Source organism: Comamonas brasiliensis (assembly GCF_018292285.1).
GTDB classification, from domain to species: domain Bacteria; phylum Pseudomonadota; class Gammaproteobacteria; order Burkholderiales; family Burkholderiaceae_C; genus Comamonas; species Comamonas brasiliensis.
Window position 1 is genome coordinate 1 of sequence record NZ_JAANES010000001.1, and the last position, 114,523, is coordinate 114,523.

The following is a 114,523-nucleotide window of genomic DNA, read 5'->3' on the forward strand; positions in this document are numbered from 1 at the left end:
TGGCATCGCAGGGTAGCTAAGTGTGGAAGAGATAACCGCTGAAAGCATCTAAGCGGGAAACTCGTTTCAAGATGAGATCTGCCGGGGCCTTGAGCCCCCTGAAGGGTCGTTGTAGACCACGACGTTGATAGGCTGGGTGTGGAAGCGCAGTAATGCGTTAAGCTAACCAGTACTAATTGCCCGTGCGGCTTGACCCTATAACTTTGGGTAAGCCTGGAAAAATGAAAGACAGAACGCAAGTTCTAGTTATGCCGAAAAGGCGCAATCGAAAAGCTGATTGAAGACTCTATGANTTCGTTAGATTGAAGGTGGGCAAGATTAAGAAGTTAATCAAGGCGCTATCAATCTGACAAAAAGTTTATGCCTGATGACCATAGCAAGTTGGTACCACTCCTTCCCATCCCGAACAGGACAGTGAAACGACTTTGCGCCGATGATAGTGCGGGTTCCCGTGTGAAAGTAGGTCATCGTCAGGCTCTTACAGTGAAAACCCCGTAGTCGAAAGATTACGGGGTTTTTTATTTGATCAATCGGTATTCTTGATATTGCTTGCGCAGTAGCGGACAGGGAAAGGATGAGCATGCAGCTGCAGGACATGTTGTATTCACAGGGCTTTGGCATTCGCCGCGTGTGCTCCGGCTTGGTGCAGCAAGGCTGGGTGGAGCTATGGAACCCGCAGACTTCTGACTGGGAGAAGGTCCTGGATTCCACCCAGCAGGTGGATCCCGAAGGTCTGCGCTTCAGGGTGCAAGGCGTGGAGTGGGAGTATCACGAGCTGGGTTATGTGCTGCTGAACAAGCCTGCCGGCACCGAGTGCTCGCAAAAGCCATCAGCCTATCCCAGCATCTATACCTTGCTGCCGGCTCCGCTGCGTCAACGACCCAACAAAGGGGCGGTGCAAGGTGTTCAAGCGGTGGGGCGCCTGGATCAGGATACGACCGGTATGTTGCTGCTCAGCGACGATGGCCAGTTCATCCACCGCATGTCGTCGCCCAAAAAGCATGTCTCCAAGGTTTACCGGGTGACTTGCAAGCATCCGGTGGATGCCAAGCAGATACAGCGGCTGCTGGATGGTGTCGTGCTTGATGATGATCCCAAGCCCGTCAAGGCAGCGGCCTGCGAGCAGGTGGACAGCCATGTGCTGGATCTGACCCTGACCGAGGGCAAGTATCACCAGGTCAAGCGCATGATTGCGGCCGTGAGCAATCGGGTCGAAGGTCTGCATCGCAGAAGAATCGGTGGCCTGGAGTTGCCCGCAGAGCTGGAGCCAGGCCAATGGCGCTGGCTGACGGCGGATGAGCTGGAATTGTTCAAGCCGAGCAAGTAAGGCAGAGAATCATAAAAAGCCTGCTGGCTTGCGCCAGCAGGCTTTTTGATTGGGGGCTCGGGAAATCAGTGTCGCTGCGCAGGGAGCATGGACGTCTGCTGGAGCTTGCCCGAGGCTTGCAGCGCAGCGCCGGGCAGGAATTCGATGCCGGTGCGGCGCACCAGCTCCGCGTAGCTGATGGGCTCGGTGACGCGGGCCGCATCATCATTGGCCTGCCAGTGCGCCCAGGCACGCTGGCTCTGAGCGTCGTAGACCAGCTTGTAGAGAAAGCTGGGCACACGCACCTGGTTGTGGCCGACGGAGGCGGCGCCGGCATCAAAGACCGGGCCGGTGATGATGTAGACATCGCCCTGAGCGCGTTGTGCATAGCTGCGCGTGTCTTTTTCGATGCGGGCCCAGGGGCCGCCGTTTTGCTTGATGGACTGGGGCACCATATTGGCCAGCGAGAAGCTCTGGGCCATGGCCTGTGCGGTCGGCATGTCGCCAGCGGGAGCCATGTGGCCGCGTGAGTAGCCGGAGCGCTTGTAGTCGTCCAGTTCGGCGCGTTCATCGCGGGGCAGGCGGGCGTCGCTGTAGAACTTGTTGGTGCGCTTTTCGTCGGCATCGGCGACCAGGGCCTTGTTCAGACGTTGAGCAACGAAGACGGGGGTCTTGCTCTGGCCGCTATGCAGCACGGCAAACGCGTCATAGCACAGCGCACGCAGCTTGGGTTGATCGCTGAGCACGGGAGCTTTGCCATTGGCAAAGAACTGCGGGCATTGCTCAAAGCCCTGGGTGCTGCGCGTGGGATTCTTGACCTGGATGAGCGGCGCGGGGCCGATTGCTGCCGAGGGCGCGGGCATCCGGGCGGAGCATGCCGCGCTGCTGATGGCCAGCATTGCGATGCCGACATGGCGCAGCCATCGGGGGGGTCGTGAGGAGAAAGAGGAGAGCGGTGCTGAGAAAGCGGAAGACATGCGCGAAGAAGGCCGAGGGAGATGAAAAGAGTGCCAGCAGCCCAGGCGCAAGAGCGAGTCTGGCCGTCATCGAGGAGGATTGATTGCTACTTGAATAAGAGCTGCTTGCGCAGGCTTTGAAAGCTTTTCAAGGTAAAAGTTTCCTGAAAAGCTTTGTAATAAAGCGCTAAGTGCTCATATTTTATGAGGGCTGGACCTTGCCACAGTCCTGACCCTGCTTACGTCGCCAAGCTTCGGATCCCCGAGGGCGGCGTTCCATGCATGAGCAGGATCTGCAGCGCGGCTTGGGTTTGCAGATGCAGCTGCTTGAGCGCCTCATCTTTCTGGGGCGGCAAAATGTACTGGCCCTGTGCGTTCCTGGCATAGGGCTTGCCCAGAATGTCGGCCATATCGATCTGGTAGTAGCTGCGGTCGCCATATGGCCGCTTGCCGTCGATATAGGGCAAGGGCCAGATCGCCTGGCCGTCTTCCTCCTCGGCCAAAACATAAGGCAGGTCATCGGTACCGACTTCTCGCCACAGGGCGGCATGCAGCAGCGTCAGGTGTTCGGGACGAAAGTCGAAGCTGCTGTCTGGCGCCTGACCTGAGAAGTCGGGCGGCAAGGCATAGCGACCGGGCGCCAAGGTGGCGTTTGCCACAAACTCCGGCAGCCAAAGGCAGACCTCGGCCAGGAGCCGGGTGGCCATAGCAGGATCGTGACTGCGCAGCACCTGCTGGGCTGTGTCGAGGGTGGACAGATCGCCGCCAAAGGGCTGCACGGGATCGAAGCCGGGTGCTCCCGACTCTACGGGGATCCACTGCACCTGCAGCAGGCGTATCAGCTGCAGATGCTGGGCGCTCAGTGGCGGCAGCGCCTGGCTGAAGACGGTCTGGATCACGGATCGACGTTCGGTACTGCCCGGACGCTTGCGCAGCCACGACCAGCTCAAAGCACCGGTTGCCGCAACTGCCAGGGTGGAGAGTGTGGAGATCAGCAGCCTGCGCTTCATGGGCGAAGGCTTTCAGTCATCGATGGAAGCGCTCCAGCGGTCGCCCCAGCCGCTGCTGCGTTGCACGCGGTCGATATCCCGGCGGTCACGCTTGGTGGGGCGGCCGGTGTGCTGGGCCGCCAGTGTCGCCGCAGGCTCGGGGGCCAGACGGCGCTGCTCGGCCAGCTGTTCTCGCTGGGCAATGCTTTGCGCTGTTTCCTCGTACAGCTGTTGGGCCACGGGGGCCGGGCCGCGCATGCCGCTCAGCCCGCGTACGATGACTTCCCTGGGAATATTGCCCTGGCGCAGGTGGATGTGGTCGCCCGGGCGGATTTCACGCGAGGCCTTGGCATTGGCGTTGTTGACCGTGACCCGGCCTTTGCCGATTTCCTCCACAGCCAGGCTGCGGGTCTTGTAGAACCGCGCGCACCACAGCCATTTGTCCAGACGCATGGATTCAGTTTCGCTCATGTCGGTATTTTGCGGCGTGAAGGGATGGCGATTCAAGTCAGAGCAGTATCCATGTCCTGGGCATCGCCATTGTGCAGGGGCAGCTGAATCAGCGCCTGCAGGCCACGCACGCGGCCGAGTCCATCGTGCAGATTGCGCAGCTCGATCTGGCCGCCCAGGGTTTGCACGATCTCCTGGCAGATGGCCAGGCCCAGACCAGAGCCGCTGCGCGCGTTGCCCGCCGAAAAAGGCTGGAACAGCCGCTGGGCCAGTTCATCGTCGATGCCGCTGCCGCTGTCTTCGATACTCAGCTGCGCCATGCCGCCGTGCGCGCGCACATCGACCTGCAGACTCCCGTGCCTGGGTGTGTGGCGTATGGCGTTGTGCAGCAGGTTGCGGGTCAGCTCGCGCAGCATCCATTCATGGGCGGCCACGCAGCAGGCCTGGGTTTCGATGCCGAAGTCCATGTCGTGATCGGCAATCAGCGGCGATAGCTCCAGTGCCACGTCGCGCACGATATCGTCGAGCTGGGCGAGCATGGCGCTGCTCTGGCTGCTGTCTTCCTGGCGCAGCTGCTCGACCTTGGCCAGGGCCAGCATCTGGTTGGCAACGCGGGTGGCGCGGTCCACCGTGTCGTCGATCTCGGCAAAGGCCTGGGCCGGTGGAATATCGCCGCGCTTGGCCGACTGCACCTGAACCTTGAGCACGGCCAGCGGCGTGCGCAACTGGTGCGAGGCGTCGCGCACAAAGCGCTTCTGGTTGCTCAGCAGTCCTTGCAGGCGCTGCATGGTCTGGTTGGTGGCCTCCAGCAGGGGCTGGACTTCGCGCGGCATCTCGGGTGCAGCCAGCGGACTCAGATCTCCCTGGGCACGGCCCTGGAGGTCTTGGCTGAGCTGGCGTATGGGCTGGGTGGCGCGCTGTACCACGATGATGACGATCAGGGCGACGACCAGCACCAGCAGGGCCTGACGAATCAGGGTGTCACGCAGAATCTGCAAGGCCAGGGATTCGCGCAGCTCCAGGGTTTCGGCCACCTGGATCACGGCCATGCCGCGGCCGTCGGCACTGGCAACCGGCTGCAGCAGCACGGCCACGCGCACGGGGTGGCCGCGAAACTCGTCGTCGTAGAAGTCCACCAGCGCCGCATAGGGCGGACGCTGCGGAATCCTGCCGTTCCAGACAGGCAGCTCCGCAAAGCCCGAGATCAGCTGTCCGTCCAGCGTGGAGACGCGGTAGAACATGCGGCTCTGGTTGTCGGCCTCGAAGATTTCCAGCGCCGAATAGGGGACGATGGCGCGCAGCTGCGCGTGCTCGTCGTATCCGGTGACGCCGATCTGCTCGCTGATGCTCTTGGCAGAGGCCAGCAGGGTTCTGTCATAAGCCGTGTGCAGCGATGCCAGCGTCTGCTGATACAGGCTCCAGGCATTGAGGGCAATCAGCAGCAGTACGGGCAGCAGGATGCCGGTGAGCAGCAGGCGCCTCAGCGACCAGGCTGTCTTCGGTCGCGTCCTTGCCGGTCTGGCTGTCATGCCGCCGCCTCGGCTTTGACCAGATAGCCCAGACCGCGCAGGGTGACCAGCTGCACGCCGGTGCCGCCCAGCTTTTTGCGCAGGCGGTAGGCCACGACTTCCACGGCCTCGTACTGCACATCGACCTCGCCGGGGAAGACCAGGCTGAACAGCCTCTCCTTGGTGACCGCATGGCCGGGGCGCGCCAGCAGCGCATGCATCATGGACAGCTCGCGCGGGGTCAGCTCCAGGACCTTGTCGTCGAGATAGATCGCGCCGCTTTCCTTCTCATAGCGCAATGCGCCCAGGACGATGGCCTCGGAGCCTGATCGGGGTGTAAAGCTATCCTGGCTGCGGCGCAGCAGGGCGCGCAGGCGTGCTTCCAGCTCGTCGAGGTCAAAGGGCTTGGCCAGATAGTCGTCGGCGCCGGCATTCAGGCCCATGACGCGGTCGCCCACGGTGCCGCGCGCGGTCAGGATCAGCACCGGCGTGCGCAGGCCCAGGGCGCGGGCGCGCTCCAGCACCTGCAGGCCGTCGAGACCGGGCAGGCTCAGGTCCAGCACCACGGCATCGGGTTCGCGGGTCTGCCAATGGGCCAGGGCGCTGGGGCCGTCGGCCGCCACATCCACATTCAGGCCGCGACGCATCAGGGTGCGCTGCAGCGTGGTGCGCATGGCGGAGTCATCTTCAACAAGCAGTAATTGCATGTTGCCGAACATAGCACTGCGCTGCGAATGCGCAGACAAGTCGTGAAACTACCAGGGCTGCTTAAGGGATAGCCCTAGGTAATTGGACAGCTATTTGACAGGCACGCTGTCCATGATTGCACCCACTAACTACATAAGGAGTACATCATGCGTCGTGATACGTTTCTGAAGTCTCTGGCAGCCCTGGCGGCAGCCGGTGCTTTGCCCCTGTCGGCCCAGGCCGCGGCGGCCATCAAGATGATGCTGCCCGCCAACCCGGGTGGCGGCTGGGACACGACAGGCCGTGCCCTGGGCAAGGCCTTGCAGGACGCAGGTGTGGCTTCTTCCGTCACTTATGACAACAAGGGCGGTGCTGCCGGTGCCATCGGCCTGGCCCAGTTCGTCAACGGCAGCAAGGGTGATCCCAATGCCATGATGGTCATGGGCGCCGTCATGCTGGGCGGCATCATTACCGGCAAGCCTCCCGTCAATCTGAGCCAGGCCACGCCTCTGGCGCGCCTGACCAGCGAATACAACGTGTTTGTGCTGCCCGCCAACTCGCCGTTCAAGAACATGGCGGAAGTGGTGGCCCAGCTTAAGAAGGATCCCGGCTCCGTCAAGTGGGGCGGTGGCTCGCGCGGCTCCACCGAGCACATTGCTGCAGCCATGATCGCCCGTGAAGTGGGCGTGGACCCCGCCAAGATCAACTACGTGGCTTTCCGTGGGGGCGGCGAGGCCATCTCCGCCATCCTGGGCGGCAACGTCACCGTGGGCGGCAGCGGCTTCAGCGAGTTCGCCGAATACATCGCGACCGGCAAGATGAAGCCCATCGGCGTGACCTCGGCCCAGCGCCTCAAGGGTGCGGCGTCCAGCGTTCCCACGCTCAAGGAGCAGGGCATCAACGTGGAAATCGGCAACTGGCGCGGTGTGTATGGCGCTCCCGGCATCTCCAAGGCCCAGCGCGACGAGCTGGTCGCCCAGATCGAAAAAGCCACCAAGAGCAAGGCCTGGGCCGAAGCGCTGCAGAAGAACGACTGGACACCTGCCTGGCTGGGTGGCGATGCCTTTGGCAAGTTCGTGGACGACGAGTTCGCCAGCCTGCGCGCCACGATGGCCAAGTCCGGCATGATCTGACGATCGCCTGGCCGCTGCGTTCTGCAGCGGCCTTTAGAGCGTGTTCATGATCTCCTCACGCCGCGACAGAGGCTTTGCGGGATGGGATGCTAGGCGCGATACCGCAGCGATAGCTCCGCTATTGCGAGGATTCGCAACGCCGCAGACCGCCCGCAAAGACACTGTCCCGAAGGGTTGGAGCGAAATCGGACGATTTCTGTGTGCTGTCTCTTGCTTGCACACCGGTGCAAGCGGTGAGCCATCACTTCGAACTCATCCCGATTGCGCTTCAACGCGGCTGCGTAGAGATCGTGAACACGCTCTTGGGACATGGCACAGGGCTGGCGACTTCAGCCCTGATCGCGTTGTGTCCTGCTGTTTCTCCCCCGCACTGATTGATGGCCTGCCCCTGACGGCGCAAGCCAGGGTTTGTGCAACCCCATGATGCCGTGGGAGCTGTCGCAAGGCGGCTCTGGCGGGTTCCGAAAACCACTGAAATCACACACATTCATCATGTCTGATTCCTTCCAAGATCTGGCCCGGGCAGCGGAGGCCGCACAGGTTTCGGCCTATGCAGACCCCGACGAGCCGCAGAGCCCCAACGTACCGTCCAAGAAAGCGCAAACCATTGTCGGTGCGGGCGTGCTGCTGGTCGCTGCGGGACTGGCCTTTGGCGCACTGCAAATTCCTTCGGACTCCGGCTACGGCGGCGTCGGCCCCAATTTCCTGCCCTGGGTCTGCGCAGTGGTGCTGGGTATCTGCGGTGCCTTGCTGATCTGGGAAGCACGCAGCGGTGGTTTTCGCCATGCGGCCGACCCGGGCGGCCAGCCCAAGGCCGACATCCTGCCCTTTGCCTGGGTCTCGGCAGGTCTGCTGGTGAATGCGGCCCTGATCAGTACCCTGGGCTTTATTTTTAGCTGCACCATCTGCTATGTGCTGGCCGTGCAGGGCCTGCGCCGAGCCGCACATCAATCGCAGGCGTCCGCACCCGGCACCTGGGTCAAGGATGTGATCACGGGGCTGCTGATTGCGGCACCGGTGTTCTGGATGTTTACCAAGTTCCTGGCCATCAATCTGCCTGGTCTGACTGAAACGGGGTGGCTGTAATGGATATCTTCAATGCTTTGATGGCTGGCTTTGCCACGGCCATCACGCCCGCCAATCTGCTGTGGGCTCTGGTGGGCTGTGCCCTGGGTACGGCTGTGGGCGTGCTGCCCGGTATCGGCCCGGCCGTGGCCGTGGCCATGCTGCTGCCCATCACCGCCAAGGTGGATGTGACGGCATCCATGATCTTTTTCGCCGGCATCTACTACGGTGCCATGTACGGTGGCTCGACCACCTCGATTCTGCTGAACACGCCCGGCGAGACGGCATCCATGGTCACGGCCATGGAAGGCAACAAGATGGCCAAGAGCGGCCGAGCCGGGGCGGCGCTGGCAACTGCCGCGATCGGCTCGTTTTTCGCGGGTACCTTTGCCACCGTGGTGGTGACCCTGTTCGCTCCCTATGTGGCCGACTTCGCCGTGAAGCTGGGCCCGCCGGAGTACTTCATGCTCATGGTGCTGGCCTTCACCACCGTGAGTGCCGTGCTGGGCCAGAGCACGCTGCGCGGCATGACGGCGCTGTTTGTCGGTCTGGCTGCGGGTTGCATCGGCATGGACCAGATCTCCGGTGCGGCGCGCTATACCGGCGGCAAGATGGAGCTGCTGGATGGCATCGATATCGTGCTGGTGGCCGTGGGTCTGTTTGCCGTGGCCGAAGTGCTGTATGCCGCCATGTATGAAGGCAAGGTCGAGGAATCCCAGAACAAGCTGACGCGTGTGCACATGACCAAGCGCGACTGGAAGCGTTCCTGGCCCGCCTGGATGCGCGGCACGCTGCTGGGCACACCGTTCGGCTGCATTCCTGCCGGCGGTACCGAGATCCCGACCTTCCTGAGCTACGCGACCGAAAAGAAGCTGGCCAAGGGCGAAGACAAGGCCGAGTTCGGCGGCAAGGGCGCCATCGAAGGCGTGGCCGGTCCGGAAGCCGCCAACAATGCGACCGTGACCGCGGCTCTGATTCCGCTGCTGACTCTGGGCATTCCCACCAGCAACACCACGGCCGTGCTGCTGGGCGCTTTCCAGAACTACGGCATCAACCCCGGTCCCCAGCTGTTTACCAGCTCTGCGGCCCTGGTCTGGGCGCTGATCGCCTCGCTGTACATCGGCAACGTGATGCTGCTGGTGCTCAACCTGCCCATGGTGGGCCTGTGGGTCAAACTGTTGAAGATTCCACGTCCCCAGCTGTATGCAGGCATCTTGATCTTCGCGACCGTCGGTGCCTACGGCATGCGCCAGAGCGCCTTCGATCTGTTCCTGCTCTACGGCATCGGCGTGCTGGGCGTGATCATGCGCCGCTTCGACTTCCCCACCGCACCCGTGGTGGTGGGCATGATCCTCGGCCCCCTGGCCGAAGCCCAGATGCGCAATGCCGTCTCGATCGGCGAGGGCAGCTGGTGGATCTTCCTGCAGCGTCCCATGTCGCTGACACTGATCATCATCGTGCTGGCCGTGCTGATCATTCCCCGCGTGCTCAAGCGCCTGTCGCAGGCCAAGCATGCCCGGGAGGCAAGCACCGCCTGAGTCCGCTTTCCTAGCCTGCTGCGGGTGCTTCACGCATGGAGCCCGTTGCATTCACATCCCCTGTCCGGTGAGTCGGACAGGGGATTTTTTTATGGAAGCAGGCTCAGTTCATGGGCGTGGATGCGTTGTCCGCTCAGGCATGGGGGCGCCGGGAGCGCGGCTACAGGTCTGTGCTGATGGTTGGGCTTCAATGTCGCTCTACCATGACGCGATGGAAATGAGCCAATTGCTACCCCACGATTTCGCTTGCGAGCTACCCGAAGATGCCGACGGCATCTATGCCCTGGCGGCACGGTCCATGTTTCAGCTGTTCTCTTCAATGAGCCAGGGCATGTTTCTGGTCGACAGAAGCGGGCGCATCGTCTGGGTCAACAAAGGCTACGAGCGCTTTTTGCCGCGCCTGGGCGTGGCCGGTGTGGGCGACTTTCTCGGGCATATGGTGGAGGAGGTCATCCCCAACACCCAGATGCGGGGCGTGCTGGAGACCGGCAAGCCGGTCCTGATCGATCTGCTGACCAATAGCGCCGGAACCTTTGTCGTCAGCCGCCTGCCGCTGCATGACGATGAAGGAGGCGTGATCGGTGCCATCGGCATTGTGCTGTTCGATCAGCCAGAGACGACCTTGCAGCCGCTGATCAGCAAGTTCGCGATGCTGCAGCGCGATCTCGATGAGGCGAGGCGCGAGCTGGCTGCCCAGCGCAGCCGCAGCTTGCAGGCGTCCGTGCAAGGGTCGCGCCGCAGCAAATACAGCTTTGCCAGCTTTGTGGGCAGCAGCCCGGCCGCGGTCGAGGTCAAGCGCCAGGCGCGGCGGGCGGCCCAGTCCATGAGCCCGGTGCTGCTGCTGGGCGAGACCGGTACCGGCAAGGAGGTGCTGGCCCATGCCATCCATGCCGCATCGGCGCGGTCTGCCGGTCCTTTTGTGAGCGTCAATATCGCGGCCATTCCCGAAACGCTGCTGGAGGCCGAATTCTTTGGTGTGGCACCGGGCGCATTTACCGGAGCCGACCGCAAGACTCGCGACGGCAAGTTCAAGCTCGCCGATGGCGGCACCCTGTTTCTCGACGAGATCGGCGATATGCCCGCCAGCCTGCAGGCCAAGCTGCTGCGGGCCTTGCAGGAAGGCGAGATCGAGCCGCTGGGCTCCAACCAGATCGTGCATTTCGATGTGCGCGTGGTGGCCGCCACTTCTCGCGATCTGCTGCAGATGGTGCGCGACGGGCGCTTCCGCGAAGACCTGTTCTACCGGCTGCATGTGCTGCCCGTACGCGTGCCGCCGCTGCGCGAGCGCAGCAGCGATATCCCGGCCCTGGTGGAAATGCTCTGTGAGGACCTGGCACTGCGCAACGACATGGTTCCACCGGAGCTGGGCAAGGGCGCACTGGAGCTGCTGGTCGCGCAGGCCTGGCGCGGCAATATTCGCGAGCTGCGCAATGTGCTGGAGCAGGCCGCCATGCGCTGCGATGACTCGCACATCGATGCCGGCCTGCTGGCACAGGTGCTGCGTTCGTCCGGGGTCGAGCCTCAGGCTCCGCATCGGCCGCTCTTGGCTCAGGAGACCATGGCGGCGATGCCGGCGACGGGCGATCTGCTCAAGCCGCTTGCCGAGCAGATGGCCGATCTCGAAACCCGCGCCATACGGGCCGCGATGCAGGCCCATGGGGGCAACAAGCTGGCGGTGGCGAGGACGCTCGGCATATCGCGCGCCAAGCTGTACGACAGGCTCGAGAAGCTGAATTTCTGAGTCATGCTAGGGATTGCCCTTGGTGGGTAGGACTTGGTTTGTTTTTATAGTTATAAAAAATATCTAATTCAAGTCCGGAGACAGCATGGCATTGGTACAAGGGCAGGAATTGTGGAGGCCCACGCAGCAGCAGCAGGAGCAAAGCGGCCTGCGGCATTACATGAACTGGCTGCGCGACAGCCGTGGCCGTGACTTCTCCGACTATGAGGCGCTGTGGCAATGGTCGGCAACCGATATCGAAGGCTTCTGGCGCTCCATCTGGGACTACTTCGATATTCAGGCCGGTGGTGACCCGACGCAGGTGCTGGCCAGCCGCAAGATGCCCGGTGCCGAGTGGTTTCCCGGCACCCGGCTCAACTACGCCGAGCACATCTTCCGCCAGGCCAGCGATCAGCGTCCGGCCATCATTGCGCGCTGCGAGGGCCAGGCTCCGGTCGAGGTCTCCTGGCTGCAGTTGCAGCGCGATGTGGGCGCCCTGGCGGCAAGCCTGCGTGGCCTGGGCATAGGGCGTGGCGATCGCGTGGTGGCCTATCTGCCCAATGTGCCGCAGACCGTGGTGGCGTTTCTGGCCTGCGCCAGCATTGGCGCCATCTGGTCCAGCTGCGCGCCGGAGATGGGTGTTTCCGTGGTGCTGGACCGCTTCCAGCAGATCGCGCCCAAGCTGATTTTCGCGACCGACAGCTACACCTATGCCGGCAGGCAGTTCGATCGCCGTGAAGTGCTGGACGAAGTGCTCCAGGGTCTGCCCGATATCGCCCGGGTGATTCATGTGCCGGGGCCCTTGTTCGGCAGCGATGCCGAACATGCTGCCGTGCCCTGGCGTGACTGCATGAGCTGGGACGAGGCAACGCACCATGCCGCGCCGCTGCAGTTCGAGCGCCTGCCGTTCTCCCATCCGCTATGGGTGGTGTACTCCTCGGGTACCACCGGCCTGCCCAAGGCCATGGTGCACAGCCATGGCGGCATCGTGCTCACCCACCTCAAGACCAATCGCCTGCAGCACGATGTCTTGCCCGGCGACCGCTTCATGTTCCTGGGCAGCACGGGCTGGATTGTCTGGAATCTGATGATAGGCAGCCTGCTGGCCGGTGCGACCGTGGTCCTGTCCGATGGCAACCCGACGGCGCCCCATGATGATGCGCTCTGGGACTTCATCGACCAATACCAGGTCAGCATCTTTGGTTGCGGTGCGGCCTTCCTCACCAAGAGCATGAAGGATGGTGTCTCGCCGAAGAAGGGACGCCAGTTCGAGAAACTGCGCGCCATCAACTCCACGGGCTCGCCGCTGCCTCTCGATGCCTACGCCTGGGTCTATGAGAACGTCAAAGGCGATCTGTGGCTGGCCTCGATCAGCGGCGGCACGGATATCGCCTCGGGCTTTGTGGCTTGCGCTCCCATACTGCCCGTCAACGCGGGCGAGATTCAGTGCCGCGAACTCGGCGTGGCCGCCCATGCCTTCAACGAACAGGGCCAGAAGGTGATCGCCGAAGTCGGCGAGCTGGTGATTACCGAGCCGATGCCGTCCATGCCCGTGTTCTTCTGGAACGACGAGAGCGGGGCGCGCTACCACGACAGCTATTTCGATGTGTTTGCCGGCTACTGGCGTCATGGCGACTGGATCGAGTTCAGCGAGCGCGGCACGGCCGTGATCTACGGACGCTCGGACAGCACCATCAACCGCTTCGGCATACGCATGGGAACGGCGGAGATCTACCGTGTCGTCGAGGAGCTCGACGCCGTCAAGGACAGCCTGGTGGTCGACCTCGAATACCTGGGCCGACCTTCCTTCATGCCGCTGTTCGTGACTCTGGCCGAAGGCCAGGCATTGACGGACGAGCTGACCGCCCAGATCAAGAACGCCATTAAGACCAAGGCTTCGGCACGCCATGTGCCCAATGTGGTGGTACAAGTGGCCGAAATTCCGCGCACCCTCACCGGCAAGAAGATGGAGGTGCCTGTGCGCAAACTGCTGCTGGGCGCGGACGCCGCCAAGGTGGCCAGCCCCGATGCCATGGCCAATCCATCCAGCATTGATTTCTTCATTCAATTTCGAGAGCAGGTGCCGCAGGCGTGACAAGCGCTTGAGGCTGATTTGACTCAATACCCAAAGCAGACCCACCCATGAACCATCAAGATCTGATCGCCATCGACTTCCACACCCATGCGGAAGTCAGCTGCCGCAATCCCTTTGACAGCTATGGCGAGGAGTACGACCGCGCGGCCGACAAATACTTCGGCAGCTCGCTGCGCCCGACGATCGCCGAAACCATTGCCTATTACCGCGAGCGGAAGATCGGTCTGGTGATGTTCACGGTGGACAGCGAGGCGCAACTGGGTCGTCGCCGCATCCCCAACGAAGAGATTGCCGATGCTGCGCGCGAGAACAGCGACATGATGGTGGCATTTGCCAGCATCGACCCGCACAAGGGCAAGATGGGCGCGCGCGAGGCCGAGCGCCTGATCACCGAATGCGGCGTCAAGGGCTTCAAGTTCCATCCCACGGTGCAGGGCTTTCATCCCTACGACCGCATGGCCTGGCCCATCTACGAGGTCATCAACCACTACAAGCTGCCCGCCATCTTCCACACCGGCCACAGCGGCATCGGCAGCGGCATGAAGTGCGGCGGTGGCCTGCGTCTGGCCTATAGCAACCCCATGCTGCTGGACGATGTGGCCGTGGACTTCGGCGATATGCAGATCGTCATGGCCCATCCCAGCTTCCCCTGGCAGGACGAGGCGATCTCGGTGGCGCTGCACAAGCCCAATGTCTGGATCGATCTTTCGGGCTGGAGCCCCAAGTATTTCCCCAAGCAACTGGTGCAGTACGCCAACACCTTGCTCAAGGACCGTGTGCTGTTCGGCAGCGACTTCCCGCTGATCACACCGGAGCGCTGGATGAAGGACTTCGAGGTCGCCGGCTTCAAGCCCGAGGTCATGCCGGGCATCCTCAAGGACAACGCCGTGCGGTTGCTGGAATTCGACAAAAAGCGCGATGCAGCGTAAAGAACAAAAGGATCACCTCGGTGATCCTTTTTTCATGGCGCTTGAACCTTGGCCGAGGCCAAGCCTGAAGCAGTGTATGAGAAGCGTGCAGTGTCTTTTTTGAAGACAGTTTATGTCTGATTTTCAGGCATCAAGGGCGCGGACCATAACAGGGCTCAGAGGAAAACCAGACTGGCACGAAGACTGCTAACTGCACACCATACAAAGACAAGCGGAACCACCGCAAACACCGTCAAGGAGACAAACCATGCACAAGCGCAGCCTGCTGCAGTTCGCGGCTCTGGCCGCCATGGCCGCCCATGTTCCGGGGGCTCTGGCTCAATCCGAAATCCGCATCGCCCATGTCTACAGCAAGACCGGGCCGCTGGAGGCCTACGGCAAGCAGACGCAGGCCGGGCTGCTGATGGGACTGGAATACGCCACGGGCGGCAGCATGACGGTGGCAGGCAAGAAGCTGGTGCTCATCGAAAAGGATGACCAGGGCAAGCCCGACCTGGGCAAGAGCCTGCTGGCAGCAGCCTATTCGGACGACAAGGCCGATCTGGCGGTCGGCCCCAGCGCGTCGGGCGTGGCGCTGGCCATGCTGCCCGTGGCCGAGGAGTACAAGAAGATCCTGATCGTCGAGCCCGCCGTAGCCGACTCCATCACCGGCGACAAGTGGAACAAGTACATCTTCCGCACGGGCCGCAACTCCAGCCAGGATGCGATCAGCAATGCCGTGGCCATCGACAAGCCCGGAGTGACGATTGCGACACTGGCCCAGGACAATGCCTTCGGCCGCGACGGCGTCAAGGCCTTCAAGGAAGCGGTCAAGAAGGGCAAGCTGGTGCACGAGGAGTATCTGCCTGCGGCCACCACCGATTTCACGGCCGGCGCCCAGCGCCTGATCGACAGGCTCAAGGATGTTCCAGGCAAGAAGGTGATCTGGATTGTCTGGGCCGGTGCCGGCAATCCCTTCAAGATCGCGGACATGGACCTCAAGCGCTACGGCATCGAGATTGCCACGGGCGGCAACATTCTGCCGGCCATGGCGGCCTACAAGAATCTGCCGGGCATGGAGGGGGCCACCTACTATTACTTCGGCATTCCCAAGAACCCGGTGAACGAAGCCATGGTCTCCATGAGCTACAAGCAGTTCAAGGCTCCGCCGGACTTCTTCACGGCGGGCGGCTTCTCGGCCGCCATGGCCATCGTCACGGCACTCAAGAAGACCGGCGGCGACACCAAGACCAACGCCTTGATCAAGGCCATGGAAGGCATGAGCTTCGATACACCCAAGGGCGTCATGACCTTCCGCAAGGAAGATCACCAGGCCATGCAGAGCATGTACCACTTCAGGATCAAGAACGATCCGGCCATGGCCTGGGGCGTTCCCGAGCTGGTGCGCGAGATCAAGCCTGAGGAAATGAACGTTCCCGTGCGCAACCAGCGCTGATCCGGCCGGGAGATCCTCCCGCGCCCACCCGTCCTCTCAATTGATGAACCCTCGGGAACACGAGGGCTGGCATTGCTCATTCCTATTTCAACGATTCACGGAGACAAAGCATGCGAGTTCAATCCTGGAGAAGCGGTGTTGCCGCGCTGGCGCTATGGGGCGGCGTGAACCTGGCCGCGGGGGCGGCCGTGCCGCTGGGGCAATACAACATTGCTACCGACCAGATCAGCGTTTCGGGGCTGTCGTCGGGCGGCTTCATGGCCAATCAGCTGGGCAATGCCTATTCGGCAAGCTTTATGGGGGTGGGGATCTTCGCAGCAGGCCCGTACATGTGCGCCGGCCTGAACAATTACACGGCCTGCATGTACAACGCCAGCATCAGCAGCGCGCAGCTCAATGCCATGCAGTCCAGCATCGACAGTTACAGCAGCGCTGCCAGCATCGATGCCAAGAGCCGGATCGCGGCGCAGAAGATCTATATCTTCACGGGTACCAGCGACTACACGGTGGGCCCCAACCTCACCGATGCGCTGCAGACCCAGTATCTGAACAATGGCGTGCCGCAGGCCAATATCGCCTATGTCAAGCGCTCGGGGGCTGCCCATGTGCTGCCCACCGACTTCGACAGCAGCGGCAACAATGCCTGCAGCAGCAGCGCTTCGCCCTATATCAGCAATTGCGGCTATGACGGCGCCAAGGCCGCACTCACGCATTTCTATGGTGCGCTCAATCCGCGCAACGATGCTCCGGCCACCGGCAACTACATAGAGTTCAACCAGGCCAGCTATACCAATGCCAACCCCGGCATGGCCAGCACCGGCTGGCTCTATGTGCCGCAGAGCTGCGCCAGCGGCACGCAGTGCAGGCTGCATGTGGTGCTGCACGGCTGCCAGCAGAGCACGGACAAGATTGGCGACAAGTTCGTCAGGAACACGGGCTTCAGCCGCTGGGCGGATACCAACAACATCATCGTGCTGTATCCGCAGACCCAGGTGGACAACAACAACCGCAGCACGAGCAAGAGCGGTTCGCTGGCCAATCCCAATGCCTGCTGGGACTGGATAGGCTGGTATGGCAATAACTTTGCGCAGAAGAGCGGCGTGCAGATGACGGCCATCAAGGCCATGATCGACCGCATTGCATCCGGCGCGGGCTCTGGCACCGGTGGCGGCAACGGCGGAGGAAACCCGACCCAGCCAGCGCTGGTGGCTCCCACGGGGCTGGGCGCGTCGGCTGCCACCAGCACCAGCATGCAGCTGGACTGGGCTCCTGTGACCAGCGCGGCGGGCTACAACGTCTATCGCAACGGCAACAAGGCCAACGCGCTCCCGGTTTCTGCCACCAGCTATGTCGATGCGGCGCTGAGCCCTGCCACCAGCTACAGCTGGACGGTGCGGGCCGTGGACGGCAATGGCGCAGAAAGTGCCGACTCTGCCGCAGTGAGCGCTTCGACGCTGACCGGCAGCAATCCTGTGGGCACCTGCACCACGGCCAGCAATTACGCCCATGTACAGGCCAACCGCGCCTATCAGCAAGGCGGCTATGCCTATGCCAACGGCTCGGGCCAGAACATGGGCTTGTGGAATGTGTTCTACACCACCACGCTGAAGCAGACCGGCAGCAACTACTACGTGATCGGTACCTGCCCCTGAGCAGCGACCGCACGCATTCGAGAAGGAAAGATCCGCTTCCATGGGAATTCTGGCAACGCAAGATCTCACCATCCGCTTTGGGGGCCATGTGGCCGTGAACGCTGTGACCTGCTCGTTCGAGCCGGGCACGCTCACGGCCATCGTGGGCCCCAATGGGGCCGGGAAGACCACTTATTTCAACCTGATCTCGGGCCAGCTCAAGGCCAGCTCCGGCACGGTCACGCTGGGGGGGCGCGATCTGAGCGGCCTGCCCGCTTCGGCGCGTACGCGCGCCGGGCTGGGCAGGGCCTTTCAGCTCACGAATCTCTTTCCGAATCTGAGCGTGCAGGAGAACGTGCGGCTGGCGGTGCAGGCCAGCATGACGGGAGCGCATCGCCGCGGCTTGAACCTCTGGAGCATCTGGAGCGATCACCGGGCGGTCACGCAGCGTGCGCGACAAATCCTGGAGCGGGTCTCCATGTCCGAGCGTGCCGACACCGTCGTCGCCAGCCTGCCGCACGGCGACCAGCGCAAGCTGGAGGTGGCGCTGCTGATGGCGCTGGAGCCGCAGGTCTATATGTTTGACGAGCCCACGGCGGGCATGAGCCACGACGAGGCACCGGTGATCCTGGACCTGATACGCGAACTCAAAAAAGACCGCAGCAAGATCATCCTGCTGGTGGAGCACAAGATGGATGTGGTGCGTGAACTCGCCGATCGCATCATCGTGCTGACCAATGGACAGCTGGTGGCCGATGGCAAGCCTGCCGAGGTCATCGCCTCGCCCGTGGTGCAGCAGGCCTACCTCGGCAATGCCGTGAAGGAGGACGCATGAGCCAAGCATCCGCCCCTTTGCTGCAACTGTCCGGCGTCCATACCCATATAGGCGCCTATCACATATTGCATGGTGTAGACCTGATCGTGCCGCAGGGCGAGGTCACCATGCTGCTGGGCCGCAACGGTGCAGGCAAGACCACCACGCTGCGCACCATCATGGGCCTGTGGCAGGCCAGCCAGGGCAGCATCCGGTTTGCGCAGAAGGACATTGCCCAGCTGTCCACGCCGGCCATTGCACGCCTGAATATCGCCTATGTGCCCGAGAACATGGGCATCTTTGCCGATCTCACGGTCAAGGAAAACCTGTTGCTGGCGGCACGCGCCGCCGCCCATGCGGGCCAGATGGATGCCGCCCGGCTGGACTGGATATACCAGCTGTTCCCGGCCGTGCAGAAGTTCTGGAATGCGCCTGCGGGCAAGCTCAGCGGCGGGCAGAAGCAAATGGTGGCCGTGGCGCGCGCCATTGTCGAGCCGCGCGATCTGCTGATCGTCGACGAGCCCAGCAAGGGCCTGGCTCCCGCCATCATCAACAACATGATCGAGGCCTTTGCCCAGCTCAAGGCCGGCGGCGTGAGCATCTTGCTGGTGGAGCAGAACATCGACTTCGCCAAACGCCTGGGCGACGGCGTGGCCGTGATGGACAACGGCCGTGTCATCCACGCGGGCCGCATGGCCGATCTGGCGGCCGACGCGCAGCTGCAGCAGACACTGCTGGGGCTGTCCTTATGAAGGGAATCGCATCGGACATGCCATCCGTCTTTATGTCTCACTCGCAAGCCGCCATGGATCTGGCTGTGTTGGCGGGCAATCGGAGGGAGCCTGCATGAGCTTCAAGGATATGGATTACAAGCCGCTGTTGCTGGTGCCGCTGCTGGCGCTGGTGACGCTGCCGCTGGTGGGTTCGCCCAGCACCTGGCTGACGCTGACGGTTGCAGGTTTGGCCATGGGCATGATCGTCTTCATCATTGCTTCGGGTCTGACGCTGGTGTTCGGCCTCATGGATGTGCTGAACTTCGGGCATGGCGTGTTTATCGCGCTCGGCGCCTTTGTGGCCACCAGCGTGCTTGGCGTCATGGGCGACTGGACGGGCTCGGACCAGCTCTGGCGCAATCTGGCCGCTGTCTTTCCGGCCATGCTGGTGGCGATGCTGGTGGCCGGCGCCGTGGGCCTGGCGTTCGAGCGCTTCATCGTGCGTCCGGTCTATGGCCAGCATCTCAAGCAGATTCTCATCACCATGGGCGGCATGATCATCGGCGAGGAGCTGATCAAGGTCATCTGGGGCCCGCAGCAGATACCGCTGCCTCTGCCCGATGCCATGAAGGGTGCTTGGTTGCTGGGCGATGCGGCCGTGGAGAAGTACCGCGTGTTTGCCGTGCTGGTGGGCGCGCTGGTGTTTGCAGGGCTGGCCTGGACGCTGGCACGCACCAAGCTGGGCCTGCTGATCCGCGCCGGCGTGCAGGATCGAGAGATGGTCGAGGCGCTTGGCTACCGGGTGCGCAACCTTTTCATTGGCGTGTTTGTGGCCGGCTCGGCCCTGGCCGGGCTGGGCGGCGTGATGTGGGGGCTGTACCAGCAGAACGTGATTCCGCAGATGGGCGCCCAGGTCAATGTGCTGATCTTCATCGTCATCATCATTGGCGGGCTGGGCAGCACCGGTGGCGCTCTCATCGGAGCGCTGCTGGTGGGGCTGATGGCCAACTACACGGGCTTTCTCGTGCCCAAGGTGGCGCTGTTTTCCAATATCGCACTGATGGTCGCCATCCTGCTCTGGCGGCCCCAAGGTGTCTATCCGGTGGCGAACCGATGAGATCCCCTGTGAGTCGCTCCGCGCTTTCCCCATGGGGGACACAAACCTCGCTGCGCGGCGGCCCCTGCTGGGTAGCCGCTGGCCAGGGGCATGCTCAGTTCGAGCAACTCGCCACCAAAGAGATGAAAGGTTGATTGGATGTTGAACCGTTTGCTCTCCGGCGATCTGCCGCGCAGTCGCATCCTGGCACTGATGCTGCTGGCGATCTTCCTAGGTCTTGCCGTGGCGCCGTTTGCCTTCCCCGGTGTCAAGGCGCTCAATGTGGCGGCCAAGGTGCTAATCTTTGTGGTGCTGGTGGCCAGTTTTGACCTGCTGCTGGGCTATACCGGCATCGTCAGCTTTGCCCACACCATGTTCTTCGGCATAGGCGCCTATGGCGTGGCCATTGCTTCCGGCAAGCTGGGGGCGGGCTGGGGGGCGCTGGCCCTGGGACTGGGTGCGGCGCTGCTGTTGTCGCTGCTCCTGTCCCTGGCCATCGGCCTGTTCTCCCTGCGTGTGCGTGCCATCTTCTTTGCCATGATCACGCTGGCCGTGGCTGCCGCATTTCAGACCCTGGCTTCGCAGCTGTCTGACTGGACGGGAGGCGAGGACGGCCTGACCTTCAAGATGCCCGAATGGCTGTCGCCCAGTTTCGAGCCCTTCGAGAACGAGATCTTCGGCACCCTCATCGACGGCAGGATCATCAGCTACTACCTGCTGTTTGTGCTGGCGCTGCTGCTGGTGCTGATGCTGCTGCGCATTGTCAATTCGCCCTTCGGCCGCGTGCTGCAGGCGATTCGCGAGAACGAGTTCCGTGCCGAGGCCATCGGCTACCGCGTGGTGATCTATCGCACCACGTCCAGCGTGCTCTCGGCCCTGTTCGCCTGCGTGGCCGGCGCCATGCTGGCGGTCTGGCTGCGCTACAACGGGCCGGACACCACGCTGTCCTTCGAGATCATGATGGACTGCCTGCTCATCGTCGTCATCGGCGGCATGGGCACGATTTATGGCGCGGTGATCGGCTCCGTCATCTTTCTGGTCGCGCAAAGCTATCTGCAGGATTTGCTGCGGCTAGGCAGCGAAGCCGCCGTCAGCCTGCCATGGCTGTCGGCCCTGCTGTCGCCCGACCGCTGGCTGCTGTGGCTGGGTCTGCTGTTTGTGCTCTCGGTCTATTACTTCCCCACGGGCGTGGTTGGACGGCTGCGTGCTGCGGCGTCGCGCAAGGACTGATTATTTCAATTTTTATAGCTGAAATCGCTTGATGCATAAGCGTTTAAGGCCAAACTCATTCAAAAAAATCATGAGCCAGACTTCTCCCGCCTTGCCCCTGCCCGCATCTTGCTATGCTCTTTGCGCGGGCTATGAGATTCATTACCTTGACTGGCAGCCTCAAGGTCCGACCAAGGCCACGGTGATCGCCTGGCATGGCCTGGCACGCACGGGGCGCGACATGGATGCACTGGCGCAGTTTCTCGTGGCGCAAGGCTATCGCGTCATCTGCCCGGATACGCTGGGCCGCGGCCTGAGCCAGTGGAGCCGCAACCCGCGCGAGGAATATCGGCTGCGCTTTTATGCCCGTCTGGCGCACGAGCTGATGGATGCGCTGGCGCTGCAGCAGGTGCATTGGGTGGGGACCAGCATGGGCGGTGCGATAGGCACGGTCTGCGCATCCGGCCTGTTCGAGCCGGATCTCAGGCACCGCATTCTCACGCTCACGCTCAACGACAATGCGCCCGAGCTGGCCGAGGCTGCGCTGGCCCGCATCAAGAGCTATGCAGGCCGGCCACCGGTGTTCGACACCGTCGCCGAGCTGGAAGGCTTTTTCCGCGCGGCCTACAAGCCCTATGGCTGGCTCAGCGATTTCGAGTGGCGCAAGCTGACCGAGACCAGCACGCGCCGTTGCGACGACGGCCGTGTCACCCCACATTACGACCCGCGCATGATCGAGCAGTTCACCGAGCATGACAACGACTATCTACTCTGGGATCACTATGACTCGTTGCAACTGCCCGTGCTGTTGCTGCGCGGCGAGGAGTCCGATCTGGTGCTCAAGCCGGTGGCCGAGCAGATGCAGCAGCGCGGCCCCGGTGTCCGAGGTCTGCTGACCTGGCTGGAAGTGCCGGACTGCGGCCATGCGCCGGCGCTCAATGTGAGCACGCATTTCGAGGCCGTACTGTCCCATCTGCACCAGGCTTGAAGCGCAACAACCTCGCAGCCCCGGGGATGTTCACGTCTCGCTAGCATCGGTGGCTAAGCCCGGTCGGGGTAAGGAGCGTGGGTCATGGGTTTTGTCGTCGATCTGATTCGGGAATACGGCTTCGGCATTGTCTTTCTCAACGTGCTGGTGGAGCAGCTGGGCGCACCCATTCCGGCCTATCCGGTGCTGGTGGTGACCGGAGCGCTGGAGGGCGGCAGCCTGGCACGCCTGGGCTGGCTGACCGTGATTGCGGTGGCCGCAGCGCTGATAGCCGATGTGCTCTGGTACCACGCAGGCAGAGCCTATGGGCACCGGGTGCTGGGACGTATCTGCCGCATTTCGCTCTCGCCCGATGCCTGCATCCGTCAGACAGAGTCCGTCTATGGCCGCTGGGGCGCCAGGTCTTTGCTGGTGGCCAAGTTCGTGCCGGGCTTTGCCTCCATTGCCAGCGCGCTGGCCGGCGTGGTGGGCACGCCGCTGCGCACCTTTGTGTTGTTCGATACGCTGGGAGCCCTGATCTGGGTGGGCTCGGCGGTGTTTTTGGGCTCGCTGTTCAGTTCCACGGTGCAGGATCTGCTCGATGTGCTGACGGCCCTGGGCAAATGGGGGCTGCTGCTGCTGTGCGTGGCGTTCGCGGTCTTCGTGGCGCGCAAGTGGTGGCAGAGGCAGCGCGTGGTGCGTTCGCTGAAGATGCCGCGCATGTCGGTCGAGGAACTGGCGGGGCTCAATGCCCAGGGCATCACGCCGACGGTGATCGATGTGCGCGAACCCCTGCTCTTCGGTCAGGGTCATATTCCCGGTGCCAGCTCCTGGCTGGAGCATCAGGGCAAGGGCAGGGCGGCCTACGAGCACTTGCTGCCGCGTGAGCGGCATGAGCATGGCCTGGTCGTGTATTGCGACTGCCCTGACGAGATCTCCGCCGCGCGCGTGGCCAGGCAATTGCAGCGTGCGGGATTTCACAATGTCCGGCCATTGTCCGGTGGCCTGACGGCCTGGGAGGCGGCCGGCTTCGAGCTGGAGAAGCCCGAGGCCTGAGCAGGCCCCAAAGAAAAACGCCCTGACCATTCCTTGGGCAGGGCGTCGGGTGGGGTCGAAGCGCTTACTTGCCGGCAGGCATGGAGCAATGCCCGCCCTGTGCGGCCTGGCCGGAGCCGGCGGCAATCAGCGGCGCTTCGAAGCGCAGGTCGATGGCCGGCGATGTATGAAAGTCCCAGGCCAGAAAGACGAGCAGCACGGCCCAGAATACGGTGCGCAAGGTGCTTGGTGAGGTCATGGTTGTTCCTTGCTCAGAAGCCGAAATGGCGGCGGATGCGCAGGCCGAAGATGGTGCCTGCAAATGCCAGTGGGACCCAGATCCAGCCGTGGATGGAGCCGGTGGAGATGCCCGAGAGCATGGCGCCCACATTGCAGCCGAAAGCCAGGCGCGAGCTGTAGCCGAGCACCAGACCCGCCACCAGGGCCACGACCCATTGTGTGCCTGTCAGTGCCTTGGCTGCCGCCGGCTTGCCGGCGGCAATCCACAATGCGCCGCCCAGAATTCCGATATTGGTGATGCTGGTCACATCCAGCAGCACGGTCTCGTGCAGGCGTGCCGCATTGCCGGGCTGGCTCCAGAACCAGTTGCTGGCCAGATCGACGGCGCCAGTGGCATTGGCGATCTTGGCGGCCCACAGACCAAAGCCGTAGACCACGCCCCAGGGCTGGCCCGCAATGATCAGGTTGAGCGTGGCCAGGATGGCCAGCAGCACGGCACCTACCAGCCATTTGCGCACCAGCAGCGGCTTGGCCGGGCGGTTCAGAGCGGCATTGGCCTTTTTCACATACAGGGCCACGCCTGCCGCGATCACGGCCAGCGCGACCAGCGTGGCGATCAGCGCTGGAGCCCAGCCCCATTGCGTGACCAGGCCCACAGGTGCCGTATTGCCCAGGTCCAGCCACCAGCCCAGGTGCAGGCTGCCCAGAAAACTGCCGATCGCAAACAAGGGCAGTATGGCTGTGTTCATGGGGATGCCCATGCCCGCCTTGTAGAGGGTGCCGCTGCCGCAACCGTCGGCGATCTGCATGCACAGGCCGAAGACAAAGGCACCGACCAGCAGGCTGATGCTGGGTGGGCCGAGAGCTGCCGTCAGCTCCGGGAAATGGCCCAGCAAAGGCATGGCCAGTGCCGCAGCCAGCGCCAGCAGCAGCAACTGGCCAAAGATGCCGCTGCCGTCCTTTTCCTCGACCAGCATGCGCCAGCCCGTGGTGAAGCCAAATCGCTTGCCGGCCAGCACCGCGCCCAGGCCTATGCCCACGGCAAACAGCGCCGCCTGACGCACCGAGACCGACCACAGCAGCCAGCCAAAGAAAACGGCCAGCAAGGCCGTTATGGGAAGTCGTTTCATGTTTTTAGTGTTAATTCAGTGCCTCAAGAGTTCGAGGCTTGTAAAACCGCCACACACCAAGTCAGAGACACCAAGCAAGAGCCGCCTCGCAGCGAGGGTGTCTGTCCCCCTTGGGGGAAGGCGCGAAGCGACTCAGGGGGTTACTTGAATGTTTTTTCCCACCATTTTTGGGCGTCATAGGCCAATGACTGGGCGCGGCCCGGCTGGTTGGCCATGCGCGGCGCGTCCTTGGATTGTGTCCAGTCCACCATGGAGCCCGCATACAGCTTCACATTGGGCAGGCCTGCCATTTCGGAGAGGCCGAACCAGTCGGTGGCTGCCCAGTGACCGGTGTTGCAGAAGGCCACCATGTCCTGACCTTGCGGGCGCTGGACCTTGGCAGCGATTTCCCGGGCCTTGGCAGCATCCACGAACCGTGAGGTACCGGGCACAAACCATTGATTGAAATCCAGTTGCTGTGCGCCGGGCAGGGTGCCCGAGAGCTTGGCGGCTGGCGCGCGGGTCTTGCCCAGATAGAAGGCGTCGGGGCGCGAGTCCACCAGGGCCGCATTGGAGAGGTCGATATGCTTGCCCACATCCTGCTGGGTGGCCAGCCAGTTGGCGTCAAAAGTCGGGGCGTAGCTGCTGGGCGCAATCTGCACCTGGGTCTTGCCCAGGGGCTTGCCTGCGCTTTCCCAGGCCTTCATGCCGCCGTTGACGATGGACAGCTCCTTGAGGCCCAGGCTTTTGAGCGTCCAGTACACACGCGCCGCGGCACCGAAGTCCGTGGCATCGGTGCCGCTGGAGATCACGATGGCATGGGTGGCTGGTGTCAGGCCCAGGGACTGCACCAGCGCCACCAGCTTGGCTTGGTCGGGCAGCTCGCCAGGATTGGTGGCCGGGCCGCGCCATTTGCCGTAGGGGGCGTTGGCGGCCTGTGCGATATGGCCGGCCTCGAAGGCTTTGGGGTCGCGGATATCGATGAGGCGGACATCGGCTTGCTGCAGCAGAGGCTGCAGCTGTTCGGGGTTGAGCAGGGGCTGGGCAGCGAGCGCCCAACTGCTGGCGCCCAGGCTCAAGCCCAGACCCAATGCATAGCTTGTGAGAGAGTTTTTCATGGCAGGAGTCGGCAAAGCCGATTCATCAGGGGCATGGCTATGCCCAGGGCCTCTATTGTCCTGGCCTTGCCGCGACAGGGCCAACCAAGAAAAACTTGTCTGCTTATTGCCTGGGGTCATGAACCGGCGAACAAACAGCGTGGTTTCTGATAACTGTAGTTAAAAGTGGATGATTCGCTTTGTGAGTAAGCGATTGCAGCTATCAAACTTGAGCAATCATGAGCTTTGCCCGGCCGGAAACAGCTCCTGCACCGCCCGCCGGATACCGCCATAGCCCGTACAGCGACAAAGGTTTCCGCACATCTGAGCCTCGGCCTCGGCAGCCGTGGGGCGGGGCTGCTGTTGGTGCAGCCAGCTCATGCTCATGACCATGCCGGAGGTGCAATAGCCGCATTGCACGCCGCCGCAGCGCGCCAGCGCGTCGCGCACGGGTTCGCTGGCGCTGTCCTGTTCCACGGACTCGATGGTGCGCACGGTCTGGCCCTGGATCTGATAGGCCATCAGCAGGCAGGCATTCACGGGCTCGCCATTGAGCCAGACCATGCAGGCGCCGCAGCGCCCCACTTCGCAGCCGGGCTTGGCCCCGGTGAGGTGCCAGTGCTCGCGCAGCAAGGTCAGCAGCCGGGTATCGGGGCTGCAGCTGGCGCTGACCGGCTGGCCGTTCAGATTCAGCTGCAGCACAAAAGCCGGGGCCTCCTTTGCGCTGGCTGCGGGTGGCTTGCCACCGTGCTCCGGGATGTGGGTCGTCGTCATGGTGTGGAGGACTCCGCGCCCGCCTCCAGCAGCGCGATCACGCGTTCCGGGGTCATGGGCAGTTGCGTGATGGGATGCTGCAGTGCGGCGGCCAGGGCATTGGCCACTGCGGGCAGGGCCAGGTTGACGCTGATCTCGCCGGCTCCGCGCGGGCCGATGGGATCGCCCTCGGGAAGGTTCTCGATCGCCAGCACCTGCATTTCAGGGGCATCGGCCAGCGTGGGGATCAGATAGCCGTCGAGATTGCGTGCCTGGTAGTGGCCGTCCAGGCAAGCCAGCTCCTCCTGCGTGCCCATGGCCAGGCCCATGAGGGCGCCGCCTTCCATCTGACCCAGATAGCCCTGGGCCGATGCCACGGGGCCCAGGGCCGTGCACATCACCAGCCGCTGCACCTGGACCATGCCGCTCCAGGTGTCGACGCGTACCTGGGCAATGGCGGCGCAGGCTCCGAAGACGAAGTGGGTGTCATGCGCGTTGCCCTCCGGGTCCTCTGCGCGCAGGTCTAAGGAGATGCAGGGCGCTTGTTCGCCCGATGCCTTTGCCAGATCGGCGTAGCTCAGGCACAGGCCCGCAGCGCTTTCCAGGCCCCATGCGCCGCAGCGCAGAGGGATATCGGGCAGCAGTCTTGCGGCGGCCAGGAGCAAGGCTTGCTGCCAGGGCCGGGCCGCCTCCTGCAAGGCGCGCCATACCAGCGTGGTGGCGCGCGAGGCGGCCACAGGGCCCGAGTCGGGTGTCAGCCGGGTATCGCCCAGCACCGGCCGGATGGCGTCGGCTGCGCAGCCCAGATGCTGCGCGCCCAGGTTCTGTATCGTTCCGACCAGGTTCTGTCCCAGCTCGGTAAAGCCGCAGCGCAACTCGATCGCACCGTCGGCGGCCAGGGCCAGCTCCATGCGGCAGTCACTTGGGCCACCCTTGCCAAAGCCGTCGCTGCGATGGATCAGCGTGAGGCCCACGCCGTGCAGATGGCGGCCGTCCGCGCTGGCCCAGCGATGCGGCCCGCGCCACAGCGCTTGCTGGCGGGCGACATCGAGTGCGCGCTGGGCGCCGTCGAACGGAACGACATGCTGGCCCAGCGGGCCGGGTGCTTCCGGAGCGGCGAGATTGAGGGCGCGAAACGCGTCAGCTGTCATGCCGACCAGCGCAGCCAGTCTGTCCATCTGCTGCTCAAGTGCAAATTGCACCTGCACGGCACCGAAGCCGCGGAACGCACCAGCGATGCCGTTGTTCGTATAGGCCAGCCTGGCGCCGAGGTCCAGTGCCAGATACCGGTAGGGGCCGGGGGCATGCTCGAGCGCAGCATCCAGCACCTCGGGGCCATGCGTGGCATAGGCCCCGGTGTCGGCCACTATCTGCACCTGGTGGTAGGTGAGCCGCCCTTGTGCATCGCAGCCGGTCTGCATGTCGATCTGCATGGGATGTCTCTTGACACCCAGATCCACCGATTGCGGACGTGTCAGGTGCAACCGCACGGGGCGCTGCGCCCTCCAGGCCAGCAGGGCCGCGATGGGTTGAATCGTCAACTCGTCCTTGCCGCCGTAGGAGCCGCCCACGGGCGTGGCCACGGCGTGAACCCTGTCGTGCGGCAGGCCCAGCATGTCGGCGATGACCTGCTTTTCCCGCGCGGGGTTGTGGCCGCCGAAGAACAGGCGCAGGCCGCCCGCACCATCGGGCTCGGCCACACCGCCTTCGGTCTCGAGAAAGGCATGCATCTGGCGTGGCGTGACATAGCTGTCCTGTACCCGGTGCACTGTGCTTGCCCGGGCAGCAGACATGTCTCCCTGGCGGTGGCTGGCGGCATGCAGCAGATTGCCGTCCTGATGGACTGGCTGCCCGGAGGCCGCCGTGTCGTCAAGGGCGGCGACAGGGTCGCAGACAGGGGGCAGGGGTTCGTAGTCAACCCGGATCAGCGCCAGAGCCTGCCGCGCCGTCTCCATGTCCACGGCCGCAACGGCGGCGACCGGGTCGCCCACATGGCGCACCTTGTCGATACAGAGTACGGGCCGGTCCACCTTGCGCAAGCCATAGTGCTTGATGCCGGGGATATCGGCATGGGTGACCACGGCATGGACGCCTGGCAGGGCTTGGGCGGCGCTGGTATCGATATGCAGAATGCGAGCGTGGGGATGAGGGCTGCCGAGAATTGCTCCGCGCAGCTGACCCGGCTGAATGCGGTCGCTCAGAAAGCCCGGGTTGCCGCCGAGCTTGGCCCTGGCATCGGGCCGGATCGGTAAAGCCTCCAGGCTCAGCTCGCGGATGTGATGAGGGGTGAGGAATTCCATGATGGTTCAGGCCAGCAGCCCGCAATGTCCAGCAATCAGGCGGCTGGCAATCCGGGCCAGATCGGGAGGCAGGCTTTGCTCGCAGGTGGTGCGTATATCGCCGAGGGAGGGGCGGATCTGCAGCTCCTGCGCATAGCTCAGCAGCTTTTCCGTGGCTTGCAGGCGGTGCACGCCTATGCCCGGGGCTGCCGCTGCAATGCGGTCCAGGTTCAGGCGCTTTTGTGCATCGCTCCAGCGCAAGGCCATGCGCAGGCGCGCGGGGGAGAATGCCGCGCGATAGCCGACTTTCTCGAACACCAGTGGCCGGGGCTCCATCACATCGCTGCGCGGCAGCAGAAACGAGAGCATCAGAGGCCGGTCCATGAGCTTGAGCGTCTGCGCCAGCGACTGCAGGTTGCCGTCCGTCAGCTCGACCTGCGCATCCATGGCCAGCAATACCGGGCAGCAGTCGCCTTCGCCCCAGCCTACATTGCCGCCCAGGGTTCCCAGGCGGCGTATTCCCATGGCCCCTAGCTGATCCAGGGCCTGGACGAGCACGGGGGCGTGCTGCTGAACCCAGGGGTGACGGCGCACGGCCTCCAGCCGCATGCCTGCACCGATGTGCAGATATTGCGGGCCGAGGTTGATCTGCTGCATCTCGGGCCAGTGCATCACATTGATGAAATGCGTGGCCGACGGCGCCAGACGAGGCTCTGCCCATGACTGCTGCAGCAGCGTGCCCCCGGCGATGAAGCAGGCGGCATCGCCGAGCTTGCGGGCCAGGGCCTGCGCGGCCTGGGGTGACGAGGGGTGGGTGAGCAGCATGGCAGCCTCCTGCTGGCTTGGTCCTCAGCGCTGCGCCCAGAAGGCTTGCTGCTGGGCGGCGATCTCGGCCTCCATCTCGGGTACGGGGCCGATCAGCTCCACGGCCTTCTGGCAATGGTCGAAGACATAGCGCGACGAGACGCTCATGGTCGGGTTCTCGCCATGGCTGCCCGTGCATTCCAGCAGGCGGTGTTCGGTCATGCCGAACACGATGCGACCGATATTGGCCCAGTAGGCCGTACCGGCGCACATGCAGCAAGGCTCCACATTGGTGTAGAGCGTGCAGCTCCAGAGAAAGTCGGCCGTGTAATTGGTGGCCGCCATGCGCGCCAGGGTCGATTCCGCGTGGTTGACGGTGTCGATATTGCACTGCTCCATGAGCACGGTCTCCTGGTCGGGACCTACCAGCACCGCGCCGAAGGGGTGGTGGCCCATTTGTGTGGCGCGCTGGGCCACGGCCTGGGCGTGACGCAGATTGCGCTGGATTTGTTCGGCAGAGGGCGTCAGGCCCTGGGGGGGGAAGTTCTTGTCTGTCATGGTGGCGGTCCTTGTGTTGATCAGGCTGGAGTGCTCTGGCTCCAGGGAAAGAGGCGCTGGTGCAGCTGCTGCACGCCACCATAGAGCAGCAGGCTGCACAGCACCAGCAGTGCCAGTGCGGCAAAGGCCACGGGTACCTTGAAGGAGGAGGTGGCAAACAGGATCAGATAGCCCAGGCCTTTTTCCGCAGCCACGAACTCGGCGACCACGGCGCCCACAATGGCCAGCGTGATGGAGACCTTGAGTGCCGAAAACACATAGGGCACGGCAAACGGCATGCGAATCTGCCAGTACTGGCGGCTGGTGGTGGCGCGCAGTGAGCGCGACAGCTCCACCAGCTCTGCCGGCACCGAAGCCAGGCCCAGGGCCGTGGAAACCACCAGCGGGAAAAAGGCAATCAGCGTGGTGATGACCACGCGGGGCAGCAGGCCTGCACCCAGAGTGACGACGATGATGGGAGCGACGGCCACGATGGGGGTGGACTGGATCACCACCAGCCAGGGCATGATGATTTTCGAGAGCAGCTGCGATCGCGTGATGGCGATGGCCAGCGGAATGGCCAGTGCGATCGCCAGCGCATAGCCTATGAGCGCGACCTGCAAGGTGGCCGTGACATGCTCCAGCCAGCGCTGAAGCCCCATCTCGGCAGCAGCCAGCCAGATCTGGCTGGGAGCGGGAAAAATGTACTCGGGTATATGCGCCAGGCGGCAGGCGCACTCCCAGAACAGCAGGACGGCGAAGAAAACCAGCAGCGACGCATGGCGTTGTATGAGGGCAGACATAGGGGGCCTCTTGGGGCTGCGGGAGGATCTTCAGGCGTGTGCGGGGTGTTTGCTGAAGACCTTGAGACGAATCTCGTTGGCCATTTCAGTGAACACGGGATCGGCCAGAGTGGCCATGCTGCGCGGGCGTGCCAGCGGCACATCGATGATGTCGGCCACACGGCCAGGGCGGGCGCTCATGACCACGATGCGGTCGGACAGCAGCAAGGCCTCCTGGATGGAGTGGGTCACAAAGACAACGGTCTTGGGGCGCTCGTTCCAGATGCGCAGCAGCTCCAGGCTCATTTCGTCGCGGGTGAGTGCGTCCAGCGCCGAAAAGGGCTCGTCCATCAGCAGGATGTCCGGGTCATGCAGCAAGGAGCGTGCGATCGCGACGCGCTGCTGCATGCCGCCCGAGAGTTCGTGGGGCCGCTTGTGGCCGAAGTCCCTGAGGCCGATCATCTCCAGCAACTGCTGGGCGCGGGCCTCTTCCTTCATTTCCACATGGCCGTATTTGTGGCGCATGGGGAAGGTGATGTTGTCCAGCACCGAGAGCCAGGGCAGCAGCGTGGGCTTCTGGAACACCATGCCGATCTCGTCGCGTGGTTCGGTCACGGGCAGATCGAAGATGCGCACCTCGCCGCTGCTGGGGCGGATCAGGCCCGCAATCAGTCGCAATATGGTGGACTTGCCGCAGCCCGAGGGGCCGATCAGCGAGACGAATTCGTGGCGGCGCAGATGCAGGTCCACGCCCTGCAGGGCCGTGACAGGGCTGCCATCGCTGGAGACAAAGGTCTGGGTGACCGCGTTCAGATCGATTACGTATTGCATGGCAGGCGATCAAGGAAAGAACAAGGGCGGGAGCGTGAGGGCGGCGCTGTGCCGCCCTCGCATGGGATTTACTGGCTCAGAAAGCGGCGATCCACCAGCGTTTCCGGGTCGACCTTCTTGAGGTCATAGCTCATGGACTGGGCCACCCAGCCCCAGGTGGCAGCCAGCAGCCGGGGCTCGAATTTGCCCAGGCCGTCGCGCTGGCTGATCTCGTTCCTGAGCAGCGGGATGGAGGCTTCAAATTCGGCCTTGACCACGGCTGTGTCGGCCTCGGGCACTTGGGCCTTCAGCGACTCGGCCGCCTTTTGCGGGTTCTGGATGGAGAACTCCAGCGACTTGCCCAGTGCCCGCACATAGCGCTTGAGCACTTCGGGGCGTTCCTTGATGGTCTTGTCGCTGGCCATGACGGACCAGCCATAGCCGTCAAGACCGAACTGCGTCCAGGGCAGGACCGACAGTTCCTTGCTGGCCTGCTTGAGCACGGCGCCGAAGGCCGGAGCCACGGTCACCCAGTTGATGGTCGCGTCCACGCGGCCCTGGGCCAGCATGGGTGCCAGCGTCGCCGGGTCCGACTTGATGACCTTGATCTTGCTGGCGTCCACGCCGTTCTTCTGCAGCACGATGGGCCACAGGGCATTCGACGAGGAGAAGGTGGGCATGGCCACCGTCTTGCCTTCCATGTCCTTGAGGCTCCTGATCTTGCTGTCGGCGCGCGTGAACAGCGCATCGGGCTGTTTGGAATACAGCGACATCACGGCCTTGACGGGAATCCTGCCTTCGGCGGCGGCCATCATCAGCGCCGAGATGCCGCCAAAACCCACATCGGCAGAGCCCGAGGCCACCTTGGTCACGGCATCGGCCGAGCCTCGGCCGGGAACGATTTTCACGTCCAGGCCTTCGTCCTTGAAAAAGCCTTGCTGCACGCCGGCATAGACAAAGGACTTGTCGCCCCCGGGCAGCCAGTCGAGCTGTACCGTGAGCTTGTCGGCTGCCTGGGCCGCTGCGCCACAGGCGACGAGCATGGCGAAAAGGGCGGAGCGTTTGAAGTAGGTAGCAGGGCGCGTCATGAATAACTCCTGAAGAATGCGAGTTTTGGGTAATTGGTTGCTATACATTGATGAGCGGCATGCGCAGGCTCATAAACGGTTTTGATTGAATTTCATCTAAAGCCGGCAGCAAGGCGTCGCTCAGGGCCTGAGGGCAGGCCAGCTGTGGCACATGGCCGCAGTCGAGGCTGATGCGCCTGGCGCCCGGCGTGAGCTGCTGCATGCGCTGCTGTAGCGGCAGCGTCACGGAGCGGTCCTGGCGACATTCCACATAGATACGTGGCACCCGGCCAAAACGCTCGGCGCTGAGCCGGTTCACCATGGCCCGGCCCGTTTCGGGCTGGACGCAGAGACGGCTGGCGGCCTTGAGCGCTGCGGTCGGAGGGCAGTCATGAAGGAACAAAGCCATGGCGGCTTCCAGCGGCACGCTGCTGGCATTGCGCTGCTCGTTCCAGGCCAGATGCGGGCCTATGCCCTGGTAGTCAAAGCCCGGATCGGCGGCGCGGCATTGTGCGATCACATCGCCGTAGCTCATGCCGCTGGGCAGCATCATTCCGGCCAGGTAGACCAGGGCGCTGACCCGCTCGGGGGCGGCCTGGGCGACCTGAGACGCCGTCATGCCGCCACCGCTGTGACCGACCACCACGGCAGGGCCATCCAGCGATTCCAGCACGCGCAGCACATGGGCGGTGTAGCCGTCGAGATTGGCGCAGCTGTCGTCTTCGGCGGCGGCATCGTTGCCAGGCAGATTGACGGCAAGCACCTTCCAGCCTCGGGCCTGCAGCAGCGGCGTCCAGGCCGCAAAAGCCCAGCTGCCTTGCCAGGCCCCGTGGATCAGCACCATATTGCGTGAGCTTGCCATCGTGGCCTCCGTCAACCGTAGGTGCGGCGATAGCATTCGATCTGGTGCTGCTCCACCGTGACAGCCGGGTATCTGGGCAGCTCGCCCTCGTCCAGGCAGGTGGGAATGCATTCCACCTTGTGCAGCGGGTTGCCCGTGAAGAAAAAGGGCACGGAATAGCGTTCGCGACCCGAGACATTGATGACCCGGTGCAAGGTGGAGACATAGCGGTCGTTGGTCCAGCGCGCGAACAGATCGCCGATGTTGACGACGAAGGCGCCGGGCACGGGGGGCGCGTCGATCCAGCTGCCGAGATCTTTGTCCCAGACCTGCAGGCCGCCGGCCTCGTCCTGCAGCAGCAAGGTCACGCCACCGAAATCCGTGTGCTCGCCGCAGCCTTTCTCGCCGGGTTCAGGGTTGGCGGGCTGCGGCGGGTAATGCAGCAGGCGCAGGGTCGCGGCGGCCTCCTTGAGATAGCCGTCGAAGTGGCTGACCGGAACACCCAGAGACAAGGCCAAGCCGCGCACAATGGTCGCGCCCAGGCCGTAGGCGGCCTGGTAATAGTTCTGCATCACGGCGCGGAAGTCGGGCAGGGTTTCGGGCCATTGGTTGGGGCCGGTATTGAAGCGGCCGGCCAGCACGCGTGCATCGTTGGCCGCGACCTCGGCGCCGGCATAGAAGCTTTCCTTGAGGTCGGGCGGTGCGCCGCTCTCCAGCGTCTGGGCGCGCAGCGGCTCATAGCCGCGATTGCAGCGGGAGAGCTTTTTGTCCACGGCCAGCTTTTCGGTCATGGGCAGGTCAAAGAAGCGCTGGCTGGCGGCAAACAGGCTGCTGATCAGTGCCGGGTCTATGCCATGGCCGGTGATATAGAAGAAGCCGCGCTGTTCGCAAGCCTGGCGCAGCTGCTCGGCCACCAGGTGCTGATCCACAGGGTCATGGCTGCGCAGGCCGCTGATGTCGATGAGGGGGAGGGCAGAGGTGCTCACAAATGGCGTCCAGAAACTGAAGAACTGGAGTCAGTTTAGAAAGCGCAGTCCGTGCTGGATAGCGCAGCTTTTGCTGCGGGGTGATCTAAAAATGTGAGCGCTAATCGCTTGTGGGTAAAGCGCTGCACGGCATTGGTGCATTCGCGAGAGGTGATGCGCACAATGCCGGTGCAGGCGTGGGAGAGCGCGGGCTCAGCTACTGGCGGAAGCCGCCGCAGCGGCGGTCTGCGTGCGTGCCACCCATTCACGCAGGGCGACGCTTTCCTCGTCCTCGCGGCTTTCTATGGCATCGGCCGCGATGCGGTTGAAGGCGTCGAGTGCCGATGGCAGCGTGCGTCCTGCACGCACATAGACGCCGAGTTCGGAATACAGCGTGGTGGGGGTATCCAGCGGCACATGGACCAGCCGGCCTTCGCGCAGCTCGCGCTCCAGCCCCAGGCGGCTCTGGAAGAAAATGCCCACGCCGCGTTCGGCAAGACTCTTGGCCAGCTCGATGGACGAGGTTTCCAGCAACACCTGCAATGCACGCTTGTGGTGCGCCAGCAGGGGTTGCAACAAGTCGTGCATGGAGAGTTCGGGCGTGGGCAGAATCAGCGGAAAGGTCGCGCATTGCGCAAAGTCCACGCGCTCCAGTTGGGCAATCGGGTGTTTGGGCGGCACGATGACACCCAGCGCAAAGCGGCCCATGGTGCATTGGCGCAGATTGTCGTGGCGCTTGACCGAAAAGCCTATGCCCACGTCCGCATCGCCCTGAATCACGGCCTGTGCCGCCTGCTGGGAGCCGCAGGTGCGCACATGAATCTGAATCGTGGGGTAGCGCCTGTGCATCTGCGTGAGCACGGCCGGCATCAGGTCGGCGTTGAGGCCTTCCACGGCAGCCACGCTGACCGAGCCGCGACGCACGCCGCGCAGCAGCTCCAGTTCGGTGCTGAGGCGGTGCTCGTCCTGCAGCACCGTGATCACATGGCGCGAAAATACTTCGCCAGCGGCCGTGAGCCGCAGGCCCGAGCTCAGGCGCTCGAACAGCGGGCTGCCGATTTCGTCCTCAAGCTGCAGCAACTGGCGGTTGACTGCCGACGAAGCCACATGCAGATGTCGTGCGGCCTCGCGTATGGAGCCGCAACGGCGAATCATGTCGAAATAGCGAATGGAGCGGGCGTGAATATGCATGCTGCCGGAGGCAGCATATGCCGTGCCAGTTCGCTGGATGGCCGCCTACAGCGGCGCGCCGGCCGCCTTGGCGTGCTGGACGCGGGCCTTGAGCTCGGCATCGTCCTCGCGCCCGGTGGGCCAGCCTTGCATATGCCGCTGGGCAATATCGCTGAGTGCGGTGATCCAGGGCGCACTGTCGTTGAGGCAGTCGATGTATTCGAACTGCTGGCCGCCCGCATGCAAAAAGGCTTCACGCGCTTCCTGCTTGATTTCCTCCAATGTCTCCAGGCAGTCGCTGGTAAAGCCGGGGCAGACCACATCGACGCGCCGGGTGCCGGCCTGGGCCATGGCAATCAGCGAGGGTTCGGTATAGGGCTCCAGCCATTTGGCCTTGCCAAAGCGCGACTGGAAGGTCACCAGATACTGCTCGTTGCCGAGCTTGAGCCGCTCGGCCAGCAGGCGTGCCGTCTTGTGCGATTCGCAGTGATAGGGGTCGCCCAGATGCAGGGTGCGCTCTGGCACACCATGAAAGCTCATGACCAGCTTGTCCCCGCGACCATGGCCGCGCCAGTGGGCTTCGATGCGCTGCGCCAGTGCTTCTATGTAGCCGGCATCGTCGTGATAGCGGTTGACAAAACGCAGCTCGGGAATGTGACGCTGGGTCCTGGCCCAGTCGTAGACGGCATCGAACACGCTGGCCGTGGTCGTGCCCGAATACTGGGGGTACAGCGGCAGGATCAGGATACGCGTTGCGCCGTCTTTCTTGAGTGCATCCAGCTGGGCCGCAATGGATGGCGTGCCGTAGCGCATGGCCGGCAGTACCAGTACATTGTGGCCGCGCTCGCCCAGCCAGCCGCGCAGCAAGGTGGCCTGGCGCGTGGTCCAGTGCAGCAGCGGGGAGCCGTCCTTTTCATGCCAGACGGTGGCGTACTTGGCGGCCGACTTGGCCGGACGGGTGCGCAGGATGATGCCGTGCAGAATCGGCCACCAGGCGAGCTTGGGAATCTCCACCACACGATCGTCACCGAGAAACTCCGCCAGATAAGGGCGCACTGCCGCAGCCGTGGGGGCGGCGGGCGTGCCCAGATTGCACAGCAGGATGCCGGTGCGTGCTGATTGGTCGTGACGGAAGCGGGGTTCGGGCGCAAAGCGTGATGGCATGGCGCAATTGTGTCAGCTAATCGGATAGGCGCAGCCGCTCTGCGGCATTAGCCGGGCCGCTATTCTTCGGGGCATGCAATCCCAAGACACCACAGCCCCTGCCATTGAAACCCTTCAGCGCCTGCGCCACAGCGGCCAGATTCGCGCCATCAGCCTGGATCTGGACGATACGCTCTGGCCCATCTGGCCCACGATTGCCAAGGCAGAGGGCGTTTTGCTGCAGTGGCTCGCGCAGCATGCTCCCAGTACGGCCGAGCACCTGGGCGATACGGACAAGGTGCGCGCCTTGCGCCATGAAATCGTGACATTGCGCCCGGATCTGAAAGCCGACCTCAGCGGCCTGCGCCGCGAGTCCATCCGGCTGGCGCTGACCCGCGCCGGCGACGATCCTGCCCTGGCCGAACCGGCCTTTGACGAGTTCTTTGCCGCTCGCCAGCGGGTCGAGCTGTTTGACGACGCCTTGCCGGCGCTGCAGTTTCTCTCGCAGCGTTGGCCGGTGGTGGCCCTGTCCAATGGCAATGCGAATGTGCATGTGGTGGGTATCGGCGAGCATTTTCGCGCCTCGCTGTCTGCCAGCGGAGCCGGCATGGCCAAGCCCGAGACGCGGTTTTTCCAGGCCGCAGCGGATGCGGCCGGCGTGGCTCCCGAGCATGTGCTGCACATCGGCGACGATGCAGAGCTCGATGCCCGGGGCGCCATGGATGCGGGTATGCACGCAGTCTGGCTCAACCGCGGGCAGGTAGCATGGCCTTGCGTGGGTCCTGAACCCCACGTCACAGTCGCCAGCCTTTGGCAGTTGTGTCAGGGGCTGGCAGATCGTTGACCGGGACGAGCGGGAGCTTTGCGGGTCAGCGAACAAGGACCGCCTATGCCTACCTGCCCGTCTGCCTGCCTTCTCACGCCGCCTCCGCTGGCACCTGTGCGAACCATTGCCTGGAGCCGGCCTCTGGTGTGGCTGTCCAGAGCCTTGCAGGACATTTCTAAGGCTCCGTTAATCAGTCTGGCCCATGGTCTGGCCTTGATCCTGATCGGTGCAGCAATCCTGACCCTGGGGCACAATCGCTTCTGGTTGATGGCAGGAGCCTTGTCGGGCTTTCTGGTGGTGGGGCCTCTGGTGGCCACCAGCCTCTATGCCATCAGCCGGGCCATCGAGCGCGGTGAGGTGGCAGACTGGGGTCTGATCCGCCGCACCTGGACGCAATGGCAGAGCTGCCATGCCACGGGCCGGGGAGGGTACTGGTGCATGGTTCGGTTCGGCGCCTTGCTGGCGCTGGCGGCCACGGGCTGGGTGCTGATTTCTGCGTCGCTGATCACCGTGATGTCGCCCGTGCGTGTGCAAACCCTGCAGGATTTCATTGCGCATGTGGTGCTGGCCAGAGATGGTCAGCTGTTTGTGCAATGGATGGCTTTGGGCAGCTTTCTGGCTGCTCCGATTTTTGCGTCCAGCGTGGTGGCCATGCCGCTGATGCTGGACAGGCGAGTGACCGTGCGTCAGGCCGTGTTGACCAGTTGGTCCGTGGTGCTGGCCAACCCGGGCCCTATGGCCTTGTGGGCGGCGCTGATTGTGATGTTGACTTTGCTGGGCCTTGGCAGCTATCTGCTGGGGCTGGTGGTTGTGATGCCCCTGCTGGGCCATGCCAGCTGGCACGCCTATCGGGACCTGGTGGATGCCTCTGCATTCCCTGCCAGGGATGACGCGATGGTGCCTGCCGTCTGAGCGCTGCGCGACCAGGGCCTGGCAAAGGCTGTAAGGACCTGGTTGTCGTGATATTCGGTTATACGGAAGAGCAGATTGCCCACTTTTTCCTGACCTGGGGCGTGGGCGCCTTCATCTTGTTCATGGTGTTCATCATCCTGCAGCTGGCGCGTCAGTCCAAGGCAGGCAAGTTCGGCACCTTTGTGATTTTTCTGGGTCTGGGCGTGGGCTTTGTCGGCTACCTCGCCAAAATCATCATCCAGTGGTGGATTGAGAGCCACTGAGCCGCGCCACGCGCTGTGCCATAGGGCACTGACCGGCCCAGTGCATCCAGCAAGGCCGGCCCTGCAATGAGGATTTCTCACCCCTTCCGAAAAGAAGGGGGGAAGGCGAGATGCCTCGGGGTTCAACCCGGTTTCACCTGTGCGCGCTTGAGCACTTTTTGCCAGCGGTTCTGCTCGATGTTGATGAACTGGGCAAACTGCTCCGGCGTGCTGCCAATGGGTTCGGCCGCGTCGCCTTGCAGGCGTTTGAGCGCATCGGGTGCCTTGACGGCCTTGGCGCACTCTGTGGCCAGCTTGTCCACATGGGCGCGAGGCAGGCTGGATGGGGCCAGCATGCCGTACCACTGGGTCATCTCGAAGCCCGCAAAGCCCTGCTCGGCCACGGTGGGTACATCGGGTAGCTGTGGCAGGCGCTTGGTCGAGCCGGTGGCGATACAGCGCACCTTGCCGGCCTTGATGAAGGGCAGCAGCGCGGCGGCGCCGACCGAGGCCGCGTCAAGACGGCCCGAGAGCAGGTCGGTCATCATGGGGCCGGTGCCGCGATAAGGCACGTGGAGCATGAAGATGTCGGCCGTCATCTTCAGATATTCGAATGCCAGATGACCCGCACTGCCGTTGCCGGCCGAGCCATAGCTGAGCTTGCCGGGGTTCTTCTTGGCATAGGCCACCAGATCGGCAATGTTCTTGACGGGAAGATCGGGGTGCACCACATACAGGCTTGGCACCTTGGCCAGCAGGCTCACGGGCACAAAGTCCTTTTTCGGGTCCCAGGGCAGTTTGTCAAAAATATAGGGGTTGACGGCCAGTGTGCCGATATGGCCGAGGATGACCGTGCTCTGGTCATCGGCTCGAGCCACTTCCTGCATGGCGATATTGCCCGCGGCACCTGGCTTGTTGTCCACGAATACGTTCTGACCGATGGTCTTGGACAGCTCGGCTGCGGTGGAGCGGGCCACGATTTCAGAGCTGCCGCCGGGCGCGAACGGCACGACAAAGCGAATCGGGCGGTTGGGCCAGCTGTCATCGGCAGCGCGGGCCATGCCGGGCAGCATGCTGCTGCAGGCCAGGGCTCCGGCGCCGGTCAGCAGATGGCGGCGCGAGATGCTCAGAACTTCGTGAGTGGACTTGTCGAACGTGGATGCCATGTTGTCTCCGTTGCTTTTGGCTTTATGCGGCTGAGAGATTGCCTCTCAAGCCATGGTTGCAACTGTGGCTGTCAAATCGCTGTCAAACCGGCTGCGGCAGCGCGATCCGGGCATCAGGATTGTGCTGATAGGGTTTGCGCTAGAGCTGCTCAGTCCTGGTCCTTGCGGACCAGCTCGTCGGCTGCCGTAATCCCGCAACGCACGGCACCTTCCAGCGTCGCCGGGTAGGGGCCGTTCACATAGTCACCGCAAGCCCAGAGGCCATGGCCCAGCTCCATGTCCGGGCGCTTCACGTTGGGCTTGCAGGCAAATGTGGCGCGCTTTTCAACCACGGTCAGCACAGCTTGAATGTCCTGCCAGCCCAGCTGTTGCCGGGCTTGTTCCAGCACCAGCCGCTCCAGGGTCTCGCGGTCTGTGCGGCAGTCGCTGATGACAAACGCCATCAGACCTTGCTGGACGCCATCGGAGGGCTGCAGATGTCCGCGGTCAAAGACAAATTGTGCCGGAGCCTGGGCGTCGGGTCGCAATGCAAGCCAGGGATGTGCAGGCGCGAGGCGCTGGCCGGTGCGGGCATAGACCGTGGCAATGGCAGTGTGCTCCAGGGCTTGCGCGCCTTTTGCCCAATGCTGGTAGGCCACCGCGTCGCGCGCGGGCAGGCGCTGGTCTTCTGCGGCCAGCAGCGCAAGGCGGATTGCTTCCTGAGGTGGGCAGGCGAGCAGCACGGCATCAAAACGCGCTTGTTCCAGTGCCGGCTCGAGTGCCGCTTGGGAGCTGCGCAGCAGCCATTGCCGGCCTTGGGGGATCAGCTCCTGAATTCGGCTGGCCATATGCACGGCATGCCCGCGGCCTTGCAGCCATTGCGCGGCCGGATTCGGAAACAGATCGCCGAGTCCGCAGCGCGGCAGCAGAAAATGGGAGCCGCCCGTGCCCGCGAACAGCGCGTCATGCAGCACGCGCAAGAAGATGCTGCCGCTGGCCTGTGCGGCTGGAAGATTGAGGGCCGACACGCACAGCGGCTCGATGAATTCATCGAGCAGGCGTCGGGGCAGACCGCTGCAGATATCGGAGACGGTTGCAGTATCTGCGCAGCGAAAGCCCTGGATTCGCCAGCGTAGGGCACGGCCCAGCAGGGCGGCACGTTCGCGTAGCGACCAGCCGCTGGCGCTGGCAATTCCGACCAGGGCGTCGAGAGGCGCGGGCAGCTCGGGAAAGCTCAGGCCGCTGCCATCGGCATGGCGCATGGCCAGTGGCCTGCGCAGCAGGGCTTGTTCCGGCTCCGCGCCCACGGCACGCATGAGTCGCAGGCATTCGGCATAGGCGCCGATCAGAATATGCTGGCCGTTGTCGGCGAAGCTGCCGCCCGGCAGTTCCAGATTGCGGGCCCGGCCACCGAGCTGGCGACCGGCCTCGAAAACCGTGGGCTGATGGCCGCCTAGCGAGAGCTGTACTGCGGCTGCCATGCCGGCCCAGCCGCCACCGATGATGGCCACTTGCATGGCGCGCTTACATGCGGCCCAGTGCCTGCATCTTCCAGACCAGCCAGAATTTGCGCAGCGGCGTGAGGCTGATGCGCTGGTGCAGCACCTGGAAGTTCTCGGACTCGATTTCGCGCAGCAGGGTGCGATAGATGCTGGCCATCATCAGACCGGGCTTTTGCGCGTGGCGATCGGCATCGGGCAGCAGACCCAGTGCCTTGTCATAAAGGCTGTGGGCACGCTCGGCCTGAAAACGCATCAGCGCCGTGAAGCGATCCGAATACTCGCGCTTGTTGATCTCGTGGGCCTTGACGTCGAACTGCTGCAGCTCGCTGATGGGCAGGTAGATACGGCCGCGCATGGCGTCTTCGCCCACGTCGCGGATGATATTGGTCAGCTGCAGGGCCTGACCCAGCGTGTGGGCGTATTCGGTGGTGCGCTCGTCGGTCTGGCCGAAGATGCGGGCGGCGACTTCGCCGACCACGCCGGCGACCAGATGGCAGTAGCGTTGCAGACCCGCGAAGTCCAGGTAGCGGGTCTGATCCAGATCCATCTGGCAGCCTTCGATGACGGCCTGCAGATGGCGCTCTTCGATGCCATAGGTCTTGGCGTGGGGCATCAGTGCCTGCATCACGGGATGGGCTGACTGGCTGGTGAAGGCCCTGTGCACCTCGGTCTTCCACCAGGCCAGCTTTGTGGCTGCCACGCCGGGGTCCGTGACCTCGTCGACCACGTCATCCACTTCGCGGCAGAAGGCATAGAAAGCCGTGATGGCGGCGCGGCGCTCCTTGGGCAAGAAGAGAAAGGCGTAATAGAAGCTGCTGCCCGAAGAGGCGGCTTTGTCTTGGACGTACTGATCCGGATTCATAGGGGGAGCATTGTCCCATGACGCGGGTCGTTGGCCGACACAACAGTGAAATGCGCGGCATCCACTTGGTTGGACTTCAAATTCAATAGCGAACTGCGCATATACGGAAAGGGTTCAGGGCTATCTGCTTCGCTTACATGCGCAAGGCTTGCCAGAGCATGGCGGCCATATCGAGCTTGCCCAGCTTGATGCGCTGATAGAGGTTGCGCCCCTGCATGGCGTCCAGTTTGTCCAGCATGCGCAGGCCGCCTTGAACGACCAGACGCAGCTCCCAGCCCGTACGACCTGGCAGTTGATGTACCAGGGGCGCACCATGGTTCATCAGGCTGCGGGCCTGGCGGTTGAGCTCGCCCAGCAAAGATTGAAGCTCGGGCGTCAATGCCGTTGCTTCCGGCTTGATGGCGCTGCGCACCAGGCCGTGGCGGGTCAGATCGGCATCCGGCAGGTAATGGCGCTGGCGCGGCAAGTCCTGGCTCAGGTCCTGCCAGAAGTTGATCAGCTGCAGCGCGGTGCAGATGGCATCACTCTGAATCAGTGCCTTGGCGTTGACCACGCCATACAGATGCAGCAGTAGGCGGCCGACCGGGTTGGCCGAGCGGCGGCAGTAATCCAGCAACTGGGCCATGTCGGTGTAGCGGGCCTGGGCGGCCGTCATGCGCACATCCTGCTCGAAGGCGCTGAGCAGGTCGGCCAGCAATGGCTTGGGTAGGCCATGGGCCTGGACCTGGACTGCCAGCGGGCCAAAGATATGGGACCAGGAGGTTCGCATCAGCATCGCTGCTTCGCCAGCGCTGCCTAGCTGCTGCAGATCGGCGGCATATTGCTGCAACTGTGCCAGGCGCTGCTCGGCGCTGTGCTGGCCCTCGTCGGCCAGGTCGTCGGCGGTGCGCGCAAAGTGGTAGATGGCGGCGATGGGCGCACGCAGCCGTGGCGGACACAGCCAGGAGGCGACGGGAAAATTTTCGTAATGGTTGATGCTGGCCGGCGCATTGGCGACGGGGCTTGCTGGGGGCATATGGTTCACGCCCGTATTGTGGACCGGGCGGGCTTGCCGGCTTGCGCCAGCCCATAAAAAGACGGCGCAAAAGCGCACGTGCGTGCACAATCAGCGCTGACTTTGGTGCAGCGGCCTGCCCGGCGGCTGCGCTTTTCCTATTTTTACAAGCCCAGAACACCATGGCTGTTTCGTCTTCTCGTCGTTTTGCAATGTTGTCTTTGCCGCGCCGGCCTGCCGTGCCCTTGGCTGCGCTGTCCATATTGGCGGCTGCTGTCATGTTGTCGGCCTGTTCCAAGAAGGAGGCTGCGCCCGAGCCGGTGCGTGCCGTCAAGCTGGTGACCGTGGGTGAGGGGCAGATCGAATCTGCCCAGGAATATTCGGGCGATGTGCGGGCCCGTGTGGAGTCTCGCCTCGGCTTTCGCGTGGCGGGCAAGATCACCAGGCGCGAGGTGGAGCTGGGCCAGCATGTGAAGGCCGGACAGGTGCTGGCGCGCCTGGATGCGCGTGACTATCAGCTCAGTGCCGATGCCGCGCGCGCCCAGTTGGCCTCGGCTACCACGCAGCGTGATCTGGCCGATGCCAATGCCAAGCGTTTTCGTACCCTGCGTGCACAGAACTTCATCAGCGCCGCTGAGATGGAACGCTACGAGGCCAATCTGAAGGCGGCCCAGGCATCGCTCGACCAGGCGCGGGCTCAGCTCTCCAGTCAGTCCAATCAGGAGAACTACACCCAGTTGCTGGCCGATGCCGATGGCGTGGTCACCAGCGTGGATGCCGAGCCCGGTCAGGTGGTTGCGGCCGGAACACCCGTGGTGCGGATTGCCCAGGATGGTGCGCGCGACGCGGTGTTCAGCGTGCCGGAAGACCGGCGTAGCGCCATCAAGCAGGGGCAGGGCGTCAAGGTCAGGCCCTGGTCGGATGAGTCGCGCGTGATCAGCGCCCTGGTGCGTGAGGTGGCGGCCAGCGCCGATCCGGCCACACGCACCTATGTGGTCAAGGCCGCTCTGCAGGGAACGGACCTGCCCGCATTGGGAGCCACCGTGCATGTCATGCCCGAGGGCATGGGCGTGAGCCGCGAAGCCGTAGGCAGCCAGGTCATCAAGTTGCCAACCACGGCCTTGCGTCAGGAGGGTGGTAACGGTCAGGGTACGGCTGTCTGGCTCTATGACGCGGCCAGCAGCTCGGTCAAGCTGCAGCCGGTGCAGATTGCCAGCGCCGACGGTAATGAGGCGGTGATTGCCTCGGGTCTGCAACCCGGCATGCAGGTGGTGGCCACAGGCGCCCATGTACTGACCCCGGGCCAGAAGGTGACGGTATATCGCGACAAATACGCCAAGCCGCCACAAAACTCTGTATCAAATCAGCCCCAAACGCAGGTAGATAAAGCGCAGAATGCTCCTGAATCTGGAGCGTCTCAGCCTGCAGTCGCTGCGGAGGCGGGCAAATGAGCGGCACTGGACACAAAAAGACCGGTGGTGCGCATTTCAATCTTTCCCGTTGGGCGCTCGATCATGTGGCGCTGACGCGCTACTTCATCGTCGTACTGATGCTGCTGGGCTTTGCGGCCTTTTTCCAGCTGGGGCAGGATGAGGACCCGCCGTTCACCTTTCGGGCCATGGTCATTCGTACCTACTGGCCTGGCGCGACGGCCGAGCAGGTGGCCCAGCAGGTGACGGACAAGATCGAGCGCACGCTGCAGGAAGTGCCTTATGCCGACAAGATCAGCAGCTATTCCAAGCCTGGCGAGTCGCAAGTCATCTTCCAGGTCAAGGACTACTCTCCCCCCAAGGAAGTGCCGCAGCTCTGGTATACGGTGCGCAAGAAAGTGGGGGACATGCGCTACACCCTGCCGCAGGGCGTGCAGGGGCCGTTCTTCAATGACGACTTTGGCGATGTCTATGGTGTGATCTATGCGTTGCAGGCCAAGGGCTTCAGCTACGCCGAACTCAAGACCCTGGCTGACGATGTGCGCCAGCAACTGCTGCAGGTGCCCGATGTGGCCAAGGTCGAGCAGTTCGGTGTGCAGGACGAAAAGGTCTATGTGGAACTGTCGCACAAAGCCACGCAGATGGGGCTGAACCTCAAGCAGGTACTTGACCAGCTCAACCAGCAAAATGCCGTTGCATCGGCCGGTACCTTGCAGACGCCTGCCGAAACCATTGTGTTGCGTGTGCAGGGCCAGTTCAACGACCTGGAGCAATTGCGTGCCATGCCCATCATCGGTCAGGGTGGGACGCAGTTCAGGTTGGGCGATATCGCCGAAGTGCGCCGTGGCTATGCCGATCCGGCCAATGTCATGGTGCGTTTTCAGGGAGAGCCTACGGTGGCCCTGGGAGTGTCCATGGTCAAGGGGGGCGACATCATTGCCCTGGGCAAGGCGTTGACGCAGGCCACGGAGCGCATCGCAAAAAGCCTGCCCGTGGGGGTGACGTTGAGCAATATGCAGAACCAGCCCAAGGCGGTGGCGGATTCGGTCAGCGAGTTTCTCCAGGTGCTGGTCGAAGCTGTGGTCGTGGTGCTGGCCGTGAGTTTTTTGAGTCTGGGCCTGCACAAGCGCCCGGGGCAGCATCCGCTGTGGAAGCGCTGGTATATCGACCCGCGTCCCGGACTGGTGGTGGGCATCACCATTCCGCTGGTGCTCGCCGCGACCTTCCTGGCCATGTGGTACTGGAATATTGGTCTGCACAAGGTGTCGCTGGGCTCGCTCATCATTGCACTGGGCCTGCTGGTGGACGACGCCATCATTGCCGTGGAGATGATGGTGCGCAAGATGGAGGAAGGCTACGACAAGTACCGTGCCGCCACCTTTGCCTATGAGATCACCTCCAAGCCCATGCTGACCGGCACACTGATCACGGCTGCCGGCTTTCTGCCCATTGGTATGGCCAAATCCATGACGGGTGAATACACCTTCGCCATCTTCGCGGTGACGGTGATTGCCCTGGTACTCAGCTGGTTCGCCTCCGTGTACTTCGTGCCCTATCTGGGTCTGCTGCTGCTCAAGAAACCGCCGCATGCGGCCAAGCTGCCGCCCGAGGTTGCGTCCGGAGAGGTGTCGGCCGAAGAGGCCGGAATCAACACCGATGCGGGCGAGCATGAGCTGTTCGACACGCCGTTCTACAACCGCTTCCGCCGCACGGTGAACTGGTGCGTGCAGCACCGCTGGCTGACGATAGCTGCCACGGTGCTGGTGTTCGTGCTGGGCCTGGCCGGCATGGGCAAGGTGCAGCAGCAGTTCTTCCCCGATTCCAGCCGTCCCGAAGTGCTGGTCGATATATGGTTTCCCGAGGGCACTTCCCTGCAGGCCAACAAGGAAGTGACGCTGCGTGTGGAAAAGCGCTTCTTGCAGCTCGACGGCGTGGAGTCCGTCAGCGAGTGGATAGGTTCCGGAGCGCCGCGCTTCTACCTGCCGCTGGACCAGGTTTTTCCGCAGAACAACGTTTCCCAGTTCATTCTGGTGACCAAGGATCTGAAGGCGCGCGAGGAAATCCGCAAGCAGCTGCCGGCGCTGATGGCCGAGGAATTCCCCGAGGTGCGGGCGCGTTCCAAGCTGCTGCCCAATGGGCCGCCCGTGCAGTATCCGGTGCAGTTCCGTGTGATGGGCTCGGACCCGGCCAAGCTGCGCACCTACGCCGATGAAGTCAAGGCGCTCATGCAGGCCAATGCCGACATGCGTGGCGTGAACGACAACTGGAACGAGTCCGTCAAGGTCATACGCCTGCAGGTTGACCAGGACAAGGCCCGTGCCCTGGGTGTGACCAGCCAGTCGATCGCCGAAGCCACGGGCATGAATTTCAGCGGCACCACCGTGGGGCAGTTCCGTGAAGGCGACAAGCTGATCGATATCGTGATGCGCCCGCCCAAGCAGGATCGGGATGCCATTACTGATATCGCGACTGTCTATGTCACCACGGCAAACGGCCAGTCGATCCCGCTCACGCAGATTGCCAAGCCCGTCATGGTCTGGGAGCCGGGCGTGATGTGGCGCGAAAAGCGCAACTTCGCGATTACCGTTCAAGGCGATGTACGTGAGGGCCTGCAGGGCGCCACGCTGACCAACGAGCTGTTGCCGCAACTGCGCAAGATGGAAGCCGGCTGGCATGCTGCTGGTGACACCGGCTATCGCATCGAGGTGGCCGGTGCCGTGGAAGAAAGCTCCAAGGGCTCCGGCGCCATCGTTGCGGGTATCCCGGTGCTGCTGTTTCTGACCTTCACATTGCTCATGCTGCAACTGCGCAGCGTCAGCCGTTCACTGCTGGTGTTTATCACCGGCCCCTTGGGCATACCCGGTGTGGCGGCAGCCTTGTTGCTGCTGAATCGCCCCTTCGGCTTTGTGGCACTGCTGGGTGTCGTGGCCTTGATGGGCATGATTCAGCGCAATTCGGTGATTCTGATCGACCAGATCGAGAGCGGGCGTGCCCGTGGCGTACCGGCTTGGGATGCGATTGTGGAGGCGGCCGTGCATAGGCTGCGTCCCATCGTGTTGACGGCGGCAGCAGCCGTGCTGGCCATGATCCCGCTGTCGCGCAGTGTGTTCTGGGGGCCTATGGCGGTGGCCATCATGGGCGGTCTGATCGTGGCGACCGTGCTGACCCTGCTGGCCTTGCCCGCCATGTATGCGGCTGCATTCCGCATCAGAAAGGACACGGCCTGAGCTTGGATTGTGCGAAAGACTGCCGATTTTGCGGCTAGAATCTGCGTCTTGACCTCAGTAGGCGTAGATTTGCGCATTGCTGACCGCGCGGGTGGCGAAATTGGTAGACGCACCAGGTTTAGGTCCTGACGGTGGCAACACCGTGCCGGTTCGAGTCCGGCTCCGCGCACCAGATACAGGCACTCTCTGCTGCCCAAGCCCGTAACCCCAAGCCGTTACGGGCTTTTTCTTTTCCCGCCCCCTGCTGTGCAGCTGCGGTGTCAGCTTTTAAGGCAAACCCCTGTAAGGCGATGGCGGAGCCTGCGCGGCGCCTCGTTATAATGGTCGGCTTCGCCTGTTCCTGATTTGAACAAATGCCCGGCGCCAGACGCGGGTGCCAATGACCGGGGCAGGCTCTGGAAATTTGTGGTGCCGCATGTCCCAGGGGATCCCCGGGCGTGCGCGCACTGTGACTTTGCGCAACACGGTGCGGGTTGTTAGTCAATCTGCACGGTCCTCATCCCTCTTAGGAAAAATCATGGCCGTTAACGTTGAAACTCTTGAAAAGCTCGAGCGCAAGATCACGCTGAGCGTGCCCCTGTCGGCAATCCAGTCCGAAGTGGATGCCCGCCTGAAGAAGGTGGCGCGCACGGTGAAGATGGACGGCTTCCGTCCCGGCAAGGTGCCCATGAGCGTTGTGGCTCAGCGTTATGGCTACTCCGTGCAATACGAAGTGCTGAACGACAAGGTGGGCGAGGCTTTTGCCGCTGCCGTGAACGAAGCCGATCTGCGCGTTGCCGGTCAGCCCAAGATCACCGAAAAGGAAGGCGCTGCCGAAGGCGAAGCGCAATTCGAAGCCGTGTTCGAAGTCATGCCCGAAGTCAAGATCGGCGATCTGACTACTGCCGAAGTGGAAAAGCTGACCACCAGCGTGGACGACGCGGCCATCGATAAGACCGTGGACATTCTGCGCAAGCAGCGTCGCACCTTCACCGAGCGCGCTGCCGGTGAAGCCGCTGTGGACGGCGACCGCGTGACCGTGGATTTCGAAGGCAAGATCGACGGCGAGACTTTCTCCGGTGGCAAGGCTGAAGACTTCCAGTTCCTGGTCGGCGAAGGCCAGATGCTCAAGGAATTCGAGGACGCAACCCGTGGCATGAAGGCCGGCGAGTCCAAGACTTTCCCTCTGGCTTTCCCCGCTGACTACCACGGTGCCGACGTGGCCGGCAAGACTGCCGACTTCCTGGTGACCGTCAAGAAGGTGGAAGCTCCCAACCTGCCTGAAGTGAACGAAGAGTTCGTCAAGACCCTGGGCGTGGAAGGCGGCTCCGTCGAAGCCCTGCGCGACGACATCAAGAAGAACCTGGAGCGCGAAGTGAAGTTCCGCGTTCAAGGTCGCAACAAGCAAGCCGTGATGGACGCTCTGGTGTCCGTGTCCGAACTGGATCTGCCCAAGGCTTCCGTGCAAGCCGAAGTCGGCCGTCTGCTGGAAGGCGCGCGCGCCGAGCTGGAACAGCGCGGCATCAAGGATGCTGCCAAGGCTGAAATCCCCGAAGACATCTTCCTGCCCCAGGCCGAGCGTCGCGTGCGTCTGGGCCTGGTGGTGGCCGAGCTGGTCAAGAGCAACAACCTGCAAGCTACTGCCGAGCAGATCAAGGCTCATGTCGAAGAGCTGGCTTCCAGCTACGAGAAGCCCGAAGACGTGGTTCGCTGGTACTTCGGCGACCGCAACCGTCTGGCCGAAGTGGAAGCCGTTGTGATCGAAAACAACGTCACCGACTTCGTTCTGGGCAAGGCCAAGGTCACCGACAAGGCCGTTTCCTTCGACGAGCTGATGGGTCAGGCCTAAGGGCTGAACCTTTTATCGGTGCTTGCCCTAGGCAAGTTCCGATAACTTGAATTGCGGGGCTTGTGCTTTTGCGCGCAAGCCCCATTTTCTTTTCAGAATGCGGCTACAGTAGGCGCATAGCACTGGAGAAAACATGAGCGCATTGGATACATTGGGTTTGGGCATGGTGCCCATGGTCATTGAACAGTCGGGTCGCGGTGAGCGCTCCTACGACATTTATTCGCGTCTGCTCAAGGAGCGCGTGATTTTCCTAGTGGGCGAGGTCAACGACCAGACCGCCAATCTGGTGGTGGCTCAGCTGTTGTTCCTGGAAAGTGAAAATCCCGACAAGGATATTTCCTTCTACATCAACTCCCCCGGCGGCAGCGTGACGGCGGGCATGGCGATTTTCGACACCATGAACTTCATCAAGCCCGATGTCTCGACACTGTGCACCGGCATGGCCGCGAGCATGGGAGCTTTCCTGCTGTCGGCAGGTGCCAAGGGCAAGCGCTACGCACTGCCCAATGCCCAGGTCATGATTCACCAGCCTCTGGGCGGTGCACGTGGTCAGGCGACCGAGATCGAAATTCATGCCCGCGAAATCCTCAAGACCCGCGAACGCCTGAACAAGATCCTCGCCGAGCGTACCGGCCAGCCCCTGGAAAAGATCCAGAACGACACCGAGCGCGACTATTTCCTTTCCGCCGATGAGGCTAAGGACTACGGTCTGGTTGACCAGGTAATTAGCAAGCGTTCCTGAAATGCATAGCACCCAAGCCCCTGTCTGATTGGGCTTGCGGATGCCAGCAATGAAGATCCTGGGAGTTGCTGACTGGCTCCCGGGACTTGCTCGGCGGCGTTTGTCCCTGAAGGGCTACGCCGCCTTGTCTTTGGTTATCATTAATTTTCGTTTTTTCGTAACGAGGCACAGCCCCCATGGCCGATAAAAAAGGCTCTTCCACCGAAAAGAATTTGTATTGCACCTTCTGCGGCAAAAGCCAGCACGAGGTCAAAAAGCTGATCGCCGGCCCGTCCGTGTTCATCTGCGACGAGTGCATCGACTTGTGCAATGAGATCATTCGCGACGAACAGCCTGCCGCCGATGCCAAGGAAGGCCGCGGCGATCTGCCTACGCCTGCCGAAATCAAGGCCAATCTCGACAACTATGTGATCGGCCAGGAACAGGCCAAGCGCACGCTGGCCGTGGCGGTCTACAACCACTACAAGCGACTGAACCACAAGGACAAGGCCGGCAAGGACGATGTGGAGCTCAGCAAGAGCAATATCTTGCTGATCGGCCCCACGGGTTCGGGCAAGACCTTGCTGGCTCAAACGCTGGCGCGTCAGCTGAATGTCCCCTTCGTGATGGCCGATGCCACAACGTTGACCGAGGCTGGCTATGTGGGCGAGGATGTCGAGAACATCATTCAGAAGCTGTTGCAAAGCTGCGAGTACGACGTCGAGCGCGCGCAGCGCGGCATTGTCTACATCGACGAAATCGACAAGATCTCCCGCAAGTCGGACAACCCCAGCATCACGCGCGATGTCTCGGGCGAGGGCGTGCAGCAGGCGCTGCTCAAGCTGATCGAAGGCACGATGGCCAGCATTCCGCCCCAGGGTGGACGCAAGCATCCCAATCAGGATTTCCTGCAGATCGACACCACGAACATCCTGTTCATCTGCAGCGGCGCGTTTGCGGGGCTGGAGAAGGTCATCGAGAACCGTACCGAGGCTTCAGGCATAGGCTTTGGCGCTACCGTCAAGAGCAAGAAGCAGCGCTCCATCTCGGAAATGTTCCTTGAGATTGAGCCCGAAGATCTGATCAAGTTCGGCATCATCCCCGAGCTGGTCGGTCGCATGCCAGTGGTGACGGCGCTGGCCGAGCTCAGCGAAGAGGCACTGGTGCAGATCTTGACCGAGCCCAAGAACGCGCTGGTCAAGCAATACAGCAAGCTGCTGGCCATGGAAGGTGTGGAGCTGGAAATCCGCCCGGCGGCACTGAAGGCGATTGCCCGCAAGGCTCTGGCCCGCAAGACCGGCGCCCGTGGCCTGCGCTCCATCGTCGAGCAAGCACTGATCAGCACCATGTTCGAGTTGCCAACGGCTGAGAACGTGGAAAAGGTGGTGGTGGAAGAGGCCACCATTGAAGACGGCAAGGAGCCGCTGCTGGTTTACCGCGAGGCGGCCAAAAAGGCCTGATACTGTGCTTGCGTGCGAGGCGCTTCTGCGATGGGGCGCCTTGCTGCATGAGACGGAAAGGCAATGCCCCTGCGGTGGCAAAAACAATTTGCACGCAGGGGTTGAAATACACCGGTAAGCGGACCATCTTCCGCTGATAAACCGAGGATACCTATGTCTGGACAAACCCCTTTGCCTTCCACCGAGTTGGATCTGCCGCTGCTGCCCTTGCGGGACGTGGTGGTGTTTCCGCATATGGTGATTCCGCTGTTTGTGGGGCGTGCCAAGAGCATCAAGGCTCTGGAGCTGGCCATGGAAGGCGATCGCCGCATCATGCTGGTGGCGCAGAAGACGGCCTCCAAGGACGAGCCTGCAGCGGAAGACATGTTTGATGTGGGCTGCGTGTCCACCATCTTGCAGATGCTCAAGCTGCCCGACGGCACCGTGAAGGTGCTGGTCGAGGGCCAGCAGCGCGCCCTGGTCAAGCAGATCACCGACGAAGAGTCTCATTTCACGGCGTCTGTGACGCCCGTGGAGGCTGATGACAATGCCCATGAGCAGAGCGAGATCGAAGCGCTGCGCCGTGCGGTGACCCAGCAGTTTGACCAGTATGTCAAGCTCAACAAGAAGATCCCCCAGGAGATCCTGACCTCGATCGCCAGCATTGACGATGCCGGCCGCCTGACGGACACCATCGCGGCGCACCTGCCTCTCAAGCTGGAGAGCAAGCAGGCAGTGCTGGATCTGGTGGACATCAAGGAGCGTCTGGAAAACCTGTTCGAGCAGCTCGAGCGCGAGGTGGACATCCTTAATGTCGACAAGCGCATCCGTGGTCGCGTCAAGCGTCAGATGGAGAAGAATCAGCGCGACTTCTATCTGAATGAGCAGGTCAAGGCCATTCAGAAGGAGTTGGGTGAGGGCGAGGATGGGGCTGACATCGAGGAGATCGAGAAAAAGATCAAGCTCGCCAAGATGCCTGCCGAGGCCCGCAAGAAGGCCGAGGCCGAGCTCAAGAAACTCAAGCTGATGTCGCCCATGTCGGCGGAAGCTTCGGTGGTGCGCAACTACATCGAAGTGCTGACCGGCTTGCCCTGGAGCAAGAAGACCAAGATCAAACACAACCTGGCGAATGCCGAGGAAGTGCTGAACGAAGATCACTTTGGCCTGGAAAAGGTCAAGGACCGCATCCTCGAATATCTTGCCGTGCAGCAACGTGTGGACAAGGTCAAGGCCCCCATTCTGTGCCTGGTCGGACCTCCCGGCGTGGGCAAGACCTCGCTCGGTCAGTCCATTGCCAAGGCCACGGGCCGCAAGTACGTGCGCATGGCGCTGGGCGGCATGCGTGACGAGGCCGAGATTCGCGGTCACCGCCGTACCTATATCGGTGCCATGCCCGGCAAGGTGCTGCAGAGCCTGGAGAAGGTCGGCACGCGCAATCCTCTGTTCCTGCTTGACGAGATCGACAAGCTGGGCATGGATTTCCGTGGCGATCCATCGAGCGCACTGCTGGAGGTGCTGGACCCCGAGCAGAACAACAAGTTCGGCGACCACTATGTGGAGGTCGACTTCGACCTGTCCGACGTAATGTTCGTGGCGACCTCCAACTCCATGAACATTCCTTCGGCCTTGCTGGATCGCATGGAGGTGATTCGTCTGTCGGGCTACACCGAAGACGAAAAGACCAATATTGCTATCCGCTACCTGCTGCCCAAGCAACTCACCAACAATGGTGTGAAGGAGGGCGAGCTGGAGGTGACCGAAGCCGCTATCCGCGACATCGTGCGCTACTACACCCGCGAAGCAGGTGTGCGTTCGCTGGAGCGCGAGCTGTCCAAGATCTGCCGTAAGGTGGTCAAGGGCTTGCAGCTCGGCAAGCTCCAGCCCAAGGTGGAGGTGAATGCCGACAACCTCAACGACTATCTGGGCGTGCGTAAGTTCAGCTACGGTCGCGCAGAGCATGCCAATCAGGTGGGGCAGGTTGTGGGCCTGGCCTGGACCGAAGTCGGTGGCGATCTGCTGACCATCGAAGCCGCAACCATGCCTGGCAAGGGCGTCATCACCCGTACCGGTTCTCTGGGCGACGTGATGAAGGAGTCGGTGGAAGCTGCTCGTACCGTGGTGCGCAGCCGCGCTCGTCTGCTCGGCATCAAGGATGAAGCCTTTGAGAAAAAGGACATCCATGTGCACGTGCCCGATGGCGCCACGCCCAAGGACGGTCCCAGCGCCGGTGCCGCGATGACGACGGCGTTTGTCTCGGCGCTCACGGGCATTCCCGTGCGTGCTGACGTGGCCATGACCGGTGAAATCACTTTGCGTGGCGAAGTCACGGCGATTGGTGGGCTCAAGGAAAAGCTGCTGGCGGCTCTGCGTGGTGGCATCAAGACCGTGCTGATTCCCGAAGAGAACGTCAAGGATTTGCAGGACATTCCCGATAACGTGAAGAGCGGCCTGGAGATCGTTCCTGTGAAGTGGATCGATCAGGTTCTCAAGGTGGCCCTGGAGCGCGTGCCCGATCCTTTGTCTGAGGATGCAGTAGCCGCTGTGGCGGCCACCGATGCCAAGCCGGTCGAGGCAGCCATCAAGCATTGATGCTTGTTTTGTGAAAATTGTGGCGTTTTTTCTGGGAGTGCTCAGAACTGCGCTACAATTCATCCATCGCAGCAAACAACGTTGTACAATGTTGGGCTTCGGTAGATATGCGGGAATAGCTCAGTTGGTAGAGCGATACCTTGCCAAGGTATAGGTCGACGGTTCGAACCCGTTTTCCCGCTCCAGGTTTTCAGAGCCTGTAGCAATACAGGTTCGCATCAAAAAGCGAAAGCTTTTTGAGTGCGGGAATAGCTCAGTTGGTAGAGCGATACCTTGCCAAGGTATAGGTCGACGGTTCGAACCCGTTTTCCCGCTCCAGGTCTTCAGAACCTGTAGCAATACAGGTTCGCATCAGAAAGCGAAAGCTTTCTGAATGCGGGAATAGCTCAGTTGGTAGAGCGATACCTTGCCAAGGTATAGGTCGACGGTTCGAACCCGTTTTCCCGCTCCAGGTTTTCAGAACCTGTAGCAATACAGGTTCGCATCGGAAAGCGAAAGCTTTTTGAATGCGGGAATAGCTCAGTTGGTAGAGCGATACCTTGCCAAGGTATAGGTCGACGGTTCGAACCCGTTTTCCCGCTCCAGGTTTTTGTGATAGCGGCGCGATAGCAAAGCGGTTATGCCCCGGATTGCAAATCCGGTTAGACCAGTTCGACTCTGGTTCGCGCCTCCAAACTTGTGGCATAAGCCCTGCAGATGAAAGTCTGCAGGGCTTTTTGCTTTGTCCGCCTAGTATCTCAATACGCTGCAAATCCTGAAGCCGGGCGCCGCATTTGCATCGCCCTATGCAACTCAGGCCTGCTGCAGGCCATGTCTTTTTGTTATGAAAAAGCCCAGGGCAATGCCCTGGGCGAGTCGGAGGAGACGGGAGCGATGCCTGCGTTCAGGCGGGCTCGGCCAGCTTCACGCTTTGGCGTAATGTCTTGGCGGCTTCCACCATATGCTGTAGCGCCGGAATCACTTCGGCCCACTGACGTGTCTTGAGACCGCAGTCTGGATTGACCCAGAGGCGTTCGGCGGGAATGCGCTCTGCTGCTTTCTGCATGAGCAGCACGATGTCAGCCTTGGTGGGGATATTGGGAGAGTGGATGTCGTAGACCCCCGGGCCGATCTCATTGGGGTAGTCGAAGTGTTCGAAGGCCTCCAGCAACTCCATGTCCGAGCGCGAAGTCTCTATGGTGATCACGTCGGCATCCATGGCCGCAATCGACGCCATGATGTCGTTGAATTCCGAATAGCACATATGGGTGTGAATCTGGGTTTCATCGGCAACGCCATTGGCGCTGATGCGGAACGCTTCCACGGCCCAGTGCAGATATTCCTGCCATTGTGATTTGCGCAATGGCAGGCCCTCGCGCAATGCGGCTTCGTCGATCTGGATCACGCGAACGCCGGCTCTTTCCAAGTCAAGCACTTCTGCGCGAATCGCCAGAGCCAGCTGGTAGCAGGATTTGGAGCGGGGCTGGTCATCCCGCACGAATGACCAGTTCAGTATGGTGACCGGGCCTGTCAGCATTCCTTTCATGGGTTTGCGGGTCAAGGACTGGGCGTACTGGATCCATTCTGTCGTCATCGCCTTGGGACGGCTGATATCGCCGAACAGAATGGGCGGCTTGACGCAGCGTGAGCCATAGGACTGGACCCAGCCGAACTGGCTGAAGGCATAGCCGTCGAGCTGTTCGCCGAAATATTCGACCATGTCGTTGCGCTCGGCCTCGCCATGCACGAGCACGTCCAGCCCCAGAGCCTCCTGCTCTTGCACGCAGCGTTCGATCTCGGCGCGCATGGTGCTTTGGTAGCGGGCGAAATCCAGGCGACCGGCCTTGAATTCGCTGCGTGCCTGGCGGATCTCTGTCGTCTGGGGGAAAGAGCCGATGGTGGTGGTCGGGAAGGCCGGTAGCTTGAGCAGACCGGCTTGCTTGGGGGTGCGTGCTTCGTAGCTGCTGCGGCGCTGTCCCAGCCCGGCGCTGATCTGCTTGACCGCAGCTTGCACGGCAGGGTTGTGGACGCGGGGCGATGTGCGGCGTGCGGCCAGAGCGGCAGCGTTGTCTGCCAGTTCGGCCTCGACGCAATCTCGGCCGTGGCGCAAAGCCTTGCCCAGCACACGCAGCTCATCCAGTTTTTGCTGTGCGTAAGCCAGCCATGACTTGATGTCCGCATCCAGCCTTTGTTCGCTGTTCAGATCCACGGGTACATGCAACAAGGAGCAGGATGGCGCAATCCAGAGGCGTTCGCCCAGGCGCTCGGCCAGCGGCTCCACCCAGTCGAGCACGGCATTCAGATCAGTTTTCCAGATATTGCGGCCGTTGATCACCCCCAGGGACAACACCTTGTGTGCGGGCAGCAGACCCAGCAGTTGCTGCACATCATCCTGGCCATTGACGGCATCGATGTGCAGGCCAGCCACTGGCAGGTTTGCTGCCAGATACTTGTTCTCGGCCAACTGGCCGAAATAGGTCGCCAGCAGCAGCTTGACCCTGCAGCTCTTGAGGTGGTGGTAGGCAGTGTTGAATGCATGTTGCCAGTCGGCATCGAGTTCGGTGACCAGGATGGGTTCATCCATCTGCACCCATTCCACGCCCTGGGCCGCCAGCACATCCAGCAACTGGGCATAGACTGGCAGCAGGCGTTGCAGCAGCTCCAGCTTGCCGACACCGTCCTTGGCCTTGCCCAGCACCAGATAGGTGACGGGGCCGATGAGAACCGGTTTGGCCTGTATGCCTTGTGCCCTGGCTTCGGCCAGCTGTTCCAGCAGGCGCGATGCATCGAGCTTGAATTCGGTGACCGAGCTGAACTCGGGCACGATGTAGTGGTAGTTGGTGTCAAACCACTTGGTCATCTCGCCCGCAGCGACGCCAGCGCAGCAGTGGGTGTGGCCGGTACTACGGGACTTGGTCGTGATTGCCGAACGGCCGCGGGCCACGCGAAAGTAGTTGTCCAGCGCATCGCCTTCGAAGCCTTGCACCCGTTCGGGCAGATTGCCCAGCGTAAAGCTCATGTCCAGTACCTGGTCGTAGAAAGCGAAGTCGCCCACGGGCACCCAGTCCAGCTCTTGCTGCGCAGCCCAGTGGCGTTGGCGCAGCTCGGCGCCCAGCGCCTTGAGTGCATCGCGCGAGGTCTCGCCTCTCCAATAGGACTCCAGCGCGAACTTCAGTTCGCGCTTTGCGCCGATGCGAGGAAAGCCCAGGTTGTGAATAGTCGTCATGCAGAAATCCAGTCTTTTGATCTTTGGCCCATGGCCAGAGTGGCTCGGGTCAGCGGACTGGATGTTCTTTGAATCGATGCATGAAGTAAAATGGTTGTTTCTCATGTATCCATGAATTGTGTTCACAGATGATTGAGCGTATCCATCTCGCCATCGTGCAAGAGGTTGAAAAACAAGGCTCTTTGACTGCGGCAGCCGATGTGTTGTGCGTCACGCAGTCCGCCCTGAGCCACAGCATGAGAAAGCTGGAAGCCCAGCTTGGCACCGATGTCTGGCTGCGTGAAGGGCGCAGCCTGCGCTTGACGCAGGCGGGTCAATACCTGCTGGCGGTGGCTAATCGCGTGCTGCCTCAGCTGGATCTGGCCGAGTCCCGTTTGCAGCAATTTGCCCAGGGGGAGCGCGGCAGCTTGCGCATCGGCATGGAATGCCATCCTTGCTACCAGTGGCTGCTGAAAATCGTCTCCCCCTATCTGGCCGCCTGGCCCGATGTGGATGTGGACGTGAAGCAGAAGTTCCAGTTTGGTGGCATCGGTGCGCTGTTCGGCTATGAGATCGACATGCTGGTCACGCCCGATCCGCTGTTCAAGCCGGGTCTGCACTTTGAGCCCGTCTTTGACTATGAGCAGGTGCTGGTGGTGGCTGCGGATCACGCCCTGGCCCAGGCCGGCCATGTCAAGCCCGGTGATCTGTCTCGCGAGGTGCTGATTACCTATCCCGTGGCCGTAGACCGGCTTGATATCTATACCCAGTTTTTGCTGCCCAAAGGCATTGCCCCCAGGCGCCATAAAACCATAGAGACCACCGACATCATGATGCAGATGGTCGCCAGCGGCCGGGGTGTCGCGGCCCTGCCGCGCTGGCTGGCTCTGGAATATGCCGAAAAGATGGCTGTCGTACCCGTGAAGCTGGGCAGCAAGGGGATCGCCAAGCAAATCTACCTCGGTGCGCGCGAGGCAGAGTTGCATACGGACTATCTACAGGCCTTTATTGCGCTGGCACGAGCACCTGGCCTGGCTCTGCCTGCTGCGGCACCTTCTCAGAAAGACTCTTGAAAAGATAGCTGCAATCGATTGCTGGATAAGCGATAGTGGCTGATTCACAGGTTGATAGCCGTCATGCCCGGTGCCGATGCCCGATCGGCTTGCCGTCCGGCCTGCACGCCCCACAGCCACATGGCGCCGCCCGCCAGCAGTGTCAGCACAAACGATTGCTGTGCGCCCCAGTGGTCGATCAGCCAGCCGGCAGCGGCTGCACCCAGGGCCACGCCGCTGGCGAGGCCAGTCAGCAGCCAGGTCATGCCCTCGGTCAGGCGGTTGGCGTGTACCTGCTGCTCCACCAGGCTCATGGCCACGGTAATCGTCGGGCCAAAGGTAATGCCTGCCAGCAGCACGGCCAGCGTCAGTGCGGTCAGATTGCTGGCCAGCAGCAGGGGCAGGGCGGAGATGGCGACCGATGCCCCGACCCAGACGATCTGGCGGCTGAGCGGCATCTGCAGGCGTAGCGTGCCAAACAGCAAGCCCATGGCGCAAGAGCCCAGCGCATAGAAGGACAGCACCACACTGGCCATGCCAGGCTGGCCCTGTGCCGTGGCAAAGGCCACGCTGGCCACATCGATCACGCCCACGATGATGCCTTGCGCCAGCATGAACAGTGCCAGCGTGCGTACCACTGGCTGGCGCAGCATCGACGAGGACCTGTCTTTTTCCGATTCGGTATGTGGGCTGACAGGTGGTTCGGTGCGGCGCTGCACCACAAACAGGCCCACGCCGATGATGAGGAACAGCGCCGCAGCCAACGGGCCGGCCTCGGGGAACAGCAGCATGCTGAGGCCCACCGACAGCGGCGGGCCGACGATAAAGGCCAGATCATCGAGCACGCCCTCCAGTGCAAACGCTGTCTGCAACTGAGGAGTGCCGCTGTAGATTGCCGTCCAGCGGGCGCGAACCATCGCCGGCATGCTGGGCAGGCTGCCGACAGCAGCGGCCAGTACCAGCAGCAGCCAGTCCGGTCCCTCCCAGTGGGCACAGGCAAGCAGCGCCAGCATGGACAGCGCACTGCTGGCGGCCGCAAACGGCAGCACCCTGAACTGGCCGTAACGGTCAACCAACGCCGAAATGCGCGGTGCCAGAACGGCAATCGAGAGCGCGAAACAGGCCGACACCATGCCTGCCAGCGTATAGGCGCCGCGCTGCTGCGACAGCATGGTGATCAGGCCAATCCCCGTCATGGACAGCGGCAGTCGCGCCAGCAGCCCGGCCAGCACAAAGCCCGTGCTGCCCGGCGCCGTGAACAGCTTGCGGTAAGCATTCAACATGGAAACCCTTGCATAGATTCATTTGCATACATTGTGTATGCGAGTGACATTCTAGGAGCTTGGGATGTAGCGCGTATGATTGGCATACGCTTTGTATGTGAATATTGCCGGGAGTTCGCAGTGACCCAAGTCCGCCAGAGTCGTGCCAGCATGATCGAAGCTACGCGGGCCAAGCTGATCAGCGCGGCGCGCAGCGCTTTCGCCGAGCATGGCTATGCCCAGGCAGCCATGGACGAGTTGACCGCGCAGGCCGGTTTGACGCGCGGCGCGCTCTATCACCACTTTGGTGGCAAGCCTGGTCTGCTGGCTGCCGTGGTGGCGCAGATGGATGAAGAAATGGACCAGCGGCTGGAGCTTGTGCTGCGAGGCCATGCCGATCCATGGGAAGGCTTTCTGGCCTATTGCCGCGCCTATCTGGCCATGGCACAGGAGGCTGAGATTCGTCGCATCGTGCTGCAGGATGCGCGCTCTGTGCTCACCGGTACCGATCAGGGGCAGCAGCATCAGCAATGCATTGCTTTTATCGCGGGCTTTTTGCAGCAGCTCATCGACGAGGGCATCATCGTGAATGCCAGTGCAGCGGCGCTGGCAAGGTTGCTCAACGGCTGCCTGATCGAAGCGGCTTTCTGGATTGCCGAGGAGGGCGCTCCGCCCGAGCGCCTGAACGAGGCCTTGCAGGCGCTGGATTTGATGCTGCAGGGCTGGAAGGCGGGCTGAGCTGGTGCCCAAGCGGGTATCTTCAATGTCTGCAGGCTGACCGCCGCAGACGGGTTCAGGAGGACGCAGTGGCGGCGTTGCTGCACCTGTTGCATGCGGCGCAATCCTGATGGAAAAGTGGCCTGGCTTCGGTGATGCTTTGCATATGACTCTTCACCCAACCCTTGGAGCTGCACATGACAAGTGAACCGAAGATCAAAGGCCCGGCCTCCTACTTTCCGTCCATCGAGAAAACCTACGGCCAGCCGGTCACGCACTGGATCAAGATTCTCGAAGGCCTGCACGACAAGAAACATATGGAGCAGGTCGCGTATCTCAAGCTCGAGCATGGCATCGGCCATGGGCATGCGAACGCGCTGGTCGCATACCATCGGGCGCAATTTGGCGGCCAGTGAGAGTGCATCTTGCCGAGTCGCGAGCGTCAGAAGTGATGTGCGGCCTGGTACTGCCTATCTTTCGCGAGCCCCACACCTCCAGCGATCCCATGAAATTCAAGAAAGTGCTCCGTGAAGCGTTGCGGCTCTGGCCATCGCAAATAGGGATTTCTGACGGACGCCTCATGGCCGGCGACGGAGGTCTGTTTCCCCAGCTGTCCGAACGCTGGGAGATGGCAGAAGCCCATGCAAAAGCGTGGAGCGAGGCGCATCAGCTGATGGTCTGGGCGATCTTCTGCGCCTGGCACAAAGCTGCGGTCGCACACTTCAAGGCGGGTCGGGGCCGGATTGCCAAATCGGATCTGGATATGCGGCATCTCCGCCAGAGGTATGAAGAAAGCCTGTTCGCGGATGGCAGCCGCTACCCACGGCAGATGCTGCGTGCCTATCGCCGTGAGCTGAAGTCCGGGCCAAGACCTGCTCCATAGGCTCAGCCTTCATGCGGATGAAAAAAACAGCGTGCAACGCTTGATGCCCAGGCGTTGCACGCTGTCTGCTCCTTGGGGCATGCCTTGGAGTTACTGGTACTTCTGCTCCAGCCCATCCCAGAAGTCCTTGTTCACCAGCCGCTGGCGTTCAAGGAAGGGAGCGACGATGGCAGGGTCCTCATCAACCTTGTGATCGTCGCGCAGCAGAGTCAGGCACTTTTGCATGCCGGCCACGGCCCCTTGCAGTGCTGCATTGGCGTAGAGCACAAAGCCATAGCCCAGCTCGCCCAGTTCGTCGGCGTTGAAGATGGGGGTCTTGCCGCCGATGACCATATTCATGAGCTGCGGGGCTTGCAGACGCAGCGGCAGGGCGCGAACTTCTTCGGCCTGGGTGACGGCTTCGACAAACAGGATGTCGGCGCCGGCTTCCTGAAACTGCTGGGCGCGCTCGATGGCGGCCTCAAAACCATGGACGGCTGCAGCGTCGGTGCGGGCCATGATGAGGGTGCCGCTATCGCGGCGCGCATCGACGGCGGCCTTGATCTTGCCCAGCATTTCGCTGGTTTCGATCACGGCCTTGCCATTGAAGTGGCCGCAGCGTTTGGGGCTGACCTGGTCTTCGAGCTGAATGCAGTCGGCACCGGCACGCTCCAGCGTGCGCACGGCATGGTAGGTATTGACGGCGTTGCCAAAGCCGGTGTCGGCATCGACCAGCAGCGGCACTTCCACGGCGTCGCGGATGCGGGCCGTATGGTCGGCGATATCGCTGAGGCCCATAAAACCCTGGTCGGGCATGCCGAACCACATATTGGTCACGCCGGCACCGGTCACATAGATGGCTTCAAAGCCCAGATCGGCGATCAGCCGCGCCGACATGGCGTTGAAGGCTCCGGGAACAATGACGCCGCGGCGGGCATCGGCCAGGGCCTTGAGTTGTTGTTTCGGGTTCATGAGATTTCTTGTTGAAAAGGGCTTTGAGGCTTATCTGATGGGCGTATTCAGATATCAGGCTTGATGGCTGCATGCACTTCTGGCGGGCGCTGCCAGGCAGAGCTGCTCCGCAGCTCTCCAGAGGATTAGTCCAGCGAAATATTCGCGTTCTTGATCACCGGTCCCCACTTGGCGCGCTCGGCTTCAAGATATTTGCCATAGGCCTGAGGCGTGCCGCCCATGATCTGGCCGCCGCTGCTTTCGATCATCTGGCGCAGAGACTTGTCGTTCTTGAGCGCTTCGTTGACGGCCTGGTTGAGCTTGGCCACCACGGCATCGGGCGTGCCGGCCGGCGCAATCATGCCCAGCCAGTTGTACGACTCAAAGCCCTTGACCCCGGCTTCGTCCAGCGTGGGCACTTCGGGCAGCACGGCCAGACGGGTCTTGCTGGAGACAGCCAGGGCATTGATCTTTTTGGCCTTGATGGAAGGCAGGGCCGAGTAACCCATCTCGAACATCATGGCCAGATGGCCGCCCATGAGGTCGGTGGCTGCCAGCGAGCCGCCTTTGTAGGGCACATGGGTCAGCTGGGTCTGGGTCTGGTAGGCCAGCAACTCGCCCGACAGATGATGGGCCCCGCCCACGCCCGAGGAGCCATAGGTCAGATCGCCAGGCTTGGCCTTGGCATGGGCCAGCAGTTGCTGGACGCTCTTGAAGGGCTGGTTGGGAGCGGTGGTCAGAAACAGGGGAGCCTGCTCGATGAGGATGATGGGCTTGAACGCCGTCTTGGCGTCATAAGGCATCTTCTTCATCAGCATGGGGTTGGTGACCAGGGGGCCGGGCGAGCCGAAGCCGAAGGTGTGGCCGTCGTTGGCCTTGGCGATGGCATCCGTGCCCGTCACGCCACCGGCACCGCCGCGGTTGTCGATGATCACAGGCTGGCCCAGCACCTTGCCCAGCGAGTCGGCAATCAGGCGTGCGCGGGTGTCGGCATAGCCGCCTGCCGCATAGGGCACGATGAGCTTGACGGTGCGGGTAGGCCAGGCTTCAGAGCCCTGGGCCAGCGCGGCAGAGGAGCTGCCCAGCAGGGCGGCAGCGCAGGCAGTGGCACGCAGCAAGGCGTTTCTACGGGAAATCATGGATCAGCTTTCAGTACTATTTTCAGGCTTCAGCGCATATGGGGCATACGCTAGATGCTATGTTTTTTGTGAATCTCACTTTTCCTGCATTTGAGCTGCCTTGACGATCTCGCCCAGGCGCTTGCGCTCGGCATCGGAAAACTTCACGAATTCCGCACGTGTGCCGCCGACCGGCTCGATGCCCAGTCCCTTGAGCTTCTCGACGGTGGCAGGCTCCTTCATGGCCTTGTCCACGGCAGCTGCCAGCTTGTCCAGAATGGCGGGTGGCGTGCCCTTGGGGGCATGAATGCCGGCCCAGTGCGCGATCTGCAGATCGGCAAAGCCTTGCTCGACGGCGGTGGAGAGCTGAGGGTAGGCCGAGATGCGCTGGGTCCAGGTCGTGGCCAGAGGCTTGAACTTGCCCTCGTGAATGATGTGCGGCAGCGCGATGATGCTGGCTTCGGAAGTGCCTTCAACCTGGCCGCCCAGCACGGCCGTGGTGCTCTCCGAACCGCTCTTGTAGGGTACGGGCTGCAGCTTGGCACCGTATTTCACATTCAGCATCTCGGCCACGAAGTGCGGCGTGCTGCCCGTGCCGGCGGTGGCAAAGTTGAAGCCCGCGCCCTTCTTCGAAGCTTCGACGAAGTCGCGCAGATTGTTATAGGGCGCGTTCTTGGGCACCACGATCACCGAAGGTGCCAGGCCGATCATCACCACGGGCTGCAGAGCATCATCCTTGAAAGGCATGGTCTTCTTGATCATGCTGTTGGAGATGACGCCTGCCGCGCTGACCAGCAGCGTGTAGCCATCGGGCTGGGCCTTGGCCACGATATCGGCACCCACTGTGCCACCTGCGCCGGGGCGGTTGTCGATCACCACGGGTTGGCCGAGGATCTTGGAAGCGCCTTCGGCCGCCGAACGGGCCATCAAGTCATTGGCGCCGCCTGCGGAAAACGGCACCACGAGGCGAATCGGGCGCGTGGGCCAATCGGCGGCCTGTGCCAGGCCTGCTGCGCCCAGCACGGAAAGAGTCAAGGCCTGGACAACAAGATTGCGACGGTTCAAAAACATGGATATCTCCTGGATCCAAATCCCTATTGGTATGGGCTGTTACAGCAAGCACTGTGCCAGGCAGGTCTAGGGAAAACCCTTTGTATTCCAAGTGTTTGAAATCATTGGAATTTCTGTAGTTTTGTGGAGTGTCCACCTGCGGTTGTACATAGCTTCTGTTTCGATAATGAAATAATTGTTTTCATGAATGAAACAGATGCGATATCGAACGATGGCGTCAAACGTATGCCGACGGCTGGCCAGCCGCATTTGCCTCACATCGTCACCGTAGGTCGTTACCGTGTGGGGCGGGTGCTGGAGCGGCTGGCACAACTCTGGTCGGGCGAGGCCAGGTTCTCGCACATCTCGGCTTCTTTCGACGATGCGGTGGCCCAGGTGCAGGCGCTCAATCTGCGCCAGCCCATCGATGCCCTGGTGGGGGCGGGAGCCAGTGGTGCCTGGATTCGAGAACGCGTGGACATTCCAATGGCCATGGTCGAAGTGCGTGGCCTGGATTTGCTGCAGGCGCTGCGGCAGGCCAAGTTGCAGACCACCGAAGAAGCTCCGCGCGTGGGACTGGTCAACTTCGAGGTGCCGTCGCCGGTGGTGGCACAGTTCGACAGCCTGTTCGGCCTGGGTCTGGTCCAGATCGCCTATCAGGGGCCGCATGACGCGCAGGCCTGCGTGCAGAAACTCAGGGCGTCGGGCGTTGGCGCCGTGGTGGCGCCGGGCCTGGTGGCTGATCTGGCAGAGCAGGCGGGCATGGCCAGCGTGTTGCTGTATTCCGATATTTCGGTGCGCCAGGCGCTCAGCGATGCCATGCTGCTGGCCCGTCATCGCCGCGCCGAGCGCGACCGGCATCAACGCCTGGAAACCGTGTTGCACCAGCTGCAGGACGGTGTGGCGGCCGTGGACGAGCGTGGCCGCATTTGCGCGCTGAACCCACGCATGGCCGCCTTGCTCGGGGCCCCGGTCGAGGCCTTGCACGGCCGCATGCTGGACGAGGTGGCTCCGGCCCTGGGTACGGCCCGGGCACTGGCGGGCGAGGAGGGTGGAGAAGAGGTGGTGCAACTGGCCCTGCGTACCCTGGTGGTGCGACGAGCGCCAATTGTGGAGAGCGGGCTGGTGACCGGCGCTTTGCTGGTCTGCCGCGATCCTGCCGTCATTCAGCGGGCCGACCGCAGCCTGCGCGCCAGTCAGCGGCAAAAAGCTGCCGGTGTGCGCTGGCGCATTGAGGACTATCTGGGCAGCAGCCCCGCTGCCCAGCGCGTGCGACTGCTGGCCAGACAGTACGCGAACAGCGATGCGACGGTGCTGATCCTGGGCGAAAGCGGGACCGGCAAGGAGCTGGTGGCGCAAGGCATTCACAGCGCGGGACGGCGTGCGGAACAGCCATTTCTGGCGGTCAACTGCGCGGCGCTCAGCGAAAGCCTGCTGGAGAGCGAGCTTTTCGGTTACGAGGAAGGCGCTTTTACCGGGGCCAGGCGCGGCGGCAAGATCGGCTTGATAGAGGCTGCGCATACCGGGACTCTGTTTCTCGATGAAATCGGCGACATGCCGCTGGCATTGCAATCGCGGCTGCTGCGTGTGCTGCAGGAGCGCGAGGTATTGCGCGTGGGCTCCACCACGCCGATTCCCGTGGATGTGCGCGTGATTGCCGCCACCCATGCGGATCTGGTAGATCAGGTGGAGCGTGGCCGGTTCCGGCGCGATCTCTATTACCGACTGGCGGTGCTGCGCCTGAGCACGCCTTCGCTGCAAACGCGTGGCACCGCCGATATTGCGCAACTGGGCCGCGCCATGCTGGCTCAGCGCCTGAGCGCTGCAAGCGGGTTGCCCCGCGCACAGCATGACAGGGTGGAGCAGCAGCTCGATGCACTGCTGGCCAGGGCTGCGGCGCATGACTGGCCCGGCAATGTCCGTGAACTGGACAACTGGGTGGAGCGTCTGCTGGCCTGCAGCGACTATCTGGGCTCAGACCGGGGCTGCCTTCTGGATATGGCGCGCTTGCTTGAAGTCTTCCCGGAGTGTGCCGACGGCCTGGCTCTGGCCGAGCCTGCAGCGGCCCGGCAGGCACAGCTCAGAGACGCGGGCCGCCTTGCCGAACAGAAGCGATTGCGCGAGGTGCTGGAGTCGGTCGGGGGTGATCAGCGCCGGGCCTGCGAGATTCTCGGCATCAGCCGGGCCACTCTGTGGCGGCGCATGAAGGCTTAGCGGAGGTCCTGCGCTGCCATGCGTATTATTTCGGCCAATGGCTGGGATGCACAGCCTGAAATCCGGCATCTGGCGCAACAATCTCCAGCCAGCCTCGGGCTTTCAAGCTCTGAAAGACTGCAGGCGCGGCAAGGCCGGGACCGACCACAAGGCAGGCCGGAGTTTTATCGATTGGGATCGGGAGAGACGGGTTATGTCCGACGTGAGCGAGCTTGAGAATGAGAGTGCGGTCTATAGAACCTTGCTGGAGTCCACCAAGGCCATTCCCTGGAAGATCGACTGGGCGACCATGAAGTTCGCCTATATCGGCCCTCAGATCGAGAGCCTGCTTGGCTGGAGTCGTGAAAGCTGGGTCAGTGTCGAAGACTGGGCCATGCGCATGCACCCCGATGACCGCGAATATGTGGTGAACTTCTGCGTGAGCCAGTCCCAGGCCGGCGTGGACCATGAGGCTGACTATCGCGCGCTGACCAAGGACAACGGCTATGTCTGGATTCGCGATGTGGTCCATGTGGTGCGCAATGCGCGAGGCGAGGCCGAAGCGCTGATCGGCTTCATGTTCGACATCAGCGAGCGCAAGAAGACCGAGGAAAGGCTGCTGAGTCTGCAAAAGGAGCTGGAAGTGCTCTCCTTCAGAGACGGTCTGACCAGCATCGCCAACCGGCGCTGCTTCGATACCAGCTTCGAGCAGGAGTGGGAGCGCACGCGCAGCGATGGCAAGCCACTGTCCATGCTGCTGTTCGATGTTGACTTCTTCAAGCAATACAACGATTTGTACGGCCATATCCAGGGCGACAAATGTCTGGTGGATATTGCGCAGACCCTGAGCCTGGCGCTGGACGGACAGCGTGACCTGGTGGCGCGTTACGGTGGCGAGGAGTTTGTGGTGCTGCTGCCCGAAGCCGATGCCGAAACCGCGCAAAAAGTGGCCGAGCGCTGCCAGCGCCTGATCCAGAAGCAGTCCATCGTGCATGCGCTGTCGCCCCACGGCAGGCGGGTCACCATGAGCATTGGTGCGGGCACGGTGCTGCCGGCAGAGCATGATCGACCTGCCAGCTTTATAGAAGCCGTGGACCGGCAGCTCTATGCGGCCAAGAACAAAGGCCGCCACCGGATTGAAAGCGTCATCTTGAGCGCTTGAACCCTGCCCAGGCCTGCGTGCGGCAGGCGCCCGGCAGGGCAATACCCGGTGTCAGGCCTGCAGCACTTCGCCCGGCACCCGTACCCAGCCTTCCATCAGAATGCGGGCGCTGCGGCTCATCAAGGCCTTGGTGACCAGCCATTGACCATGCTCGCTCCTGGCTTCGGCCCCCACACGCAGGGTGCCGCTGGGATGGCCGAAGCGTACGGACTGGCGCTCGCCGCCGCCCGCCGCCAGATTGACCAGCGTGCCCGGAATGGCGGCAGCCGTGCCGATGGCGACGGCGGCAGTGCCCATCATGGCGTGGTGCAGCTTGCCCATGGACAGCGCCCGCACCAAGAGATCGATGTCCTTGGCAGCAATCGCTTTGCCGCTGGAGGCGATATAGCTTTGCGCAGGAGCCACAAAGCCTATCTTGGGCGTGTGCTGGCGTGTGGCAGCTTCACTCAGATCCTTGATCAAGCCCATCCTGAGTGCGCCATGGGCGCGGATGGCTTCGAACCTGGCCAGGGCGGGGTCATCGCCGTTGATGGCGTCCTGCAGTTCGCAGCCGGTATAGCCCAGCTCTCTGGCATCGAGAAAGATGGTCGGAATGCCTGCATTGATGAGGGTCGCGCAAAAGCGGCCGACGCCGGGCACGTCCAGCTCGTCGCAGACATTGCCGGTGGGGAACATGGCGTCTCCGTCCTCACCTTCATCGGCGGGATCCAGGAACTCCAGGGCCACTTCGGCGGCGGCAAAGGTCACACCGTCAAGTTCGAAGTCCCCGGTCTCCTGCACCTGACCGTCGCGGATATGCACATGGTTGATGATGGTCTTGCCGATATTGGCTTGCCAGATGCGAATGGTGGCCACGCCGTTGAGCGGAATGCGCTCGGCCGGAATCAGGCCCATGTGAATGGCGCAGGGGCCGACGGCAGCGCTCAGGTTGCCGCAGTTGCCGCTCCAGTCCACAAAAGGCTGATCGATGGACACCTGTCCAAACAGATAGTCCACATCGTGATCGGCGCTTGCGCTCCTGCTGAGGATCACCCCCTTGCTGGTGGAGGATGAGGCATTGCCCATGCCGTCAATCTGTTTGCCATAGGGGTCGGGGCTGCCCAGGGTGCGCAGAAAGATGGCGTCGCGAACAGGGCCGGGCTGTCGGGCCGCTTCGGGCAGATCCTGAAGCTTGAAGAACACACCTTTGCTGGTGCCTCCGCGCATATAGGTGGCGGGAATGCGGATTTGCGAAGTGAGGGACATGGAATGGCAAACAAACAAGGTATTCAAGACTCAAGCCAGGGCTTGAGTCTTGAATCAGTGAAACAGGCGTAGCTGTTGAGGACGAGGCGGAGAGCCGGAAGCCAATGGCCAGCGATGCAGTACCTGGTAGCGTAACTGCTTGCCTGTGCCGGTTCGCTCGACCAGCTGGATCTCATCGATCAGCCAGTCGACGGGATCGATACGCCGAGTGGGCAGGGCATGCAGAGCTCTGTAGCTGATGGTGATGTGCGGTCTATGGCCGCCATCCTTGAAGCCATGGGATTCCAACTCGGTCTGCAGCGTTGTCAGCAACTGGTTGAAAGGCTCTGGACGTCCGCGGGTGCGCAAAGACCAGTGAATGCGATCGCCCACCTCACCGCGAACGCGGTTGAAGCTGAGCTCGAAGGCCTTGAGCTGCGCCTCTTGCACGGCTTTGCCTGCGGCCAGCAAGGCGAGCAGTGCCTCTTGCCCGGAGTCAAACGGGCCACACCAGGTTTGGTGCCAGTTATCTGGAGAGAACAGGCGCTCGCCCAGTTCCTCATCCAGGCCCAAAGCGCTGATCCGGGCACGCAGGCGATGACGTACCGGGCTTTTGGGCTGGGTGACAATCAGTATGCGTGCCTGGCTCATAGCTGCTCCTTAGCTCACAAGTTCAGCCGTCGATGTGGGATCGGCCGCTGCGCTGTCCGCCAGGAAGTCCTGGGCAAAGCGCTGCAGCACGCCACCGGCCTCGTAAATCGAGACCTCTTCAGCGGTATCGAGGCGGCACAGTACCGGCACTTCGGTGCGGGCACCTGTCGTTCGGTGGATATGAAGTGTAAGCGTGGCCTGGGGGCTACGCTGGCCGATGACATCAAAGCTCTCAGTGCCATTCAGCCCCAGTGTGTGGCGGCTCGTGCCGGGCAGGAACTCCAGCGGCAACACCCCCATGCCGATCAGATTGGTGCGGTGGATCCGCTCGAAGCCTTCGGCCACGATGGCCTCCACACCGGCAAGGCGCACGCCCTTGGCGGCCCAGTCGCGGCTTGATCCCTGGCCGTAGTCGGCTCCGGCGATGATGACCAGTGGCTGCTTGCGCTCCATATAGGTCTCTATGGCTTCCCACATGCGCAGCGTCCGGCCTTCGGGCTCGACCCGGGCGAGAGAGCCCTGGCGTACCTTGCCATGGTCGTCCACAATCATTTCGTTGAAGAGCTTGGGGTTGGCAAAGGTGGCGCGCTGTGCGGTCAGGTGGTCGCCGCGATGCGTGGCATAGGAGTTGAAGTCCTCCTCGGGCAGACCCATTTTGTGCAGATACTCTCCTGCGGCCGAGTCCATCAGAATGGCGTTGGACGGCGAGAGGTGATCGGTGGTGATGTTGTCGGGCAGTATGGCCAGCGGGCGCATGCCGCGCAGTGTGCGCTTGGCGGCCAGCGCACCCTCCCAGTAGGGCGGGCGGCGGATATAGGTGCTCTGCGGGCGCCAGTCATACAGTGCCTCGACCTTTTCGCCCTGGTCTGCGCGGATGGCAAACATGGGCTCATAGACCGCGCGGAACTGCTCGGGGTGGACGGCGGCCTTGGCCACGGTATCGATTTCCTCGTCGCTGGGCCAGATGTCTTTCAGGCGGATTTCGCGGCCCTGGAAGAGGCCCAGCACATCGTTCTCGATATCGAAGCGGATGGTGCCCGCAATCGCATAGGCCACGACCAGCGGCGGCGAAGCTAGGAAGGCTTGCCTGGCATGGGGGTGGATGCGGCCATCGAAGTTGCGATTGCCGGAGAGCACGGCTGTGGTGTGGAGGTCGCGATCCACGATTTCCTGCTGAATGGCGGGATCGAGTGCGCCGCTCATGCCGTTGCAGGTGGTGCAGGCAAAGGCCACCACGCCAAAGCCCAGCGCCTCCAGGTCATGCAGCAGACCAGCTTGCTGCAGATACAGCGGCACGGTCCTGGAGCCGGGAGCCAGAGAGGTCTTTACCCAGGGCTTGCGCTCCAGGCCCAGATTGCGCGCATTGCGTGCCAGCAGGCCGGCGGCGATCACATTGCGCGGGTTGCTGGTATTGGTGCAGCTGGTAATGGCTGCAATGATGACCGCTCCATCGGGCATCCTTCCCTCGGTTTGCGTCCACTCACCGGCAATACCTCTTGCCGCAAGCTCGCTGGTGGCCAGGCGGGCGTGCGGATTGGAAGGGCCGGCCATATTGCGCACCACGCCGGACAGATCAAAGCTCAGCGTACGTTCGTACTCGGCATTCTCCAGACTGTCTGCCCACAGACCTGCCTGTTTGGCGTAGTTCTCTACCAGTTGCACCTGCTCGGGCTCGCGCCCCGTCAGGCGCAGATAGTCGATCGTCTGTTCGTCGATCGCAAACATGGCCGCCGTGGCTCCATATTCGGGTGCCATATTCGATATGGTGGCGCGGTCGCCGATGGAGAGGCCGCGTGCGCCGTCGCCATGGAACTCCAGATAGCTGCCCACCACTTTTTGCTGACGCAGGAATTGGGTCAGGGCCAGCACGATATCGGTGGCGGTAATGCCTTTCTGACGCTTGCCGCTCAGCTGCACGCCAACGATTTCGGGCAGGCGCATCCACGATGCGCGCCCCAGCATCACACTCTCGGCCTCCAGCCCGCCCACGCCCACGGCGATCACGCCCAGTGCATCGACATGCGGCGTGTGACTGTCCGTGCCCACCAGAGTATCCGGATATGCTTCACCATCGATGGCATGGATCACAGGGCTCATACGCTCCAGATTGATCTGGTGCATGATTCCGTTGCCCGGCGGAATCACCTCCACATTCTTGAAGGCCTGTTTGCACCACTCGATGAAATGAAAGCGGTCCTCATTGCGCCGGTCTTCGATGGCGCGGTTTTTCTCAAAGGCTTGAGGATCGTCGCCACCGCACTCCACGGCCAGCGAGTGGTCCACGATCAGTTGCACGGGCACCACGGGATTGACGGCGGCCGGATCGCCACCTTGCCCGGCAATCGCATCACGCAGGCCGGCCAGATCCACGAGAGCCGTCTGGCCGAGGATGTCATGACAGACCACGCGGGCCGGAAACCAGGGAAAGTCGCGCTCGCGCTTGCGCTCAATGATCTGAACAAGGCATTCGTTCAGAATGGCCGGGCTGCAACGGCGCACCAGGTTTTCGGCATGGACGCGGCTGGTATAGGGCAGTGTGATCCAGCTGCCGGGGCGCAGGGCTTCCACAGCAGCTTGCGCATCGAAGTAGTGAAGCTGGCTGCCTGGCAGGGGCTTGCGGTAACGCTGGGATTGGGGCGTGTTCATTGTCTTGTCTGTTCGCGGTTCTCAGAGCGCCAGAGCTGTGCGCTGGTGCTCGATCAGTGGGGCGGAAAACGCCAGGGGAGTGCGCGGTGCGGGACCCGAGGCCAGTTGCAGCCTCGCTTGTGCGATGGCATACAGGCGCTCGGTCAGCTCTGTGCCGGCCCGGGGCTGCAGGCATTGCAACTGCGCAAGCTGGTGTGCAAGCAAGGAGCACAGCTGCTGAGCCTCGGCCACCTGAGCCGCCGTGAGCTGAGTGACCGTCATGCCCCGCCTTGGCTGGGCCGTCAGCAGGCCTTCGTGGCATAGCAGCTTCATGGCTTCACGCACAGGGGTGCGGCTCACGCCAAACTCCCGCGCCAGCGCACCATCGTTGATGTCCGAGCCGGGCGGCAAGCGGTGGCCCAGAATGCGCTCGCGCAGTTTGTCGGCGATGGCAATGCACAGTGAATGGGATTGCATGGGCTTGGCAGTCATGGTGCTCGGAAGAGATTTACTGGCGTTCGCCGATAGGAACGAACTTCAAATCATCCGGGCCTGTGTAGTTGGCGCTGGGGCGAATGATCTTGTTGTCCTGGCGCTGCTCGATGATGTGCGCTGCCCAGCCGCTGGTGCGCGCAATCACGAACAGCGGCGTGAACATGGCGGTGGGCACGCCCATCATGTGGTAGCTGACGGCGCTGAACCAGTCGAGATTGGGAAACATGTTCTTGGCTTCCCACATCACCGATTCCAGACGCGCGGCAATGTCGTACATCTTGGTGCTGCCGGCTTCGTCCGACAGCTTCCTGGCTACGCCCTTGATCACAACATTGCGGGGGTCGCTCACGGTATAGACCGGGTGGCCGAAGCCGATCACGACCTCCTTGGCATTCACGCGGCGGCGAATGTCGGCCTCGGCTTCGGCCGGGTTGTCATAGCGCTTCTGGATCTCGAATGCCACTTCGTTGGCTCCGCCATGCTTGGGGCCACGCAGTGCACCAATCGCCCCGGTGATCGCCGAATACATATCGCTGCCCGTGCCGGCCACCACGCGGGCCGTGAAGGTCGAGGCGTTGAACTCATGCTCGGCATACAGATTGAGCGAGGTATGCATGGCACGTACCCAGCTCTCGGATGGCTTGGCGCCATGCAAAAGATGCAGAAAGTGCCCGCCGATGGAGTCGTCACTGGTTTCGACCTCGATACGGCGGCCCGAGTTGCTGAAGTGATACCAGTACAGCAGCATGGAGCCCAGGCTGGCCATCAGGCGGTCGGCAATATCGCGTGCGCCAGGAAGGTTGTGGTCGTCTCTCTCCGGCAGTGCGCAGCCCAGGGCAGAGACGCCAGTGCGCATCACGTCCATGGGGTGGCTGGCGGCTGGCAGTTGCTCCAGCGCAGCCTTCACGCTGCCAGGCAGTCCGCGCAAGGCCTTGAGCTTGGCTTTATAGGCCTTGAGTTCGGCCTGCGTGGGCAGCTTGCCATGTACCAGCAGATGGGCGATCTCTTCGAATTCACAGACCTCGGCAATGTCCAGAATGTCGTAGCCCCGGTAGTGCAAATCGTTGCCGGTCTTGCCCACGGTGCAGAGCGCGGTATTGCCTGCCGTGACGCCGGAGAGGGCGACCGACTTCTTGGCTTTGAAACCGGCGGTGTTGCTTGCCGGAATCTGCTGGCTGGCGCTGGCTATGGTGGCCGATGCCGTGGCTGCGGTGCTCATGGGTGTCTCCTTGAAACTGTGTATGCGGACGCGGTTTGGTCTGCGATACTTCGCAATCTACGCATTTGCTTTCTCTGCGTATAGAACTGAATTGGTGAATGCTTGCGAAGCTGAATGCATGCATTTGCGAATGTTGCGAATTCTTGAGATCGACAAACAAGGAGCAAGCCAATGGCCAAGACCTTCATGGGCGTGCGTCTGCGCAGCCTGCGTGCCGAGCGTGGGCTCACGCAGGTGGCGCTGGCACAGGCGCTGGAGCTGTCACCGAGTTATCTGAACCAGATCGAGCAGGATCAGCGCCCGCTCACGGTGTCCGTGCTGCTCCGGATTCACAAGGTTCTGGGCGTCGATATCCAGCAGTTCTCAGAGGATCAGGAGGCTCGCCTGCTGGCACAGTTGCGCGATGCAGTGGCAGCCATGCCGCTGCCCGAAGCTGCGGTGCCGCTGCCCGAGTTGCGCGAGGTAGCGGCCAGGCTGCCTCAGCTGGCGCAGACACTGCTGGCCATGCACCAGCGCCACCTGGCCGATGTCCAGCGGCTGGAGGCCTTGAGCGCCCATCTGGGCGATGGCCGTGCCGGGCAGGATGGAGGCGGGGCCGTCAATGGCAAGGAGTCAATGGCAGGCCTGCTGACGCAGCCCTCGCGCCAGATGCCGTTCGAGGCCGTGCGTGATTTCTTTTTTGCCCGTCGCAATTACTTCGACGGACTCGACAGAGCGGCCGAAGCTCTGGCTCGGCAGGCTGCGGAGCAAGGCGGTCATCTGCAGGATTGGCTGCAATACCGGCTGCAGGCGCGACACGGGGTGCTGGTCCTGCCTGCCCATGCCGCAGGCGCAGAGACGGCCGGCAGCCATAGGCGATACGATGCCTCCACTCGCACCCTGTATGTGGCAGCGCAGCTCAGTCCCATGCAGCAGGCATTTCAGCTGGCCACACAGCTGGCGCTGCTGGAGTTTGATGCACTGATTGCCGCCGAGCTGCAAGGCGCGCCCTGGCAGGATGAGGCCACGCGGCGGTTGGCGCGCGTGGGTCTGGCCAACTATGTGGCTGGTGCATTCGTGCTGCCTTATGGCGAATTCCTGCGCGCGGCCGAAAGTCTGCGCTACGACATCGATCTGCTGGCCAGCCGTTTCGGCGTGGGCTTCGAGACCGTATGCCACCGCCTCTCCACCTTGCAGCGCGCTGATGCACCGGGGGTTCCGTTTTTCTTCATTCGTGTGGACCGGGCAGGCAATATCAGCAAGCGCCAGTCGGCCACGCACTTCCACTTCTCCAAGACTGGTGGCACCTGCCCGTTGTGGGGGGTGTATGAGGCGTTTACCCAGCCGGGCCGCATTGTCCCCCAGCTCGCCAGCATGCCGGACGGGCGGATCTACCTATGGATTGCCCGTACCATCAGCCATGCCGGCCCGGGCTGGGGCGCGCCGGGCAAGACTTTTTCCATCGGTCTGGGCTGTGACCTGCAGCACGCTGCACGGCTGGTGTATTCCCAAGGCATGGATTTGCGCAATACCGCTGCTGCGACTCCCATCGGCATGGGCTGCAAGGTCTGTGAGCGCGGGGCTTGCCCGCAACGCGCTTTTCCTTATGTGGCCACACCGCTCCAGGTCAACGAAAACGAGAGCGGCTTTGTTCCCTATGGTGGCTAGTGTTTGCTGCCATGCGATGCGAAGCCCTGGCCAAGGCCGCTGAGGCTGGGTGGCTGCAAACCGCCGACTGAAAGTCATGAAAATTCACTGAAACGCGTCCTGTATGGCGTCTGAAGCCATTGATGCAACAGCGATGCGCGCCAATTTACTTAGTCTTGTTGGACGATGGGCCGAGGCTGATTTCTTCATACGCTGTCTCCACGTTTTGATTGCACATCAACCAGGAGACAAAAATGCGTTTAGCGGGAAAAGTGGCCGTGGTCACGGGAGCAGGCCAGGGCATGGGGCGCGCGATCGCTCAGCGCTTTGCCGATGAAGGCGCCACCGTGGTGGCCGTGGACCTGAACGAAGAAGCCGCCAGGCAGACCCTGGAAGGCAAGGACGGCAAGCATCTGGCCCGTTCCGTCAACGTGGCCGACAGCGCAGCGGTCGACACGCTGTTTGTCGAAATCCGCGAAAAGCTGGGCGCCGTCGACGTGCTGGTGAACAACGCTGGTGTGGGATCGGTGGACCAGTTTGCCGATATTCCCGACGCGACCTGGGAGCGCGTGATCGGCGTGAACCTGAACGGCGCGTTCTACTGCGCCCGTGCGGCGGTCAGGCAGATGCAGCAAGGCAAGGGCGGAGCCATCGTCAACATCTCCAGCACCTCGGCAGTCAGCGGTGATGGCCCTGCCCATTACTGCGCTTCCAAGGCGGCTCTGATGGGCTTGACCCGTGGCATGGCCAAGGAACTGGCGTCCAAGAAGATCCGCGTGAACACCTTGGTTCCTGGTCCCACCAACACGCCCATGATGCAGGGCATTCCCCAGGAATGGGCCGATGCCATCATCGCCGGCGTGCCCATGGGTCGCATGGCTGAGCCCGAGGACATCGCCAAGGCGGCCGTGTTCCTGGCCAGCGACGACAGCGGCTTTGTGACGGGGCAGAACCTGGCCGTCAACGGCGGCAGCGCCTTCCTGTAAGGAGAGAAAAACATGAACAAGCGTCTGCAAGGCAAGATTGCATTTGTGTCGGGTGGCGGCTCCGGTATCGGTGCGGCAACGGCCGAGCGTTTCGCACAGGAGGGAGCGACCGTGGTGATCTGCGGTCGCCGCAAGGAGCCTCTCGATGAAGTCGTGGCCAGGATCAAGGCTGGCGGCGGCAGTGCCGAGGCCATCGTGGCTGACGTGGGCAACGAAGCCCAGTTTGTCGGAGCGCTGGAGCAGACGGCCAAAAAGCATGGCAGCCTGGACATCCTCGTCAACAACGCCATGGCCTATACCTGGGGCGGCATCGACGGCATGACCACGGCGGACTGGCATGCCAATTTCACCACGTCGGTGGACGGCACTTTCTGGGGCACCCGTACGGCGCTGAAGCTGATGGGCGGCAAGGGCGGCTCCATCGTCAATATCAGCTCCATCTGCGGCACGCTGGGCACGCCCTATATGTCGGGTTACTCTGCGGCCAAGGCAGCCATCATCAATTTCTCGCGTGCGGCGGCTGCCGAAGGAGCTGCGGCGGGCATCCGTGTGAACGTGGTGATCCCCGCCGTGGTGGAAACCCCCGCCACGGCAGGCATGCTGGCCGATGAGGCTTCGCGCAAGACCACCGAGAAACTCATTCCCATGGGGCGCGTGGGCCAGTCCGGTGAGCTGGCCAATGCCGTGCTGTTCCTGGCCAGCGACGAAGCCAGCTATGTGACAGGTGCCGCCCTGCCCGTGGACGGCGGCCGCTCCGCCGTGCTGGTGACCGCGCTGTAAGAAAGAGTCAGAAGAGATGAGTGAACCCGTGAATCAGTGGCCACAAACGCTCGAGGAGCGTATCGACAGGCTGGAGTCGCTGGATGCGATTCGTCAGCTGGCCGGCAAGTACTCCCTGTCGCTGGATATGCGTGACATGGACGCCCATGTGAACCTGTTTGCTCCCGATATCAAGGTGGGCAAGGATAAAGTGGGGCGCGCGCATTTCATGGCCTGGCAGGACAGCACGCTGCGTGACCAGTTCACGGGGACCTCGCACCACCTGGGCCAGCACATCATCGAGTTCGTGGACCGCGATCACGCCACTGGCGTGGTCTATTCGAAGAACGAGCATGAGTGCGGTGCCGAGTGGGTCATCATGCAGATGCTGTACTGGGACGACTACGAGCGCATCGACGGTCAGTGGTACTTCCGCCGCCGTCTGCCCTGTTACTGGTATGCCACGGATCTGAACAAGCCGCCGATTGGCGACATGAAGATGCGTTGGCCCGGCCGGGAGCCCTACCATGGCGCTTTCCACGAGCTGTTTCCGAGCTGGAAGGAGTTCTGGGCCCAGCGCCCCGACAAGGACGAGCTGCCGCAGGTGGCCGCACCCGCACCACTGGAGCAATTCCTCAAAACCATGCGCCGCGGTACACCGGCGCCGCGCATGCGTGTGCGCTAAGGAGCCGGCATGAGTCAAACGCTTTTCACGCCTGTCCAGCTGGGCCGGATTTCCCTGCAGAACCGCGTTGTCATGGCTCCCATGACGCGCAACCGTGCCGATGCCGATGGTACGCCCACGGACATCATGGCCGAGCACTACGGCCAACGCGGCGATGCCGGCCTGATTGTGGCCGAAGGGGCCTGGCCAGAGGTCGCGGGTCAGGCTTACTGTCGCCAGCCCGGCATCGAGACTGCCGCTCATGTGCGCGCCTGGCGCCGTGTGACGGATGCGGTGCATGCCCGTGGCGGCTCCATCGTGCTGCAGATCATGCACTCCGGTCGCATCGGCAGCCGCCATATCAAGCCCGCAGGCGTGCGCTCGGTGTCGGCGTCCGCCATTCAGGCACAAGGCAAGATCTGGACCGATGCCGCGGGCATGCAGGATTTCGACCTGCCCCAGGCATTGACCATCGAAGAGGTGCGAAAGGCGATTGCCGAGCATGCCGCCGCCGCCAAACGCGCCATGGATGCCGGCTTTGACGGCGTCGAGCTGCATGGCACCAGTGGTTATCTGAGTCTGCAGTTCCTGCACTCCAGCACCAACCGGCGTACCGACGAATATGGCGGCAACGCCAGCAGTCGCTCACGTTTCGCCGTGGAATGCCTGGGCGCCATGGGAGAAGCCATCGGTATCGACCGCGTGGGACTGCGCCTGAACCCCGGCAACACCTTCAATGACACGGCGGATGAAAACTCCGCAGCCACCCATGCCGAGCTGATGCGTCAGGCCGCCAAGCTGGGCATTGCCTATCTGCATGTGATGCGTGCGGTCTTCGATCCCTCCATCGATGCCTTCAAGCTGGCGCGAGAGAATTTTGGCGAGAGCCTGATTCTCAACGATGGCTTTGATGCGCAAAGTGCCGAAGCTGCACTGCAGGCGGGCGAGGGGCTTGCGGTGTCTTTTGCGCGGCATTTCATTGCCAACCCGGATCTGGTGCAGCGCATGCGCCAGGGTCTGCCTCTGTCCAGGTTTGACCGCAACACTCTCTATACCCCCGGCGCCAGGGGCTACAACGACTATGCACCGGCACAGGAGGCGCAGACCGCCTGATCCGTCCGGAAACCGAGTTCATCGTGTTGGCCGCATTTCCTTCGGGGATGCGGCCTTTTTTGTACTCCGGGTTTTCACGGCTGTTGCAGGCCTGCCGGAGCAGTCTGCTCGCAAGGGCGTAAAGCGCTCTAGTCTGTTGCGCTGAATCGCATGTCGAATCTGGTGCAGATGCTATGAAATTTGGGTAAATCGGCCGCAAATCGTTAGTCTCAATGGACGATGTTTGCCAAGACTCTCCTCTTCAGAATCCTCAGCATCACTACAGGATTTGGGTTGGAGGCCCCGACATCATGATTGAAATACGTGGACTTGCGTACGTTGTCGCCGAGAGCTCTGATTTGGATCGCTGGGTCAGCTACGCACGCGATGTGCTTGGCATGATGCCCAGCACCACAGCCGATGGCGATCTGCTGATCAAGATGGACGAGCGTCAGTTCCGCTTCCAGGTGCAGCCTGGCAGCATGGACAAGTACTCAGCATCCGGCTGGGAAGTGGCCGACAAGGAGGCTTTTGAGCAGGCGCTCAAGGTGTTGCAGGCGGCCGACGTGCACTATGAGTTGGGAAGCTCCGAACTGTGCGCCAAGCGCCATGTGCAGCAGCTGGCGGTGGTGACCGATCCTTCCGGCAACCGCCACGAGATCGTCTGGGGCTTCAAGTCCGACTTCAGTCATTTCGCATCGCCTCAGGGGGTCTCGCGCTTCGTCACCGGTGACTATGGGCTTGGCCATACCGTGTTGCCCGCGCCCGACTTCGACAAGACGGTTGCCTTTGTGCGCAATGTGCTGGGCTTTGGTCTTTCGGACATCTACAACTTCAAGCCTGCAGGCGATGCCGGTCCCACGGTCCGCATCCATTTCTTCCACTGCGCCAACGGCCGTCACCACAGCCTGGCCCTGGCCGAGTTCCCTTCCGCATCGGGTTGCGTGCACGTGATGGTGGAGGTCGACAACATGCCTGAAGTGGGCCGTGCCATGGACCGCATGCAGAAGAGTCAGGTCAAGCTGTCGGCCACCCTGGGTCAGCACACCAACGACAAGATGATCTCGTTCTACATGAAGACGCCCTCAAATTTCGACCTGGAGTTCGGTTATGGCGGCGCCATCATCGACTGGGATCACCACATCACGCATGAGTTCACGACCGTAAGCCTCTGGGGGCACGACTTCAGCGTGGGCCGCCCTGAAAACAACTGATAGGAGGCTTGGAGACATGGCCAATAAATTGATGACAGCGAAGGACGTTGTGGCATCCATCAAGGACGGCATGACGATTGGTATCGGTGGCTGGGGCCCCAGGCGCAAGCCCATGGCCCTGGTGCGCGAGCTGCTGCGCAGCCCCGTCAAGGATCTGACCGTGGTGGCCTATGGCGGTGCCGATGTGGGCATGCTGTGCGCGGCCGGCAAGGTCAGGAAGCTGATCTTCGCCTTCGTGTCGCTGGACTTCATTCCGCTGGAGCCCTATTTCCGCAAGGCGCGCCAGAGCGGCGAGATCGAAGTCATGGAAATTGACGAGGGTCATATGGTGCTGGGTCTCAAGGCGGCCGGCATGCGCATTCCCTATATCCCGACCCGGGTCGGTCTGGGCACCGATGTGCTCAAGCACAACAGCTCCATCCGCCTGATCGAGTCGCCTTACGACGGCAAGGAATGGGTGGCGATGCCCGCCATCAATCTCGATGTGGCCCTGCTGCATGTGGATCGCGCGGACTCCCGCGGCGTCTGCCAGATTGCCGGCCCCGACATCTATATGGACGACCTGTTTGCACGCGCCGCGACCAACACCTTTGTGAGCTGCGATGAACTGGTCGAGAGCAGCAGCTTCGAGTCGGAGCAAGCCGCGCGCCTGGTGTTCTGGGAGCGTTCCGAAACCACGGGCGTGGTGCACCTGCCAGGTGGTGCCCACCCATCGTCCTGTGCGCCGCTGTATGGCTTTGATGTCAAGCACTTCAAGGAATACGTGGCCAGCAGCAAGGAAGAGGGCGGCTGGGACAGCTACCAGCAGAAATACGTGCAGTGCACGGAGCAGGAATATCTGGAAAAAGTGGGTGGCATGGAAGCAATCAAGCGCCTGCCCCTGCCTGTGTTCTGAGGAGGCCAAGAGATGAGTGAAATTGCATTGGTAGATCGCGTCATCTGCGCCGCGGCACGTGCCTGGGAAAACGACGGCGAGGTACTGGCCACAGGCATCGGCCTGGTGCCGCGACTGGCGGCCTCGCTGTGCATGCGGTCCATCAACACCGATCTGATCATGACGGACTCCGAGGCCTGGGTGGTCAACGAGCCCGCGCCCGTAGGCCCTCGCGGAGACTACAAGATCAAGCGTGAAAACTGGATGGGCTTCTCGCGCATCTTCGACAACGTCTGGGGTGGCAAGCGCCATGCCATGGTGGGGCCCGTGCAGGTGGACTGCTTTGGTCAGGGCAATATCTCCATGGTGGGCAGCGACTATGCCCGTCCCAAGTCCATGATGCTGGGCGTGCGCGGCTTTCCCGGCAACTCCATCAACCACGCCAACTCCTTCTTCGTGCCCAATCACAGCACCAAGGTTTTTGTGTCGGGCGAGGTCGATGCAGTGGGCAGCGTGGGCTACAACAGCGCGCGCCTGGCCAAGGGCTGGACGCTGGAGGAGACCACGGACATCCGCTTCATCTTCACCAATCTGTGTGTGCTGGACTTCGGCGGCCCCAGCCATCAGGTGCGCCTGGTGTCGCTGCATCCCGGCGTGACTGCGGCACAGGTCAGGGAAGCCACCGGCTTTCCGATTCACGTTCCCGAGAACGTGGGCGTGACGCCTGATCCCACGCCCGAGCAACTGGCCCTGCTGGCCCAGCTCGATCCGCACAATCTGCGCGCTACGGCCATGGGAGCCTGATATGCAGCATGCATCCAGCGAATTTGTGACGCGCGAGGACAAGGCCGTCTATGAAACCGGCGAGCCCGTGCTCTACAGCGTGGACAACGGCATTGCCACGGTCACCATGAATCGGCCCACGTTCAACAATGTGCAGAACTCGCAGATGACCTATGCGCTGGATGAAGCCTTGCGCAAGGCGACCGATGACGACAGCGTCAAGGTCATCGTGCTGCGTGGCGAGGGCCGGCACTTCAGCGCGGGTCATGACATCGGCACGCCCGGCCGCGACATCAACAAGCCGTTCGACCGCGTCCACCTGTGGTGGGATCACACCAACAAGCCCGGGGGAGAGCAGCTGTTTGCCCGCGAGCAGGAGGTCTATCTGGGCATGTGCCGGCGCTGGCGCGAGATCCCCAAGCCCATGATTGCCATGGTGCAGGGCGCATGCGTGGCGGGCGGCCTGATGCTGGCCTGGGTCTGCGATCTGATCGTGGCCAGCGACGATGCGTTTTTCCAGGACCCCGTGGTGCGCATGGGCATTCCCGGCGTGGAGTACTTCGCCCATGCCCACGAGCTGCATCCGCGCATTGCCAAGGAGTTTCTGCTGCTGGGCGAGCGCATGCCGGCAGAGCGCGCCTACCAGATGGGTATGGTCAACCGCGTGGTGCCGCGTGCCGAGCTTGAGGACCAGGTCTATGCCATGGCCCAGCGCATGGCGGCTCAGCCGCGTCTGGGCATGGCGCTGACCAAATTGGTCGTCAACAAGGCCGAGGAACTGCAGGGCCTGCGCTCCACCATGGACATGGCTTTTGGCTACCACCACTTTGCTCACGCACACAGCCAGGCGATGGGCATGGGGCAGCTGGGCGGCCAGGACGCCAGGTCCATGGCCAAGGCCAACAAAGAAGAGTCAAAGGCATGAGCAATATGAACGACATGGGCAGTCTGCGCACTCCTCTTTGCGACCTGCTGGGGTGCCGCTACCCCGTCATCCAGACGGCCATGGGCTATGTGGCGGGGGCCGATCTGGTGATAGGGACCACCAATGCCGGCGGCTTCGGCTTCCTGGCCGGTGCCACCATTGCTGCCGACAGGATCGAGGCCGAAATCCTGCGCGTCAAGCGCGAGACCGACGACCAGCCTTTCGGGCTGAACTTTCACATGTTCCAGCCCAACGCCCAGCAACTGCTGGATCTGGCCGTGAAGTACCGGCTGCGTGCGGTCAGCTACGGCCGTGGCCCGGACAAGAGGGTGATAGGCCGGCTGCGCGAGGCCGGCATCGTCTGCATGCCCACCGTGGGTGCCCTGAAGCACGCCCAGAAGGCGATCGAGATGGGCGCCAATGCCATCACCGTGCAGGGCGGTGAAGGGGGCGGCCATACCGGCAGCGTGCCCACCACGGTGCTGCTGCCTCAGGTGGTGGATGCGGTCCAGGTTCCGGTGGTCGCCGCCGGCGGCTTCTATGACGGACGCGGTCTGCTGGCTGCGCTGGCCTACGGCGCATCGGGCATTGCCATGGGCACGCGTTTTTTGATGACCAGTGATTCCAAGGTGCCCGCTGCCACGCTGCAGCGCTATCTGGCCGCCAGGGATGCGGAAAAGATCGCCATCTCGCATCTGGTCGATGGCATGCCGCAGCGGATGATTCCCAACGAATACCTAGCCATGCTGGAGAAGGCCAATCCCATGAAACGCTTGCGCATTGCCCTGAGCCTGGCACTTCAGTGGAAGGCCGAGACCGGCATGACCACGGGCCAGGCCCTGAGCATCTTCATGAAAGCCCTGCGCGAGGATTCTTCTTCGGTGGCCCAGACCGTGATGGCCGCCAACGCACCCATGCTGCTGCAGCGCTCCATGGTCGATGGAAACCCGGCCGATGGCGTGATGTCCGCCGGCCAGGTGGCCGCGCTGATCGGCAGGCTCGACAGCTGCGAGGAAGTGATAGGCGGCATCGTCCGCCAGGCCATGGACCGTCGCAACGCATTGAACGCATTGACTCCCGCATAACAACAAGCCAACGAGACCGGATATGTCCACTCAACAATTTCATTCCACTATTCATGACAACGGCGTGGCAGAGCTGGTGATCGACCGCGCTCCGGTGAATGCCCTGAATGCCGCCGGCTGGAATGGTCTGGCCCGGGAAATCCAGGCGCTGGGCGACAGGCCCGAGGTGCGCGTGATCGTCATTCGTGCCGAGAACCGGGGCTTTTGCGCCGGTGTGGACATCAAGGAGCTGGCCGAGAACGACAAGCTCATCCTTGAGGTGAACGCAGGCAACTACGCCACCTTCAAGGCCGTGCATCTGAACAAGGTGCCGGTGATCACCGCCGTGCACGGCTTTGTGCTCGGTGGCGGCATCGGTATCTGCGGCGCATCCGACATCGTGATCGCGGCCGAAGACGCCACCTTTGGCCTGCCCGAAGTGGACCGCGGCGCCATGGGCGGGGCCGCCCATCTGCAGCGCATGTTCGGCGTGCAGAAAACCCGCTACCTGTTCTTCACGGGCGAGATGGTGGCTGCGGCAGAGGCCCTGCGCCTGGGGGCCATCGAGCGTGTGGTCCCCCGCGAGCAGCTGCGCGACACCGCCATGGACATCGCCAACCGGATTGCCGCCAAGAGCCCCGCCATGATCCGCATCGCCAAGGAGGCGCTGACCGGCATCGAGGACGGCAATCTCGAAGACAAGTACCGCTGGGAGCAGGGCTTCACCTTGCAAGCCTATATGAGCCCCGACTCCGCCGAGACGCGCAGCGCCTTCGTGGAAAAGCGCGACGCCAAGTTCTGAGCACCGATAGCGCGAAGAGGAGACAACCATGGATTTGACATACACCCCAGCGCAGAAGGCCTTCCGTGCCCAGGTACGTGAATGGCTCAGGGACAACGTGCCCAGGCAGCGTCTGCAAAGCTATGACACCCGCGAGGGCTTCGAGCAGCACCGCCAGTGGGAAGCCAGGCTGGCAAGCGCGGGCTACAGCGCCGTGACCTGGCCCAAGGATCTGGGCGGCAGCGGCTGCGACCTGACAGAGTGGCTGATCTTCGAGGAAGAGTACTGGGCGGTCGATGCGCCAGCCCGCGTGAACCAGAACGGCATCCTGCTGCTGGGCTCCACGCTGATGGAGTTCGGCACACCCGAGCAGAAGGCCCGCTTTCTGCCCCGCATGGCGCGCTGCGACGACATGTGGGCCCAGGGCTGGTCCGAACCCAATGCCGGCTCCGACATGGCGGCCATCAGCAGTCGTGCCATCCGCAAGGGCGACAAGTTCATACTGAACGGCCAGAAAATCTGGTCTACCCGCGCCATCTTTGCCGACTGGGTGTTCGGCCTGTTTCGCAGCGACCCTGCATCGAGCCGCCACCATGGACTGAGCTACATCCTGGTGCCCTTGAACACGCCCGGTATCACCGTGCGTCCGATCCGCGCCATCAACGGCCGTGAACACTTCGCTGAAATCTTCTTCGACGATGTCGAGGTACCTGCGGAGAACCTGCTGGGTGCAGAAGGCAAGGGCTGGCATGTGGCGATGGCCACCGCGGGCTTCGAGCGCGGCCTGCTGCTGCGCTCTCCCGCCCGCTATCAGCGCAGTGCGCAGAAGCTGGTGGATCTGTATCTGCGCAACCAGGTCGATGCCGACCGCGATCACTCCATTCGCGACGCTGTTCTGCGTGCCTGGCAGGGGGCGGAGGCGTACACGCTGTCCTCCTATCACACGGTGGGTCGCCTGCACAAGGGCGCGCAGATCGGGGCCGAGGCAAGCACCAACAAGATCGTCTGGTCCGAGCTGGACATCATGATTCACGAGACCGCGATGCGCATTCTGGGCGCGCGGGCCGAGCTCATCGATGACGCCGAGGCCAACGAATGGCTGGAAGGCTTCCTGTTCTCGCAGGCCGGCCCCATCTACGCGGGCAGCAACGAGATCCAGCGCAACATCATCGCCCAGCGCATGCTGGGCCTGCCCAAATCCTGACCGGCAGGGAGACAATCATGGACTTCACCTTTACCGAAGATCAGATCGCATTCCGCGACTCGATCAGCCGCTTTCTGATGACCGAAGCGGCTCCCGAGCTGTTGCGCGACATCTGGGAAACTCCGAGCGGCCGCAGCCCCGAGCTGTGGGCCAGGATTGCCGAGCAGGGCCTGATGGGCCTGTCGGCACCCGAAGCCGATGGCGGCATGGGCCTGGCCGATGTGGACTGGGCACTGCTGCTGCAGGAGGTGGGCTATTACGCCTTGCCCGATTCCCTGAGCGACACCGCCTATGTGGCCGTGGGCATGCTGAGCGCCTTGCATGATGGGCATGAAAGCCGTGTCTGGCTCTCCAGGATCGCTGCGGGCAGCTGCCGCGTGGCCGTGGGTCATTCCGTCAATCCCCATGTGGCGGATGCCGCGCTGGCCGATGTGCTGCTGCTGCCGCACGCCACGGCCACCGGCCTGGAACTGCATCTGCTCAAGCCCGAGCAGTGCGAGATCACGGCGCTGAGCAGCATCGACTCTTCGCGCCGCCTGTCGCAGGTACGCTGGACGCCATCCGATACCACCCGCCTGCTCGACGGTACTCAGGGCCAGAAGGTCTGGGACACTGCAGGCGAGCGCGGCGCGCTCGCGGCCGCTGCACAGATGCTGGGCCTGGCCCAGCGCATGCTGGACCTGTCCGTGGACTACGTGGCACAGCGCAAGCAGTTCGACAAGGTCATCGGCAGCTTCCAGGCCGTGCAGCATCACCTGTCCGACATAGTCACCAAGATCGAGTTTGCCAAACCCGTGCTCTACCGCGCCTTCTATGCGCTGCAGCATGGCGAACCCGATCTGGCTGTACGTATCTCGCACGCCAAGCTCCAGTGCAGCGACGCGAGCTGGTTTGCCGCGCGCAACAGCCTGCAGGTGCATGGCGCCATGGGCTACACCTGGGAAGTCGATCTGCAGATGTTCATGAAGCGTGCCTGGGTACTGGATGCCGCGTGGGGTGACAAGGCATACCACGCAGCGCGCCTGACCCAGGGCCTGCTGCGCAGTCCCAATGCTCCCGTGGGGCCTGGCGCGACCTTTGATCGGGAGGTCGATTCATGCGGCTCCTGCTCTGCGCAAGATGCCATCAGAAACATGGATGAGGAGGTGGCTGCATGAGCGCCCAGGCCTATATCGTTGATGCACTGCGCTCACCCACCGGCAAGCGCAAGGGCTCTCTTGCCGCCGTGCACGGCGCCGATCTCGGCGCCCATGTGATCAAGGCGCTGGTAGAGCGCAACGACATTCCCGCAGCCGATTACGACGACGTGATCTTTGGCTGCGTGGACACCATCGGCGCCCTGGCCGGTGACATCGCCCGCACTTCCTGGCTGGCGGCCGGCATGCCGCTGAATGTGCCCGGCACCACCATCGACCGCCAGTGCGGCTCGTCCCAGCAGGCCATTCATTTTGCGGCCCAGGCCGTGATGAGCGGCACGCAGGATGTGGTGCTGGCCGGAGGCGTGCAGACCATGAGCGCGATTCCGATCTCGTCAGCCATGCTGGCCGGTCAGCCTCTGGGCTTTAGCACGCCGTTTGCCGAGAGCAAGGGCTGGCAGGCCCGCTTCGGCAATGCGCCCGTCAACCAGTTCTATGCCGCCCAGCGCATTGCCGACCACTGGGGCCTGAGCCGCGGCGACATGGAAGTGTTTGCCAAGGAAAGCCATGACCGGGCCCTGAAGGCGATTGCCGAGGGACGCTTCGACCGTGAAATCGTGCCATTCGGCGATTTCAGGATGGACGAAACGGCACGCCTTTCGACCTTGGAGAAGATGGCCACGCTGGAGCCGGTGGATCCCGACTATCCCTCCATCACTGCAGCCGTCTCAAGCTCCACCTGCGATGCGGCGGCTGCCGTGCTGGTGGTGTCCGAGGCTGCGCTCAAGCGCTACCACCTCACGCCCCGCGCCCGCATTCACCACATGAGCGTGCGCGCCGATGATCCCATCTGGCATCTGACAGCGCCTATCCCCGCCACCGAATATGCGCTCAAGAAGGCGGGCATGACGATGTCCGACATCGACCTGGTCGAGATCAACGAGGCTTTCGCTTCCGTGGTCATGGCCTGGCTCAAGGAAACCGGCTACGACCACGCCAGGACCAATGTCAACGGCGGCGCGATTGCGCTGGGCCATCCGCTGGGGGCGTCGGGGGCCAAGCTCATGACCACGTTGCTGCACGAGCTGGAGCGCACTGGCGGTCGCTTCGGTCTGCAGACCATGTGCGAAGGCGGAGGCCAGGCCAACGTCACCATCATCGAACGTCTCTGATGGCTTGCATGCAGGCACGAAAGTGCCTGCACTGCCCCGGAGTTCAGGTGTGAGCGGTTGAGCAAGTCGTCCAGAAAATCAACGGAGACAAGGACATGCAAGACGACGCGACAGATGAGCCGCGCCGCAGGGCGGCGGTGGATACGGCGGCCTGCACCCGGAGCCTGGCACCGGCGGACGCCATCAGCGCTGCAGCGCAGCTGCGTCATGGAGACATCAGCCCGCTCGAGTTGCTAGAGGCTGCGATTGCCCGCGTGGAGGCCTTACCGCGCCTGAATGCCCTGGTCATCAAGGACTACGAGCAGGCACGCGAGCATGCCAGAAAGCTGTCGCAGCTGGGTCGAGAGGCGCGCAAGCAGGCAACGGATGCGGCCGCACTCTGGGGCCTGCCCTTTGTGCTCAAGGATCTGGGCATGAATATGGCCGGCAGCGTGACCAGCAACGGCTGCGCCTTCTTCAAGGATGCCGTGGCCGGGCAGGACTCCACGCTGGTGCAGCGCTACAAGGCGGCGGGGCTGAATATCTTCGGCAAGACGGCGTCGCCTGAATTTGGCATGACTACCACCACGGAGTCCAGGCTCTACGGTGCAACGCTCAATCCCTGGAATCCCGCCCACACGGCCGGCGGTTCATCGGGCGGCACGGCGGCTCTGGTGGCCGCAGGCATCGTGCCTGTGGGCCACGCCAGCGACGGCGGCGGCTCCATCCGTATCCCGGCAGCGCATTGCGGGCTGTTTGGTCTCAAGCCCAGCCGTGGTCGCGTGCCTGCGGGGCCCGCTGCACTCGACGGTGCCGTGGGGCTGGCCGCTCACCATGTCATCAGCCGCAGCGTGCGCGACAGCGCCCTGCTGCTGGACCTGACGGCAGGCCCGGAGCCGGGCTCGCGCGTGCGACCCGGCTCCGATGTGCAAGGCGGCTACCTGCAATCGCTGAATCTGCCCGGGCGCAAGCTGCGCATTGCCGTGTGGCGCAGCAATCAATTCGGCATGCCCGTGCATGCCGAATGCCTGGCCGCTGTGGATCAGGCCGCAAAGCTCTGTGCAGCCCTGGGCCATGAAATCGAGGAAGCCATGCCCGAGCTACCGGTGGCAGAAATCTTTGCCGGCATGGGGGCGGGCATGTCTGTCGGTCTGCTTGCGGCGGTCGAGGCCCGTGAAAAACTGCTGGGTCGCACCGTGCGCGAGGACGAACTGGAGCCGCTGAACTGGGCAGCGCTGCAGGCGGCCCGCCGCTTGACGGCATTGGACCTGTTTCGTGCGCGTGCCGGCTTCGACAAGGCCGGTCAGCTCATCGATGCCTTCCTCACCCGGTACGACCTGATTCTGACGCCCACCACCGTGGTGCCCGCGCAGAAGCTCGGTGCGCTGCGGCTCGATCAGGCCTATGAAAGCTATGCCGCCGAGGCCATGAACTCCTCGGCCTTTACCTCGCTGTTCAACATCAGCGGCCATCCGGCGATGTCGGTGCCGCTGCACTGGACGGCAGACCACCTCCCGGTGGGTTCCCACTTTGTCGCCCCCTTTGGTGGCGAAGGCCGATTGCTGCGCCTGGCGGCGCAGCTGGAGCAAGCCCAGCCCTGGGCGCATCGCGTGCCGGACCTGTCCGCACTCGAAGCTTGAATCTCGAACAACAAAAGGATGGAGACCATGGAATCAGTGAATCAAGGTGTGGATCGTCGCGGCTTTATTCAGGGCGCAGGTGCCGTGGCCGCAGCTGCGACCCTGCCGGCGATGGCCGTGCAGAAGAGAAATGAGGCAGTCGCGGTGGACGGCTATGCCTGGGCAGAGCAGATCCGCCGGGGCGATATCACGCCGCTGGAAGCGCTGGAGGCCGCGATTGCTCGCACCGAGGCCCTGCCCAAGCTCAACGCCGTGGTCATCAAGGACTACGAACTGGCACGTGATCAGGCCAGGCAGATGTCGGCGCTGGGCAGCGCCGCGCGTGCCGAAGCCACCGCCAGGGCGCCCATGTGGGGCGTGCCCTTTTTGCTCAAGGACCTGAACCAGTATCTGAAGGGCACGGTCACCACCAATGGCTGCCGTTTCTTCAAGGGGGCGGTGGCGGAGTACGACAGCACTCTGGTGGCACGCTACAAGGCGGCCGGCCTCAATATCTTTGGCAAGACGGCATCGCCCGAGTTCGGCCAGACGCCCACGACCGAGTCCCTGCTCTACGGGCAGTCGCCCAATCCCTGGAATGCGGCCCACACCACGGGCGGCTCCTCGGGGGGCGCGGCATCGGTGGTGGCCGCAGGCATTGTGCCCGTGGCCCACGCCAGCGACGGCGGTGGCTCCATCCGCATTCCCGCTTCGCACTGCGGCCTGTTCGGCCTCAAGCCCAGCCGTGGGCGTCTGCCTGCCGGCCCTGCCAACATGGAGGGCTGGATGGGCCTGTCCATGAACCATGTCATCAGCCGCAGCGTGCGCGACAGCGCTCATCTGCTCGATCTGACGCAGGGGCGCGAGCCGGGCTCACGCACCGTGCCGCCCCGCGATATGGAGGGCAGCTACCTGGAGGCCCTCAAGCAGGCGCCCAAAAAGCTCAAGATCGCCGTCTGGACTAAGAACTACTTTGGCATTCCCGTGCATGCGGACTGTCAGGCGGCGGTGGACAAGGCCATCAAGGCCTGCCTTGCGCTGGGCCATGAAATCGTCGAGGACATGCCGGAGCTGCCCGTGGCAGAGGTGTTCTCGGGTCTGGGCGTGGTGACCTCGGTGGGCATGATGGCCAGCATCCGCGCCCGCGAAAAGCTGCTGGGTCGCGCCGTGCGTCAGGACGAACTCGAGCAGATGGACTGGCTGTACCTGGAAAAGGCCAGGTCCTATACCGCCGAGCAGATGCTGATGGCGCGCACCAACTTCGATACCGCCGGCCAGATTCTGGACCGCTTCTTTCTCAAGTACGACCTGATCCTGACTCCCGTGATGGCTGTGCCGCCACCGCTGCTGGGTGTGCTGACGCTGGACCAACCCTATGAATCGTTTGCACGCGAGGCCGTCAAGGCATCGCCCTACACCGCACTTTTCAATATGACGGGTCAGCCCGCCATGTCCGTGCCCATGCACTGGACGGCGGACAAGCTGCCGATCGGCGCGCACTTTGCGGCGCCGTTCGGCCGCGAAGGTCGTCTGCTGGCGCTGGCAGCGCAGCTGGAGCAATCCGTGCCCTGGGCCCATCGTCAGCCCGATCTGTCGGTTTTCAAAGCGTGATTTCAAGAGCGCAGACAGGCTGCGGGCCTGCTCTGCACAGCAAGCAAAAGGGGAAACAAATGGGTATTTGCAACCAGAGAACCGTCGTCATCACCGGTGCAGGCGGTGGCCTGGGCCGCGCCTATGCGCTGGCCTTCGCGCAGGAAGGTGCAAATGTGGTGGTCAACGACATCCGCGCCGAAGCCGCCCAGGCCGTGGCCGAGGAAGTCAGGACTGCCGGCGGCAAGGCGCTGGCCAACACCGGTGACATCACCACGGTGGCCGGTGCGCAATCGATTCTGGAGGCCACGCTGGCCGCCTTTGGCGATGTGCAGGTCATCGTCAACAACGCCGGCGTGTTGCGCGATCGGATGTTTCTGAGCCTGTCCGAGGAGGACTGGGACATGGTCATGCGCGTGCATCTGCGCGGCCACTTCTGCATGGCCAAGGTCTTTGGCGGCTACTGGCGCGACCAGAAGAAGGCCGGCAAGCCCGTGGATGCCCGCATCATCAACACCAGCTCCGGCGCCGGTCTGCAAGGCTCCATAGGCCAGAGCAACTATGCCGCGGCCAAGGCCGGCATCGCCGGTCTGACCCTGGTGCAGGCCGCCGAGCTGGCGCGCTACGGCATCACCGCCAACTGCCTGGCGCCCGCCGCGCGCACTTCCATGACCGAAGGCGCCATGCCCGATATGGTCAAGAAGCCCGAGTCCGGCTTCGACGTCTGGGACCCGATGAACGTGGCCTCCATCGTCGTCTGGCTGGGCAGCGCCCAGTCCGCCCATGTGACGGGCCGCTGCTTCGAAGCCAAGGGCGGCGAGCTGTCCGTGGCCGACGGCTGGTTCACCGGCAAGGTCAATGACAAGCAGGCGCGCTGGGAGCCTGCCGAGCTGTCTGGCGTCGTCGATCAGCTGATCGCCGAAGGCAAGGCACCTCAGAAAGTCTACGGGACCTAAGCCCGAGAAGCGGCCGGGCCGTGGTGCCCGGCCTTCCCATTCGATGAAGAACTCAGGACGCGAGCCATCATGGATTTAAGTCTGAACGAAGAACAAAAAATGATCGCCGAAAGCACCGCGGTGTTTCTGCAGGAAAAAAGCAGCACGGCACGGGTGCGCAAGGTCTGCGAAACCGAGGGCGGCCTGGACCGCGCCCTGTGGCAGGAAGTGCTGGACATGGGCTGGTGCAGCGTGGCCCTGCCCGAAGCTGCGGGCGGCATGGGCCTGGGATGGCGTGAGCTGGTGCTGCTGCAGGAGCAGATGGGCTACCACCTCGCCTGCGTACCGTTCTTTGATGCCGTCGTTGCGGTGACGCCGTTGTGGCAGGCGCTGAGCCAGACCGGGCAGGGCCTGGGCGTGGTGGAGCGCCTGGCGGCCTCGGGCCGGATCTGCGTGCTGGGCATGACGGTGCGCGGCGAGCTGCCAGCCACGGCTGTCGCCAGGGTGGATGGCGATGTTCTGGTGCTCGATGGCCAGTGGCTCCAGGTGGGCTCCGGCGCGCATGCCGATGTATTTCTGCTGCCAGCCACGCTGCCTTGCGGATCTCTGGGGCTGCTGGAGGTGAATGCCGGGGCCGAAGGCCTGAGCGTGCAGGCGCTGGCGACGATGGACGCCACGCGCAGCTGCGCCGATGTCTCGGCCGTGAATGTGAGGCTGACCGGCTCTGCCGTGCTGATGCATGGCGATGCACTTGAGCAACTGTGGGCGCAGACGCGCAATCTGGCGGCCATCGGCCTGGCGGCAGAGCAGGTCGGCGTGGCTGAGCGCGCGCTGGATCTGGCCGTGAACTACACCAAGGAGCGCCAGCAGTTCGGCAAGGCCGTGGGCAGCTTTCAGGGCGTCAAGCACCGCGCAGCACAGATGCTGGTGAAGGTGGAGACCGCGCGCTCTGCCGTCTATGCAGCAGCTTTCATAGCAGATACCGCAGGCCATACAAGCGATCTGAGCTATTTTGCTGCTCAATCCCGCACGGATGCTACGGAAGCAGCTCTCTTTTCCACAGGTGAAAGCATTCAGCTGCATGGCGGCGTGGGCTTTACCTGGGAGTTCGATCCGCATCTGTTCTTTCGGCGCGCGCAGGCATCGAGCCAGCGCCTGGGTACGGTGGAGCAGTGGCGCGAGCAGGTGGCGGCGCGTTTGCTGGACGAAGCGACAGAAGATCAGATGGCGGAGGCAGCATGAAGATGCAGGAATCGGAAATCAACGAGGCCTTTCGCGCCGAGGTGCGGGAATGGATGGCGCAGCATCTGACAGGGCGCTTCGCCCCGCTCAAGCACGCCAGCGGCCTGGGCGCCGAAGGCTATGACGCGCAGCTGGCCAAGGAATGGGAGCAGGAGCTGGCCAAGGGCGGCTGGACCGGTCTGGGCTGGGAGACACGCTATGGCGGCCGCAACGCCCCGCTGGCCCAGCAAGTCATCTTCCACGAGGAATATGTGCGCTGCGGCGGCCCGGGTCGTATCGGCCATATCGGCGAGACCCTGCTGGCCCCCACGCTGATGGCTTTCGGCACGCCCGAGCAGAAGCAGCGTTTCCTGCCCGGCATTCTGGCCGGCACCGACTATTGGGCTCAGGGCTACTCCGAGCCCGGCGCGGGCTCCGACCTGGCCGGCATCCGCACCAGGGCCTGCCGCGATGCGGACACGGGTGAATGGGTGATCCACGGCCAGAAGGTCTGGACCTCCTGGGCGCATGAATCCGAATGGGTGTTTGTGCTGGCCCGCACCGACGAGGCCTCAGGCAGCGCAGCCAGCACGCGCCACGCCGGCATGGTGCTGCTGCTGGTGCCTCTCAGGCAGCCTGGCGTGGAAGTGCGCCCGATTCGCCAGATCACCGGCACCTCGGAGTTCAACGAAGTCTTCTTCGACGGCGCACGCACCGAGGGCGGTCTGCATCTGGGCCCCGTGGGCGACGGCTGGAAGGTCGCCATGTATCTGCTGGGCTGCGAGCGCGGTGCGTCAACGCTGGGCCAGCAGGCGCATTTCCGCCATGAGCTGGATCTGATCGTCGCGCTGGCCAGACGCAATGGCGCGGCCCGGGACCCGCTGTTGCGCCAGCGCCTGGCCAAGGCCGATATGGGGCTGCAGACCCTGCGCGCCCATGCGCTGCGCTCCAGCGCCGAGAACACGCCGTTTCGCGTGGCCTCGGTTTCCAAGTACGCCTGGTCCAACTGGCACCGCGATCTGGGCGAGCTGGCCATGGATGTGCTCGGCGAGCAGGGCGGGTTGCTGCTCAAGGACCCGGCCCTGGCCGCGCTGCAGCAGCTCTGGCTGGTCAGCCGTGCCGACACCATCTATGCCGGCACCAACGAGATTCAAATGAACCTCATGGCCGAGCGCGCACTGGGCATGCCGCGCTGATCGGGTGCATCGGGCATTTTTGCCCTTGCGCCAGAGGAGCCGGCAGATGCTCTGCCCGGCCCGGACAGAGATGCTGCGAACACCGGGTTTTCCCGGTGGTTGGCCGCATCTTCTGTTCTGAAATGTCCTTGCAGCGACATTAGGGAATGACCTATCGTCCAAAGTGACGATGCTGCAGCGCAGCGGCGACCGGAAGATCAAGGCAACAACCTTCTGAATGCAAAATGATTAGCGCTCCCTCCTACGTTGCTGCCCACGGTCTGCTCAAAAACAAAACTGTGCTTGTTACCGCTGCTGCTGGCGCCGGTATTGGTTTTTCCGCTGCAAAACGTGCAGCAGAGGAGGGCTGCAAGGCCTTGTTCATCTCCGATGTGCATGAGCGCCGGCTGGCCGAAGCCGTGGAGCAGATCAAAAAGGATACGGGTTTGACCCAGGTCTTCGCCAGGCTCTGCGACGTGAGCCGTGAAGATCAGGTTCAGGCACTGATCGCCGAAGCCGACAGCACCATGGGCGGCATCGATGTGCTGATCAATAACGCGGGTCTGGGCACCAGCTGCAAGGTCGTCGACATGAGCGACGACGAGTGGAGCAAGGTCATCGACATCACGCTGACCGGCACTTTCCGTATGACGCGCGCAGCGCTCAAGCTCATGCAGCCGCGCGGCAAGGGCGTGATCGTCAACAACGCCTCGGTGCTGGGCTGGCGCGCCCAGACCGAGCAGGCGCATTACGCGGCCGCCAAGGCCGGCGTGATGGCGTTCACACGTTGCTCGGCGCTGGAAGCGGCCGAATTCGGCATCCGCATCAACGCCGTGGCTCCATCCATCGCCATTCATGCCTTCCTCAAGAAGTCCGCCTCCGAGGAATTGCTGGCCAAGCTCTCAGAGAAGGAAGCCTTCGGGCGTGGTGCCGAGCCCTGGGAAGTGGCCAATGTGATGATCTTCCTGGCCAGCGATTACTCCTCGTACATGACGGGTGAAGTCGTGTCCGTGAGCTCGCAGAGGGCCTGAGCATGAACGCAGTCGCAGACAAGATGCTGTTTGACTCGGCGGCCTCGGTGCTGGCCTCGGTGGGCCGTCAGCTGGGCGAGACCGAATGGATGCAGATCAGCCAGGAGCGCATCAACCAGTTTGCCGATGCCACGGGCGACCACCAGTGGATTCATGTGGACCCCGAGCGGGCCGGCAGCGGTCCATTCGGCGCCTGCGTGGCCCACGGCTATCTGACGCTGTCGCTGGCCAATCTGTTTCTGCCCCAGCTGGTCAGCTATCAGGGACTGAGGATGGGCGTCAACTATGGCTGCGAGAAGGTGCGCTTTCCGGCCCCGGTGCTGGTCGACAGCTGGGTGCGCGGCAGCGGCGAGGTGGTGGCGGCGACGCCGATCGGCGAAGACGGCGTACAGGTCACGATCCGCATCAGCGTACAGGTCAGGAATCAGGACAAACCCGGCTGCGTGGTCGAAACCATCAGCAGGCTGTTCTTTATCCAGGAAAATTGAGTGTGTGCAAGCGCCTGCTACGGCAGACGGTTGCATTTTTTGTGAAGAGGCACGAGCCGCCGATAGAGTGACCGGCCTCGATAGGGCAGCAAAAACTGCCCAGGGCGCGACGGCAAGAAAGTTAGGAGACAAAGACATGAAAGACGCAGTCATCGTTTCGACGGCACGTACCCCTATTGGCAAGGCTTATCGTGGAGCCTTCAACGACACCGAGGCTCCGGTGCTGGGCGGACACGTGATTCGTGCGGCGCTCAACAAGGCGAACGTGGCCGGTGCCGATGTGGATGATGTCATCTTGGGCATTGCCGCGCAGCAGGGCACGCAGGGCTACAACCTCGGGCGCCTGTGCGGCTATACGGCCGGCCTGCCGGAATCCGTTGGGGGCATGGTGATCGATCGCATGTGCGCATCGGGCCTGATGAGCATTGCCACGGCAGCCAAGGGCATCATGACTGGCGAGATGAATATCGCCGTGGCCGGTGGCCTGGAGTCCATCTCCCTGGTGCAGAACAAGTACAAGAACGCCTACCGTGCCCAGTCCAAGGCAGTGCTGGCCGCAGAGCCCACGGCTTACATCCAGATGATTGAGACGGCCGAGCTGGTCAGCCAGCGCTACGGCATCAGCCGCGAAGCCCAGGACGAGTACTCGCTGCGCAGCCAGCAGCGCGTGGCTGCGGCGCAGGACAAGGGCCTGTTTGACGACGAAATCGTGCCGCTGACCACCGTCAAGCAGTTGTTCGACAAGGAAGGCAACGTCACCGGCAGCGAGGAAGTGACGCTGACCTGCGACGAGGGCAACCGTGCCGAGACCACGCTGGAGAGTCTGGCCAAGCTCAAGCCTGTCTGGAAGAACGGCCAGTGGGTGCCCGAGGGCCGATTCATCACGGCCGGCAATGCCTCCCAGTTGTCCGACGGTGCCAGTGCCTGCGTACTCATGAGTGCCGACGAGGCCCGCAGTCGCGGCCTCGCGCCCCTGGGCACCTACCGCGGCGTGGCTGTGGCAGGCTGCCGCGCCGATGAAATGGGCATCGGCCCTGTCTATGCCATCCCCAAGCTGCTCAAGCAGCATGGCCTGACCATGGGCGATATCGGTCTGTGGGAAATCAACGAAGCGTTCGCCTGTCAGGTGATCTACAGCCGCGACCAGCTGGGCATTCCCGATGAGCGCCTGAACGTCAATGGCGGCGCGATCTCCATCGGCCACCCCTTCGGCATGTCGGGTGCCCGTCTGGTCGGTCATGCCCTGCTCGAAGGCCGCCGCCGTGGCGTGCGGTTTGTGGTGGTGAGCATGTGTATTGGCGGCGGCATGGGCGCTGCCGGCCTGTTTGAGCTGAACTGACCTGTCTGCAAGCAATCTTCAACCCAGGAGTTGAACATGATGGACAGCGCCTTCGCCAAGATGGGTTTCTCCACCTACACGCCAAGCTCCATTGCCTGCGTGATCAAGGATGTGCCCATATTCGACACCCCGGCTCCGGTGCGCGCACCGGCCGATACGCCATTCGTGAGTGCCGAGCAGTTCAGTGCGCTGATCAGCCAGCTCTATGAAGCGGCCATGGACCCGGAAGGCTGGAAGCCTTTTCTGGAAACCCTGCGTCTGCAGCTGGGCGGCAATTACGCCTCGCTGATCGTGCGTCCCGGCTCGGCTGACGATGTGGGCCTGATCGTCTCGGCCGCGGGCGATCGCCGCGATCTGATACCGAACTGCCCCAAGATCAGCATGAGCCCGTTTCGCAGCATGCCCACCGACCGTATCGTGACGGTGGGGGATGTGATGCCCGAGTCCGAGTGGCGCGCTTCGAGCTACTACAACGACTGGTGCAAGCAGCTGCAGGTCTTTCACGTGATGGCTGCCGACATCGTCACCAAGGACAGCTGCGTCTACGGACTGCGCGTCACGCGGCCCGAAGGGGCCCCGGCTTTCAACAAGCAGGAGCGTGCCTTCGGCTCCATGATGCTGCCGCATATCAAGCGCGCGCTGAATCTGCATCTCTCGGTGAACCAGGATCGCCAGGTCATCTCGCTCTACAGCAAGGCCACGGCCCAGCTGATGGTGGGCGTGGTCATCCTCGACCAGAACGGCAATGTGCTGGAGTGCAATCCTGCCGCTGCCAGCATCCTGGACATGCAGGACGGCCTGAAGATCTCCGGCGGCATGCTGGAGGCCAACTACGCCAACGACAACCGCAAGCTGCAGCGCCTGATCAAGGACGCGCTGATGCATACCCAGGTCTCGCGTCTGTCGATGACCGAAGGCATGTCGGTCAGCCGCCAGTCGGGTCAGCTCAACTGGGGTGTGGTGGTACAGAGCATCTCGCCCGACGAGTGGACCGAAGGCAAGCAGCGCCCCAGTGTCGCCGTCTTTGTACGCGACACAGGCGGCAAGGCCGACCCACCCGTGAAGCTGGCCCAGCAGCTGTTCCAGCTGACGCCGGCAGAGACCTCGCTGGCCATCCAGCTGGCCAACGGCCTGTCGCTGGAAGAGGCCGCCGAAGCGCTCAATATCCGCCGCAATACGGCGAGAGCCCATCTGCGCTCCATCTTCTCCAAGACGGGCGTGCGCCGGCAGACCGAGCTGGTGCGCATCTTCCTCAACAGCGTGGCCTGGCTGGGCAACAAGTAAGAACGGTCGACATCAACAGAAAGCGGGCTCAGGCACGTTTTCTGTTGATGCAGCAGTTGCCGCATGGCCTGCGGATGCAAATCGATCGCGGTGGATTGAAAGGCCTGCCTGCAAGCGGCGCGCAGGCTTCGGTGACGGCCTTTCCTGTCTTGTCTGTTATCGTCCGGCAAGCAACTATCAGCCGTGCGATGAAGTCAACCCCACCCCCTGCAAGACGCCTGGATGCCTATAGCCTGAGACTGTTTTCCGCAGTCGCAAGAACAGGCTCCATTGCGAGGGCGGCGGAACAGGAACACATCGCCTCATCGGCCCTGAGCCGCCGGATTGCCGATCTTGAACATTCTTTCGGAACCGCCCTGCTGATCCGCTCGCCTCGGGGCGTGACCCTGACCGATGCGGGCCGCATCGTTTTCGAGCGCGGCCTGCAGATCGACGATGAGCTGCAGGGTTTGATCCGGGAGGTACAGGAGCATGGCGAAGAGGTGAGGGGAACGGTTCGCCTCTACGCCAATATGTCGGCAGTCATCGGTTTTCTGCCCGAGAAGCTGTCCACGTTCAGGGCTCGCTTTCCACATGTGCGGATATCGCTGCATGAGGCGGACACCCGCGAGGTCATCAGAGCCTGTCTCGATGATCGCGCCGATGTGGGCTTGGGTGTGGCTGTCAATGTTCCGACCGGGGTCGACTCCTGGTATTTCGCCTCCGATCCCCTGCATGTCGTCCTTCCAAGAGGGCATTGCCTCGAGGAGTCCGAGGCCATCGATTTCTCGAAGGTGCTGGAGTTTCCTCTCATCGGCGTGCACCAGGGGGGCGCGCTGGACAGGCTGCTACACGAGCGTGCGCAAGCCCTGCAGATGCGGTTCACGCCCGAGGTGTCCCTGAGCAGCTTCGATGCCGTGTGCCGGATGGTGGAGGCGGGCCTGGGCATTGCCGTGATTCCCCAAAGTGCCACGTCGGCCTATGCGGGAACGGCAGGTTTCGTATGCCGCCCCTTGGCAGAACCCTGGGCCATGCGCGAACTGCGCCTGTATGCCTTGCGGCGTCAGCCTCAGCTTCGGTCGACCCAGGCTTTGATGGACGTGCTTTCGGGGTAATTCCGGTCGCCGAGTTTTGCGCGATCCCCCGTGCTGTCTTAGCGCTACCCGCTGATCTGCCATCGTTCGATGATGGCGCATGCAAACCCAACTCCATTCAGCAGCCCGCTTTTCGCCACGCATCCTCTACCTCAGCCAATGCCCGGCAACGGTGAAAAAGGCACTTGGCGGTCAGCCGGTTCGGCTGGCCGATGCGCTGCCTTTGCGCGACGATGTGTCCACGGACGAGATCACACCGATCGCGATTCTCACGCACTTCGACAACGAACTGGGGCGCTATCCCTATACGGGATTCAGGACCCAGGGTGAGCTGCCCGTGGCAGTCGATGCCATGCGGGACAGCCGGATACAGGTCGTCGTGGCGGGAAGGCGCTATGGCAAGGGCTCTTCCCGCGAACATAGCCCGGCCGCCGAAAAGCTGGCGGGCGTACGCCTGGTGATCGCCGAGAGCTTCGAGCGCATCTACAGGCAGAACGCCGACAACATCGGACTCATCACCTCCACGGATTTCAGCCTGATTGCCAGGATTGAAGCCGGCGAAGCCATTGGCTGGCAAGAGCTGGTCCATGGGCGGGATGCACTTGCTGCCGCGATTCTGCGGGAGGGCGGTCTGCTGCCGTTCGGCCGTGCGCATCTGGGGCGGATCTCCGCTGCGCCTGAGATCGCCAGCAGGCCGCGCACCCTGTTCGAGAAGATCGTGACCAGGCACGCACTGACCACGGGCGTGACGGTGGCCGATCCTGCGCCCGGCGATGGCGCCTTTGTGCGGGCCGACTGGCGTTTCATCCATGAGTACTACACCGGCATGGCAGCGCACATGCTTCATGCCGCGTTCGACCGGCCGCTTCATCTGAGCGACCCTGGCTCCATCCTCGTCTTCGAGGATCACACTTCCTATGTGGAGGAAAGCCCGACCCATGTCAGGGAGGGTCTGGTTCCCAAAGTCCATCGCATGGTGCGGGCGCAGCGCGACTTCGCCGGCGAGTACGGCCTGCTCACCCACCGGACGCTGACCGAACTGGAGGCCAGGGCCGAGGACGGGCGCAACGTCGCCGGTATTTCACACGCCATGATGGCCGAGCGCTATGCCCTGCCCGGGCAACTGGTCGTGGGAACGGACTCCCACACTCCCCATAGCGGTGCTCTGGGCTGTGTCGCGTTCGGCATAGGCACCACCGATATGGCGAATGCCTTCGTCACGGGGGCAGTGCGCCTGACGGTCCCCGAGAGCCTGCGCATCGTCCTCGATGGCGAGCTCTCGGCGAACGTGACGGCCAAGGATGTGGTGCTGCATCTCCTGGCGCAGCCCTATATCCGCGCGGGAGGGGGCGTGGGAAAAGTCTTTGAGTTCACGGGGGCTGCCATCGCGAGGATGAGCACCGACGAGCGTGCCACCCTCACCAATATGAGCGCCGAGCTGGGCGGTTTCACGGGGATTGTGGCGCCGGACGCCGAGACACTGAGATTCCTGCTCGAGCGGCGCGCAATGCGTTTCGTGATCGAGGACTGGATGCACAGCGATCCAGATGCGAGCTATGCACAGACCATCCGGATCGACTGTTCCGCAGTGCCGGTCATGGTTGCCTCGCCGGGTGATCCCGGCAATGGCCGACCTCTGGCTGCGATCGGGCAGAAAGTGCGGATCGACATTGCTTACGGAGGCTCCTGCACGGCCGGAAAGCGCGAGGACTTCGAGCGCTACCACGAGGTGCTGCAATGGGCTGCCGATCGAGGCTTGCGCGTGGCTGCCGGTGTCGATCTATTCCTGCAGTTCGGCACGACAGCGGTCCGGGATCATTGTCTGGCGGCCGGCTATCTCGAGGCATTCGAGCGGGTGGGAGCGCGGATGCTTCAGCCTTCCTGCGGAGCATGTGGCAACTGCGGTCCTGGAGGCTCCATCCGGCCTGATCAGGTCACGGTCAGCGCCATCAATCGCAACTTTCCGGGCCGGGGAGGCCCGGGCAGCGTCTGGCTTGCAAGCCCCTCAACCGTCGCAGCCAGTGCAATCGCCGGAGAGCTGCTGTCTTTTGAAGAGCTCAGGCAACGCCACTCGATCTGATCCCAATCGACAGCCATAAAAAAAGGAGACAACGATGACAACCATTCCAGGCAAGCGCAGGCTCGCTTTGCTGCTCATCATGGCCTGCGCCTCTTTCGGCGCAAGCGCACAGCTGGCCGCGCCGGAAAAGCCCATCCGCATGGTGGTGCCGCTGACGGCCGGCTCCACGGTGGATGCCGTGGCACGCGCGCTGGGTCCCGGTCTGGGGCGGACAACCGGCCATCCCGTCGTTGTCGAGAATGTGGCGGGGGCGGGGGGCATTCCGGGTACGGCACAGGTCGTCAGGGCCGCCAAGGACGGCCTGACCCTGGGCATGATCTCTTCCAACCACGTCATCAACCCCGGGATCTACAAGACCATCCCCTATGACAGCATCAAGGACATCACACCGATTGCCGTGCTTGCCACCGTGCCGCTGGTGCTGGTCGTCAACCCCAAGCTGCCGGTCAGGAGCCTGCAGGAGTTGCGAGACTATGCCAAGACCCATCCAGGAGCCCTGAACTATGGATCGGCAGGCAATGGCAGCACGCTGCACCTGGCCAGCGAGCTGCTGATCTCCGAAACCGGCATCAGCATGAAGCATGTGCCTTACCGTGGCACCGGCCCTCTGATCACGGATCTGATCGGCGGTCAGGTGCAGCTTGCCTTTGTCTCCGTCTCCCAGGTCGTGCCGCAGGTAAAGGCCGGGACGCTACGTGCACTCGCCGTGTCCACGACGATTCGCTCGTCCGCTCTTGCCGAAGTTCCTACGATGATGGAAGCCGGTGTTCCCGAATACAGCTTCGATGCCTGGATTGCCTTGATTGGGCCCGCAGGACTTGGCAAGCCACTGGTCAACCAGTATGCGGCCGCCGTGAAAACGGCAATGGGATCTGCGCAAGCGCAGGCCGCCATCGCCGGACAGGGGCTCCTGATGCTCGACAAAGGGCCGAATGAAGCACCTGCATTTTTCCTGTCCGAATTGATCAAGCACCAGAAGCTGGTGAAGCAATCCGGCGCTACCCTGGACTGAGGCAGCATGCGAATCAACACTGCGGATCTGTGCGACAGCCTGGGAGATGCAGCCCAGGTTTGCACAAGCAACTGGCGCTCGTATGGCGGCAACCCCACGGTTTCTGGCCGCATCCAAACGCTGCGAATCCATGAGGATGCGGCCCTGATCCGTCAGACCTTGGCAACGCCTGGCCTTGGACGGGTGCTGGTGGTGGACGCGGGCGCATCGCTTCGCGTCGCCGTGCTGGGCGACAACATGGCGCGCACCGGGCTGGCGAACGGCTGGGCCGGAGTGGTCATCGAGGGAGCGGTGCGCGATGTCCAGACCCTTGGCAGTTTGGACATGGGCATATTTGCGCTTGGTCAGACCCCGCTGCGCGCCGGTCGCACCGGATGGGGGGAGCTTGGTGTGATCCTGAACATCGCCGGCATACGAATCCGTCCGGGAGCCACCATCACCGTGGACATGGATGGCGCCGTGGTTACCGAGGACTGAGCAGCGGCATGGTCGGCGAATGACAAGTCACTGCGCCGAGCGCCGCCGCTGCGCGAGGCCAGCTTGGTGGCGGTCATCGCTTGGCGGCTGGCAGGCATCGAGATGCAAGCGCTGGAGCATTGCATTGATCGGTTGAATCCACCGCTGGTCGCGGCCATTGTCAGTCAGCAATCTGAACGGCAGCAAACGCAGTTGGCTGACGCGGGGCCAACTGGATATGATGTCCCGGCAGGCTGTTCGTCCGCTCCGGAACTGGCAAGCTGTGCTTGTCATGCCATTGCTATTCATTCTGGGCAGGAAGACGGTCATGCATCCAGCTTGCAGCGCCTGGGCGAACTGTTGACGTCGCTCGCCAATGCCTGAGGATTCTTTCTCAACGCAGATCTTGAAAGTCTCACATGCCCAAGCAAATTTTCGTCAACCTGCCCGTCGCCGACCTGCCAAAGGCCAAGTCCTTCTATGAAGCAATCGGCGCTGTCAACAACCCGCAGTTCAGCGACGACACCGCCGCCTGCATGGTCGTCTCCGACAGCATCTACGTGATGCTGCTCACCCACCCGAAGTGGGCCACGTTCACCCGAAAGCCAATGGTGGACGCCCACGTAGCCAGCGAAGTCATGCTCTGCCTGAGCGCGGACGACCGTGCGGCTGTCGACGACATGGTTGCTGCCGCTTCCGCTCACGGCGGCAAGCCGGACGTGAACCCCCTGCAAGACCACGGCTTTATGTATGGGCGCAGCTTCGAGGACGTGGACGGCCATATCTGGGAAATCATGTTCATGGACATGAGCCAGATGCCTCAGGGCTAATGCAAGCTCGGCCATAAGCAACGCCTGCTTATAGACGTTTTCTGGCCTGCCTGCCCCGGCGGGATCGCATATCGGGGCGTTCGCTTCCGGGCATATCCGTGGATTCACGCTACCGGCCATGAGCAGTCCTTTGAATCTTGAACTTCAGCATCTATAAAAAACTGAGATCTGAATTTTTAGGCTTGTCTAAACATGGCAACAGCCAATTTTCCTGTTGAACTACACACACATACAGTATTAGATGAACCAGACATGTACATCCCATGTCGTCTAAATCCAGTTGGGCATCATAAAAATCGGCCATTCACCATGAGCAAACAGCCTATCCATCCGTCTATCAAAGAACGGCTTGGTTACGAGATTGATATCTCAGACAAAGATTTTTTGAGAGATTGGAAGCACCGAGCCACTCGTGTGTGCAAGCCATGCTGGGAACTTAAATACTGCCCGTATGGCCCGTTCGTCGAGCAGTCGCCACTGCTTCCAGTTCTAAGAGCCGAATCGCAGAAACACCACGACTATCTTGTCAACTGCCTTAAGACTGGTCAACTTGGTGAGTTCGGGCCCATCTCAGAAGAGAAACGCACCATCTTTGAAGGTCTGCTTGACCTCAGCGTCAAAGATCCAGATGCATTTGCTAGGCATGTAAAGCGAAGCAGACTGGACATCAAAGTCTTCGAAAACGCCTTTGAGAAGGCGGAATCGATGGAAGCGCTCCTATCGTCTGAGGAATTGCCGCCTATCCATCTTTACACCCCACCATTTGCCTTCGATGAAGACGACACAGAAAAGAGGATTCGAATCACACCAGAACTCCGACGTGCCATCAAAGCGGAGATAGCAACGATCGAGGGAATACTCGCTACAAACTTTCTCGATAGCCGTCGACCACTCGACGAGAAACGGCGGAAGTCATTTCAAAAACAAGTAGATGCCTTCGATGCTGAAGCACTACCAGAGTCAATCCCTGATGTAGTCGCAGATATGGCCTGTAACATCTTTGGCCACATTTGCCCAGTGATGTTTGTCGGTGAAGATATTTCGGAAACATCGGACAAACGACGCCGTGGCAGGTATATCCCATTTACCGTGAAGATGCGTGTTGTCCGCAGAGACAACTACACTTGTCAAGAGTGCGGGTGCCATTTACGAGATGACGAAGTTGAGTTCGATCACATCATTCCACACGCCAAAGGTGGTAGTAGCGAAGAACAAAACATTCGATTGACCTGCTACGACTGCAATAGAGACAAGAGCGACAACGTCGAAATTTAGGCTCACTGCGCAATGACGCCCAACTCTTCAATCGAGAAGACGTGCCCCGGTAAGCCGGGTCACGCCCCTCATTTCAAACGCTAGTCATCAAATCGGAGCCCGCTTTGCAGAAACAGTGTGCGTATTGCAATCGTTTTTTCACCGCGTCTAGTAGAGCACAGAAGTTTTGCTGCCCTAGTTGCAAAAACTGCTCTCATTCGAGTCGGCGCATGGCTTCGGCTGACGAACACAAACTAATTACCGCATCTGGGTACTACGCAACAGATAGTGGCAGAAATGAGGTCGAACGCGGATCACATGACTCAACATTGCATAGCAACTCAATTACTCGTGAAGAATGGCTTGCAAAGTGGGACTTGAAGAACAGCTCTGTACGAAATCACGACTAACCCATAGTTCCAGCGGATCGCCTGCAGCGCCCGCTGAACTCAGTCGTTAATTGCTTGATTGTCTGCTATGGGTCGTTTTCCGCCCTTTCAGTCGCCGTAGGTGTAGAACGATGGCGCGAGTTAGGCCGCCTCTACGGCGGGTCGCACCAACTTTGGCAGCTTACGTGCCAAGAGCTTGCCGTAAAGCCTCGGCGAGGGTCGCCGCTGTTCCGCTTATGAAGGCTGCCAGCCGGTTAGTACCGGCATCCCGGTGCTGGTGCCCTGGCGCCGGCTTGCTTTTTCTGGGGTTATCCCATCTCTCCGAAACCGCTCTCGAGGTTCGCTTGCTTGCAGGCGTGCCACCGGCAGGTGCTGCCAGGGCCTGGCTCTGTTGCGGCAAACACAGGCAGAATGGGGAGCGCGGAGGCCAGTGCACGGTGTTGTCTCGCAAGAGCGCACCCGCATGCCTGCATCGAAGAAATGTGACCGGCTCGCTCAAATACAGCAACGACATGAAACTATTTCGCAAGCCTGCTTTTGATCACAGCAACGTCGTTTCCCGAGCTCCCTATGCAATGCTTCTGGTAGGGGGGATCATTGCGCTTTCGATGACGGCCATCTGCACCTTTGTTCTCTATCAGAGTCGGCTGGATGCCATGGCGCATGCGATAGAGACATCACGCAATGTGGCGCTTCTTGCCGAAAACGACGTGGTGCGGAACTTCGAACTCTATGCGCTGTCGCTGCAGGCCGTGGTCGATGGGCTGAACGACTCCGAAGTCATGGCCGCGTCCCCGCATGTGCGCAACGCAGCCTTGTTCGACAAGGCCGCTACGGCCTCCTATCTGGGCTCCATCCTGGTGCTCGATGCGCAGGGGCGAGTGGTCCTGAATGCAGGCTCGGAAAATCCGCTGAACGGGCATTACCTGGAGCATGATTTCTTCAAGGTGCATCAGGAAAGCCCCAACGTCGGTCTCTATGTGGGAGACCCTTATTCATCGACGCTGCATGGCGGCTCGCTGAGCATTCCGCTGAGCCGCCGTATCTCCCATGCGGACGGCTCGTTCGCGGGCATTGTGCTGATCGATGTCCAGCTCGAGTATTTTCAGAAGCTGTTCTCCGCGCTTTCGCTGGGCAAGCATGGATCGCTGGCCCTGATCAGAAAGGATGGCGCCATGATGATGCGCCAGCCTTTCGATGCCAAGGTCATCGGGCGCAATATCCGCAATGCCAGCACCTTCAAGCAGTTCATGCTGGCGCCCGAAGGCAGCTTCTCGGACACCTCCTACCTGGATGGCGCGCAGCGCGCGTACTACTTCAAGAATCTTCCGAGCCTGCCATTCATCATCATGGTGGCGAAGGCGCATTCCGATATCTACGCAGTCTGGCGCCAGCGCGCCTTGCTGATTGCCTCCGTCATGGGAACGCTCACCATGGCTTTCATCGGACTGTCCTTTGCGTTCGGAGTGCAGCTCAAGCGCCGCATGCGCGCAGAGTCCGAACTGGCGCTGCTGGCGCGTACCGATGGACTGACCGGCCTGAACAACCGCCGCAAGCTCGACGAGATCATCGAGCATGAGTGGCACAGGGCCAAAAGAAGTCACAGCGCCTTCTCGCTGCTGTTCGTGGATATCGACTGGTTCAAGGCCTACAACGACACCTACGGACATCAGGCCGGGGATATGGTTCTGGCGACCGTGGCCAGATGCATTGCCAACAATATCCGGCGCCCCGAGGACAGCGCGGCCCGCTATGGGGGTGAGGAATTCATCGTGGTGCTGCCGGACACGACCCTGGATGGAGGCGCGCTGATTGCCGAGAACATCCGGGAGGCAGTCTCCGAACTTGCGATTGCGCACACCGGAAGCGAATTCGGCTGCATCACGGTCAGCATCGGTTGTGCGGCCTGGGTGCCGGGCAAGGATCTGGATGTGCAGGAGGTGCTGCGTTCGGCCGACAAGGCGCTGTACAGCGCCAAGATGACCGGGCGCAACAAGGTCGTTCTATCCAGCTCGTCTGCGGCATAGCGCCGCAGCCGCTCTGGTGACTTGGAGCTTGGCCTGCATGGCAGCGTCCATCCCGGAAAAGCAAGTTGCTTGAATAGTGATAGCTGCTATCGCTTGATATACATAGATTTCAGTATGAAAAATATATGAAATCTATTCATATTAGGCGATAGTAGCTATATTTTAAGTAGCATTCATTCAGTGCGCCGCTTGGTCGCTTGGTCGCTTAGCCGATTGCCCGATGGCTGCTCAGGCACAGGCCTTGCTCTCGCGCAGCGCCGCTATATCGGCCTGGGTATAGCCCAGGGACGCGAGCACGGCATCGGTGTCCTGGCCGATCCTGCTGCCCGGCGTGGGTCGACGCGCCGGGGTGCGCGAAAAGCGTGGCGCGGGTGCCGGCTGGCGCTGGCTGCTGCCTTCCACTTCCAGATCGACAAACAGCTGGCGCTGGGCGTTGTGCGGATGAGAAGGGGCTTCGGCCAGACTCAGTACCGGGGCAAAGCAGACATCGCTGCCTTCGAGTTCCGCGCACCACTGTGCCTGGGTCTTGCCGCGCACAATCGCGGCCACCCGGGACTTGAGTTCGGGCCAGTCCGCGCTCTGGTACTGGCGCCTGGGGTCCACATCGGTCAGGCCCAGCTTCTGCAGCTGCAAGGCATAGAACTGCGGCTCGATCGCGCCCAGGGTGATGTATCTGCCATCGGCGCACTCGAAGGCCTCGTAGAAGGGAGAGGTGTTGAGAAAGTGGTTCTGCGCGGGGTCGTCCTTCCAGTAGCCCATGGCGCCGCGCATCTGGTGCATCAGCCCGCTCATGGCCGCCACACCGTCGATCATGGCCGCGTCCACCACCTGACCCCTGCCGGATTGGCGTGCCTCGTGCATGGCGCACATAAGGCCGAACAGCAGAAACATGGCGCCACCCGCCATATCGCCCACAATGGTCGGCGGCAGCACGGGCGCCTGGCCGGGGCGCATGGAGGTGGACATCACGCCCGTGAGCGCCACATAGTTGATGTCATGGCCTGCGGCCTGGGACAGCGGGCCGGTCTGGCCCCAGCCGGTGACGCGGCCAAAGACCAGGCGGGGCGCGCGGCGGGCGACTTCCTCGGGGCTGAAGCCCAGGCGCTCCATCACGCCAGGCCTGAAGCCTTCGATGAGCGCGTCGGCAGACTCGATCAGCTTCCAGGCAGCGGCGCGTCCGGCCTCGGACTTGAGGTCCAGCGCGATGGACTTCTTGCCCCGGTTCTGCGCCATGCGCGGGTAGCGGGATGCTGCTGCATGGTCGGCGCTGCGCTCGATGAGAATGAGCTCGGCCCCCATGTCGGCCAGCATCATGCCGGCAAATGGGGCAGGGCCTATGCCTGCGAATTCGAGGATGCGCATGCCGGACAAGGGGCCAGCGTTCTGGCCCTGGGACGGGTTTTCTGTGCTCAAGTCGGTCTCCTGTGGTGTCTCTGACTTTTCTATCTTGTGGATCCCGCCGGTTTTGACCCCGTCCATTTGGAGTATGTCCGGGGCGCAGGCCAGTCCAACACTGGGCATTCCATAAACAAGGAGTGCGAGACATGTTCAGGCTGGATGGGAAAGTGGCGCTGGTCAGCGGCGCCGGGCGCGGCATGGGGTTCGGTATCGCGCAGGCGCTGGCCGCGCAGGGCGCGCATGTGGTGGTCAATGATTTTCATCTGGACCGCGCGCAGAATGCGGCGCGCCAGTTGCAGGAAATGGGTTTCAAGGCTTCGGCCCAGGCGGCGGACCTGACCGACCGCGCCGCCATCTTTGCCATGGTCGAGCGCATCCAGGCCGAGGTGGGCGTGGTCGATATCTTTGTGCACAACGCCGGCATTCCGGCCCAGGGCTGGGGCTACACGCCGTTTCTGCAGTCGCCCGAGTCCGAGTGGAACGCCTGGCTGCAGCTCAATCTGCACGGGCTGATGCATGCCTGCCAGGCGCTGCTGCCCGCCATGCAGCAACAGGGCTGGGGCCGCATCGTCGCCATCAACTCCGATGCGGCGCGCACGGCCACGGGCATGGGGCTGTGCGCCTACGGGGCGGCCAAGGCGGCGGCTATCGGTTTCATCCGCAATCTCTCGGGCGAGGTCGGCCCGCATGGCGTGACGGCCAACGCCTTGTCGCTGGGCACCATGAACAACTGGGAAGGCTCGGAGAAGATTGCCAAGAAGGGCACTTCCGTGGGCCGGGCCGGCTCGCCCCAGGATGTGGGCGCGGCCGTGAGCTATCTGGCATCGACCGAGGCGGAATGGGTCAACGGCCAGGTGCTGCCGGTCAACGGCGGTGGTCTGGTGGCCTGAGCCCGACAGCCTTTCACGCAGCCTTCCGGCGGTGCAAGCCGGAAGGCTTTTTGTCACCCATGAGACCAAGAGCGGTGGCGCCGAAGGCGAGGAAGCCCCGCTGCGGGCATTTTTGCGCCGCAAACCGGCTTTTGCGGTCGAAGAGGCAAGCCATGTGCCGCCAGGGGTGGTTGCGGCCGGTTTTTCTCATAGTCTGCCCCTAGTCTGAATCAGGTAGGTTTGGGCCAAAGCCGTATGGCAATCTGAAAAAGAACTCGATAACAACCTGGTGATGTGAGGAAAGCAGATGGAGGCATTGATCTTCGACCATGTCCGTACCCCCCGAGGCAAGGGCAAGCCGGATGGAGCACTGCATGAGGTGACGCCGGTCTGGCTGGCGGCCCAGCCGCTGCAGGCTTTGCGTGAGCGCAACCAGCTCGATACATCGGCGGTGGACGATGTGGTCATGGGCTGTGTGGTGCCCGTGGGCGAGCAGGGCGGCAATGTGGGCCGCATGGCGGTGCTGCAGGCCGACTATGCGCAGAGCGTGGCCGGCGTGCAGCTCAACCGCTACTGCGGCTCGGGCCTGGAGGCCGTGAGCTTTGCGGCGGCCAAGGTCATGGCCGGTCAGGCCGATATGGCGATCGGTGCCGGCGTGGAGATGATGTCCCGCGTGCCCATGGGCTCGGACGGCGGTGCCTGGGCGCAGGACCCGCAGCTGGCCAGCAAGACCTATTTCGTGATGCAGGGTATTTCGGCGGATCTGCTGGCATCGCTGCGCGGCCACAGCCGCCAGGATCTGGATGCGTACTCGGCCGAAAGCCATCGTCGTGCGGCGCAGGCCTGGGCCGAAGGGCGCTTTGACAAGTCGGTCGTGCCCGTCAAGGATTTCCTGGGCCTGACGCTGCTTGAAAAAGACGAGACGATTCGTCCCGAAACCTCGGTCGAATCGCTGGCCGCGCTCAAGCCCGCGTTTACCGAAATGGGCCAGAAATACGGCTACGACAGCGTGGCGCTGCAGCGCTATCCGCAGGTCGAGCAGATTCATCACCATCACCACGCGGGCAATAGCTCGGGCATTGTCGATGGGGCAGCGGCCGTGCTGATCGGTACGGCAGAAGCGGGTGCCAGGCAGGGCATGAAGCCCCGTGCGCGCATCCGTGCCTTTGCCAGCATAGGCTCCGAGCCGACCCTGATGCTGGACGGCCCGGCCCACGCCGCACGCAAGGCCTTGGCCAGGGCGCGCATGCAGGCTTCGGACATCGATCTGTGGGAGCTCAACGAGGCCTTTGCCACGGTGGTGCTGACCATGATGGAGGAGCTGGACATTCCCCATGAGCGCATGAACGTCAACGGCGGCGCGATTGCCATGGGCCACCCGCTGGGGGCGACGGGCGCCATGATTCTGGGCACGGTGCTGGACGAGCTGGAGCGCACCGGCAAGCGCACAGCGCTGATCAGCCTGTGCGTGGCGGCGGGCATGGGCTCGGCCATGATCATCGAACGCGTGTGAGTGAGGAAGCAGAAATCATGACAACGGAAATCATTCGCTACGCCGTAGATGGGGACGGCATTGCCACGCTGACGCTGGACTACCCCGGCAAGACCATGAATGTGATCGACCAGGCCTTCATGGACAGCCTGGAGGCCTGCATTGCACGCATGCAAGGCGACGACCGGGTGCGCGGCGGCATCATCACCTCGGGCAAGGACAGCTTTGTCGCGGGGGCCGACCTGATGGGCATGGAGGCCAATATCGACGCCATGGCGGACATGCCCATCGAGGAACTGTTCGAGTCCTGCGCGTCGCTGTCCAGGCTGCTGCGCAAACTGGAGACCCTGGGCAAGCCGCTGGTGGCGGCCATCAACGGCATGGCACTGGGCGGCGGCTATGAAATCTGCCTGGCCTGTCACCACCGCATTGCCGCCGATGCCCCCACGGTTCTGGTCGGCCTGCCCGAGGCGCAAGTGGGCTTGCTGCCCGGCGCCGGCGGCACCCAGCGCCTGCCGCGCATGATCGGCATTCTGGCCGCCATGCCTTTTCTGATGGAGGGCAAGCAGCTGCAGGCCGTGAAGGCCAGGGAGGCCGGACTGGTGGACGAGGTGGTGGCTCCCGAGCAGTTGCTCGGCGCTGCCAAGGCCTGGCTGCTGGCCAGTCCCACGGCGGTGCAGCCCTGGGATGTGAAAGGTTTTCGCATTCCCGGTGGCGGCCCGCTGGATGCGCGCGTGGCCCCGGCCTTCGTGGTGGGCAACACCCTGCTGCAGGCCAAGACCTTTCACAATATGCCGGCGCCGCTGTGCATCCAGAGCTGCATCTACGAAGGCTGCCAGCTGCCGATGGACAAGGGCCTGCGCATCGAGAGCAAGTACATGGCCACGCTGTCGCGCAGCCCCGTGGCGCGCGGCATGATTCGCACGCTCTTCGTCAACAAGACCAAGGCCGAGAAAGGCATGCACCGCCCGGCAGGCTTTGAGCCCTTCCAATGCCGCAAGCTGGGCCTGATCGGTGCAGGCATGATGGGCGCTGGCATTGCGCTGGTGGCCGCCCAGCGCGGCATTCAGGTGGTGCTGATAGACCGGGATCAGGCGGCAGCGGACAAGGGCAAGCAGTACTCCGAGAAGGTGCTGGCCAAGCAGGTGGACAAGGGCCGCCAGAGCCGCGAGAAGGCCGACGCCATCCTCGCACGCATCATGCCCGGCACCGATTACGAGCTGCTGCGCGACGCGGACATGGTGGTCGAAGCCGTGTTTGAAGACCGGGCCATCAAGGCCGAAGTCACGAAGAAGCTGGACGCCGTGCTGCCTGCGCATTGCGTGCTGGCCAGCAACACATCGGCCCTGCCCATCAGTCTGCTGGCGCAGGCGAGCGAGCGGCCCGATCGCTTCATCGGTCTGCATTTCTTCTCGCCGGCCGACAAGATGCCGCTGGTGGAAGTCATTCGCGGCAGGCAGACATCGGATGCCACGCTGGCGCAGGCACTGGACTTCGTGGCTCAGCTCAAGAAGACGCCGATTGTCGTCAATGACAAGCGCGGCTTTTTTACCAGCCGCTTCATCGGCGCGTTTGTGGATGACGCCATCGGCATGGTGGCCGAAGGCATTGCCCCGGCATTGATCGAGAACTGCGCCAGGCATGCGGGCATGCCCGTGGGACCGCTGGCGATTACCGACGAGCTGTCGATTGACCTGTCCAAGCATGCGGGCGAAGCCCAGGCCAAGGAGTTCCCCGGGGAATACAAGCCGGGCCGTTCCGTGCCCGTGATCGGCAAGCTGTTCGAGCTGGGTCGCCTGGGCCGCAAGATGGGCAAGGGCTTTTATGACTACGACCAGAGTGAAGGCGGTAGCGGCAAGCGCATCTGGCCCGGGTTGGCCGAGCATTACCCGCTCAAAGCCAAGCAGCCCGGCGCCCATGATCTCAAACAGCGCATTCTCTATGTGCAGGCCGTCGAAGGCGCGCGTGCCATGGAGGAGGGCGTTCTGCTGGCGCCGGCCGATGGCGACATCGGCTCGATTCTCGGCGTGGGATTTCCGGCCTACACGGGCGGCCCATTCTGCTTTATCGACGGCATAGGTCTGCCGCAGTTCGTGGCCGAGGCCGACCGTCTGGCCGATCTGTTTGGCGAGCAACTGCGCCCGCCGCAGCTGCTGCGCGATATGGCGGCCAGGGGGCAGACCTTCTACGGCAAAACTGCCAGGGCCTGAGCAGAGCCCAAAGGGTGGGCGGGCGCGCTCACCCGGTATCGGCCCGGCACGGTCACTCATCCAATAACAATCAATGGAGACAGGCCATGGATGAAGTCTTTGATTACATCGTCATCGGCGCGGGCTCGGCCGGTGGC

Annotated in this window: 99 protein-coding genes, 6 tRNA genes and 2 rRNA genes (1 of these 107 cut by a window edge); 73 read left to right on the forward strand and 34 right to left on the reverse strand. The window is 62.6% G+C overall.

Annotation, left to right across the window (positions count from 1 at the left end; translation table 11 throughout):
• From DJFAAGMI_RS00005 to DJFAAGMI_RS00015, 3 genes are all read left to right on the forward strand, one after another.
• Positions 1-197: ribosomal RNA gene (locus DJFAAGMI_RS00005) — 23S ribosomal RNA — on the forward strand; the annotation flags it as partial.
• A 166-nt stretch (positions 198-363) separates the two neighbouring features.
• Positions 364-476: ribosomal RNA gene (gene rrf, locus DJFAAGMI_RS00010) — 5S ribosomal RNA — on the forward strand.
• Between the two features lie 104 nt (positions 477-580).
• Positions 581-1,327, forward strand: coding sequence for a 16S rRNA pseudouridine(516) synthase (locus tag DJFAAGMI_RS00015; protein ID WP_211455475.1), 747 nt, complete (start codon positions 581-583; stop codon positions 1,325-1,327).
• A 65-nt stretch (positions 1,328-1,392) separates the two neighbouring features.
• Here DJFAAGMI_RS00015 and DJFAAGMI_RS00020 read toward each other — a convergent pair whose 3' ends face one another.
• From DJFAAGMI_RS00020 to DJFAAGMI_RS00040, 5 genes are all read right to left on the reverse strand, one after another.
• On the reverse strand, positions 1,393-2,205 hold the full coding sequence (locus DJFAAGMI_RS00020; RefSeq protein ID WP_211455476.1) for a DNA/RNA non-specific endonuclease: 813 nt from the start codon (positions 2,203-2,205) through the stop codon (positions 1,393-1,395).
• 296 nt (positions 2,206-2,501) lie between these two features.
• Positions 2,502-3,272, reverse strand: a complete 771-nt coding sequence (locus tag DJFAAGMI_RS00025; protein ID WP_211455477.1) for a hypothetical protein — start codon at positions 3,270-3,272, stop codon at positions 2,502-2,504.
• Between the two features lie 12 nt (positions 3,273-3,284).
• A complete protein-coding gene (locus DJFAAGMI_RS00030) occupies positions 3,285-3,722 on the reverse strand; it encodes an RNA-binding S4 domain-containing protein (RefSeq protein ID WP_043376163.1) in 438 nt (145 codons plus the stop codon).
• 32 nt (positions 3,723-3,754) lie between these two features.
• Positions 3,755-5,230 (reverse strand): sensor histidine kinase, encoded by a 1,476-nt coding sequence (locus tag DJFAAGMI_RS00035; protein WP_211455478.1) that lies wholly within the window; start codon positions 5,228-5,230, stop codon positions 3,755-3,757.
• The gene (locus tag DJFAAGMI_RS00040) at positions 5,227-5,928 is read right to left on the reverse strand and encodes a response regulator (RefSeq protein ID WP_211455479.1); all 702 of its coding nucleotides are present in this window, start codon (positions 5,926-5,928) and stop codon (positions 5,227-5,229) included. Before DJFAAGMI_RS00040 ends, DJFAAGMI_RS00035 begins: the two co-directional genes overlap by 4 nt.
• Before the next feature lie 135 nt (positions 5,929-6,063).
• Between DJFAAGMI_RS00040 and DJFAAGMI_RS00045 the strand changes: the two genes are divergently transcribed.
• From DJFAAGMI_RS00045 to DJFAAGMI_RS00110, 14 genes are all read left to right on the forward strand, one after another.
• A complete protein-coding gene (locus DJFAAGMI_RS00045; protein WP_003057571.1) occupies positions 6,064-7,029 on the forward strand; it encodes a Bug family tripartite tricarboxylate transporter substrate binding protein in 966 nt (321 codons plus the stop codon).
• Positions 7,030-7,521: 492 nt separating this feature from the next.
• On the forward strand, positions 7,522-8,115 hold the full coding sequence (locus DJFAAGMI_RS00050; protein ID WP_211455480.1) for a tripartite tricarboxylate transporter TctB family protein: 594 nt from the start codon (positions 7,522-7,524) through the stop codon (positions 8,113-8,115).
• Complete coding sequence (locus DJFAAGMI_RS00055) at positions 8,115-9,632, forward strand: tripartite tricarboxylate transporter permease (protein ID WP_003057567.1); 1,518 nt, start codon at positions 8,115-8,117, stop codon at positions 9,630-9,632. Before DJFAAGMI_RS00050 ends, DJFAAGMI_RS00055 begins: the two co-directional genes overlap by 1 nt.
• A gap of 217 nt (positions 9,633-9,849) precedes the next feature.
• Positions 9,850-11,373: a sigma-54 interaction domain-containing protein gene (locus DJFAAGMI_RS00060; protein ID WP_211455481.1), complete on the forward strand. Its 1,524-nt coding sequence runs from the start codon at positions 9,850-9,852 to the stop codon at positions 11,371-11,373.
• 85 nt (positions 11,374-11,458) lie between these two features.
• Positions 11,459-13,447, forward strand: a complete 1,989-nt coding sequence (locus DJFAAGMI_RS00065; RefSeq protein ID WP_211455482.1) for an acetoacetate--CoA ligase — start codon at positions 11,459-11,461, stop codon at positions 13,445-13,447.
• 47 nt (positions 13,448-13,494) lie between these two features.
• Positions 13,495-14,376 carry a 4-hydroxyphenyl-beta-ketoacyl-CoA hydrolase gene (locus tag DJFAAGMI_RS00070; RefSeq protein ID WP_003057560.1) on the forward strand — a complete coding sequence of 294 codons (882 nt, stop codon included), beginning with the start codon at positions 13,495-13,497 and terminating at the stop codon, positions 14,374-14,376.
• 247 nt (positions 14,377-14,623) lie between these two features.
• Positions 14,624-15,811: a substrate-binding domain-containing protein gene (locus DJFAAGMI_RS00075; protein WP_043008572.1), complete on the forward strand. Its 1,188-nt coding sequence runs from the start codon at positions 14,624-14,626 to the stop codon at positions 15,809-15,811.
• Positions 15,812-15,921: 110 nt separating this feature from the next.
• Positions 15,922-17,463, forward strand: coding sequence for an extracellular catalytic domain type 2 short-chain-length polyhydroxyalkanoate depolymerase (locus DJFAAGMI_RS00080; RefSeq protein WP_211455483.1), 1,542 nt, complete (start codon positions 15,922-15,924; stop codon positions 17,461-17,463).
• Between the two features lie 40 nt (positions 17,464-17,503).
• Entirely contained in the window at positions 17,504-18,277 is a 774-nt protein-coding gene (locus DJFAAGMI_RS00085) for an ABC transporter ATP-binding protein (RefSeq protein WP_043008568.1), read from the forward strand.
• On the forward strand, positions 18,274-19,008 hold the full coding sequence (locus DJFAAGMI_RS00090; protein WP_211455484.1) for an ABC transporter ATP-binding protein: 735 nt from the start codon (positions 18,274-18,276) through the stop codon (positions 19,006-19,008). Before DJFAAGMI_RS00085 ends, DJFAAGMI_RS00090 begins: the two co-directional genes overlap by 4 nt.
• Before the next feature lie 94 nt (positions 19,009-19,102).
• Positions 19,103-20,086 (forward strand): branched-chain amino acid ABC transporter permease, encoded by a 984-nt coding sequence (locus DJFAAGMI_RS00095; protein WP_211455485.1) that lies wholly within the window; start codon positions 19,103-19,105, stop codon positions 20,084-20,086.
• Between the two features lie 138 nt (positions 20,087-20,224).
• Positions 20,225-21,295, forward strand: coding sequence for a branched-chain amino acid ABC transporter permease (locus DJFAAGMI_RS00100; protein WP_211455486.1), 1,071 nt, complete (start codon positions 20,225-20,227; stop codon positions 21,293-21,295).
• A gap of 70 nt (positions 21,296-21,365) precedes the next feature.
• Positions 21,366-22,262 (forward strand): alpha/beta fold hydrolase, encoded by an 897-nt coding sequence (locus DJFAAGMI_RS00105; RefSeq protein WP_211455487.1) that lies wholly within the window; start codon positions 21,366-21,368, stop codon positions 22,260-22,262.
• A gap of 84 nt (positions 22,263-22,346) precedes the next feature.
• A complete protein-coding gene (locus DJFAAGMI_RS00110) occupies positions 22,347-23,297 on the forward strand; it encodes a VTT domain-containing protein (protein ID WP_211455488.1) in 951 nt (316 codons plus the stop codon).
• A 64-nt stretch (positions 23,298-23,361) separates the two neighbouring features.
• Here DJFAAGMI_RS00110 and DJFAAGMI_RS00115 read toward each other — a convergent pair whose 3' ends face one another.
• From DJFAAGMI_RS00115 to hemH, 14 genes are all read right to left on the reverse strand, one after another.
• Entirely contained in the window at positions 23,362-23,535 is a 174-nt protein-coding gene (locus tag DJFAAGMI_RS00115) for a hypothetical protein (protein ID WP_003057543.1), read from the reverse strand.
• Positions 23,536-23,548: 13 nt separating this feature from the next.
• Positions 23,549-24,646 carry a YeeE/YedE thiosulfate transporter family protein gene (locus DJFAAGMI_RS00120; RefSeq protein WP_034357963.1) on the reverse strand — a complete coding sequence of 366 codons (1,098 nt, stop codon included), beginning with the start codon at positions 24,644-24,646 and terminating at the stop codon, positions 23,549-23,551.
• A 140-nt stretch (positions 24,647-24,786) separates the two neighbouring features.
• Positions 24,787-25,743, reverse strand: coding sequence for a sulfurtransferase (locus DJFAAGMI_RS00125; RefSeq protein WP_211455489.1), 957 nt, complete (start codon positions 25,741-25,743; stop codon positions 24,787-24,789).
• Between the two features lie 216 nt (positions 25,744-25,959).
• Positions 25,960-26,496, reverse strand: a complete 537-nt coding sequence (locus DJFAAGMI_RS00130) for a (2Fe-2S)-binding protein (RefSeq protein WP_211455490.1) — start codon at positions 26,494-26,496, stop codon at positions 25,960-25,962.
• Positions 26,493-28,775, reverse strand: a complete 2,283-nt coding sequence (locus tag DJFAAGMI_RS00135) for a xanthine dehydrogenase family protein molybdopterin-binding subunit (protein ID WP_211455491.1) — start codon at positions 28,773-28,775, stop codon at positions 26,493-26,495. The genes DJFAAGMI_RS00130 and DJFAAGMI_RS00135 overlap by 4 nt, the downstream gene beginning before the upstream one ends.
• A 6-nt stretch (positions 28,776-28,781) precedes the next feature.
• Positions 28,782-29,579 (reverse strand): FAD binding domain-containing protein, encoded by a 798-nt coding sequence (locus DJFAAGMI_RS00140; RefSeq protein ID WP_211455492.1) that lies wholly within the window; start codon positions 29,577-29,579, stop codon positions 28,782-28,784.
• Between the two features lie 24 nt (positions 29,580-29,603).
• Positions 29,604-30,116 (reverse strand): nucleoside deaminase, encoded by a 513-nt coding sequence (locus tag DJFAAGMI_RS00145; RefSeq protein WP_211455493.1) that lies wholly within the window; start codon positions 30,114-30,116, stop codon positions 29,604-29,606.
• A gap of 20 nt (positions 30,117-30,136) precedes the next feature.
• Complete coding sequence (locus DJFAAGMI_RS00150) at positions 30,137-30,898, reverse strand: ABC transporter permease (protein WP_211455494.1); 762 nt, start codon at positions 30,896-30,898, stop codon at positions 30,137-30,139.
• 30 nt (positions 30,899-30,928) lie between these two features.
• The gene (locus DJFAAGMI_RS00155; protein ID WP_114864281.1) at positions 30,929-31,708 is read right to left on the reverse strand and encodes an ABC transporter ATP-binding protein; all 780 of its coding nucleotides are present in this window, start codon (positions 31,706-31,708) and stop codon (positions 30,929-30,931) included.
• 68 nt (positions 31,709-31,776) lie between these two features.
• The gene (locus DJFAAGMI_RS00160; protein WP_211455495.1) at positions 31,777-32,775 is read right to left on the reverse strand and encodes an ABC transporter substrate-binding protein; all 999 of its coding nucleotides are present in this window, start codon (positions 32,773-32,775) and stop codon (positions 31,777-31,779) included.
• A 40-nt stretch (positions 32,776-32,815) separates the two neighbouring features.
• Positions 32,816-33,616 (reverse strand): alpha/beta fold hydrolase, encoded by an 801-nt coding sequence (locus DJFAAGMI_RS00165; RefSeq protein ID WP_211455496.1) that lies wholly within the window; start codon positions 33,614-33,616, stop codon positions 32,816-32,818.
• Positions 33,617-33,627: 11 nt separating this feature from the next.
• Positions 33,628-34,581: an isopenicillin N synthase family dioxygenase gene (locus DJFAAGMI_RS25165; RefSeq protein ID WP_211455497.1), complete on the reverse strand. Its 954-nt coding sequence runs from the start codon at positions 34,579-34,581 to the stop codon at positions 33,628-33,630.
• 192 nt (positions 34,582-34,773) lie between these two features.
• Positions 34,774-35,751, reverse strand: coding sequence for a LysR family transcriptional regulator (locus tag DJFAAGMI_RS00175; RefSeq protein WP_211455498.1), 978 nt, complete (start codon positions 35,749-35,751; stop codon positions 34,774-34,776).
• Between the two features lie 45 nt (positions 35,752-35,796).
• Positions 35,797-36,894, reverse strand: coding sequence for a ferrochelatase (hemH, locus tag DJFAAGMI_RS00180; protein ID WP_211455499.1), 1,098 nt, complete (start codon positions 36,892-36,894; stop codon positions 35,797-35,799).
• Positions 36,895-36,967: 73 nt separating this feature from the next.
• Here hemH and DJFAAGMI_RS00185 point away from each other — a divergent pair, with 73 nt between their 5' ends.
• Genes DJFAAGMI_RS00185 through DJFAAGMI_RS00195 form a run of 3 tightly spaced genes read left to right on the forward strand, consistent with a single transcriptional unit; the run spans position 36,968 to position 38,874 of the window.
• Entirely contained in the window at positions 36,968-37,717 is a 750-nt protein-coding gene (locus tag DJFAAGMI_RS00185; RefSeq protein WP_082877459.1) for an HAD family hydrolase, read from the forward strand.
• A 45-nt stretch (positions 37,718-37,762) separates the two neighbouring features.
• Positions 37,763-38,611 carry a DUF2189 domain-containing protein gene (locus DJFAAGMI_RS00190; protein ID WP_043008535.1) on the forward strand — a complete coding sequence of 283 codons (849 nt, stop codon included), beginning with the start codon at positions 37,763-37,765 and terminating at the stop codon, positions 38,609-38,611.
• 47 nt (positions 38,612-38,658) lie between these two features.
• A complete protein-coding gene (locus tag DJFAAGMI_RS00195; protein ID WP_003057514.1) occupies positions 38,659-38,874 on the forward strand; it encodes a DUF2788 domain-containing protein in 216 nt (71 codons plus the stop codon).
• Between the two features lie 122 nt (positions 38,875-38,996).
• Here DJFAAGMI_RS00195 and DJFAAGMI_RS00200 read toward each other — a convergent pair whose 3' ends face one another.
• The 4 genes from DJFAAGMI_RS00200 to hpnC all read right to left on the reverse strand — a co-directional run bounded on the left by DJFAAGMI_RS00200 (position 38,997) and on the right by hpnC (position 43,377).
• Positions 38,997-40,019: a Bug family tripartite tricarboxylate transporter substrate binding protein gene (locus DJFAAGMI_RS00200; RefSeq protein WP_211455500.1), complete on the reverse strand. Its 1,023-nt coding sequence runs from the start codon at positions 40,017-40,019 to the stop codon at positions 38,997-38,999.
• Positions 40,020-40,168: 149 nt separating this feature from the next.
• Entirely contained in the window at positions 40,169-41,515 is a 1,347-nt protein-coding gene (hpnE, locus tag DJFAAGMI_RS00205; RefSeq protein ID WP_211455501.1) for a hydroxysqualene dehydroxylase HpnE, read from the reverse strand.
• Positions 41,516-41,522: 7 nt separating this feature from the next.
• On the reverse strand, positions 41,523-42,362 hold the full coding sequence (gene hpnD, locus DJFAAGMI_RS00210; RefSeq protein ID WP_003057509.1) for a presqualene diphosphate synthase HpnD: 840 nt from the start codon (positions 42,360-42,362) through the stop codon (positions 41,523-41,525).
• A gap of 133 nt (positions 42,363-42,495) precedes the next feature.
• Entirely contained in the window at positions 42,496-43,377 is an 882-nt protein-coding gene (gene hpnC / locus DJFAAGMI_RS00215) for a squalene synthase HpnC (protein WP_211455502.1), read from the reverse strand.
• Between the two features lie 191 nt (positions 43,378-43,568).
• On the opposite strand from hpnC, the gene DJFAAGMI_RS00220 reads away from it, so the two are divergent.
• From DJFAAGMI_RS00220 to DJFAAGMI_RS00275, 12 genes are all read left to right on the forward strand, one after another.
• Positions 43,569-44,807: an efflux RND transporter periplasmic adaptor subunit gene (locus DJFAAGMI_RS00220; protein WP_211455503.1), complete on the forward strand. Its 1,239-nt coding sequence runs from the start codon at positions 43,569-43,571 to the stop codon at positions 44,805-44,807.
• On the forward strand, positions 44,804-48,013 hold the full coding sequence (locus DJFAAGMI_RS00225; RefSeq protein ID WP_211455504.1) for an efflux RND transporter permease subunit: 3,210 nt from the start codon (positions 44,804-44,806) through the stop codon (positions 48,011-48,013). The genes DJFAAGMI_RS00220 and DJFAAGMI_RS00225 overlap by 4 nt, the downstream gene beginning before the upstream one ends.
• A gap of 85 nt (positions 48,014-48,098) precedes the next feature.
• Positions 48,099-48,185 (forward strand) — tRNA-Leu (locus DJFAAGMI_RS00230).
• Between the two features lie 345 nt (positions 48,186-48,530).
• The gene (tig, locus tag DJFAAGMI_RS00235) at positions 48,531-49,841 is read left to right on the forward strand and encodes a trigger factor (protein ID WP_167009870.1); all 1,311 of its coding nucleotides are present in this window, start codon (positions 48,531-48,533) and stop codon (positions 49,839-49,841) included.
• A 133-nt stretch (positions 49,842-49,974) separates the two neighbouring features.
• On the forward strand, positions 49,975-50,583 hold the full coding sequence (gene clpP / locus DJFAAGMI_RS00240; protein WP_003057504.1) for an ATP-dependent Clp endopeptidase proteolytic subunit ClpP: 609 nt from the start codon (positions 49,975-49,977) through the stop codon (positions 50,581-50,583).
• 176 nt (positions 50,584-50,759) lie between these two features.
• Positions 50,760-52,022: an ATP-dependent Clp protease ATP-binding subunit ClpX gene (gene clpX, locus DJFAAGMI_RS00245; protein WP_003057503.1), complete on the forward strand. Its 1,263-nt coding sequence runs from the start codon at positions 50,760-50,762 to the stop codon at positions 52,020-52,022.
• Positions 52,023-52,175: 153 nt separating this feature from the next.
• On the forward strand, positions 52,176-54,590 hold the full coding sequence (gene lon, locus DJFAAGMI_RS00250; RefSeq protein WP_211455505.1) for an endopeptidase La: 2,415 nt from the start codon (positions 52,176-52,178) through the stop codon (positions 54,588-54,590).
• 109 nt (positions 54,591-54,699) lie between these two features.
• Positions 54,700-54,775: transfer RNA gene (locus DJFAAGMI_RS00255), tRNA-Gly, on the forward strand.
• Between the two features lie 57 nt (positions 54,776-54,832).
• Positions 54,833-54,908 (forward strand) — tRNA-Gly (locus tag DJFAAGMI_RS00260).
• Positions 54,909-54,965: 57 nt separating this feature from the next.
• Positions 54,966-55,041: transfer RNA gene (locus DJFAAGMI_RS00265), tRNA-Gly, on the forward strand.
• Between the two features lie 57 nt (positions 55,042-55,098).
• Positions 55,099-55,174: transfer RNA gene (locus DJFAAGMI_RS00270), tRNA-Gly, on the forward strand.
• Between the two features lie 15 nt (positions 55,175-55,189).
• Positions 55,190-55,263, forward strand: a tRNA-Cys gene (locus DJFAAGMI_RS00275).
• A 210-nt stretch (positions 55,264-55,473) separates the two neighbouring features.
• Here DJFAAGMI_RS00275 and metE read toward each other — a convergent pair.
• Positions 55,474-57,795 (reverse strand): 5-methyltetrahydropteroyltriglutamate--homocysteine S-methyltransferase, encoded by a 2,322-nt coding sequence (metE, locus tag DJFAAGMI_RS00280; RefSeq protein ID WP_211455506.1) that lies wholly within the window; start codon positions 57,793-57,795, stop codon positions 55,474-55,476.
• Positions 57,796-57,923: 128 nt separating this feature from the next.
• On the opposite strand from metE, the gene DJFAAGMI_RS00285 reads away from it, so the two are divergent.
• Positions 57,924-58,847, forward strand: a complete 924-nt coding sequence (locus DJFAAGMI_RS00285) for a LysR family transcriptional regulator (protein ID WP_043005871.1) — start codon at positions 57,924-57,926, stop codon at positions 58,845-58,847.
• 44 nt (positions 58,848-58,891) lie between these two features.
• On the opposite strand, the gene DJFAAGMI_RS00290 is transcribed toward DJFAAGMI_RS00285, so the two are convergent.
• A complete protein-coding gene (locus tag DJFAAGMI_RS00290) occupies positions 58,892-60,109 on the reverse strand; it encodes an MFS transporter (protein WP_211455507.1) in 1,218 nt (405 codons plus the stop codon).
• A 150-nt stretch (positions 60,110-60,259) separates the two neighbouring features.
• Here DJFAAGMI_RS00290 and DJFAAGMI_RS00295 point away from each other — a divergent pair, with 150 nt between their 5' ends.
• The 3 genes from DJFAAGMI_RS00295 to DJFAAGMI_RS00305 all read left to right on the forward strand — a co-directional run bounded on the left by DJFAAGMI_RS00295 (position 60,260) and on the right by DJFAAGMI_RS00305 (position 61,688).
• The gene (locus tag DJFAAGMI_RS00295) at positions 60,260-60,826 is read left to right on the forward strand and encodes a TetR/AcrR family transcriptional regulator (protein ID WP_211456669.1); all 567 of its coding nucleotides are present in this window, start codon (positions 60,260-60,262) and stop codon (positions 60,824-60,826) included.
• A 176-nt stretch (positions 60,827-61,002) separates the two neighbouring features.
• Positions 61,003-61,221 carry a DUF4287 domain-containing protein gene (locus DJFAAGMI_RS00300; protein WP_211455508.1) on the forward strand — a complete coding sequence of 73 codons (219 nt, stop codon included), beginning with the start codon at positions 61,003-61,005 and terminating at the stop codon, positions 61,219-61,221.
• A gap of 89 nt (positions 61,222-61,310) precedes the next feature.
• Positions 61,311-61,688, forward strand: a complete 378-nt coding sequence (locus DJFAAGMI_RS00305) for a hypothetical protein (protein WP_211455509.1) — start codon at positions 61,311-61,313, stop codon at positions 61,686-61,688.
• Between the two features lie 90 nt (positions 61,689-61,778).
• Here the strand turns inward: DJFAAGMI_RS00305 and DJFAAGMI_RS00310 are convergent, their stop codons facing one another.
• From DJFAAGMI_RS00310 to DJFAAGMI_RS00320, 3 genes are all read right to left on the reverse strand, one after another.
• Positions 61,779-62,639: an isocitrate lyase/PEP mutase family protein gene (locus DJFAAGMI_RS00310; RefSeq protein WP_087086043.1), complete on the reverse strand. Its 861-nt coding sequence runs from the start codon at positions 62,637-62,639 to the stop codon at positions 61,779-61,781.
• Positions 62,640-62,764: 125 nt separating this feature from the next.
• Positions 62,765-63,757, reverse strand: a complete 993-nt coding sequence (locus DJFAAGMI_RS00315) for a Bug family tripartite tricarboxylate transporter substrate binding protein (RefSeq protein ID WP_211455510.1) — start codon at positions 63,755-63,757, stop codon at positions 62,765-62,767.
• A 75-nt stretch (positions 63,758-63,832) separates the two neighbouring features.
• Positions 63,833-64,807: a Bug family tripartite tricarboxylate transporter substrate binding protein gene (locus DJFAAGMI_RS00320; RefSeq protein ID WP_211455511.1), complete on the reverse strand. Its 975-nt coding sequence runs from the start codon at positions 64,805-64,807 to the stop codon at positions 63,833-63,835.
• Between the two features lie 183 nt (positions 64,808-64,990).
• On the opposite strand from DJFAAGMI_RS00320, the gene prpR reads away from it, so the two are divergent.
• Positions 64,991-67,000, forward strand: a complete 2,010-nt coding sequence (gene prpR, locus DJFAAGMI_RS00325) for a propionate catabolism operon regulatory protein PrpR (protein ID WP_211455512.1) — start codon at positions 64,991-64,993, stop codon at positions 66,998-67,000.
• A 193-nt stretch (positions 67,001-67,193) separates the two neighbouring features.
• Complete coding sequence (locus DJFAAGMI_RS00330) at positions 67,194-68,141, forward strand: sensor domain-containing diguanylate cyclase (protein ID WP_211455513.1); 948 nt, start codon at positions 67,194-67,196, stop codon at positions 68,139-68,141.
• Between the two features lie 51 nt (positions 68,142-68,192).
• On the opposite strand, the gene prpF is transcribed toward DJFAAGMI_RS00330, so the two are convergent.
• From prpF to prpC, 5 genes are read right to left on the reverse strand one after another with little or no spacing between them, the layout of a single operon-like run.
• Positions 68,193-69,386, reverse strand: coding sequence for a 2-methylaconitate cis-trans isomerase PrpF (gene prpF, locus DJFAAGMI_RS00335; protein ID WP_211455514.1), 1,194 nt, complete (start codon positions 69,384-69,386; stop codon positions 68,193-68,195).
• A gap of 54 nt (positions 69,387-69,440) precedes the next feature.
• Positions 69,441-70,016, reverse strand: coding sequence for a 2'-5' RNA ligase family protein (locus tag DJFAAGMI_RS00340; protein ID WP_211455515.1), 576 nt, complete (start codon positions 70,014-70,016; stop codon positions 69,441-69,443).
• Positions 70,017-70,025: 9 nt separating this feature from the next.
• Positions 70,026-72,662 (reverse strand): Fe/S-dependent 2-methylisocitrate dehydratase AcnD, encoded by a 2,637-nt coding sequence (gene acnD / locus DJFAAGMI_RS00345; protein ID WP_211455516.1) that lies wholly within the window; start codon positions 72,660-72,662, stop codon positions 70,026-70,028.
• Between the two features lie 21 nt (positions 72,663-72,683).
• Positions 72,684-73,118 (reverse strand): GntR family transcriptional regulator, encoded by a 435-nt coding sequence (locus tag DJFAAGMI_RS00350; protein WP_249333651.1) that lies wholly within the window; start codon positions 73,116-73,118, stop codon positions 72,684-72,686.
• A gap of 31 nt (positions 73,119-73,149) precedes the next feature.
• A complete protein-coding gene (prpC, locus tag DJFAAGMI_RS00355) occupies positions 73,150-74,355 on the reverse strand; it encodes a bifunctional 2-methylcitrate synthase/citrate synthase (protein WP_249333653.1) in 1,206 nt (401 codons plus the stop codon).
• A 171-nt stretch (positions 74,356-74,526) separates the two neighbouring features.
• Between prpC and DJFAAGMI_RS00360 the strand changes: the two genes are divergently transcribed.
• From DJFAAGMI_RS00360 to DJFAAGMI_RS00510, 31 genes are all read left to right on the forward strand, one after another.
• Positions 74,527-76,002, forward strand: a complete 1,476-nt coding sequence (locus tag DJFAAGMI_RS00360; protein WP_211455518.1) for a short-chain fatty acyl-CoA regulator family protein — start codon at positions 74,527-74,529, stop codon at positions 76,000-76,002.
• Between the two features lie 233 nt (positions 76,003-76,235).
• Complete coding sequence (locus DJFAAGMI_RS00365; RefSeq protein WP_211455519.1) at positions 76,236-76,967, forward strand: SDR family NAD(P)-dependent oxidoreductase; 732 nt, start codon at positions 76,236-76,238, stop codon at positions 76,965-76,967.
• Positions 76,968-76,979: 12 nt separating this feature from the next.
• Complete coding sequence (locus DJFAAGMI_RS00370; RefSeq protein ID WP_211455520.1) at positions 76,980-77,747, forward strand: SDR family NAD(P)-dependent oxidoreductase; 768 nt, start codon at positions 76,980-76,982, stop codon at positions 77,745-77,747.
• A gap of 16 nt (positions 77,748-77,763) precedes the next feature.
• Positions 77,764-78,411 (forward strand): nuclear transport factor 2 family protein, encoded by a 648-nt coding sequence (locus tag DJFAAGMI_RS00375; protein WP_211455521.1) that lies wholly within the window; start codon positions 77,764-77,766, stop codon positions 78,409-78,411.
• 9 nt (positions 78,412-78,420) lie between these two features.
• Positions 78,421-79,503, forward strand: a complete 1,083-nt coding sequence (locus tag DJFAAGMI_RS00380; RefSeq protein ID WP_211455522.1) for an alkene reductase — start codon at positions 78,421-78,423, stop codon at positions 79,501-79,503.
• A gap of 290 nt (positions 79,504-79,793) precedes the next feature.
• On the forward strand, positions 79,794-80,696 hold the full coding sequence (locus DJFAAGMI_RS00385; RefSeq protein ID WP_211455523.1) for a VOC family protein: 903 nt from the start codon (positions 79,794-79,796) through the stop codon (positions 80,694-80,696).
• A 16-nt stretch (positions 80,697-80,712) separates the two neighbouring features.
• Positions 80,713-81,591 (forward strand): CoA transferase subunit A, encoded by an 879-nt coding sequence (locus DJFAAGMI_RS00390; protein ID WP_043005850.1) that lies wholly within the window; start codon positions 80,713-80,715, stop codon positions 81,589-81,591.
• Between the two features lie 12 nt (positions 81,592-81,603).
• A complete protein-coding gene (locus DJFAAGMI_RS00395; protein ID WP_211455524.1) occupies positions 81,604-82,374 on the forward strand; it encodes a CoA-transferase subunit beta in 771 nt (256 codons plus the stop codon).
• 1 nt (position 82,375) lies between these two features.
• Complete coding sequence (locus tag DJFAAGMI_RS00400) at positions 82,376-83,278, forward strand: enoyl-CoA hydratase (protein ID WP_043005847.1); 903 nt, start codon at positions 82,376-82,378, stop codon at positions 83,276-83,278.
• Positions 83,275-84,363 (forward strand): NAD(P)H-dependent flavin oxidoreductase, encoded by a 1,089-nt coding sequence (locus DJFAAGMI_RS00405; protein ID WP_211455525.1) that lies wholly within the window; start codon positions 83,275-83,277, stop codon positions 84,361-84,363. Before DJFAAGMI_RS00400 ends, DJFAAGMI_RS00405 begins: the two co-directional genes overlap by 4 nt.
• Before the next feature lie 22 nt (positions 84,364-84,385).
• Positions 84,386-85,144: an enoyl-CoA hydratase family protein gene (locus DJFAAGMI_RS00410; protein ID WP_211455526.1), complete on the forward strand. Its 759-nt coding sequence runs from the start codon at positions 84,386-84,388 to the stop codon at positions 85,142-85,144.
• Positions 85,145-85,172: 28 nt separating this feature from the next.
• Positions 85,173-86,327: an acyl-CoA dehydrogenase family protein gene (locus tag DJFAAGMI_RS00415; RefSeq protein WP_211455527.1), complete on the forward strand. Its 1,155-nt coding sequence runs from the start codon at positions 85,173-85,175 to the stop codon at positions 86,325-86,327.
• Positions 86,328-86,344: 17 nt separating this feature from the next.
• Positions 86,345-87,484: an acyl-CoA dehydrogenase family protein gene (locus DJFAAGMI_RS00420; protein WP_211455528.1), complete on the forward strand. Its 1,140-nt coding sequence runs from the start codon at positions 86,345-86,347 to the stop codon at positions 87,482-87,484.
• Positions 87,481-88,635 (forward strand): acetyl-CoA C-acetyltransferase, encoded by a 1,155-nt coding sequence (locus DJFAAGMI_RS00425; protein WP_211455529.1) that lies wholly within the window; start codon positions 87,481-87,483, stop codon positions 88,633-88,635. The genes DJFAAGMI_RS00420 and DJFAAGMI_RS00425 overlap by 4 nt, the downstream gene beginning before the upstream one ends.
• Before the next feature lie 95 nt (positions 88,636-88,730).
• Positions 88,731-90,254: an amidase gene (locus DJFAAGMI_RS00430; protein ID WP_211455530.1), complete on the forward strand. Its 1,524-nt coding sequence runs from the start codon at positions 88,731-88,733 to the stop codon at positions 90,252-90,254.
• Between the two features lie 27 nt (positions 90,255-90,281).
• On the forward strand, positions 90,282-91,844 hold the full coding sequence (locus DJFAAGMI_RS00435; RefSeq protein ID WP_249333655.1) for an amidase: 1,563 nt from the start codon (positions 90,282-90,284) through the stop codon (positions 91,842-91,844).
• A gap of 59 nt (positions 91,845-91,903) precedes the next feature.
• A complete protein-coding gene (locus DJFAAGMI_RS00440) occupies positions 91,904-92,779 on the forward strand; it encodes an SDR family oxidoreductase (protein WP_211455532.1) in 876 nt (291 codons plus the stop codon).
• Between the two features lie 69 nt (positions 92,780-92,848).
• Positions 92,849-94,000 carry an acyl-CoA dehydrogenase family protein gene (locus DJFAAGMI_RS00445; protein WP_249333657.1) on the forward strand — a complete coding sequence of 384 codons (1,152 nt, stop codon included), beginning with the start codon at positions 92,849-92,851 and terminating at the stop codon, positions 93,998-94,000.
• Positions 93,997-95,175, forward strand: coding sequence for an acyl-CoA dehydrogenase family protein (locus tag DJFAAGMI_RS00450; protein WP_211455533.1), 1,179 nt, complete (start codon positions 93,997-93,999; stop codon positions 95,173-95,175). Before DJFAAGMI_RS00445 ends, DJFAAGMI_RS00450 begins: the two co-directional genes overlap by 4 nt.
• 224 nt (positions 95,176-95,399) lie before the next feature.
• Positions 95,400-96,185, forward strand: a complete 786-nt coding sequence (locus DJFAAGMI_RS00455) for an SDR family oxidoreductase (RefSeq protein ID WP_043005832.1) — start codon at positions 95,400-95,402, stop codon at positions 96,183-96,185.
• A 2-nt stretch (positions 96,186-96,187) separates the two neighbouring features.
• Positions 96,188-96,673: a MaoC family dehydratase gene (locus DJFAAGMI_RS00460; protein WP_211455534.1), complete on the forward strand. Its 486-nt coding sequence runs from the start codon at positions 96,188-96,190 to the stop codon at positions 96,671-96,673.
• Between the two features lie 136 nt (positions 96,674-96,809).
• On the forward strand, positions 96,810-98,012 hold the full coding sequence (locus tag DJFAAGMI_RS00465) for an acetyl-CoA C-acyltransferase (RefSeq protein ID WP_211455535.1): 1,203 nt from the start codon (positions 96,810-96,812) through the stop codon (positions 98,010-98,012).
• 36 nt (positions 98,013-98,048) lie between these two features.
• Positions 98,049-99,296: a LuxR C-terminal-related transcriptional regulator gene (locus DJFAAGMI_RS00470; protein ID WP_167009811.1), complete on the forward strand. Its 1,248-nt coding sequence runs from the start codon at positions 98,049-98,051 to the stop codon at positions 99,294-99,296.
• Positions 99,297-99,484: 188 nt separating this feature from the next.
• On the forward strand, positions 99,485-100,390 hold the full coding sequence (locus tag DJFAAGMI_RS00475; protein ID WP_211456672.1) for a LysR substrate-binding domain-containing protein: 906 nt from the start codon (positions 99,485-99,487) through the stop codon (positions 100,388-100,390).
• Positions 100,391-100,469: 79 nt separating this feature from the next.
• Positions 100,470-102,449 carry an aconitase family protein gene (locus tag DJFAAGMI_RS00480; RefSeq protein ID WP_211455536.1) on the forward strand — a complete coding sequence of 660 codons (1,980 nt, stop codon included), beginning with the start codon at positions 100,470-100,472 and terminating at the stop codon, positions 102,447-102,449.
• A gap of 34 nt (positions 102,450-102,483) precedes the next feature.
• A complete protein-coding gene (locus tag DJFAAGMI_RS00485) occupies positions 102,484-103,461 on the forward strand; it encodes a Bug family tripartite tricarboxylate transporter substrate binding protein (protein WP_211455537.1) in 978 nt (325 codons plus the stop codon).
• 6 nt (positions 103,462-103,467) lie between these two features.
• Positions 103,468-103,938: a ribonuclease E activity regulator RraA gene (rraA, locus tag DJFAAGMI_RS00490; protein ID WP_211455538.1), complete on the forward strand. Its 471-nt coding sequence runs from the start codon at positions 103,468-103,470 to the stop codon at positions 103,936-103,938.
• A gap of 66 nt (positions 103,939-104,004) precedes the next feature.
• Complete coding sequence (locus DJFAAGMI_RS00495; RefSeq protein WP_211455539.1) at positions 104,005-104,301, forward strand: hypothetical protein; 297 nt, start codon at positions 104,005-104,007, stop codon at positions 104,299-104,301.
• Between the two features lie 35 nt (positions 104,302-104,336).
• A complete protein-coding gene (locus tag DJFAAGMI_RS00500) occupies positions 104,337-104,747 on the forward strand; it encodes a VOC family protein (protein ID WP_211455540.1) in 411 nt (136 codons plus the stop codon).
• A 192-nt stretch (positions 104,748-104,939) separates the two neighbouring features.
• Positions 104,940-106,022 carry an HNH endonuclease gene (locus DJFAAGMI_RS00505; protein ID WP_211455541.1) on the forward strand — a complete coding sequence of 361 codons (1,083 nt, stop codon included), beginning with the start codon at positions 104,940-104,942 and terminating at the stop codon, positions 106,020-106,022.
• Positions 106,023-106,998: 976 nt separating this feature from the next.
• The gene (locus DJFAAGMI_RS00510; protein WP_249333659.1) at positions 106,999-108,417 is read left to right on the forward strand and encodes a sensor domain-containing diguanylate cyclase; all 1,419 of its coding nucleotides are present in this window, start codon (positions 106,999-107,001) and stop codon (positions 108,415-108,417) included.
• A 228-nt stretch (positions 108,418-108,645) separates the two neighbouring features.
• Here DJFAAGMI_RS00510 and DJFAAGMI_RS00515 read toward each other — a convergent pair whose 3' ends face one another.
• Positions 108,646-109,779, reverse strand: coding sequence for a CaiB/BaiF CoA transferase family protein (locus DJFAAGMI_RS00515; RefSeq protein ID WP_211456674.1), 1,134 nt, complete (start codon positions 109,777-109,779; stop codon positions 108,646-108,648).
• Between the two features lie 182 nt (positions 109,780-109,961).
• Between DJFAAGMI_RS00515 and DJFAAGMI_RS00520 the strand changes: the two genes are divergently transcribed.
• The 4 genes from DJFAAGMI_RS00520 to DJFAAGMI_RS00535 form a co-directional block, all read left to right on the forward strand.
• Complete coding sequence (locus DJFAAGMI_RS00520; protein ID WP_211455542.1) at positions 109,962-110,705, forward strand: SDR family NAD(P)-dependent oxidoreductase; 744 nt, start codon at positions 109,962-109,964, stop codon at positions 110,703-110,705.
• Positions 110,706-110,991: 286 nt separating this feature from the next.
• Positions 110,992-112,197, forward strand: coding sequence for an acetyl-CoA C-acetyltransferase (locus tag DJFAAGMI_RS00525; protein WP_211455543.1), 1,206 nt, complete (start codon positions 110,992-110,994; stop codon positions 112,195-112,197).
• A 17-nt stretch (positions 112,198-112,214) separates the two neighbouring features.
• Positions 112,215-114,386, forward strand: coding sequence for a 3-hydroxyacyl-CoA dehydrogenase NAD-binding domain-containing protein (locus DJFAAGMI_RS00530; RefSeq protein WP_211455544.1), 2,172 nt, complete (start codon positions 112,215-112,217; stop codon positions 114,384-114,386).
• A gap of 86 nt (positions 114,387-114,472) precedes the next feature.
• On the forward strand, positions 114,473-114,523 hold the beginning of the coding sequence (locus DJFAAGMI_RS00535; protein WP_211455545.1) for a GMC family oxidoreductase. 1,668 nt of this gene lie beyond the right edge of the window; only the first 51 of its 1,719 coding nucleotides appear in the window; its start codon is at positions 114,473-114,475; its stop codon lies beyond the right edge, outside the window.

Coding starts and splice junctions, on each gene's coding strand:
- DJFAAGMI_RS00015 (WP_211455475.1), top strand. CDS start 581: ATGCAGCTGCAGGACATGTTGTATTCACAGGGCTTTGGCATTCGCCGC.
- DJFAAGMI_RS00020 (WP_211455476.1), bottom strand. CDS start 2,205: ATGCTGGCCATCAGCAGCGCGGCATGCTCCGCCCGGATGCCCGCGCCC.
- DJFAAGMI_RS00025 (WP_211455477.1), bottom strand. CDS start 3,272: ATGAAGCGCAGGCTGCTGATCTCCACACTCTCCACCCTGGCAGTTGCG.
- DJFAAGMI_RS00030 (WP_043376163.1), bottom strand. CDS start 3,722: ATGAGCGAAACTGAATCCATGCGTCTGGACAAATGGCTGTGGTGCGCG.
- DJFAAGMI_RS00035 (WP_211455478.1), bottom strand. CDS start 5,230: ATGACAGCCAGACCGGCAAGGACGCGACCGAAGACAGCCTGGTCGCTG.
- DJFAAGMI_RS00040 (WP_211455479.1), bottom strand. CDS start 5,928: ATGTTCGGCAACATGCAATTACTGCTTGTTGAAGATGACTCCGCCATG.
- DJFAAGMI_RS00045 (WP_003057571.1), top strand. CDS start 6,064: ATGCGTCGTGATACGTTTCTGAAGTCTCTGGCAGCCCTGGCGGCAGCC.
- DJFAAGMI_RS00050 (WP_211455480.1), top strand. CDS start 7,522: ATGTCTGATTCCTTCCAAGATCTGGCCCGGGCAGCGGAGGCCGCACAG.
- DJFAAGMI_RS00055 (WP_003057567.1), top strand. CDS start 8,115: ATGGATATCTTCAATGCTTTGATGGCTGGCTTTGCCACGGCCATCACG.
- DJFAAGMI_RS00060 (WP_211455481.1), top strand. CDS start 9,850: ATGAGCCAATTGCTACCCCACGATTTCGCTTGCGAGCTACCCGAAGAT.
- DJFAAGMI_RS00065 (WP_211455482.1), top strand. CDS start 11,459: ATGGCATTGGTACAAGGGCAGGAATTGTGGAGGCCCACGCAGCAGCAG.
- DJFAAGMI_RS00070 (WP_003057560.1), top strand. CDS start 13,495: ATGAACCATCAAGATCTGATCGCCATCGACTTCCACACCCATGCGGAA.
- DJFAAGMI_RS00075 (WP_043008572.1), top strand. CDS start 14,624: ATGCACAAGCGCAGCCTGCTGCAGTTCGCGGCTCTGGCCGCCATGGCC.
- DJFAAGMI_RS00080 (WP_211455483.1), top strand. CDS start 15,922: ATGCGAGTTCAATCCTGGAGAAGCGGTGTTGCCGCGCTGGCGCTATGG.
- DJFAAGMI_RS00085 (WP_043008568.1), top strand. CDS start 17,504: ATGGGAATTCTGGCAACGCAAGATCTCACCATCCGCTTTGGGGGCCAT.
- DJFAAGMI_RS00090 (WP_211455484.1), top strand. CDS start 18,274: ATGAGCCAAGCATCCGCCCCTTTGCTGCAACTGTCCGGCGTCCATACC.
- DJFAAGMI_RS00095 (WP_211455485.1), top strand. CDS start 19,103: ATGAGCTTCAAGGATATGGATTACAAGCCGCTGTTGCTGGTGCCGCTG.
- DJFAAGMI_RS00100 (WP_211455486.1), top strand. CDS start 20,225: ATGTTGAACCGTTTGCTCTCCGGCGATCTGCCGCGCAGTCGCATCCTG.
- DJFAAGMI_RS00105 (WP_211455487.1), top strand. CDS start 21,366: ATGAGCCAGACTTCTCCCGCCTTGCCCCTGCCCGCATCTTGCTATGCT.
- DJFAAGMI_RS00110 (WP_211455488.1), top strand. CDS start 22,347: ATGGGTTTTGTCGTCGATCTGATTCGGGAATACGGCTTCGGCATTGTC.
- DJFAAGMI_RS00115 (WP_003057543.1), bottom strand. CDS start 23,535: ATGACCTCACCAAGCACCTTGCGCACCGTATTCTGGGCCGTGCTGCTC.
- DJFAAGMI_RS00120 (WP_034357963.1), bottom strand. CDS start 24,646: ATGAAACGACTTCCCATAACGGCCTTGCTGGCCGTTTTCTTTGGCTGG.
- DJFAAGMI_RS00125 (WP_211455489.1), bottom strand. CDS start 25,743: ATGAAAAACTCTCTCACAAGCTATGCATTGGGTCTGGGCTTGAGCCTG.
- DJFAAGMI_RS00130 (WP_211455490.1), bottom strand. CDS start 26,496: ATGACGACGACCCACATCCCGGAGCACGGTGGCAAGCCACCCGCAGCC.
- DJFAAGMI_RS00135 (WP_211455491.1), bottom strand. CDS start 28,775: ATGGAATTCCTCACCCCTCATCACATCCGCGAGCTGAGCCTGGAGGCT.
- DJFAAGMI_RS00140 (WP_211455492.1), bottom strand. CDS start 29,579: ATGCTGCTCACCCACCCCTCGTCACCCCAGGCCGCGCAGGCCCTGGCC.
- DJFAAGMI_RS00145 (WP_211455493.1), bottom strand. CDS start 30,116: ATGACAGACAAGAACTTCCCCCCCCAGGGCCTGACGCCCTCTGCCGAA.
- DJFAAGMI_RS00150 (WP_211455494.1), bottom strand. CDS start 30,898: ATGTCTGCCCTCATACAACGCCATGCGTCGCTGCTGGTTTTCTTCGCC.
- DJFAAGMI_RS00155 (WP_114864281.1), bottom strand. CDS start 31,708: ATGCAATACGTAATCGATCTGAACGCGGTCACCCAGACCTTTGTCTCC.
- DJFAAGMI_RS00160 (WP_211455495.1), bottom strand. CDS start 32,775: ATGACGCGCCCTGCTACCTACTTCAAACGCTCCGCCCTTTTCGCCATG.
- DJFAAGMI_RS00165 (WP_211455496.1), bottom strand. CDS start 33,616: ATGGCAAGCTCACGCAATATGGTGCTGATCCACGGGGCCTGGCAAGGC.
- DJFAAGMI_RS00175 (WP_211455498.1), bottom strand. CDS start 35,751: ATGCATATTCACGCCCGCTCCATTCGCTATTTCGACATGATTCGCCGT.
- hemH (WP_211455499.1), bottom strand. CDS start 36,894: ATGCCATCACGCTTTGCGCCCGAACCCCGCTTCCGTCACGACCAATCA.
- DJFAAGMI_RS00185 (WP_082877459.1), top strand. CDS start 36,968: ATGCAATCCCAAGACACCACAGCCCCTGCCATTGAAACCCTTCAGCGC.
- DJFAAGMI_RS00190 (WP_043008535.1), top strand. CDS start 37,763: ATGCCTACCTGCCCGTCTGCCTGCCTTCTCACGCCGCCTCCGCTGGCA.
- DJFAAGMI_RS00200 (WP_211455500.1), bottom strand. CDS start 40,019: ATGGCATCCACGTTCGACAAGTCCACTCACGAAGTTCTGAGCATCTCG.
- hpnE (WP_211455501.1), bottom strand. CDS start 41,515: ATGCAAGTGGCCATCATCGGTGGCGGCTGGGCCGGCATGGCAGCCGCA.
- hpnD (WP_003057509.1), bottom strand. CDS start 42,362: ATGAATCCGGATCAGTACGTCCAAGACAAAGCCGCCTCTTCGGGCAGC.
- hpnC (WP_211455502.1), bottom strand. CDS start 43,377: ATGCCCCCAGCAAGCCCCGTCGCCAATGCGCCGGCCAGCATCAACCAT.
- DJFAAGMI_RS00220 (WP_211455503.1), top strand. CDS start 43,569: ATGTTGTCTTTGCCGCGCCGGCCTGCCGTGCCCTTGGCTGCGCTGTCC.
- DJFAAGMI_RS00225 (WP_211455504.1), top strand. CDS start 44,804: ATGAGCGGCACTGGACACAAAAAGACCGGTGGTGCGCATTTCAATCTT.
- tig (WP_167009870.1), top strand. CDS start 48,531: ATGGCCGTTAACGTTGAAACTCTTGAAAAGCTCGAGCGCAAGATCACG.
- clpP (WP_003057504.1), top strand. CDS start 49,975: ATGAGCGCATTGGATACATTGGGTTTGGGCATGGTGCCCATGGTCATT.
- clpX (WP_003057503.1), top strand. CDS start 50,760: ATGGCCGATAAAAAAGGCTCTTCCACCGAAAAGAATTTGTATTGCACC.
- lon (WP_211455505.1), top strand. CDS start 52,176: ATGTCTGGACAAACCCCTTTGCCTTCCACCGAGTTGGATCTGCCGCTG.
- metE (WP_211455506.1), bottom strand. CDS start 57,795: ATGACGACTATTCACAACCTGGGCTTTCCTCGCATCGGCGCAAAGCGC.
- DJFAAGMI_RS00285 (WP_043005871.1), top strand. CDS start 57,924: ATGATTGAGCGTATCCATCTCGCCATCGTGCAAGAGGTTGAAAAACAA.
- DJFAAGMI_RS00290 (WP_211455507.1), bottom strand. CDS start 60,109: ATGTTGAATGCTTACCGCAAGCTGTTCACGGCGCCGGGCAGCACGGGC.
- DJFAAGMI_RS00295 (WP_211456669.1), top strand. CDS start 60,260: ATGATCGAAGCTACGCGGGCCAAGCTGATCAGCGCGGCGCGCAGCGCT.
- DJFAAGMI_RS00300 (WP_211455508.1), top strand. CDS start 61,003: ATGACAAGTGAACCGAAGATCAAAGGCCCGGCCTCCTACTTTCCGTCC.
- DJFAAGMI_RS00305 (WP_211455509.1), top strand. CDS start 61,311: ATGAAATTCAAGAAAGTGCTCCGTGAAGCGTTGCGGCTCTGGCCATCG.
- DJFAAGMI_RS00310 (WP_087086043.1), bottom strand. CDS start 62,639: ATGAACCCGAAACAACAACTCAAGGCCCTGGCCGATGCCCGCCGCGGC.
- DJFAAGMI_RS00315 (WP_211455510.1), bottom strand. CDS start 63,757: ATGATTTCCCGTAGAAACGCCTTGCTGCGTGCCACTGCCTGCGCTGCC.
- DJFAAGMI_RS00320 (WP_211455511.1), bottom strand. CDS start 64,807: ATGTTTTTGAACCGTCGCAATCTTGTTGTCCAGGCCTTGACTCTTTCC.
- prpR (WP_211455512.1), top strand. CDS start 64,991: ATGAATGAAACAGATGCGATATCGAACGATGGCGTCAAACGTATGCCG.
- DJFAAGMI_RS00330 (WP_211455513.1), top strand. CDS start 67,194: ATGTCCGACGTGAGCGAGCTTGAGAATGAGAGTGCGGTCTATAGAACC.
- prpF (WP_211455514.1), bottom strand. CDS start 69,386: ATGTCCCTCACTTCGCAAATCCGCATTCCCGCCACCTATATGCGCGGA.
- DJFAAGMI_RS00340 (WP_211455515.1), bottom strand. CDS start 70,016: ATGAGCCAGGCACGCATACTGATTGTCACCCAGCCCAAAAGCCCGGTA.
- acnD (WP_211455516.1), bottom strand. CDS start 72,662: ATGAACACGCCCCAATCCCAGCGTTACCGCAAGCCCCTGCCAGGCAGC.
- DJFAAGMI_RS00350 (WP_249333651.1), bottom strand. CDS start 73,118: ATGCAATCCCATTCACTGTGCATTGCCATCGCCGACAAACTGCGCGAG.
- prpC (WP_249333653.1), bottom strand. CDS start 74,355: ATGAGCACCGCAGCCACGGCATCGGCCACCATAGCCAGCGCCAGCCAG.
- DJFAAGMI_RS00360 (WP_211455518.1), top strand. CDS start 74,527: ATGGCCAAGACCTTCATGGGCGTGCGTCTGCGCAGCCTGCGTGCCGAG.
- DJFAAGMI_RS00365 (WP_211455519.1), top strand. CDS start 76,236: ATGCGTTTAGCGGGAAAAGTGGCCGTGGTCACGGGAGCAGGCCAGGGC.
- DJFAAGMI_RS00370 (WP_211455520.1), top strand. CDS start 76,980: ATGAACAAGCGTCTGCAAGGCAAGATTGCATTTGTGTCGGGTGGCGGC.
- DJFAAGMI_RS00375 (WP_211455521.1), top strand. CDS start 77,764: ATGAGTGAACCCGTGAATCAGTGGCCACAAACGCTCGAGGAGCGTATC.
- DJFAAGMI_RS00380 (WP_211455522.1), top strand. CDS start 78,421: ATGAGTCAAACGCTTTTCACGCCTGTCCAGCTGGGCCGGATTTCCCTG.
- DJFAAGMI_RS00385 (WP_211455523.1), top strand. CDS start 79,794: ATGATTGAAATACGTGGACTTGCGTACGTTGTCGCCGAGAGCTCTGAT.
- DJFAAGMI_RS00390 (WP_043005850.1), top strand. CDS start 80,713: ATGGCCAATAAATTGATGACAGCGAAGGACGTTGTGGCATCCATCAAG.
- DJFAAGMI_RS00395 (WP_211455524.1), top strand. CDS start 81,604: ATGAGTGAAATTGCATTGGTAGATCGCGTCATCTGCGCCGCGGCACGT.
- DJFAAGMI_RS00400 (WP_043005847.1), top strand. CDS start 82,376: ATGCAGCATGCATCCAGCGAATTTGTGACGCGCGAGGACAAGGCCGTC.
- DJFAAGMI_RS00405 (WP_211455525.1), top strand. CDS start 83,275: ATGAGCAATATGAACGACATGGGCAGTCTGCGCACTCCTCTTTGCGAC.
- DJFAAGMI_RS00410 (WP_211455526.1), top strand. CDS start 84,386: ATGTCCACTCAACAATTTCATTCCACTATTCATGACAACGGCGTGGCA.
- DJFAAGMI_RS00415 (WP_211455527.1), top strand. CDS start 85,173: ATGGATTTGACATACACCCCAGCGCAGAAGGCCTTCCGTGCCCAGGTA.
- DJFAAGMI_RS00420 (WP_211455528.1), top strand. CDS start 86,345: ATGGACTTCACCTTTACCGAAGATCAGATCGCATTCCGCGACTCGATC.
- DJFAAGMI_RS00425 (WP_211455529.1), top strand. CDS start 87,481: ATGAGCGCCCAGGCCTATATCGTTGATGCACTGCGCTCACCCACCGGC.
- DJFAAGMI_RS00430 (WP_211455530.1), top strand. CDS start 88,731: ATGCAAGACGACGCGACAGATGAGCCGCGCCGCAGGGCGGCGGTGGAT.
- DJFAAGMI_RS00435 (WP_249333655.1), top strand. CDS start 90,282: ATGGAATCAGTGAATCAAGGTGTGGATCGTCGCGGCTTTATTCAGGGC.
- DJFAAGMI_RS00440 (WP_211455532.1), top strand. CDS start 91,904: ATGGGTATTTGCAACCAGAGAACCGTCGTCATCACCGGTGCAGGCGGT.
- DJFAAGMI_RS00445 (WP_249333657.1), top strand. CDS start 92,849: ATGGATTTAAGTCTGAACGAAGAACAAAAAATGATCGCCGAAAGCACC.
- DJFAAGMI_RS00450 (WP_211455533.1), top strand. CDS start 93,997: ATGAAGATGCAGGAATCGGAAATCAACGAGGCCTTTCGCGCCGAGGTG.
- DJFAAGMI_RS00455 (WP_043005832.1), top strand. CDS start 95,400: ATGATTAGCGCTCCCTCCTACGTTGCTGCCCACGGTCTGCTCAAAAAC.
- DJFAAGMI_RS00460 (WP_211455534.1), top strand. CDS start 96,188: ATGAACGCAGTCGCAGACAAGATGCTGTTTGACTCGGCGGCCTCGGTG.
- DJFAAGMI_RS00465 (WP_211455535.1), top strand. CDS start 96,810: ATGAAAGACGCAGTCATCGTTTCGACGGCACGTACCCCTATTGGCAAG.
- DJFAAGMI_RS00470 (WP_167009811.1), top strand. CDS start 98,049: ATGATGGACAGCGCCTTCGCCAAGATGGGTTTCTCCACCTACACGCCA.
- DJFAAGMI_RS00475 (WP_211456672.1), top strand. CDS start 99,485: ATGAAGTCAACCCCACCCCCTGCAAGACGCCTGGATGCCTATAGCCTG.
- DJFAAGMI_RS00480 (WP_211455536.1), top strand. CDS start 100,470: ATGCAAACCCAACTCCATTCAGCAGCCCGCTTTTCGCCACGCATCCTC.
- DJFAAGMI_RS00485 (WP_211455537.1), top strand. CDS start 102,484: ATGACAACCATTCCAGGCAAGCGCAGGCTCGCTTTGCTGCTCATCATG.
- rraA (WP_211455538.1), top strand. CDS start 103,468: ATGCGAATCAACACTGCGGATCTGTGCGACAGCCTGGGAGATGCAGCC.
- DJFAAGMI_RS00500 (WP_211455540.1), top strand. CDS start 104,337: ATGCCCAAGCAAATTTTCGTCAACCTGCCCGTCGCCGACCTGCCAAAG.
- DJFAAGMI_RS00505 (WP_211455541.1), top strand. CDS start 104,940: ATGGCAACAGCCAATTTTCCTGTTGAACTACACACACATACAGTATTA.
- DJFAAGMI_RS00510 (WP_249333659.1), top strand. CDS start 106,999: ATGACGGCCATCTGCACCTTTGTTCTCTATCAGAGTCGGCTGGATGCC.
- DJFAAGMI_RS00515 (WP_211456674.1), bottom strand. CDS start 109,779: ATGCGCATCCTCGAATTCGCAGGCATAGGCCCTGCCCCATTTGCCGGC.
- DJFAAGMI_RS00520 (WP_211455542.1), top strand. CDS start 109,962: ATGTTCAGGCTGGATGGGAAAGTGGCGCTGGTCAGCGGCGCCGGGCGC.
- DJFAAGMI_RS00525 (WP_211455543.1), top strand. CDS start 110,992: ATGGAGGCATTGATCTTCGACCATGTCCGTACCCCCCGAGGCAAGGGC.
- DJFAAGMI_RS00530 (WP_211455544.1), top strand. CDS start 112,215: ATGACAACGGAAATCATTCGCTACGCCGTAGATGGGGACGGCATTGCC.